The organism is Gordonia sp. NPDC062954 (assembly GCF_044543825.1).
Lineage (GTDB): Bacteria > Actinomycetota > Actinomycetes > Mycobacteriales > Mycobacteriaceae > Gordonia > Gordonia tangerina.
The window spans coordinates 1-115343 of the sequence record NZ_JBITWL010000008.1 but is presented as its reverse complement, the minus strand read 5'-3'; the positions used below and the strand labels follow the sequence as shown (position 1 = coordinate 115343).

94 protein-coding genes, 4 tRNA genes and 1 pseudogene (1 of these 99 running past the window's edge) are annotated in these 115343 nt (G+C 67.0%); 51 read left to right on the top strand and 48 right to left on the bottom strand.

From position 1 onward, the window contains the following. The 15 genes and pseudogenes from ACIGKQ_RS10615 to ACIGKQ_RS10545 form a co-directional block, all read left to right on the top strand. A protein-coding gene (locus tag ACIGKQ_RS10615) for an NADH-quinone oxidoreductase subunit B family protein (protein WP_235723385.1) crosses the window boundary here: on the top strand, positions 1-330 show its 3' portion. Its footprint begins 225 nt before the window's first position; only the last 330 of its 555 coding nucleotides appear in the window; its start codon lies beyond the left edge, outside the window; the stop codon is at positions 328-330. A 32-nt stretch (positions 331-362) separates the two neighbouring features. Further along, positions 363-1055: an NADH-quinone oxidoreductase subunit C gene (locus tag ACIGKQ_RS10610; RefSeq protein WP_235723430.1), complete on the top strand. Its 693-nt coding sequence runs from the start codon at positions 363-365 to the stop codon at positions 1053-1055. Then, positions 1055-2407, top strand: a complete 1353-nt coding sequence (gene nuoD, locus ACIGKQ_RS10605) for an NADH dehydrogenase (quinone) subunit D (protein WP_328715464.1) — start codon at positions 1055-1057, stop codon at positions 2405-2407. The genes ACIGKQ_RS10610 and nuoD overlap by 1 nt, the downstream gene beginning before the upstream one ends. Continuing rightward, positions 2404-4457 (top strand): annotated as a pseudogene (nuoF, locus tag ACIGKQ_RS10600) (NADH-quinone oxidoreductase subunit NuoF). The gene nuoD and the pseudogene nuoF overlap by 4 nt, the downstream one beginning before the upstream one ends. Then, positions 4454-6856: an NADH-quinone oxidoreductase subunit G gene (locus ACIGKQ_RS10595; protein WP_396573532.1), complete on the top strand. Its 2403-nt coding sequence runs from the start codon at positions 4454-4456 to the stop codon at positions 6854-6856. The pseudogene nuoF and the gene ACIGKQ_RS10595 overlap by 4 nt, the downstream one beginning before the upstream one ends. Then, positions 6853-8151 (top strand): NADH-quinone oxidoreductase subunit NuoH, encoded by a 1299-nt coding sequence (gene nuoH, locus ACIGKQ_RS10590; RefSeq protein ID WP_266063831.1) that lies wholly within the window; start codon positions 6853-6855, stop codon positions 8149-8151. The genes ACIGKQ_RS10595 and nuoH overlap by 4 nt, the downstream gene beginning before the upstream one ends. Continuing rightward, complete coding sequence (gene nuoI / locus ACIGKQ_RS10585) at positions 8144-8680, top strand: NADH-quinone oxidoreductase subunit NuoI (RefSeq protein ID WP_328715473.1); 537 nt, start codon at positions 8144-8146, stop codon at positions 8678-8680. The genes nuoH and nuoI overlap by 8 nt, the downstream gene beginning before the upstream one ends. Positions 8681-8700: 20 nt before the next feature. Further along, positions 8701-9531, top strand: a complete 831-nt coding sequence (locus ACIGKQ_RS10580; protein WP_396573602.1) for an NADH-quinone oxidoreductase subunit J — start codon at positions 8701-8703, stop codon at positions 9529-9531. Beyond that, positions 9528-9827, top strand: a complete 300-nt coding sequence (gene nuoK, locus ACIGKQ_RS10575; protein ID WP_235723378.1) for an NADH-quinone oxidoreductase subunit NuoK — start codon at positions 9528-9530, stop codon at positions 9825-9827. Before ACIGKQ_RS10580 ends, nuoK begins: the two co-directional genes overlap by 4 nt. A 10-nt stretch (positions 9828-9837) precedes the next feature. Continuing rightward, entirely contained in the window at positions 9838-11742 is a 1905-nt protein-coding gene (gene nuoL / locus ACIGKQ_RS10570) for an NADH-quinone oxidoreductase subunit L (protein ID WP_396573529.1), read from the top strand. Continuing rightward, the gene (locus ACIGKQ_RS10565; RefSeq protein ID WP_396573528.1) at positions 11739-13364 is read left to right on the top strand and encodes an NADH-quinone oxidoreductase subunit M; all 1626 of its coding nucleotides are present in this window, start codon (positions 11739-11741) and stop codon (positions 13362-13364) included. The genes nuoL and ACIGKQ_RS10565 overlap by 4 nt, the downstream gene beginning before the upstream one ends. Next, entirely contained in the window at positions 13364-15052 is a 1689-nt protein-coding gene (gene nuoN / locus ACIGKQ_RS10560; RefSeq protein WP_396573527.1) for an NADH-quinone oxidoreductase subunit NuoN, read from the top strand. The genes ACIGKQ_RS10565 and nuoN overlap by 1 nt, the downstream gene beginning before the upstream one ends. A gap of 44 nt (positions 15053-15096) precedes the next feature. Continuing rightward, positions 15097-15882, top strand: a complete 786-nt coding sequence (locus ACIGKQ_RS10555) for a hypothetical protein (protein ID WP_396573526.1) — start codon at positions 15097-15099, stop codon at positions 15880-15882. After that, positions 15879-16454, top strand: a complete 576-nt coding sequence (locus ACIGKQ_RS10550; RefSeq protein ID WP_287016551.1) for a hypothetical protein — start codon at positions 15879-15881, stop codon at positions 16452-16454. The genes ACIGKQ_RS10555 and ACIGKQ_RS10550 overlap by 4 nt, the downstream gene beginning before the upstream one ends. A gap of 311 nt (positions 16455-16765) precedes the next feature. Further along, positions 16766-17866 carry a Fic family protein gene (locus ACIGKQ_RS10545; protein WP_328715480.1) on the top strand — a complete coding sequence of 367 codons (1101 nt, stop codon included), beginning with the start codon at positions 16766-16768 and terminating at the stop codon, positions 17864-17866. Between the two features lie 141 nt (positions 17867-18007). Here ACIGKQ_RS10545 and ACIGKQ_RS10540 read toward each other — a convergent pair. The 5 genes from ACIGKQ_RS10540 to ACIGKQ_RS10520 form a co-directional block, all read right to left on the bottom strand. Next, positions 18008-18095, bottom strand: a tRNA-Ser gene (locus ACIGKQ_RS10540). Between the two features lie 63 nt (positions 18096-18158). Next, positions 18159-18368, bottom strand: a complete 210-nt coding sequence (locus ACIGKQ_RS10535) for a CsbD family protein (protein WP_235723373.1) — start codon at positions 18366-18368, stop codon at positions 18159-18161. A 99-nt stretch (positions 18369-18467) separates the two neighbouring features. Continuing rightward, positions 18468-18746: a hypothetical protein gene (locus ACIGKQ_RS10530; protein ID WP_396573523.1), complete on the bottom strand. Its 279-nt coding sequence runs from the start codon at positions 18744-18746 to the stop codon at positions 18468-18470. 128 nt (positions 18747-18874) lie between these two features. Then, positions 18875-19309 carry a nucleoside deaminase gene (locus ACIGKQ_RS10525; RefSeq protein ID WP_396573600.1) on the bottom strand — a complete coding sequence of 145 codons (435 nt, stop codon included), beginning with the start codon at positions 19307-19309 and terminating at the stop codon, positions 18875-18877. 44 nt (positions 19310-19353) lie between these two features. Next, complete coding sequence (locus ACIGKQ_RS10520) at positions 19354-19899, bottom strand: tRNA adenosine deaminase-associated protein (RefSeq protein ID WP_235723371.1); 546 nt, start codon at positions 19897-19899, stop codon at positions 19354-19356. 144 nt (positions 19900-20043) lie between these two features. On the opposite strand from ACIGKQ_RS10520, the gene ACIGKQ_RS10515 reads away from it, so the two are divergent. Then, on the top strand, positions 20044-21015 hold the full coding sequence (locus tag ACIGKQ_RS10515; protein WP_235723370.1) for a prephenate dehydrogenase: 972 nt from the start codon (positions 20044-20046) through the stop codon (positions 21013-21015). An 8-nt stretch (positions 21016-21023) separates the two neighbouring features. On the opposite strand, the gene ACIGKQ_RS10510 is transcribed toward ACIGKQ_RS10515, so the two are convergent. From ACIGKQ_RS10510 to ACIGKQ_RS10485, 6 genes are all read right to left on the bottom strand, one after another. Beyond that, complete coding sequence (locus tag ACIGKQ_RS10510; RefSeq protein ID WP_235723369.1) at positions 21024-21647, bottom strand: putative glycolipid-binding domain-containing protein; 624 nt, start codon at positions 21645-21647, stop codon at positions 21024-21026. 80 nt (positions 21648-21727) lie between these two features. Further along, positions 21728-22471, bottom strand: coding sequence for a hypothetical protein (locus tag ACIGKQ_RS10505; protein ID WP_235723368.1), 744 nt, complete (start codon positions 22469-22471; stop codon positions 21728-21730). A gap of 129 nt (positions 22472-22600) precedes the next feature. After that, positions 22601-23392, bottom strand: a complete 792-nt coding sequence (gene aqpZ, locus ACIGKQ_RS10500) for an aquaporin Z (RefSeq protein ID WP_235723367.1) — start codon at positions 23390-23392, stop codon at positions 22601-22603. Positions 23393-23518: 126 nt separating this feature from the next. Further along, a complete protein-coding gene (locus ACIGKQ_RS10495; RefSeq protein ID WP_235723366.1) occupies positions 23519-23923 on the bottom strand; it encodes an NUDIX domain-containing protein in 405 nt (134 codons plus the stop codon). Between the two features lie 179 nt (positions 23924-24102). Next, positions 24103-24175, bottom strand: a tRNA-Arg gene (locus ACIGKQ_RS10490). Between the two features lie 45 nt (positions 24176-24220). Next, a tRNA-Ser gene (locus tag ACIGKQ_RS10485) sits at positions 24221-24309 on the bottom strand. 121 nt (positions 24310-24430) lie between these two features. On the opposite strand from ACIGKQ_RS10485, the gene hisC reads away from it, so the two are divergent. After that, entirely contained in the window at positions 24431-25501 is a 1071-nt protein-coding gene (gene hisC, locus ACIGKQ_RS10480) for a histidinol-phosphate transaminase (protein WP_235723365.1), read from the top strand. Between the two features lie 24 nt (positions 25502-25525). Here the strand turns inward: hisC and ACIGKQ_RS10475 are convergent, their stop codons facing one another. Then, positions 25526-26506, bottom strand: a complete 981-nt coding sequence (locus ACIGKQ_RS10475; protein WP_235723364.1) for an alpha/beta hydrolase family protein — start codon at positions 26504-26506, stop codon at positions 25526-25528. Between the two features lie 222 nt (positions 26507-26728). Between ACIGKQ_RS10475 and ACIGKQ_RS10470 the strand changes: the two genes are divergently transcribed. Then, on the top strand, positions 26729-27229 hold the full coding sequence (locus ACIGKQ_RS10470) for a thioesterase family protein (protein WP_235723363.1): 501 nt from the start codon (positions 26729-26731) through the stop codon (positions 27227-27229). Here ACIGKQ_RS10470 and ACIGKQ_RS10465 read toward each other — a convergent pair. Continuing rightward, a complete protein-coding gene (locus tag ACIGKQ_RS10465; protein WP_235723362.1) occupies positions 27214-28455 on the bottom strand; it encodes a hypothetical protein in 1242 nt (413 codons plus the stop codon). The two genes, ACIGKQ_RS10470 and ACIGKQ_RS10465, sit on opposite strands and share 16 nt — an antisense overlap. A gap of 51 nt (positions 28456-28506) precedes the next feature. Then, positions 28507-29628 carry an acyltransferase gene (locus tag ACIGKQ_RS10460; RefSeq protein ID WP_235723361.1) on the bottom strand — a complete coding sequence of 374 codons (1122 nt, stop codon included), beginning with the start codon at positions 29626-29628 and terminating at the stop codon, positions 28507-28509. 43 nt (positions 29629-29671) lie between these two features. Between ACIGKQ_RS10460 and ACIGKQ_RS10455 the strand changes: the two genes are divergently transcribed. After that, on the top strand, positions 29672-30688 hold the full coding sequence (locus tag ACIGKQ_RS10455; protein ID WP_235723360.1) for a magnesium transporter CorA family protein: 1017 nt from the start codon (positions 29672-29674) through the stop codon (positions 30686-30688). Between the two features lie 13 nt (positions 30689-30701). On the opposite strand, the gene ACIGKQ_RS10450 is transcribed toward ACIGKQ_RS10455, so the two are convergent. Next, positions 30702-31376: a helix-turn-helix domain-containing protein gene (locus ACIGKQ_RS10450; RefSeq protein WP_235723359.1), complete on the bottom strand. Its 675-nt coding sequence runs from the start codon at positions 31374-31376 to the stop codon at positions 30702-30704. 196 nt (positions 31377-31572) lie between these two features. Between ACIGKQ_RS10450 and ACIGKQ_RS10445 the strand changes: the two genes are divergently transcribed. Together ACIGKQ_RS10445 and ACIGKQ_RS10440 are read left to right on the top strand one after the other, a co-directional pair. Continuing rightward, entirely contained in the window at positions 31573-32388 is an 816-nt protein-coding gene (locus tag ACIGKQ_RS10445; RefSeq protein ID WP_235723358.1) for a class I SAM-dependent methyltransferase, read from the top strand. 94 nt (positions 32389-32482) lie between these two features. Further along, entirely contained in the window at positions 32483-33124 is a 642-nt protein-coding gene (locus tag ACIGKQ_RS10440) for a DUF5701 family protein (protein WP_235723357.1), read from the top strand. A 30-nt stretch (positions 33125-33154) separates the two neighbouring features. On the opposite strand, the gene ACIGKQ_RS10435 is transcribed toward ACIGKQ_RS10440, so the two are convergent. Continuing rightward, positions 33155-34402, bottom strand: coding sequence for a multidrug effflux MFS transporter (locus ACIGKQ_RS10435; protein ID WP_235723356.1), 1248 nt, complete (start codon positions 34400-34402; stop codon positions 33155-33157). Positions 34403-34459: 57 nt separating this feature from the next. On the opposite strand from ACIGKQ_RS10435, the gene ACIGKQ_RS10430 reads away from it, so the two are divergent. After that, positions 34460-34852, top strand: a complete 393-nt coding sequence (locus ACIGKQ_RS10430; RefSeq protein ID WP_235723355.1) for a hypothetical protein — start codon at positions 34460-34462, stop codon at positions 34850-34852. 104 nt (positions 34853-34956) lie between these two features. On the opposite strand, the gene ACIGKQ_RS10425 is transcribed toward ACIGKQ_RS10430, so the two are convergent. Beyond that, a tRNA-Ser gene (locus tag ACIGKQ_RS10425) sits at positions 34957-35041 on the bottom strand. A 78-nt stretch (positions 35042-35119) separates the two neighbouring features. Between ACIGKQ_RS10425 and ACIGKQ_RS10420 the strand changes: the two genes are divergently transcribed. Continuing rightward, positions 35120-36085: an NAD(P)H-quinone oxidoreductase gene (locus tag ACIGKQ_RS10420; RefSeq protein ID WP_235723354.1), complete on the top strand. Its 966-nt coding sequence runs from the start codon at positions 35120-35122 to the stop codon at positions 36083-36085. Positions 36086-36088: 3 nt separating this feature from the next. Here ACIGKQ_RS10420 and ACIGKQ_RS10415 read toward each other — a convergent pair whose 3' ends face one another. After that, positions 36089-36562 (bottom strand): MarR family winged helix-turn-helix transcriptional regulator, encoded by a 474-nt coding sequence (locus tag ACIGKQ_RS10415; RefSeq protein ID WP_235723353.1) that lies wholly within the window; start codon positions 36560-36562, stop codon positions 36089-36091. A 110-nt stretch (positions 36563-36672) separates the two neighbouring features. Next, a complete protein-coding gene (locus ACIGKQ_RS10410) occupies positions 36673-37869 on the bottom strand; it encodes a cysteine desulfurase-like protein (protein ID WP_235723352.1) in 1197 nt (398 codons plus the stop codon). A gap of 63 nt (positions 37870-37932) precedes the next feature. On the opposite strand from ACIGKQ_RS10410, the gene ACIGKQ_RS10405 reads away from it, so the two are divergent. The 4 genes from ACIGKQ_RS10405 to ACIGKQ_RS10390 are packed head-to-tail and all read left to right on the top strand — an operon-like array spanning position 37933 to position 41110. Next, a complete protein-coding gene (locus ACIGKQ_RS10405; protein ID WP_235723351.1) occupies positions 37933-38493 on the top strand; it encodes a bacterial proteasome activator family protein in 561 nt (186 codons plus the stop codon). A gap of 24 nt (positions 38494-38517) precedes the next feature. Further along, a complete protein-coding gene (locus ACIGKQ_RS10400) occupies positions 38518-39378 on the top strand; it encodes an ABC transporter permease (RefSeq protein WP_235723350.1) in 861 nt (286 codons plus the stop codon). 14 nt (positions 39379-39392) lie between these two features. Then, positions 39393-40214 carry an ABC transporter ATP-binding protein gene (locus ACIGKQ_RS10395; RefSeq protein ID WP_235723349.1) on the top strand — a complete coding sequence of 274 codons (822 nt, stop codon included), beginning with the start codon at positions 39393-39395 and terminating at the stop codon, positions 40212-40214. Next, positions 40214-41110 carry a glycosyltransferase gene (locus ACIGKQ_RS10390; protein WP_235723348.1) on the top strand — a complete coding sequence of 299 codons (897 nt, stop codon included), beginning with the start codon at positions 40214-40216 and terminating at the stop codon, positions 41108-41110. The genes ACIGKQ_RS10395 and ACIGKQ_RS10390 overlap by 1 nt, the downstream gene beginning before the upstream one ends. Positions 41111-41226: 116 nt before the next feature. Here ACIGKQ_RS10390 and ACIGKQ_RS10385 read toward each other — a convergent pair whose 3' ends face one another. Further along, on the bottom strand, positions 41227-42636 hold the full coding sequence (locus tag ACIGKQ_RS10385; RefSeq protein WP_235723347.1) for an MFS transporter: 1410 nt from the start codon (positions 42634-42636) through the stop codon (positions 41227-41229). Continuing rightward, a complete protein-coding gene (locus tag ACIGKQ_RS10380) occupies positions 42633-43451 on the bottom strand; it encodes an acyl-CoA thioesterase II (RefSeq protein WP_235723346.1) in 819 nt (272 codons plus the stop codon). Before ACIGKQ_RS10380 ends, ACIGKQ_RS10385 begins: the two co-directional genes overlap by 4 nt. A gap of 53 nt (positions 43452-43504) precedes the next feature. On the opposite strand from ACIGKQ_RS10380, the gene ACIGKQ_RS10375 reads away from it, so the two are divergent. Beyond that, positions 43505-43987, top strand: coding sequence for a helix-turn-helix domain-containing protein (locus ACIGKQ_RS10375; RefSeq protein WP_235723345.1), 483 nt, complete (start codon positions 43505-43507; stop codon positions 43985-43987). A 118-nt stretch (positions 43988-44105) separates the two neighbouring features. Next, positions 44106-44984 (top strand): TIGR03619 family F420-dependent LLM class oxidoreductase, encoded by an 879-nt coding sequence (locus ACIGKQ_RS10370; RefSeq protein WP_235723344.1) that lies wholly within the window; start codon positions 44106-44108, stop codon positions 44982-44984. A gap of 6 nt (positions 44985-44990) precedes the next feature. Here the strand turns inward: ACIGKQ_RS10370 and ACIGKQ_RS10365 are convergent, their stop codons facing one another. Genes ACIGKQ_RS10365 through ACIGKQ_RS10350 form a run of 4 tightly spaced genes read right to left on the bottom strand, consistent with a single transcriptional unit; the run spans position 44991 to position 49841 of the window. After that, positions 44991-46406 (bottom strand): NAD(P)/FAD-dependent oxidoreductase, encoded by a 1416-nt coding sequence (locus ACIGKQ_RS10365; protein WP_235723343.1) that lies wholly within the window; start codon positions 46404-46406, stop codon positions 44991-44993. Between the two features lie 2 nt (positions 46407-46408). Continuing rightward, on the bottom strand, positions 46409-46912 hold the full coding sequence (locus tag ACIGKQ_RS10360) for a GtrA family protein (RefSeq protein WP_235723342.1): 504 nt from the start codon (positions 46910-46912) through the stop codon (positions 46409-46411). 35 nt (positions 46913-46947) lie between these two features. Continuing rightward, positions 46948-48963: an MDR family MFS transporter gene (locus ACIGKQ_RS10355; RefSeq protein WP_235723341.1), complete on the bottom strand. Its 2016-nt coding sequence runs from the start codon at positions 48961-48963 to the stop codon at positions 46948-46950. A gap of 47 nt (positions 48964-49010) precedes the next feature. Then, positions 49011-49841, bottom strand: a complete 831-nt coding sequence (locus tag ACIGKQ_RS10350; protein ID WP_235723340.1) for an aldo/keto reductase — start codon at positions 49839-49841, stop codon at positions 49011-49013. Between the two features lie 71 nt (positions 49842-49912). Between ACIGKQ_RS10350 and ACIGKQ_RS10345 the strand changes: the two genes are divergently transcribed. From ACIGKQ_RS10345 to ACIGKQ_RS10310, 8 genes are all read left to right on the top strand, one after another. Continuing rightward, positions 49913-51124, top strand: coding sequence for an alpha/beta hydrolase family protein (locus ACIGKQ_RS10345; RefSeq protein WP_372474992.1), 1212 nt, complete (start codon positions 49913-49915; stop codon positions 51122-51124). Between the two features lie 7 nt (positions 51125-51131). Continuing rightward, a complete protein-coding gene (locus tag ACIGKQ_RS10340) occupies positions 51132-52676 on the top strand; it encodes an NAD(P)/FAD-dependent oxidoreductase (RefSeq protein ID WP_235723339.1) in 1545 nt (514 codons plus the stop codon). A 9-nt stretch (positions 52677-52685) separates the two neighbouring features. Next, entirely contained in the window at positions 52686-53993 is a 1308-nt protein-coding gene (locus tag ACIGKQ_RS10335; protein ID WP_235723338.1) for a DUF2254 domain-containing protein, read from the top strand. Positions 53994-54002: 9 nt separating this feature from the next. Next, positions 54003-55529 carry an acyl-CoA carboxylase subunit beta gene (locus tag ACIGKQ_RS10330; protein ID WP_235723337.1) on the top strand — a complete coding sequence of 509 codons (1527 nt, stop codon included), beginning with the start codon at positions 54003-54005 and terminating at the stop codon, positions 55527-55529. Between the two features lie 78 nt (positions 55530-55607). Further along, on the top strand, positions 55608-57032 hold the full coding sequence (locus ACIGKQ_RS10325; protein WP_235723336.1) for an FAD-binding oxidoreductase: 1425 nt from the start codon (positions 55608-55610) through the stop codon (positions 57030-57032). Between the two features lie 53 nt (positions 57033-57085). Then, positions 57086-57847, top strand: coding sequence for a decaprenylphospho-beta-D-erythro-pentofuranosid-2-ulose 2-reductase (locus ACIGKQ_RS10320; RefSeq protein WP_235723335.1), 762 nt, complete (start codon positions 57086-57088; stop codon positions 57845-57847). A 2-nt stretch (positions 57848-57849) separates the two neighbouring features. Continuing rightward, positions 57850-59787 (top strand): galactan 5-O-arabinofuranosyltransferase, encoded by a 1938-nt coding sequence (locus ACIGKQ_RS10315; RefSeq protein WP_396573512.1) that lies wholly within the window; start codon positions 57850-57852, stop codon positions 59785-59787. Then, positions 59784-60542, top strand: a complete 759-nt coding sequence (locus tag ACIGKQ_RS10310; RefSeq protein ID WP_396573510.1) for an MBL fold metallo-hydrolase — start codon at positions 59784-59786, stop codon at positions 60540-60542. The genes ACIGKQ_RS10315 and ACIGKQ_RS10310 overlap by 4 nt, the downstream gene beginning before the upstream one ends. A gap of 50 nt (positions 60543-60592) precedes the next feature. Here the strand turns inward: ACIGKQ_RS10310 and ACIGKQ_RS10305 are convergent, their stop codons facing one another. From ACIGKQ_RS10305 to aroQ, 3 genes are all read right to left on the bottom strand, one after another. Beyond that, complete coding sequence (locus ACIGKQ_RS10305; RefSeq protein WP_396573508.1) at positions 60593-60931, bottom strand: ArsR/SmtB family transcription factor; 339 nt, start codon at positions 60929-60931, stop codon at positions 60593-60595. Further along, complete coding sequence (locus tag ACIGKQ_RS10300) at positions 60918-61370, bottom strand: SRPBCC domain-containing protein (protein ID WP_396573507.1); 453 nt, start codon at positions 61368-61370, stop codon at positions 60918-60920. Before ACIGKQ_RS10300 ends, ACIGKQ_RS10305 begins: the two co-directional genes overlap by 14 nt. A gap of 168 nt (positions 61371-61538) precedes the next feature. Further along, positions 61539-62000 carry a type II 3-dehydroquinate dehydratase gene (aroQ, locus tag ACIGKQ_RS10295; RefSeq protein WP_235723330.1) on the bottom strand — a complete coding sequence of 154 codons (462 nt, stop codon included), beginning with the start codon at positions 61998-62000 and terminating at the stop codon, positions 61539-61541. A gap of 71 nt (positions 62001-62071) precedes the next feature. On the opposite strand from aroQ, the gene ACIGKQ_RS10290 reads away from it, so the two are divergent. After that, positions 62072-65398: an arabinosyltransferase domain-containing protein gene (locus ACIGKQ_RS10290; RefSeq protein ID WP_396573506.1), complete on the top strand. Its 3327-nt coding sequence runs from the start codon at positions 62072-62074 to the stop codon at positions 65396-65398. Positions 65399-65480: 82 nt separating this feature from the next. On the opposite strand, the gene ACIGKQ_RS10285 is transcribed toward ACIGKQ_RS10290, so the two are convergent. Then, positions 65481-68801 (bottom strand): arabinosyltransferase domain-containing protein, encoded by a 3321-nt coding sequence (locus ACIGKQ_RS10285; RefSeq protein WP_396573505.1) that lies wholly within the window; start codon positions 68799-68801, stop codon positions 65481-65483. Beyond that, positions 68794-72081: an arabinosyltransferase domain-containing protein gene (locus ACIGKQ_RS10280; protein ID WP_396573503.1), complete on the bottom strand. Its 3288-nt coding sequence runs from the start codon at positions 72079-72081 to the stop codon at positions 68794-68796. Before ACIGKQ_RS10280 ends, ACIGKQ_RS10285 begins: the two co-directional genes overlap by 8 nt. A gap of 116 nt (positions 72082-72197) precedes the next feature. Here ACIGKQ_RS10280 and ACIGKQ_RS10275 point away from each other — a divergent pair, with 116 nt between their 5' ends. From ACIGKQ_RS10275 to ACIGKQ_RS10265, 3 genes are all read left to right on the top strand, one after another. Further along, positions 72198-75530, top strand: coding sequence for an arabinosyltransferase domain-containing protein (locus ACIGKQ_RS10275; protein ID WP_396573502.1), 3333 nt, complete (start codon positions 72198-72200; stop codon positions 75528-75530). Next, on the top strand, positions 75523-78840 hold the full coding sequence (locus ACIGKQ_RS10270) for an arabinosyltransferase domain-containing protein (RefSeq protein WP_396573501.1): 3318 nt from the start codon (positions 75523-75525) through the stop codon (positions 78838-78840). Before ACIGKQ_RS10275 ends, ACIGKQ_RS10270 begins: the two co-directional genes overlap by 8 nt. Before the next feature lie 239 nt (positions 78841-79079). Next, complete coding sequence (locus ACIGKQ_RS10265) at positions 79080-79970, top strand: oxygenase MpaB family protein (protein ID WP_396573500.1); 891 nt, start codon at positions 79080-79082, stop codon at positions 79968-79970. Positions 79971-79973: 3 nt separating this feature from the next. On the opposite strand, the gene ACIGKQ_RS10260 is transcribed toward ACIGKQ_RS10265, so the two are convergent. Beyond that, positions 79974-80384 carry a type II toxin-antitoxin system VapC family toxin gene (locus ACIGKQ_RS10260; protein WP_287016519.1) on the bottom strand — a complete coding sequence of 137 codons (411 nt, stop codon included), beginning with the start codon at positions 80382-80384 and terminating at the stop codon, positions 79974-79976. Then, positions 80371-80616: a FitA-like ribbon-helix-helix domain-containing protein gene (locus ACIGKQ_RS10255; protein WP_235723322.1), complete on the bottom strand. Its 246-nt coding sequence runs from the start codon at positions 80614-80616 to the stop codon at positions 80371-80373. The genes ACIGKQ_RS10260 and ACIGKQ_RS10255 overlap by 14 nt, the downstream gene beginning before the upstream one ends. A 149-nt stretch (positions 80617-80765) precedes the next feature. On the opposite strand from ACIGKQ_RS10255, the gene ACIGKQ_RS10250 reads away from it, so the two are divergent. The 3 genes from ACIGKQ_RS10250 to ACIGKQ_RS10240 all read left to right on the top strand — a co-directional run bounded on the left by ACIGKQ_RS10250 (position 80766) and on the right by ACIGKQ_RS10240 (position 83598). Beyond that, positions 80766-81488: a VIT family protein gene (locus ACIGKQ_RS10250; RefSeq protein ID WP_235723321.1), complete on the top strand. Its 723-nt coding sequence runs from the start codon at positions 80766-80768 to the stop codon at positions 81486-81488. 114 nt (positions 81489-81602) lie between these two features. Next, on the top strand, positions 81603-82151 hold the full coding sequence (locus tag ACIGKQ_RS10245) for a Dps family protein (RefSeq protein ID WP_235723320.1): 549 nt from the start codon (positions 81603-81605) through the stop codon (positions 82149-82151). A 214-nt stretch (positions 82152-82365) separates the two neighbouring features. Next, on the top strand, positions 82366-83598 hold the full coding sequence (locus ACIGKQ_RS10240) for a DICT sensory domain-containing protein (RefSeq protein ID WP_396573497.1): 1233 nt from the start codon (positions 82366-82368) through the stop codon (positions 83596-83598). A gap of 113 nt (positions 83599-83711) precedes the next feature. Here the strand turns inward: ACIGKQ_RS10240 and ACIGKQ_RS10235 are convergent, their stop codons facing one another. From ACIGKQ_RS10235 to ACIGKQ_RS10220, 4 genes are all read right to left on the bottom strand, one after another. After that, the gene (locus tag ACIGKQ_RS10235) at positions 83712-85298 is read right to left on the bottom strand and encodes an acyl-CoA carboxylase subunit beta (protein ID WP_235723318.1); all 1587 of its coding nucleotides are present in this window, start codon (positions 85296-85298) and stop codon (positions 83712-83714) included. A 28-nt stretch (positions 85299-85326) separates the two neighbouring features. Then, the gene (gene pks13 / locus ACIGKQ_RS10230) at positions 85327-90723 is read right to left on the bottom strand and encodes a polyketide synthase Pks13 (RefSeq protein ID WP_396573495.1); all 5397 of its coding nucleotides are present in this window, start codon (positions 90721-90723) and stop codon (positions 85327-85329) included. Positions 90724-90811: 88 nt separating this feature from the next. Beyond that, positions 90812-92713, bottom strand: coding sequence for a long-chain-fatty-acid--AMP ligase FadD32 (fadD32, locus tag ACIGKQ_RS10225; protein ID WP_396573494.1), 1902 nt, complete (start codon positions 92711-92713; stop codon positions 90812-90814). A 253-nt stretch (positions 92714-92966) separates the two neighbouring features. Beyond that, complete coding sequence (locus ACIGKQ_RS10220; protein ID WP_266063535.1) at positions 92967-93953, bottom strand: LLM class F420-dependent oxidoreductase; 987 nt, start codon at positions 93951-93953, stop codon at positions 92967-92969. 255 nt (positions 93954-94208) lie between these two features. On the opposite strand from ACIGKQ_RS10220, the gene ACIGKQ_RS10215 reads away from it, so the two are divergent. Further along, the gene (locus ACIGKQ_RS10215) at positions 94209-95546 is read left to right on the top strand and encodes an NAD(P)/FAD-dependent oxidoreductase (RefSeq protein WP_266063534.1); all 1338 of its coding nucleotides are present in this window, start codon (positions 94209-94211) and stop codon (positions 95544-95546) included. A 13-nt stretch (positions 95547-95559) separates the two neighbouring features. Here the strand turns inward: ACIGKQ_RS10215 and ACIGKQ_RS10210 are convergent, their stop codons facing one another. The 9 genes from ACIGKQ_RS10210 to glf all read right to left on the bottom strand — a co-directional run bounded on the left by ACIGKQ_RS10210 (position 95560) and on the right by glf (position 107333). Next, positions 95560-96510, bottom strand: coding sequence for a cutinase family protein (locus tag ACIGKQ_RS10210; RefSeq protein ID WP_268900160.1), 951 nt, complete (start codon positions 96508-96510; stop codon positions 95560-95562). Between the two features lie 48 nt (positions 96511-96558). After that, positions 96559-97125 (bottom strand): DUF732 domain-containing protein, encoded by a 567-nt coding sequence (locus ACIGKQ_RS10205; RefSeq protein ID WP_235723312.1) that lies wholly within the window; start codon positions 97123-97125, stop codon positions 96559-96561. Between the two features lie 227 nt (positions 97126-97352). Then, positions 97353-98717, bottom strand: coding sequence for an alpha/beta hydrolase-fold protein (locus ACIGKQ_RS10200; protein WP_396573597.1), 1365 nt, complete (start codon positions 98715-98717; stop codon positions 97353-97355). A 368-nt stretch (positions 98718-99085) separates the two neighbouring features. Beyond that, positions 99086-100075, bottom strand: a complete 990-nt coding sequence (locus tag ACIGKQ_RS10195) for an alpha/beta hydrolase family protein (RefSeq protein ID WP_235723311.1) — start codon at positions 100073-100075, stop codon at positions 99086-99088. A 435-nt stretch (positions 100076-100510) separates the two neighbouring features. Further along, positions 100511-102664, bottom strand: a complete 2154-nt coding sequence (zomB, locus tag ACIGKQ_RS10190) for a flagellar motor control protein ZomB (protein ID WP_396573493.1) — start codon at positions 102662-102664, stop codon at positions 100511-100513. Further along, positions 102651-103562: a decaprenyl-phosphate phosphoribosyltransferase gene (locus ACIGKQ_RS10185; RefSeq protein WP_235723309.1), complete on the bottom strand. Its 912-nt coding sequence runs from the start codon at positions 103560-103562 to the stop codon at positions 102651-102653. The genes zomB and ACIGKQ_RS10185 overlap by 14 nt, the downstream gene beginning before the upstream one ends. A 10-nt stretch (positions 103563-103572) precedes the next feature. Then, positions 103573-104169, bottom strand: a complete 597-nt coding sequence (locus ACIGKQ_RS10180) for a phosphatase PAP2 family protein (RefSeq protein WP_235723308.1) — start codon at positions 104167-104169, stop codon at positions 103573-103575. Continuing rightward, positions 104150-106090: a glycosyltransferase gene (locus tag ACIGKQ_RS10175; protein ID WP_328715518.1), complete on the bottom strand. Its 1941-nt coding sequence runs from the start codon at positions 106088-106090 to the stop codon at positions 104150-104152. The genes ACIGKQ_RS10180 and ACIGKQ_RS10175 overlap by 20 nt, the downstream gene beginning before the upstream one ends. 28 nt (positions 106091-106118) lie before the next feature. Next, on the bottom strand, positions 106119-107333 hold the full coding sequence (gene glf, locus ACIGKQ_RS10170) for a UDP-galactopyranose mutase (protein WP_396573490.1): 1215 nt from the start codon (positions 107331-107333) through the stop codon (positions 106119-106121). A 182-nt stretch (positions 107334-107515) separates the two neighbouring features. On the opposite strand from glf, the gene ACIGKQ_RS10165 reads away from it, so the two are divergent. From ACIGKQ_RS10165 to ACIGKQ_RS10145, 5 genes are read left to right on the top strand one after another with little or no spacing between them, the layout of a single operon-like run. Next, positions 107516-108295 carry a glycosyltransferase family 2 protein gene (locus ACIGKQ_RS10165; protein ID WP_266063531.1) on the top strand — a complete coding sequence of 260 codons (780 nt, stop codon included), beginning with the start codon at positions 107516-107518 and terminating at the stop codon, positions 108293-108295. Between the two features lie 2 nt (positions 108296-108297). Further along, a complete protein-coding gene (locus tag ACIGKQ_RS10160; RefSeq protein ID WP_372474991.1) occupies positions 108298-109263 on the top strand; it encodes an acyl-CoA dehydrogenase family protein in 966 nt (321 codons plus the stop codon). Next, complete coding sequence (locus tag ACIGKQ_RS10155) at positions 109254-110039, top strand: PIG-L deacetylase family protein (protein ID WP_396573488.1); 786 nt, start codon at positions 109254-109256, stop codon at positions 110037-110039. The genes ACIGKQ_RS10160 and ACIGKQ_RS10155 overlap by 10 nt, the downstream gene beginning before the upstream one ends. Then, a complete protein-coding gene (locus ACIGKQ_RS10150; protein ID WP_266063529.1) occupies positions 110036-110665 on the top strand; it encodes a class I SAM-dependent methyltransferase in 630 nt (209 codons plus the stop codon). The genes ACIGKQ_RS10155 and ACIGKQ_RS10150 overlap by 4 nt, the downstream gene beginning before the upstream one ends. Positions 110666-110721: 56 nt before the next feature. Then, positions 110722-111402, top strand: a complete 681-nt coding sequence (locus ACIGKQ_RS10145; protein WP_266063528.1) for a GAF and ANTAR domain-containing protein — start codon at positions 110722-110724, stop codon at positions 111400-111402. Positions 111403-111418: 16 nt separating this feature from the next. Here the strand turns inward: ACIGKQ_RS10145 and ACIGKQ_RS10140 are convergent, their stop codons facing one another. The 3 genes from ACIGKQ_RS10140 to ACIGKQ_RS10130 all read right to left on the bottom strand — a co-directional run bounded on the left by ACIGKQ_RS10140 (position 111419) and on the right by ACIGKQ_RS10130 (position 114113). Then, positions 111419-112945 (bottom strand): SpoIID/LytB domain-containing protein, encoded by a 1527-nt coding sequence (locus ACIGKQ_RS10140; protein WP_266063527.1) that lies wholly within the window; start codon positions 112943-112945, stop codon positions 111419-111421. Positions 112946-113094: 149 nt separating this feature from the next. After that, complete coding sequence (locus ACIGKQ_RS10135; protein WP_266063526.1) at positions 113095-113649, bottom strand: RNA polymerase sigma factor; 555 nt, start codon at positions 113647-113649, stop codon at positions 113095-113097. A 35-nt stretch (positions 113650-113684) separates the two neighbouring features. Further along, entirely contained in the window at positions 113685-114113 is a 429-nt protein-coding gene (locus tag ACIGKQ_RS10130) for a hypothetical protein (protein ID WP_266063525.1), read from the bottom strand. 390 nt (positions 114114-114503) lie between these two features. Here ACIGKQ_RS10130 and ACIGKQ_RS10125 point away from each other — a divergent pair, with 390 nt between their 5' ends. Continuing rightward, on the top strand, positions 114504-115079 hold the full coding sequence (locus ACIGKQ_RS10125) for a TraG/TraD/VirD4 family protein (protein WP_266063524.1): 576 nt from the start codon (positions 114504-114506) through the stop codon (positions 115077-115079). Positions 115080-115343: the final 264 nt, after the last annotated feature.

Genomic DNA, 115343 nt, shown 5'->3' with positions numbered 1-115343 from the left:
GTCAGCCAGAAGATGGCACCGGTGTTGCGGCAGATCTACGACCAGATGACCGAGCCCAAATGGGTACTGGCGATGGGTGTTTGCGCTTCGTCGGGCGGCATGTTCAACAACTACGCGATCGTGCAGGGTGTCGACCACGTAGTGCCCGTGGACATCTACCTTCCCGGCTGCCCCCCGCGGCCGGAGATGCTGCTGCACGCCATCCTGAAGCTGCATGAACAGATCCAGCAGATGCCGCTCGGCGTCAACCGCGAACAAGCCATCTGGGCTGCCGAACAGGCAGCGCTGCAGGCGAAACCGACGATCGAGATGAAGGGCCTGCTGCGATGACCGAACCCCGGGCGCCCAAGGCGGCGGGCGACATGAGCCGCGCGGAGCAGACCGGCCCGGAACAGATCGGCATCCGCAAGGGCTTGTTCGGGGTGCACGGCAGCGGCGACACCTCCGGCTATGGCGGACTCGTCCAAGCCGTCACCCTGCCCGGCAGTTCCACCCGCCCGTACGGCGGGTATTTCGACGAGATTGCCGACGAACTGGCAGCAGGTCTGGCCGAGATGTCCGCGCGTGCGCCCGGCTACGACGAGGCCGTCGAGAAGGTGGTGATCTTCCGCGATGAAATGACCGTCCACGTGCGCAGACAACACCTGCGACCGGTGGCGCTGACGCTGCGTGACCGCGACGCGCTGCGGTTCGAACTGTGCCTGGGTGTCAACGGTGTCCACTACCCCGATGATCACGACCGGGAACTGCACGCGGTGTATCCGCTGGCGTCGATCACCCACAATCGTCGAGTGCGCCTCGAGGTCGCCGCCCCCGACTCGGATCCGCACATTCCCACGCTCACCGACATCTACCCGACCAACGACTGGCACGAGCGCGAGACCTACGACTTCTTCGGCATCGTCTTCGACGGCCACCGTTCGCTGACCCGTATCGAGATGCCCGACGACTGGCAGGGCCATCCCCAGCGCAAGGATTACCCGCTCGGTGGAGTTCCGGTGGAGTACAAGGGGACCCGTATCGCACCCCCTGATCAGCGGAGGTCCTACAACTGATGACCACCACCGATGACAACACGCCCAACTCCCATCCCGACGACGTGCGTGCCACCCAGACCTACACGGTCTCCGGTCAGGACTGGGACGAGATCGTCACCGCCGTCCGCGAACGGGCCGAAGCCCAGCCCGGCGACGAACGCATCGTGGTCAACATGGGTCCACAGCATCCCTCCACCCACGGAGTGCTGCGGCTGATCCTGGAGATCGAGGGCGAAACCGTCACCGAGGCCCGGTGCGGAATCGGCTACCTACACACCGGCATCGAGAAAAATCTCGAGTACCGAACCTGGATGCAGGGGGTCACCTTCGTGACCCGGATGGACTACCTGTCGCCGTTCTTCAACGAGACCGCCTACTGCCTGGGTGTGGAACGCCTGCTGGGCATCACCGACGACGTCCCAGAACGTGCCAGCGTCATCCGGGTATTGCTGATGGAACTCAACCGGATCTCCTCGCACCTCGTCGCACTGGCCACCGGCGGAATGGAACTCGGCGCGGTCACCGCGATGTTCCTCGGTTTCCGGGAACGCGAGATGATCCTCGACATCTTCGAGTACATCACCGGCTTGCGGATGAACCACGCCTACATCCGGCCGGGCGGCGTCTCCCAGGATCTGCCCGAAGACGCGGCGGACAAGGTAGGCGAGTTGCTCGATATCCTGCCGGCTCGACTCGGTGAACTCGAGGACCTACTCAACGAGAATTACATCTGGAAGGCCCGCACCCAGGGCGTCGGCTATCTCGACCTCACCGGGTGTATGGCGCTCGGGATCACCGGCCCGGTCCTGCGGTCGACCGGCCTGCCACACGACCTGCGCAAGTCCCAACCCTATTGCGGCTACGAGAACTACGAGTTCGACGTGATCACCGACACCACGTGCGACTCGTATGGCCGGTACCTGATCCGGGTCAAGGAGATGCAGGAATCCGTGCGGATCGCACGGCAATGCCTCGACCGTCTGCGACCCGGCCCGGTGATGGTCGCCGACCGCAAGATCGCCTGGCCGGCCGACCTGGCATTGGGGCCCGACGGGCTCGGTAACTCGCCCGAGCACATCGCGAAGATCATGGGCACATCCATGGAAGCGTTGATCCACCACTTCAAGCTGGTGACCGAAGGCATGCGGGTGCCGGCCGGACAGTGCTACGTGCCCGTCGAATCGCCCCGGGGCGAACTGGGCGTGCACATGGTCTCCGATGGGGGCACACGCCCTTACCGGGTGCACTACCGCGATCCGTCGTTCACGAATCTGCAAGCGGTGGCGGCGATGTGCGAGGGCGGCATGGTGGCCGACGTGATCACCGCGGTCGCCAGTATCGATCCGGTGATGGGAGGGGTCGACCGATGAGTGACCCGGTGTTCGTGGATCTGACCGCGCCGACCGAGCAGGGAGAGCATCCCGGCCAGGGTGCGGTGGTCCTGCCGCCGCAACCGCATCCGACTATCCGCTTCGGCGGCCCCGACCACTACGCCGACGAGGTGCGCACCCGGCTGGCGGCCGACGCCGCCGGCATCATCGAACGGTATCCACAGCCACGTTCGGCGTTGTTGCCCCTGCTGCATCTGGTGCAATCCCAGGACGCGCAGATCACTCGGGCCGGCGTGGAGTTCTGTGCCGCACAATTGGGGCTCACCGCCGCCGAGGTCGCCGCGGTGGCCACCTTCTACTCGATGTACCGCCGGTCGGCCACCGGCGAGTACCTCGTCGGGGTGTGCACCAACACGCTCTGCGCGGTGATGGGCGGCGACGAGATCCTGGCCGCGCTGCGCGACCACCTGGGTATCTCGCCCGGGGACACCACTGCCGACGGACGCATCACCCTCGAACACGTCGAATGCAACGCGGCCTGTGACTTCGCGCCGGTGGTGATGGTCAACTGGGAGTTCTTCGACAACCAGACCCCTGCGGGCAGTGTGGAACTCGTCGAGGATCTGCGGGCAGGTGTCGCGGTCACCCCCACGCGATCCACCGGCAGTGTGTGCAGTTTCCGACGGACCGCTCGGCTGCTCGCCGGGTTACCCGAAGACGGGGGTGACGCATGACCGCGCTGTCGACCGGCACCGACCCTGCCGAAACTCCTGTCCTGAGCCGCTATTGGGACGAACCCGAATCCTGGACACTCCGAAGCTACGAGTCCCACAACGGGTATGCGGCGTTGCGTAGCGCGCTGCAACAGGAGCCGGACGACCTCATCGACACCATCAAGGCTTCCGGGCTGCGGGGACGCGGTGGTGCCGGATTCCCGGTAGGCATGAAGTGGTCGTTCATCCCGCAGACCGATCCGGCCGATTCCGACTCCCCCGATCCGCGCCCGCACTATCTCGTGGTCAACGCCGACGAATCCGAACCGGGCACCTGCAAGGACATCCCGCTGATGCTGGCGTCACCGCACTCGCTCATCGAGGGTGCGATCATCGCCGCCTACGCGATCCGCGCCGCGCACGCCTTCATCTACCTTCGCGGCGAAGTGGCCTCGGTGCTGCGCCGACTCCGCTCAGCGGTCGAGGAGGCCTACACCGCAGGCTATCTCGGCTTCGACATCCTCGGATCAGGCTTCGACCTGGAATTGGTGGTGCATGCCGGCGCCGGCGCCTACATCTGCGGTGAGGAGACCGCACTGCTGGACTCGCTGGAAGGCCGGCGCGGCCAACCACGGTTGCGGCCACCGTTTCCCGCGGTCGCAGGTCTCTATGCCAGTCCGACGGTGGTCAACAACGTCGAATCGATAGCCAGTGTGCCGCCGATCATCCGCAACGGTGTCGACTGGTTCCGCTCGATGGGCACCGAGAAGTCGCCTGGATTCACGCTGTACTCGCTGTCGGGGCATGTGGCCCGCCCCGGCCAGTACGAGGCGCCGCTGGGGATCACATTGCGTGAGCTGCTCGAGCGCGCCGGTGGGGTGCGCGCCGGTCACGAGCTGAAATTCTGGACACCCGGGGGATCGTCGACGCCGATCCTCACCGCCGAGCATCTCGATGTCCCCCTCGACTACGAGGGGGTGGGCGCGGTGGGTTCGATGCTGGGCACCAAAGCGCTGCAGATCTTCGACGAGACGACGTGTGTGGTCCGCGCCGTGCTGCGCTGGACCGAGTTCTATGCCCACGAGTCGTGCGGCAAATGCACCCCGTGCCGGGAGGGCACCTATTGGCTCGTGCAGTTGCTGGCACGGATCGAGGCCGGCGCGGGTACTGCCGCCGATCTCGACACCATCACCGATGTCACCAACAGCATCGTGGGAAAGTCGTTCTGTGCGCTCGGCGATGGCGCGGGCAGTCCCATCGTGTCGTCGTTGGAGCATTTCCGCGACGAGTACCTCGCCCACTTCGAGGGCGGCTGCCCGTTCGATCCGCACCGATCAACGCTCTACGCCGACTCCGAGTCCGGAGGTGACCGATGACCGCCGTCGACGAACCCACCACCGAACAACGACCCGATCTGGTGACGGTCACCATCGACGGCGCCGAGATCGTGGTACCGAAAGGAACTCTGGTGATCCGGGCCGCCGAGCTGATCGGCACCCAGATCCCGCGATTCTGCGATCACCCGCTGCTCGACCCGGTCGGCGCCTGCCGGCAGTGTCTCGTGGAGGTGGAGGGTCAGCGCAAACCGCTGGCCTCGTGCACCACTGTGGTCACCGACGGCATGGTGGTGCACACCCAGCGCAGTTCCGAGGTCGCGGAGAAGGCTCAGCGCGGCGTCATGGAGCTGCTGCTCATCAACCATCCGCTCGACTGTCCGGTGTGCGACAAGGGCGGTGAGTGTCCGCTACAGAACCAGGCGATGTCCTCGGGACGGGGCGACTCCCGGTTCACCGGCACCAAGCGGACCTTCACCAAACCGGTCCCGTTGTCCTCGCAGGTCCTGCTCGACCGGGAACGATGCGTCCTGTGTGCACGTTGCACACGGTTCTCCGACCAGGTCGCCGGCGACCCGCTGATCGACCTCGCCGATCGCGGTGCGTTGCAGCAGGTGTCGATCTACCAGGACGAACCGTTCGAGTCGTACTTCTCCGGCAACACGGTGCAGATCTGTCCGGTCGGTGCCCTCACCGGTGCCGCATACCGATTCCGTGCGCGGCCCTTCGACCTGGTGTCGACACCCGGGGTCTGCGAACACTGCGCCAGCGGCTGCGCGCAACGTACCGATAACCGACGCGGCACGGTGTTGCGTCGCCTGGCCGGCGACGATCCCGAGGTCAATCAGGAATGGAACTGCGACAAGGGGCGCTGGGCGTTCGCCTACGCGAACGCCGACGACCGGATCACCGCGCCGATGATCCGCGGCGCCGACGGTGAGCTCCGAGGCGTGTCGTGGGCCCACGCGCTGCGCCACGCCGCCCAGATGCTGTCGGCGGCACGTGGCCGCACCGGAGTGCTGGCCGGAGGCCGGCTCACCGCCGAGGACGCCTATGCCTACGCCCGATTCGCCCGGGTCGCCCTGGACACCAACGACATCGATTTCCGTGCGCGAGTGCACAGCGGCGAGGAGGCCGACTTCCTCGCCGCACAGGTCGCGGCCCGACCCGACGACATCACCTACCGCGACCTCGATACGGCACCGGCCGTGCTGCTGGTGGCCTTCGAGCCGGAGGAGGAGTCACCCATGGTCTTCCTCCGCCTCCGGCGCGCCGTGCGCACCCGCAACCAACGGGTCACCGCGATCGCCGCCCTGCCCAGTCCCGGCGTCCGCAAGCTCGCGGGCCACCTGTTACCCACCGTGCCGGGAGATGAAGCTGCGGTACTGGATTCCGCTGCCGCTATCGACGCGGTCGCCGCGCCGGGATCGGTCATCGTCGTCGGCGAGCGGTTGGCCGGGACACCCGGAGGGCTGAGCGCCGCGGTGCGCCTGGCCGAACGGACCGGGGCACGGCTGGCATGGATCCCGCGTCGAGCCGGTGAACGCGGCGCACTGGAGGTGGGTGCCGCACCCAACCTGCTCCCGGGTGGCCGGCCCGTCGCCGATCTGTCCGCGCGCACCGAGATCGCGATGGCCTGGCAGGTCGCCGATCTGCCGAGCACGCCCGGCCGCGACACCGCTGCCATCGTCGCGGCGGTGGCCCGGCGGGAACTGTCGGCACTGCTGGTGGGCGGGGTGGAGCTCGCCGACCTCCCCGACCCGGCCGCAGCCATCGCTGCCGTGGCCGACGCCGATGTCGTGGTGAGCCTGGAGATCCGACGGAGCGCCGTCACCGACCGCGCCGATGTGGTGCTGCCGGTTGCGGCGGCACCGGAGAAGTCGGGAATGTACCTCGACTGGGAGGGCCGCGCCCGCCCGTTCGGCACGGCCCTGCCGGAGGTCGGAACGTTGCCCGACCATCGGGTCCTCGACGCTCTCGCCCGTCAGATGGGCGTCGACATCCGGTGCGCTGACATCGCGACGATCCGTGCCGACCTCGAACGACTCGGGCCCTGGCGCGGACTGCGACCACCGTCGCCGGACGTCGCCGTGCCGCCGCATCGGCCGACGGCCGAGACCGGCCGGGCCGTGCTCGCCACGTGGCGCATGCTCCTCGATGACGGGCGCCTCCAGGACGGTGAGCCGCATCTCGCCGGGACGGCCCGCACCCCCGTCGTCCGCATGTCGGCGGCCACCGCAGCGGGAATCGGTGCCGCCGACGACTCGCCCGTCGAGGTCGGTACCACCTGCGCCGCGATCGTGTTGCCGTTGCAGATCACCGAGATGGTCGACGGTGTGGTCTGGGTGCCGATGAACTCACCGGGCGCGTCGGTGACCGCGGACCTGCGAGCGCAGGCCGGTGACGTCGTCACCATCGCGACGGTCGAGGAGGTGTCATGACCTTCCCCACGCTCGCCGACTTCGGTCAGGACCCGTGGTGGCTCATCGGGCTCAAGGCGCTGGCGGTGTTCGCGTTCCTCGTGGCGAATCCGCTCGCCGCGATCCTCATCGAGCGGAAGATCATGGCGCGCATGCAGACCCGGATCGGACCCAACCGGGTGGGGCCTCGTGGACTGTTGCAGAGTCTGGCCGATGGTGTGAAGCTCGCCCTCAAGGAGGGCATCATCCCCAGCGGCGTGGACAAGCCGATCTACCTCGCCGCTCCGATCATCGCGGTGGTCCCTGCCGTGATGGCGTTCGCGGTCATCCCCTTCGGCCCCATGGTCTCGGTGTTCGGGCATCAGACCCCGCTGCAACTCACCGACCTTCCGGTCGGTGTCCTCTATGTGCTCGCGATCACCTCGGTCGGGGTGTACGGCATCGTGTTGGCCGGATGGTCCTCGGGGTCGACCTATCCGCTGCTCGGCGGGCTGCGCTCCACCGCTCAGGTGATCTCTTACGAGATCGCCATGGGCCTCACGTTCGCGGCGGTGTTCCTCGACGCCGCCACCATGTCGACCTCAGGCATCGTGGCAGCACAGGAACACCACTGGTATGTGCTGCTGTTGCTGCCGTCCTTCGTCATCTACGCGGTGTCGATGGTCGGTGAAACCAACCGCGCACCTTTCGATCTCCCGGAGGCCGAGGGCGAACTCGTCGGTGGTTTCCACACCGAGTACAGCTCGCTGAAGTTCGCGATGTTCATGCTCGCCGAGTACATCAATATGGTCACCGTCTCGGCGCTGGCCACCACACTGTTCCTCGGCGGCTGGCAGGCCCCGTGGCCGCTGAGCGCGTTCGACTGGGCGAACTCCGGTTGGTGGCCGATCCTGTGGTTCACCCTCAAGGTCTGGGTGTTCCTGTTCGTGTTCATCTGGTTGCGCACCAGCCTCCCGCGGCTGCGCTACGACCAGTTCATGAATCTGGGCTGGAAAGTCCTCATCCCGATATCGCTGACCTGGGTGATGGTGGTGGCCGTGATCCGGGCGGCGATCGGCACCTCCGACGACGACGACCTCGCGCGGTCGCTGGTCTCCGCGGCTGCGGGGCTCGTGGTGACCGCGCTGCTGTTGTACGCGGTGTGGCGGTTGATGCGACTGCCGAAGGAAGTTGAAGAGGACGAGAAAGCCGCACAACCGCCCGCATTCGATCCGATGGCCGGCGGGTTCCCGGTGCCCCCGTTGCCCGGTCAGGTCCTCTCGGCGCGTCCGATGTCCCCGCCGCCCGATCCCCGCAAGGAGACGACCGATGCCTGATTTCATGAAGCCGATGAGCGGACTGGGCGTGACGTTCTCGTCGATGTTCTCGCCCACCATCACCGAGCAGTACCCCGAGCAGAAAACACCCACCGCACCTCGCTATCACGGCCGCCACCAACTCAATCGGCATCCCGACGGACTGGAGAAGTGCATCGGGTGCGAACTGTGCGCCTGGGCGTGTCCGGCCGATGCGATCTACGTCGAGGGTGCCGACAACACCGACGAGGAGCGGTATTCGCCGGGCGAACGCTACGGCCGGGTGTACCAGATCAACTACCTGCGGTGCATCGGTTGCGGTCTGTGCATCGAGGCCTGCCCCACCCGGGCGTTGACAATGACCAACGACTACGAACTCGCCGACGACAACCGCGCCGACCTCATCTACGAGAAGGACCGGTTGCTGGCACCGCTGGCGCCCGGGGTCGAGGCGCCGCCACACGAGATGGCCCCGGATTCCACCGAGGAGAACTACTACCGCGGTGAGGTGTCGAAGGAGGGGCGCCTGGTGGGGAGGGCGGACTCGTGACCACCACGCTCCTCGCGGAGCTGACCCGCACGTCGACATCGGTCCCGCTCGCTTCGCTCCCGGCGACCAGCACGGGTGAGGCCGTGCAGTTCTGGGTGCTGGGGGCGGTCGCACTGATCGGTGCTCTCGGCGTCGTGTTCGCCACCAAGGCCGTGTATTCGGCGATCTTCCTGGCGACGACGATGATCATCCTGGCGATCTTCTATGTCGCGCAGGGTGCGCTGTTCCTGGGTGTGGTGCAGGTGGTGGTCTACACCGGCGCGGTGATGATGCTGTTCCTGTTCGTGCTGATGCTGATCGGTGTCGACTCGTCGGACTCCCTGGTGGAGACGCTGCGCGGGCAACGCGTTGCCGCGGTCCTCATCGGACTCGGATTCGGCGTGCTGCTCATCGCCGGGATCGCCAACGCGTCGCTCGCCGTGTTCGTCGGCGCGCCGGTGGCCGGCGCTCCCGGTGCGCCCGCCACCGCGGGCGACGGCAACGTCGAAGCGATCGCCGAGCTCATCTTCGTGCAGTATCTTTGGGCGTTCGAACTCACCGGCGCCCTGCTCATCGCGGCCACGCTGGGCGCCATGGTCCTCGCCCATCGGGAACGGTTCGGTCCGCGACGCACCCAGCGGGAGCTGTCAGTACAACGATTCCGGGACGGCATCGACATGACGCCGCTGCCCAGTCCCGGCGTGTACGCGCGGCACAATGCCGTCGACGTGCCCGCGCTGCTCCCGGACGGCACCCCGTCGGATCTGTCGGTGAACGCCACGCTGCGTCCCCGATCTGCGGTCGCGCCGAGTCACGAATCCCCCAGCATCCGTAGACAACTCGCCGAAGGACGCGGGAAGGACCACGGATGAATCCAGAGAACTACCTCTACCTCGCGGCGTTGCTGTTCGCTATCGGCGCAGCCGGGGTGCTGCTGCGGCGCAACGCGATCGTGGTCTTCATGTGTATCGAGCTGATGCTCAATGCAGCCAACCTCGCATTCGTGACGTTCGCCCGGATGCACGGCTCGTTCGACGGTCAGGTGATCGCGTTCTTCGTGATGGTGGTCGCCGCAGCCGAGGTGGTGGTGGGTTTGGCCATCATCATGACCATTTTCCGCGCCCGCAGGTCGGCCTCGGTCGACGACACCGACCTGCTGAAGCGATAGTGAGGTGCCGGTGAGCTCCCAGACGACCGCCGACCTGCTCTGGCTGGTGCCCGCACTTCCGCTGATCGGCGCAGCGATTCTGTTGCTCGGCGGCCGACGCACCGACCGTTGGGGCCACCTGCTCGGTACCGGACTCGCGCTGGCGTCGTTCGTGGCGGGACTGATCATGTTTGTCGGCATGCTCGGCCGTGGCGCCGATGATCGTGCCGCGCACCAGATCCTGTTCAGCTGGATACCCGTGGGTCAGCTGCAGGTTGACTTCGGACTGCAACTCGACCAGCTGTCGATGTGCTTTGTGTTGCTGATCACCGGGGTCGGATCGCTGATCCACATTTACTCGATCGGCTACATGGCCGACGACCCGGATCGTCGCCGATTCTTCGCCTACCTCAATCTGTTTCTCGCCGCGATGCTGCTGCTGGTATTGGCCGACAACTATCTCGGCCTCTATCTCGGCTGGGAAGGCGTGGGGCTCGCATCGTATCTGTTGATCGGGTTCTGGCAGTACAAGCCGACCGCGGCGACTGCGGCCAAGAAGGCATTCGTGGTCAACCGCGTCGGCGACATCGGCCTCGCGGTCGCGCTGATGATCATGTTCGCCACCGTCGGTGCGGTGAGTTTCGAGGCGGTGTTCGCCGGCGCCGGACAGGTCGGCGAGAACGTGGTCACCGCACTCGGATTCATGCTGCTGCTGGCCGCTTGCGGAAAGTCGGCGCAGGTCCCGTTGCAGTCGTGGCTCGGCGACGCGATGGAAGGCCCCACCCCGGTGTCGGCGCTGATCCACGCCGCCACCATGGTGACCGCAGGCGTCTACCTGATCGCGCGCTCTAACCCCATCTTCGATCTCGCGCCCGCGGCACAGGCGGGCGTGGCCGTGGTCGGCGCGGTGACGTTGCTGTTCGGCGCGATCATCGGCTGCGCCAAGGATGACATCAAGAAGGCACTCGCGGCGTCGACGATGAGCCAGATCGGTTACATGGTGCTGGCGACCGGACTCGGCCCGGCCGGATACGCCTTCGCCATCATGCATCTGCTGACCCACGGCTTCTTCAAGGCCGGATTGTTCCTGGGCGCCGGGTCGGTGATGCACGCCATGGACGACGAGACCGACATGCGTCGCTTCGGCGGGCTGCGCACCCTGATGCCGATCACCTTCGCCACCTTCGGGGTCGGCTACCTCGCGATCATCGGCGTGCCACCGTTCTCCGGCTTCTTCTCCAAGGACCCGATCATCGAGGCAGCCTTCGCGTCCGGCGGCGTCGGCGGCTGGCTCCTGGGTGGTGCCGCGCTCCTCGGCGCCGGAATCACCGCCTTCTACATGACCCGGGTCATGATCCTGACGTTCTTCGGCGAGCGACGATGGGCCGACGATCCGTCCCCGCATCCGCACGAATCTCCCGGGGTGATGACCGGCCCGATGATCCTGATCGGCATCGGTTCGGTGGTCGCCGGCGCCGCCTTGGCGTGGGGTGATTCGCTGGTGCACTGGCTCGAACCCGTGGTCGGCGAAGAGCATCACGAGCTCGCGGTGCCGGCATGGGTGGTGACGGCGACCATCCTCGCCGTGGTGGCCATCGGCATCGGCCTGGCCTGGCGGCAGTACGCGATCCGCCCGGTGGTCGTACCGGCGCCCGACGATGTCGGGCCCCTGACCGTCGCCGCGCGACGTGATCTCTACGGCGACACCGTCAACGAACGACTACTGATGGCGCCCGGCCAGCACCTGACCGCGGGGCTCGTCGCGGTGGAGCGCGACGGTGTCGACGGACTGACCACCGGTGTCGGAACCACGATCGCCCGGGCGTCACAACGAGTACGGTCCTGGCAGAACGGCTACGTGCGTTCCTACGCGCTGTCGATGTTCGCCGGCGCCCTGGCGATCGTCGCGCTGGTGATGGTGGTGAATGTGCTGTGAACATCCCCTGGTTGACCATCCTGTGGCTCCTGCCGGCCCTCGGCGGGGTGGCGGCGCTCGCCGTGCCGAACACCCGCCCCGACCTCGCCAAGTGGTGGGCCCTGGCGGTTTCGCTGGCCACGTTCGGGGTGGCCCTCGGACTGACAGTCGGTTTCGACGCCGACGGCGCGCGATACCAGTTCGTGGAGGACCTGCGCTGGATTCCGGCCATCGGGACGCGCTACGCGTTGGGCCTCGACGGCATCGGGTTGGTGCTGGTCCTGCTGACCACGGTGCTGCTGCCCATCCTCATCCTCGCGGGCTGGCACGACGCCGACCATTCCGGGTCACTGGATCATGCGGGTGGGCGCAGACAGAAGGGACCGCACATCTATCTGGCCTTGATGTTGTCGGTCGAGGCGATGGTGTTGATGAGTTTCGTCGCCATCGACATCCTGCTGTTCTACATCTTCTTCGAGGCGATGCTGATCCCGATGTACTTCCTCATCGGCGGATTCGGGGTCCGTGCGGGGAACGATCGTGCCCGCGCTGCGGTGAAGTTCCTGTTGTACAACCTGTTCGGCGGGTTGATCATGTTGGCCGCGGTGATCGGCCTGTACGTGGTGACCGCACGATCCGGGCTCGGCAGCGACGGGGCGGGCACCTTCGATCTGCGGGTCATCGTCGACGCGGTGTCCGCCGGAGAACTCGACGCCGGCACCGGTCTGGTCCGAATGCTGTTCCTCGGCTTCATGTTCGCGTTTGCGGTGAAGGCGCCGCTGTGGCCGCTGCACGGCTGGCTGCCCGATGCCGCGGTCTCGGCCACACCGGCGAGCGCGGTGTTGATGATGGCGGTGGTCGACAAGGTCGGCACCTTCGCCATGCTGCGCTATTGTCTGCAGTTGTTCCCCGATGCCGCACGCTATTTCGCACCCCTGATCGCAACCCTCGCGGTGATCGGCATCGTCTACGGCGCGATCCTCGCGATCGGACAGACCGATGTGATGCGCTTGATCGCCTACACCTCGATCTCGCACTTCGGGTTCATCATCCTCGGCATCTTCGCGCTGACCAGCCAGGGCCAGACCGGTTCGACCTTGTACATGGTCAACCACGGGATCTCCACCGCCGCATTGTTCCTGGTCGCCGGGTTCCTGGTATCGCGGCGCGGTAGCCGACTGATCGCCGACTACGGCGGCGTGCAGAAGGTCGCGCCTGTTCTGGCCGGCACCTTCCTGGTGGCCGGACTCGCCACGCTGTCGCTTCCCGGACTTGCACCGTTCATCAGCGAGTTCCTGGTCCTCATCGGCACGTTCACTCGCTACCCGGTGGCCGCCATAGCCGCCGCGAGCGCCCTGGTGTTGTCGGCGATCTACATCCTGTGGACCTACCAACGCATGATGGGCGGCCCCCCGAGACCGGCATCCGCGGAAGGACCGGGAGCCGCGACCCGCCCCATGCGTGACCTCCACGGGCGGGAGCTGGCGGTCGTGACACCGCTGCTCGCACTGCTGCTGGTCTTCGGCGTCTACCCGAAGCCGTTGCTCGACATCATCGATCCGGCCGTCACACACACGATGAGCACGATCGGTGAGCAGGACCCCACACCCACCATCGTGGTACCGACGGAGGGAGACCGGTGATGACGGTTGCACAGCTCGCCCTCATCGAGGCACCCAGCGTCGCCTACGGCGCACTGTCGCCGATGCTGATCGTGTTCGGTGTCGCCGTCGTCGGTGTGCTGGTGGAAGCGTTCGCGCCCCGACGGCTGCGGTACCCGACGCACCTGGTGTTGTCGCTCGGCGGTCTCGTTGCCGCGCTCGTCGCCGTCATCACGGTTGCCGTCGCCCAGACCCGCGGCGGCGGTCTCGGTGAATCCGTCATGTCCGGTGCGGTGGTCATCGACCGCCCGACGCTGTTCCTGCAGGGACTGCTGGTGCTGATCGCGATCGCCTCGGTGGCCTTCATGGCCGAGCGGCGGCTGGAACGGGTGGTGGCCGCACCGGCACCGGGCCAACGGGTCAGCGACGGTCCGGGAGCCGCCGCCCAGGCCACCTTGTCGTCGGTCGAGGCGGACATGTTCACCCCGTCCGGGGCATCGGTACCCAACACCGACGCCGAGTTCGAGGCGACCCGCGCGGGTGGTCTCACCACCGAGGTGTTTCCGCTGACGTTACTCGCGGTCGGCGGAATGATGCTGTTTCCCGCATGCGGTGACCTGCTCACGATGTTCATCGCGCTCGAGGTGTTCTCACTGCCGCTGTACCTGTTGTGCGGTCTGGCGCGTCGACGCCGACTGATCTCGCAGGAGGCCTCGCTCAAGTACTTCCTACTCGGCGCCTTCGCGTCGGCGTTCTTCCTGTTCGGAGCCGCCTTCGCCTACGGGGCGACCGGATCGCTACAACTCGGGGCGATCGGCGAGGCGGTCGACGCGGCGGCTCGCGAGCCGGCCGGCGACACCGTGTTGCCACTGATCGCGTTGGGCCTGTTGGCGGTGGGGTTGCTGTTCAAAGTCGGCGCCGTACCCTTTCACGCCTGGATTCCGGACGTGTATCAGGGCGCCCCCACGCCGGTCACGGCGTTCATGGCGGCCGCCACCAAGATCGCCGCGTTCGGCGCGTTGCTGCGGGTGTTCTACACGGCCTTCGGTGGTCTGCGAGATGATTGGGAGCCCGTGGTGTGGGCGGTGGCAATCGCCACCATGCTCTTCGGCGCCGTGATGGCGGTGACCCAGACCGATGTCAAACGGATGCTTGCGTATTCGTCGATCACTCATGCGGGATTCATTCTGTTGGGATTGGTGGCCTTCGACGAGGCCGGCCTGGCGGCGACGATGTTCTACCTTGCGGCGTACGCGTTCTCCACCTTCGGCGCCTTCGCCACGGTGGCGGTGGTGCGCGAGCCGGATCGCCAGTCGGGTCCGCACATGTCCGGCCGTGAGGCCACCGACATCGCACAGTGGGCCGGACTCGGCCGACGCTACCCGCTGGTCGGCGCGATGTTCTCGATGTTTCTGCTCGCTTTCGCCGGCATCCCGCTCACCAGCGGCTTCATCGCGAAGTTCGACGTGTTCGCGGCAGCGGCCGGCAGCGGCGCCGGAGTCCTGGTGGTGATCGGTGTCATCAGCAGCGCCATCGCGGCCTACTTCTACGTCCGCATCATCGTCGCGATGTTCTTTGCCGACGTCCCGGTGGACGCCCCTCACGTGGTGAAACCGAGTGTCCTCACGACGTCGTCGATCGCGGTGTGCACTGTGGTCACCATCGGACTGGGGATCTTCCCGCAGCCGCTGCTGGACCTCGCGGCCAACGCGGCGCAGTTCCTGTCGTGACCGACCGTGCGACCGGTGCCGGACGACCCGGCTACAGTTCAGGAATGCGCTTTCTGCGTGCGGCAACCGTGGTGGCGGCGCTGGCGTGCGCCACCGGAATGTCGGCCGGCTGCAGCACCAACGACTCGACAGCCGTGCCGACGTCGCGCACCGTGGAGACGACGGTGGTGGCGCTGACCGAGTCATCGTTCGCCGACGAACCCGCGGCGGACTCCGCGGCATCGGCAAACGGATACCACCCTACCCTGGTCCGCCCCACCCTCCTCCGCACCGACGGCCGCCGCGCGAGCACCACTTACGATGTGCAACTGCCCCAGGTCGATGGCGGCACACCCGCGGTGCGCGACCGGTTCAACTCCGGGATGCGCGCCGCCCTCGACGATGTGGTGACCGGCTTGACCGACACCACCGTCTCCGACGGCTCGCTGGCCGACGACGAACGCAGCCGGATCACCACCATCACCGACGACGTGGTCGCCGGCACCGCGATCTTCACGACGTACGCGCAGGGCGCCGCCCACCCGAACAACCACGTGGCCACCATCACCATCGACGCCCACACCGCCCAACCGATCCTGTTCGACGACGTGTTTGTCGACACCGACGCCGCCGCAGCACAATTGGCGGCCGCCGTGGCCCGGATAGATCCGCGAGTCGATCCGACCCACCCCGATGTCGACAACTTCCTGAACTGGGTTCCGTTGGCCAACGGTTTCCACACATATGTCCCGGTGGTCCACGCGCTGGGTGACTGGCTGCCGGTCACCGTGCCGTGGGACGAGATCTCGGCGCTGCTGCGCCCGGGAATGGCTGATCAGCTCAGCGGGTGAACGCTCCGACCGACGCCGACCCGCGCGCCGAACTGGCGCGCCGCCTCGACGTCCTGTACTCCGATGCCGGTTCCCCACCGCTGAAGGCCGTCAGCGCCCGCGCCCGGGCAGTATTCGGCGACCAACTGGCGAAAACTCTGGGAACGTGCGCAGCAGGCGCGATCGTCGACACCAGCTCTGCCGGTGAGCTGTTGGTTTTGTTGGACTCGTCCGGAGCGAGGAAGTCGCCGCTGCTGCAAGCCGGCTTCGCCGCGCGGATCCGAGACGACGTCGACGTACTGCTGGTGACTCCGACCGCGGTGCCCGCCGGTCACCTCGATGCGTGGATACGGGATCGAGCCGTGGAGTCGAAGCCATATGTGCTGGCCGTCGACCAACTCGAAGAGATCTTTGTCGCGCCGTTCGACGATGCGGCCGCGGGCGCCTACCTCACGAAACTGGACGAGCTCTGCGCACCGGGCTCGGCCGGCCCAGGAGAATGCGGGCCGATATCTGCTACTCGAGCAGCCTGCGTTCTCGATCAGGCAGCGAGGTTGATCGCCACGCTCAGCAGGTCGCCGCCGAAGAGGTAGGCGTCGTTGAAGAACTGGGTGAGTCCGGTGAGCATTGGTTCACCCTTTCGTTGATCCATCGTGTGTGCCGCGTTTCGGCACGAGAACCACAGTGGCACCGCCGGCCAGTCATCCGCCTGAACCGGACCGCATCCGACCAGCTCAGAGGGTGAGAATGAACCGTCCGGGCCGGACGGAGGCGGTGTCCGGAGCGGATCGGAGGTGGTACTGGGCGCGAGCGGCATTGCGAAAAACTCTTCACATGTTCACAAAACGTGTAAAAATCTGTCCGATATTTTCACACGTCGCTAGTCTCGTGAAAGAGTCCCAGCATGTCCTGGCAGCCTGAAGAGCCGTACAACGCACTGCCGTTACCGCCAACCCCGGACAGCCTCGAATCCCGGGCCGTACTAAAAGCCGCGATCGGCGCAAGTACTGCGCTCGCGAAACTGGACCAGGCCGCCGTGTCGATGCCTAACCCCGCCGTGCTGATCAACTCGATACCGGTCCTCGAAGCACAGGCCAGTTCTGAGATCGAGAACATCGTGACCACGACCGACGAGCTTTTTCGCCACGTTGACGACGACGGAGCGGCGTCCACCGATCCCGCTACTCGCGAAACCCTGCGCTATCGCACAGCACTACACGCCGGTTTCACTCGCACGCAGGAGCGTGGACTCACCGCCTCAACCGCGTTGACGGTGTGCAGCATCATCAAGGGTCACGAGATGACGATTCGGAGCATTCCCGGAACACGGATCGCCAACCCCGCAACGGGCGAGGTCATCTATAGCCCTCCAGAAGGCCGAGACCTGATCGAGGACAAGCTGGCCGATTGGGAGCGCTTTGTTCACAACAACGATGGACTCAACCCGCTCGTCCGCATGGCGGCCGCCCACTACCAGTTCGAAGCGATCCACCCCTTCTCGGACGGCAACGGCAGGACAGGACGAATCTTGAACGTGTTGATGCTGGTTGAGGCAGGGCTCCTGCGGATGCCGGTCCTGTACCTTTCGCGCTACATCATCGACACCAAGAACGACTATTACCGACTCCTGCTAGCCGTAACCTCCGAGCAAGCCTGGGAGCAGTGGGTGCTCTACATCCTGACCGGCATCGAAAGCACATCGCAGATCACGCTGCGCAAGATCGATGCCATCCACGAACTCCAGGAGAGCTTCGGGAGGCGTTCGCGCGCCACCTCCAAAGGGGCGGCACACTCAGAATTCCAGTCGCTCCTGTTCGAGCAACCGTACTGCCGAATCAACAGTGTCATGGAGCGATGCGACATCTCACGGCCTACCGCCACGAGCTGGCTCAGTGCTCTCGTGGACGCCGGCCTGCTCGAGGACCGCAGGGTGGGGCGCGACCGACTCTTCATCAATCGCGAGTTTCTGAGTGTCTTGGCTCGCGAGGAGCCTCTAGAGACTTAGCAAGAGACTTGACATGTCCGACGAACAGGTCAAAAAAGCGCGAGAATTTTGACAGGTTTTCGTGACGTAGAACACACTCGATGCACCACAGCTGAGATACGAAACGGCCCCTCACCTGGATAGATGAGGGGCCGTTCGCTGCGGTGGCGGAGGGATTTGAACCCTCGGTACGGGGTTACCGCACACAGCATTTCGAGTGCTGCACCTTCGGCCGCTCGGACACGCCACCGCGGAAGACTGTACCGCAGTCGACGCCTGAGCCTAAATTGGCTGGTCAGAGCGACCTAGGGCGCTAGTTACCGGTGAGCTTGTTCTTGACGTCGTCGACCTTGCCCTTGACGGCATCAGCGGCGTCGGCGACCTTCTGCTTGCCCTGGGCGATGCCCTGGTCGCTCTTGCCCTCTTGCTTGAGGTCCTCGTTGTCCGTGAGGGAACCGGCAGCTTCTTTACCGCGTCCCTTCATTTCCTCGGCCTTGTTCTTGGCGTCGTCCTCGATACCCATGAACTGCCTCCTCCGTGAGAGTCCCGGGACCGGATGCCCCAGGTTACGAGAGCACTTACCACCGTGCCATGGAAGCTCAAACCTCTCCACAACCGCAGGTCAGTGCGAACCCGACCCGCCGAGGCGATCCTTGAACTCCCCTGCCTTCTCCCGGGCGACGGCGACGGCCTCCTGCACCTTCTCGTTCTCGGCGATCTCGCCGAACTTCTCCTTCGCGGTGTCGACGGCTCCCTGGACGGTGTCGCTGGCCGCGAACTCGTCGATCTTGTCCCGGACCGTGTTCACCGCGTCGTGCACGCTGTCGCTGGCCGCGAACTCGTTGATCTTGTCCCGGACGGTGTCGACGACCTCGTTGATCTTGTCGGTCGCATCGGACATGGCCACTCCTCGGTTTGTTGGGTGGCACACACGGCACCGTGCGCGCCCATGGCTCCAATCTGCCAGAGGAAGCGCGCCCATGGACCCTGAGATTCACCCTGAAATCGCACTTCAGGGCGCCGCGCACCTCAGGTCCGTCGGGGTTGGAAGAAGTCGAGCATCAGGTCGCGGCACTGCGCTTCGAGCACCCCGCCGACGACCTCCGGCCGATGCGCCAGCCGTGGATCGCGGACGACATCCCAGAGTGAGCCGACAGCGCCGGTCTTCGGCTCCCACGCGCCGAACACCAGCGCACCGATCCGCGCCATCGTGATCGCGCCAGCACACATCGTGCACGGTTCGACGGTGACGACCAGCGTGCAGCCGGACAGCCGCCAACCGTCCCCGAAGCGGCTCGCGGCGGCACGAAGCGCCAGGATCTCGGCGTGCGCGGTCGGGTCAGCGAGCGCCTCACGACGATTCGCTGCGCGCGCCAGTTCGATCCCGTCCGGATCCAGCACCACCGCCCCGATGGGGATGTCGTCGTCGCCGGCCTCGGCCGCGGCGGCGAGAGCCTCACGCATCATGGTCTCCCAGTGCGCGCGCGGCGACCCGCCACCGGTTGGGCTCAATGTCCCAGCTTGTCGAGCACCTTGGACAGTTCGTCGGCGAATCCGAGACGGGCGGCGATCATCCCGACCTGTTCGTCGGCGTAGAGATCCGTGTCACCGACGATGATGCTCATCACCGCATCCGGCAGCCCCAGGTCGGCGAGGATCGCCAGATCACCTTCCTCCCAGGGGTCCACATCGTCGAGTTCGTCCGGGTCGAGGTCCGGGATCTCGATGTTCATGGCGTCCAGGGCGTCGGCGGCCACGTCGTAGTCGATGCCAGCAGTCGCATCGGAGACCAACAGTCGCGGACCCTGGGGGGTGGGCCGCAGGACGATGAAGAACTCATCGTCGACATCGAGGAGCCCGAAGACGGCGCCCGTCGCGCGCAGCGAACGAAGCTGTTTCTCGGCGTCGGCGAGATCGGACAATGCCGACGACTTCAGCGCGGTGACCTTCCACGCGCCCTCCTCGCGCACAACGGCGACCGCGAACCCCTCGATCTCGTCGCTGACATCCTGTTTGTTGGGACCACCTGTTACACCCGCGCCGGCACCTGCCATGCAGGTCACCGTAGCCGCTAACCGCGTGCCGCCCAAGTCCTCTCCCCTCCCCCCCGCACCGCGGTCCACCGCCGCACCGACCCGGACGCATCGCCAGGGTCCCGGACGTTCCCGCCTCACCGCTGTGTGTGCGAATGTGATGAGGTGACTGCCGCGTCTGCCACCCCCTCCGCACCGAACCGATCGATCTGCATTCTCGGACTCGGACTCATCGGGGGCTCCCTGATGCGTGCACTGCAGATCGACGGACATCGAGTGTTCGGGTACAACCGTTCGGCGGAGACCGTCGATGCCGCCGTCGCGTCGGGCCACGATGCGTCCACCGACCTGGTGTCCACACTCGAGCGCGCGGCGGTCGACGACGCCGTCCTGGTGCTCGCGACACCCGTCACCACGATCGACGAGCTGCTCACCGAGGTGGTCGCGCATGCGCCGAACTGCCTGTTGACCGATGTGATCAGTGTGAAGCGGGCGGTCGCCGACGCGGTCGACCGCCACGCCCCGGGTGTGCGGTACGTGGGTGGGCACCCGATGGCCGGTACCAGCCGATCCGGGTGGTCGGCGACCGATCCGGATCTGTTCCGTGATGCGATGTGGATGGTGTCGACCGAGGACGGCACCGATCCGAACGACTGGTCGGCGGTAGCGGCGTTGGCCCGCGCGGTCGGCGCTCTGGTGGTGCCGGCCGCGCCCGACGCGCACGATCGGGCCGTCGCGGCGATCTCCCATCTGCCCCATCTCACCGCGGCGGCCACCGCAGCGGTGGGTGCCGGCGAGAGCGAACTGGCGCTACGCCTGGCCGCGGGCAGCTTCCGCGACGGTACGCGGGTCGCCGCGACGGCCCCGGGCCTGCAACGGGCGATGTTGGAGGCCAACCGGATAGCACTGCTGAATGTGCTCAGCGAGACCATCGACCGGCTGCTGGCCGCACGCGACGAGCTGCGCGATCACGGCACCGTGGAGGTCCTGGTGGACGACGGCCACCGATCCCGACTGGCCTATGAAGCGATTGCCGGGTCGGAACCAGTGCCGATCACCGGGGTACAGGTCGGCGAGCCGGGCTGGGCTCAGCAGCTACGGCGCCAGGCGCACCAGGCCCGCGTCTGGCTGGGTTGAGCCGTGGGTCAGACCCGGGTGGCCAGGCCCGCGTAGTCGACAACGAATCCATTGTCGTCCACCGTCAGCGACGACGTCACGATCGGCGACACGACGTCGATCCCGTCGGCGGTCGGGGTGTAGTGCAGGGTGGCCGGCTCCACTGTTCCGCTGGGCAGATACAGGTAGACCACGGGAACGTCGATCTCGCTGCCGCCCCGGTGCAGCCCATGACGACGGATCGGCAGGGCGTTGAACATCGGCGACAACGCGAGGTCGATGTCCTCGGCACCATTGAAGTCGCTGCGCTGCGTGCCGTCGGTGGTCTGGACCAACCAGTTGTGCTCACCGTCACGGGTGATCGCCATCTGTGTTTCGCCACTCGCTCGCACCAGATGCAGCGACAGACGTTTGGTGACGCCGCTGTCGTTGGTGACGAGTTCGTAGGACGCCGAGAACGCCTCGTGGGCGTCGGTGGCTGCGGCAATGATGCGGCCGTAGGCCTTGATCCGGGCGCCGTTGACCAACAGGCGCACCTGTTCGAGCCGGTCAGCGCCCTCGCCGCGCCAGGTGACCATCGTCTTGAGGTCGGGCGCCGTCGACGAGCCGCCCGACCCGGCGGTGTTCTCGGAAGCAGTTTGCGAAGCACTCACGGATCTACGGTAGCGACCTGGGCACCGGCGTACACACTCGATGGGCAGGCTGACGCCCCTGATCGGTGACCACGCTCACCTCAGGCCCGGCAGGAAACGGTCCGGCGCGGTGACTGCGCGGTGATCCGATCCTCGGCGACCACGCGGCCATCAACGGTGATCGTGCATCGCGCTTCACCCTCGCCGGCGAGCACCAGCACCCGGAGCGGATTGGCCGAGCCGGTGAAAGTGACGGTCCAGGCCGCCGACGCCCCGACCGTCGTACGCAGACCCACATCGTCGACGTAGAGGATCGTGCTCGGCGAGCTGGCGGCCACTTCGTAGGTGACCTCCTTGCCCGCGGTACGCGCCGAATCACCGGGCCCCCCGGGCGCGCCGGGTGCTGCGGTCGGCGGCTGAGTGGGTAGTTCGGAGATCACCATCGGCAACGTCGGTTGGGTGACGGGTTCGTCGCCACGCAGCGCAGCGCGGCCGACCGTCAAGGCCAGCAGCCCGAGCGCTGCGACCGCGACGAGCGCCACAAGACCGACGAGACGTCGATCCGACGGCGGCCGGCGCGGGGCGTCGACTCCTTCGCCGCGCTCGTACGGCCGGGCCCCGTCGGCGAGTACGCCATCGTCAGGTGCGCCGGGTGGTGTGCCCGTCGGTGAGTCGCCGTGGGATGCCTGTCCGGATGCACCGGCCGGTTGGCCAGGAACGAACATCGGTGTGCCGTCCGGGGCATAGCCGAGCGGCGGATACAGCTGGCCGTAGATCGGTGTCCGATAGAGATCATCCGTTGGCGGTGGTGTCGACCGGGGCGGCGTTCCGGTGGGATCTCCCATCGTCGGCCTCCCGTCGTGTCGTCGACCGGCACTGCGCCGGTCGTGGGCTCCTACGCCCACTCTTCGACACTACGTCGGCCCGGATGTCACCGCCGCCACCGTCCCAGGCCCCCGGATCACTTGATCGACTTACCGCGCCGTCGCCTCGGCCCGTTGCGGGTCGGCTCCCTGCCCACCGAATTTCAGCTTGCCGTCCTCGAACAGCAGCGGGTAGAGCAGGCCGCCGATGAGTCCGCCGAGCAACGGCGCCAGCCAGAACAGCCACAGCTGGGCCGGCGCCCCGTCTCCGTTGAAGAAGGCCACGGCCGTGGATCGCGCCGGATTCACCGACGTGTTGCTGATCGGGATCGAGATCAGGTGGATCAGGGTCAGGCACAGGCCGATGGCCAGCGGGGCGAACGTGCTGGGCGCCTTGCCGCCGGTGGTACCCAGCACGACGAGCAGGAAGAACGCCGTCAGCAGGACTTCGGCGATGAGCACCGCCAGCAGGGAGTACCCGTCCGGCGAGTTCTCGCCGTACCCGTTGGCGGCCATCCCGCCGATACGGTCGAATCCGTCTTTGCCGCTTGCTATCACGAGGAGCAGGAGCCCGGCGAGCAGTCCACCCACCACCTGCGCGATCCAGTAGCCCGGCAGATCTTTCCACGCGATCCGGCCGCCGACCGCCGCGCCGAGGGTGATCGCCGGATTGAAGTGTCCGCCGGAGATGTGGCCGACCGCGTAGGCCATGGTGACCACGGTCAGACCGAAGGCGAGCGCGACACCGAGGTAGCCGATGCCGACTTGATAGTTGTCGCCGCCATCGGTGGCCTCCGCGATCTGTTTGGCAGCGAAGATCGCTGAACCACAGCCGCCGAATACCAACCAGAACGTGCCGAACAATTCCGCAGCCAATTTTGCGACGGGTGAGGACGAGTTCATGCCTGAACCTTTCGGGTGAACGTCACGACATCGATCTCGCGAGTCACGATAACGGAGATGGGCTTGCGATCGGTGAATCCTGCGAAACTCTTCCGTGCCGTTTCCGCACTCGGATCGAACCGGTGTTCAGAGCGCCGGGATCACATGGTCGATCAGCAGCGGCGCGAGATCCTCGGGCAACGGCCTGTCCTCGACGTCAAGCCAACGGATCTCGGCGATCTCAGCGGAAGGCGTGAGTTCGTCGACGACACCGTCGTAGCCGAATACTGTTGCCTCGATCTCGAATCCGGATTCGTTGGCCGCCGCGGATCGGAACTCCCCCCAGCAGCGCAACCGGTGTGGCGGAATGACGAGACCCACTTCCTCCTCGCACTCGCGCGACGCCGCTGCGACCGCCGATTCCGATGTCTCCGGTTTTCCGCCGGGGAGCATGAACCGCGACGTCCCCCGCTTGCGCACGGTGAGCAGGTGTCCACGCCGGTCCCGGATGACGACGCCGCTGACAACGATTATCCGTGGGGTACTCGACACCCGGTGATCGTAAGGCCCTGACAGGTTCGACAACGGCGGTGACCGCTGTGTCTGAGTTGTCCACAGAATCTACTCACATGTGTGTAATTCGATCCGGGATGTGCACAGGTTCCCGAGCGAGCGGTTCCGCAAAAACGACACACGCCCCGTCACCTGATGGTGACGGGGCGTGTGTCGAGTGCGCCCGTAGGGATTCGAACCCCAAACCTTCTGATCCGTAGTCAGATGCTCTATCCGTTGAGCTACGGGCGCGTGCTATTCAGTTGTACTCCCACGGTCGGCGTGACCGTAGGTCGGCGGAGGCGAGAGGATTTGAACCTCCGGTCCCGTGTTAGCGAGACAACTCATTAGCAGTGAGTCCCATTCGGCCGCTCTGGCACGCCTCCTTGGCGGAGTCCTTTCGAACTGCCGAAGCGAAAGGTTACACACACTGTGCGCCACGAAGCAAACCGCGACTACGGCCGACCGGCTGCGACCTGACCACGGCCACACAACTACATTTGACGGGTGGCTTTGCGTATCCGAGAAGACCTTGCCGACCTGCCCGTCTACGTGCCCGGCAAGACGTTCCCCGGCGCGGTGAAGCTGGCGAGCAACGAAGTCACCGAGGGCCCACTGCCCAGCGTGCGCGAGGCCATCGGGGCGGCAGCGGCCGCCGTCAACCGCTACCCCGACAACGGCATGGTGGAGCTCACCGCAGCCCTGGCCAAGAAGCTCGGTGTCACCGAGTCCGAGGTCCAAGTCGGATGCGGGTCGGTGATCCTGTGCCAGAACCTGATCACCGTCACCAGTGGACCCGGCGACGAGGTGGTGTTCGGCTGGCGCTCCTTCGAGACCTATCCGTTGGCGACCCGGGTCGCCGGTGCGACGCCCGTGCAGGTGCCGCTGACGTCGGACCTCACCTACGACCTGCCGGCGATGGCGGCCGCGATCACCGACCGCACCCGGCTGATCTTCGTGTGCAACCCGAACAATCCCACAGGAACGGTCGTGGAGGCCGACGCCTTGCGTCAGTTCCTGCGTACCGTGCCGTCGGACATCATCGTCGCGCTCGACGAGGCGTACTTCGAATACCTGCGGCTGGGTCCGTCGCAGGCTTATGACGCCCTCGAACTGCGGCGCGAGTTCCGCAATCTGGTGGTGTTACGCACGTTCTCCAAGGCGTATGGGCTGGCGGGGTTGCGGGTCGGCTATGCGCTCGCCGACCCGGAGGTGATCGTCGCGCTCGGCAAGGCGCACGTCCCGTTCTCGGTCAACAGCGTCGCCCAGCAGGCTGCGCTGGCCTCGCTGGCCGCCAAGGACGAACTGCTGGCCCGCACCGACGCAGTCGTCGCCGAACGCACTCGGGTGAGTGGCCGACTGCGCGATCTCGGCTATCGGGTGCCCGATTCGCAGGCGAATTTCGTGTGGCTGAACCTCGGCGACGACACGATCGAGTTCGCGCAGGCCTGCGTCGAGGCAGGGGTGGTGGTGCGTCCGTTCGCCGGCGACGGTGTCCGGGTCACGGTCACCCACCCGGCCGAGGACGACGTCTTCCTGCGCTTCGCCGAGCAGTGGGCGGCGCGGACGAAATCCTGAGGTCGCCGCACCTTGGTTTTTTGATCAGAGGCCGCGAGAGATGGTGGGCCAGGCCTTCGCAAGATCCTGCTCCCAATAGATCCAGCTGTGGGTGCCGATCAGCCGGAAGCCGTCGGTGAAGGCCACATTGTTGGCGCGCAGCGTCGCTGCGAACTCCAACGAGCAGCGCCACGCGCCGAGTTCGAGCGCCGATCCGGCGGCGGTCACCGCCTCACGCGGTCCATCTTCGGGATCGTAGGGCGCGGTGAGATCGCGGGGCCCGATCGCCCCGGAACCCGCTGCGATGAAGATGTCCTTGCCACGGAGCTTGTCGAGATGCTTGCTGGGATCGTGCGCATCCCAGTTCGCCGAGCCGAACGGCCCCCACATGTTGGTGGCGTCACCGCCACTCTTGGCGACGGTGGTGCGGACGTAGCTCTCGTTCACCGGCCCCGACACCGGCGGGCAGCCACTCAGCGAGGCGATCCCGCTGTAGAGGCTCGGGTTGCGCATGGCCAGGGTGAACGCCGACTGCCCGCCCATCGAGAGGCCGACCACCGCATTGCGGCCCGTCCCGTCGAAGCGGTCGTCGATCAGCGGGGGCAGTTCCTTGGTCAGAAACGTTTCCCACTGCGGCTTGCCCAGGGCGGCGTCACGCTGCACCCAGTTGGTGTAAAAGCTGCCCGCGCCGCCGGTCGGCAACACCACATTGACGTTCTTGTCGGCGAAGAACTTGCCGGCCTTGCCCTTGGTGATCCAATCGCTGACGTCCTCGCCGGCGTCGGCCCCGTCGAGCAGGTAGACGGTCGAACGCGGCCCCGACGAATACTGCGGCGTGAGTACCGAGACCTTGACCTTGCCGCCCATGGATGGGGAGTCCACCCAGATGTCGGTCCGCAGCGGGCTCAGCTTCGACGACTTCGAGATCTCGGCGACCTTGGTGTCCGCGTGCGCCACCCCGGGCGCAGCGAGCACTCCGATGAGTACGGCGGCGACCACCGCCGGCCACCGATACGACTTCCGCATGTCATCCCTCACAACACGACGTGCCGCCCGCGACTTCGTCGTGCGGGTCGTCCGAAAATTACGGATCGCGGCGCTCCCCATCGAACCGCGGCGTCCTGCGACCAGAGTACTGATCGGTAGGCGCCTTCCGGAACCCCGACACTATGCTGCAGGTCGCGCCGGCGCACGCCGGCAGATTCCCCGGGCGCAGGCTCCGGGGGATCACCAACCAGGAGACCGCTGATGCCCGAGTCACACAATTCGGCCGCCGCGACCGGCGCCGGTCTCGATGCCGACGGCTTCGCGTTCGTCGCGCGGGTCCCGGTGCGCTGGTCGGACATGGACGCGTTCGGTCACGTCAATCACGCCCGGATGGTCACGCTGATGGAAGAGGCACGGATCGAATGGCTGATGGCGGCCAGGAGTGTCGCCGAGTCCGACGACGACGTCGCCGCGCTGATCATGAGCGCGATGATCGTGCACGTCGAGATCCGATATCAACGCCAACTGCGCCACGACGACACCCCATTGCAGGTCGGCATGTGGATCACCGGCCATCGTTCGGTGGACTTCACCATCGGCTACGAGATCCGGGCATCCGACGACGACCAGACGGCGAAGGCCGCGTGCGTGGCGAGCACCCAGATGGCCGTCGTCGACACCGAGGCGCACACGTTGCGCCGACTGAGCCCCACGGAGAAGGGATACCTACGATCCTGGATGCGGGCTCAGGACGGCTCGTAGCGCGCCGGCAGTTCGTGCGCGGCACCCGGTGAGAGCCGAGCGATGTTGCCTTGCAACACATCCCGATAGATGCGGAGCTGCTCTTCACCGCTGCGCACCTGCTCGGTGAGTCGTTTGGTGTTGTCCACCGACATCTCCCGGTCACCGGAGCGAGCGATGAGTTCGCCGATCCGGTCATCGATGGTGGTGGTCCGGTTGTACTCCGCGAGCACCCGCAGTTCGACGGCCGCGGACTCGACGACTGCGGCGACATCGCCGAGCGCCTGCACCCGGTCGATCAGTTCGGTCCACACCGGGCGCAGCGTCTTCTCCCGCCGGTCGATGTGTTCGGCGAAGGACTGGTCGAAACCCCCGTTGCGCTTGGCCCGGTCCAGATCGATGCGCACCGCACGCAGCGCGATGACGTCCGCGGCGATCTCGGCGAGTTCCGCGTGCAGGTTCACCTGGGTGCGCTGCAGTTCGAAATGATCCGACAGCCAGGCCGGGTTGCCGACGATCCGGTCGTAGAAGTGCCCCGCCACGAACAGCAGCGTCTCGTAGCCGTCGACGAACGTCGCCGCACCGGCGGTCGCCGACGCCGCCGGCGCCGGTTCCTCGCGATCGGGGGCCAAGATCTGGCTTGCCCACTCACCGGCCTGCGGATATCCGGACTTCGACGCCACCTGACCGACGACACCGGCCAAGCGGTCGAAGGCAGCGGTCCCGGCGCGGCGCATGTAGCCCGAGGTGTGCACGTTGGGGGTGGGAGTGCACAACAATCCCGCGAACAACCGCTCCCGCTCCTCGATCTCGAGGTAGACGTTCTCGCGTCGCTCCCGCCGGATGGCGCGGGTCCCACCGGCGAACACACCTTTGGCCGTCACGATGTGTTTGCGGGCGTCGTCTCGTTTGCGATGCAGACCATTGATGCGGTTGCGCATCACGGCGGCCACGACGCCGGGCACCATCGGGTTGTCCAACTGTTGTTCGGCCTGGGCGATGGCCCGCTGCAGTCTCCGCAGATCGCCGAAGCCGCCGGGTAGCACCGGCAACGGCAGGCCGGTAGAGATCCGGCGCACCACGATGGCGCGTCCGGCGGGGGTGAGGAAGCCCGATGCGATCAGGGTGGCTGCGGTGTCGGTGAGCTCCGGGCGTTCACCCGGTACCCGCGATTGATCGCACCACGTGCGCAACTCGTCATCTGTCGTGGTCCCGGCAGGAACGCCGGGACGCCGGTTGTCGACCATTCCAGTCAATCCTCGATTCCCACCCGGATCCGCCGTCCTGTCCCGCCGATCCTACCCGCGCTCGACGAGCGGCTCGGGCGTGCGCGCGTGCGTGATCGGCCGGGTGATGCGGCGCAACAGCCAGGCCACGGGCACGCTGATCGCCGACGTCAGCAGGAAGGCTACCGCGGTGGAACCGGAGAACACCCGCCATCCGATCAGGTCCATGACCACCTCCAGTACGACGAGGTGAACGAGGAAGAATTCATAGGAGATCTCGCCGAACCACACCATCGGTCGACTGCCACACAGCCGCGCCCACCAGTCGCGTCCGTCACCGCCCCGGATCGTCAGCGGTCCGATCACGCCGACCGCGACGACCACGTACAGGAGGTGTTTGACGATCGTCGCCGACGCGGTGGTCGGGGTGATGGTCGGCTCACCCGCGATCGCGGTGCCGCTCAGCAAGAACGGCCCGACAGCCACCGCCACCGAGATCGTCGGGTCCCAGCGCGAGACGAGGCGGCCGACCACCGCCAGCAGCATTCCCGCGACGAACCACCCGAAGAAGGCCGGCGCCCACAACCGCGCGGTCGGGCTGAGATCGGTGCTGCCGGCGACGACCACCGACCAGATCGGCGAGACCGACATCAACGCCACCAGTCCCACGATCAGCAGATCCGGCCGCCAGCGGTGCCGGCAGATCAGCGTCAGACCTCCGGCGATGACGGGCAGCACCAGATAGAACACCACTTCGGCGGCCAGACTCCACATCTGGGTCAGGCCCGAATGCAGGTGGCCAAGGCCGTACACCTGCGTCAGGGTCATGTTGCGGGCGAACCCCGACCAGCCGGTGCCGGTGGGCGCGGCATCCGGCGGTGTGTACACCAGGAACAACGCGTACACCGCCAAAACCGTCAGCCAATAGGCCGGCAGAATGCGTCGCGCCCGATGCCAGAAGTAGCGGCCCACCGACGGCTGGCCGCGCCGACCTGCGAGCGCATCGACCCACGGCGAGAACAGCAGATAGCCGGAAAGGACGAAGAACAACGCGACACCGATCTCGAATCGCGACAGCAGACGCCCGGCGAAATCGTCGGTGTAATGCCCGGTCCAGAATGCCGCGTGGGTCAGGCACACCGCGAGTGCGGCGATGGTGCGGATACCGGTGAGAGACGGAATCCGCGCAGCCATGCAGCGATCCTGCCATCTGCGGTACCGATGGCAGGATATGGGCATGGGAGAACATGTGCGCGGCCAGATCTGGCGCGGCGGCGAGAAGGTCGACGGATTCGAACTCAGCGCCATCTCCGATCACATCGGACACGCCGACGAACTGATCTGGGCCGACCTCGAGTGCCCGAGCCACGAGACGATGGCCGCACTGGCCGACGAACTCGACCTCGACCCGTTCGCGATCGAGGACACCACCGCCAAGGCCGAACGAGTGAAGACCGTCGCCTACGAGCACCACACGTTTCTGATGGTCTACGCGGTCACCATCACCTCGGCGGAGGGCACATCGCCCGACATGGCGCACCCGACGGAGCGGGCCGACGAATTCGAGTTGCATCGGATCTCGATGTTCATCAAGGACAACACGTTGATCACCGTGCGATTATCGGAGGGCTTCGACATCGACGAGGTGGTGTCGCGGTGGGATGAGATGGGCGGCAAGCAGTACGGCATCGGCGCGTTGCTGCACGGGCTGCTCGATGTGGTCGTCGACGGGCACTTCGATGCGGTGCAGCGGCTCGACGACGCGGTGGAGTCGCTGGAGGGTTCGCTGTTCGACGAGAAGGTAGCGGCCCGCACGCTGCAACGCCATACCTACGATCTGCGTAAGGATCTGGTGCTGCTGCGTCGGGTCATCCTGCCGATGCGCGAGGTTATCGGCAGTATCCAGCGACGCCGCTTCGAGAACAACGCCCCGTCCGAGCTCGACCCGCATTTCTCCGACCTCTACGATCATGCGCTGCGTGCGGCCGAATGGACCGAATCGGTTCGGGACATGATCACCACCGTGTTCGAGACCAACCTGTCGCTGGCCGACGCGCGACTGAACTCGGTGATGAAGAAGCTGACCGGATGGGCCGCGATCATCGCGGTGCCCACCGCGATCACCGGTTTCTATGGGCAGAACGTACCCTTCCCCGGATTCGAGCGCACCCTCGGATTCGTCACGAGCACTGTGTTGATCGTCGCGATCGTGTGCGCCCTGTACGTCACCTTCCGCCGACGCGACTGGCTCTGATCGTCGACCGTCGTCAGGCCGGGCGGGGTATCGCCGCCGACTCGCTCTGCCCGATCCAGGCGGGCACCTCGCGACGGACCTCGGCCGGCGCCATGATGGTGATCGTGTTGTCGGACAGCGCAGTCCGCCAGTCGATATCGCCGCGCCACACCTCGGTCAGCGTACGGAGATCGGTGACCACGGTGCCGTCTATCTCATAGCCCGGGTCGAAGTCGCAGACCTGCGGGACCCCGTCGCTCACCACCAGCCACCATGAGCCGGCCTTGCCGATGACGTCGCGGAAGCTGAACTCGAGCACCGCACGGCGACGCGGCCACCGCTCGATCGGCATCGACCGGTGGATGTCCCACATCAGTAGATGTGGGTCGAGGTCGGCGTCGCCGAGTTCGCCGATCCACCGAATACCCCACGCGCTCAGGGCAGTGACGACCTCATGGAGTTCCTGGCCCTTCTCGGTGAGTGCATAGGTCGACCGGCCGCCGACCTCAGATCGTCGTATCACCCCGGCACGTTCCAGCGTGCGCAGCCGTTTGGTGAGCAACGCCGGCGACATCTTGGGCACCCCGCGTCGTAGGTCGTTGAAATGCCTGCTGCCCAGCAGGAGTTCACGCACGACGAGGATCGTCCACCGTTCGTCGAGCAATTCCATCGCCTTCGCTACCGGACAGAACTGTCCATACGAGGTCATCGCACACCGCCTTTGATCCGCCGCGTTCAAGTACACACCCGCGTGCGCCGATTGACTAGTACAGATTGTGAACCTGCGGTGGTTCAGATCTTGATCTAGATGCCCCGACCGGACCGCGCGATGGTGATGGGGCACCACACGCCCGGCCGCATTGGCCGAGCACACCACATCACGATCATCACCAGGAGACGAGTTCATGACAATCGACAGCATCACCACCGACACCGCGATCAAGCAACGCCATCGCGCGATGTGGGCATCCGGCGACTACCCGGCAGTAGCCGACGTCATCGCCGACCTGGGGCCTCGGCTGGTGACTGCCACCGGCATCGGCGCCGACGACAAGGTGGTCGACATCGCTGCCGGCGCAGGCAATGTGGCCGTACCGGCCGCGCGGACCGGAGCCCCCGTGGTCGCCACGGACCTCACCCCGGAGCTGCTGGCTACCGGCGAGAGCCGCTTCCCTGATCTCGGAATCGTCTGGCGCACAGCAGATGCCGAGGACCTTCCGTTGGACGACGACGCCTTCGACGTCGCGGTGTCGTGTGTCGGCGTCATGTTCGCACCGCACCACCAGGAGTGCGCCGACGAACTCACGCGGGTCACCCGGCCGGGGGGTCGGATCGGGCTGATCAATTGGACACCAACAGGTTTCATCGGCGAGCTGTTCACGGTGATGAAGCCCTACGCACCGCCTCCCCCGCCGGGGACGAAGCCTGGTGTGTTGTGGGGCGATGCCACGCATGTGGCCGGTCTGTTCGGCGAACGGGTCACCGATCTCACCGCCACCACCGCCACCCTCGAGGTGACCGCTTTCGCTGATGGCGCCGCATTCCGGGACTTCTTCAAGGCGTCGTACGGGCCCACCATCGCGGCGTACCGCACCGTCGGTGACGACACCGACCGCGCGGCCGAACTGGACGCCGCGATCGCCGGTCTCGCCGACTCCCATCTCAACGACGGTGTCATGCGATGGGAGTACCTGCAGGTGACCGCCACAGTCACCGGCTGAGCAACATCTCGAGCCGAGGCCCGTCGCCACCGACGGCGGGCTTCGGTCGCGTTCGATCACGGTTGGCGCTCGGCTCAGGGGTACCCTCGGCGGGATGCATGCCGCCGCGCTCGCGCTCCCGGATCTGACCACCCAGGCGCGCCGCCTCGTCGAACTCGGGCTCGGCCAACTCGCCGGGCTGCCGGATTCGGCCATCCACGATGCCGTGGCCGGTGTCGAGGTGGACGACGCGTTGCTGGTACCGGGACCCGCTCTCGTGACCCCGTCGGCGCTCGCCCCGCTGGTGAACCGCGCAGACAAGCCGGGCTTCGTCGTCGTCGACATGACCGACCTCGACCAGTTCGGTCCGATCCCGGGTGTCGACCTCCCGGACACCCCGTTCTACCTGATCAGCGGCCTCGACCGGGGCGACGAGATGGCCAACTGGAGTCCCGATGAGGCGCTGCCGGCGATCACCGGCGCCGGGCGCACGCCGTTGACCGTCTCCGAAGGCATCGCGTGGTTGCTGCAGCAACCCGATCGGCTCGAACCGAACCACTGCTTCATGACCATCGGCTCGCGGTTGCGCAAGCCCAACGGCCGCCTGGACTCCCGCACTCCGGCGATCTGGATCTCCGGCGGAACGGGCCGCGACGGCCGGGAGCGCAAGGGCGCCCCCAAGGTCGGCTGGTGCTGGGCCGGCAACCGGCACACCTGGCTCGGATTCGCCTCGGCCGCGCAGCGACGCGCTCTCTGAGCTTCCGTCGGCCCTTGCGGCTGGCAGCCATCAGGCGCGCGTGGCGAACGCCGCCTCCCCTTCCGGGTTGCGGGCCGCACTGCGGCGGGCCAAGCCGAAGCAGATGAGTGCCACCACGGCCGAGCACACCATCACGCACGCCATCGGCACCGCGGTGTCGTCGCCGGCCAGCCCGCCCAACGGCGAGACGCCGCCGCCGACCAAGAACATCACCCCGCCCAACACAGCACTGCCGGCGCCGGCTGCATCACGGGTGTGCTCCATGGCCAACGCAGCACTGTTGCCCATCACGAACCCGACCGCGGTGACGGCGACGAACAGCGGTACCACCAGCAGCACCGGCGCCGACGACAGCGCGGCCACCAGCACGCACACCGACGCGACCAGCAGCACGGGCACCGCGACCCGGATGACATGCGCCGGATGCACGTGCCGCCGCGACAGCCTCGCCGCCACCAGCCCGGCGGCCGTCATCCCGAGTGCGTTCACGGCGAAACACAATCCGTAGACGAACGACGACGTGCCGAGCACCCGCTGATAAACGAACGACGAGCTCGAGATGTAGGACATCAGCGACCCGAACGCGAACGCCTGGGTGAAGACGTAGGCGAGGAACGCCGGCTTGCCGAACCTGCCCACGAGGTCGCGGTAGCCCAGACGCGAGGCACGGTCGGCAGCCGGCAGCGTCTCTGGCACCGAGGTGAGCGCCATCAGCAGTTGCAGCACCGTTGCCGCCAGGATGACGCCGAGTACGCCACGCCACGAGACGTGTCCGGCCAGCACACCACCGATCACCGGTGCGAGCACCGGCGCGAGGCTCTGGATCGTCATCATCAGCGTCATCGAGCGGGCGCCGGCGAACCCGACGAGCAGGTCGGCGATGATGGCGCGGGCGATCACCATGCCCGCTGCCGCTGCGACCGCCTGCAAGAAGCGCGACGCGATCAAAATCTCGATGTTGGGTGAGATCACCACCACGACCCCGGCCAGCACCGCCACCGCGGACCCAATGAGCAGTGGATTACGACGACCGAAACGATCCGACACCGGACCCCACAGCACCTGCCCGACCGCCACACCGATCAGAAACGCGGTCAAGGTCAGTTGCACGTGTGTGGCGTCGGTGCGCAGCGATTCCTGCACCTCGAGGAACGACGGCAGGTAGAGGTCGGTGGCGATCGGCGCCGTCGCCGACAGCAGCGCCAGCGCCAGCAGCAGTCGCGGACCGAGGCCGTCGCGGGTGGAGTTCACCCGGGCGACGGTACCGCGCATGCTCATTCACGCGAATGATCGGGCTGTTGACCACCGACGCACCCGCGCTACCGTCCCCTGATTGTGAACATCAAACGGATCATCGCGGGGGCCCTGATCGGCGGAGCCGCGGTCATGGGGATCAATATCGGAGCAGGTCACGCGGAAGCGAAGATCGAGCCGGGGCAGTACAAGTACCAGGCGTTCACGTGGGGACTCATCCCCACGCCCGTGTCCAACGTCCGGATCGTCGGCGACCAGTTCTACTCCGACATCTCCGGTGTCGGACCGTCTGACATCAACAGAGCTACCATCGTGCCGACGAAGAATGGTGGAATCCTCACGCTGTCGAAGGATCCGGTCGCCATGTGGTTCGGCCGAATCGAATTCACGAAGACCGCATACGGTTATCACGGGACCACCTTCAACTACGGCGGCATCCCGACCGGCGACGTCGTCTTGAAAAAGGTCCGCTGAAAACTGCCTACCCGGCCCGCTATCTAGCGCGTCACACTTATTCACGCGAATGATCAGGCATGAAAACAGCCCACCACCTGCGGTGACTGGTGACGGGCTCACCGCGGAAGCGGAGGGATTTGAACCCCCGGTGGTTTTACCCACGCTCGCTTTCAAGGCGAGTGCATTCGGCCGCTCTGCCACGCTTCCCTGCGCACGAGGCTACTGGAGACCGCAGGTCGCGAGCACATCGGCCCGCGACGACGACGTGTGACTAGTGTCGGCAGGGTGCGTGCAATAGCCGGAACCGATCAGCTGTCCGTCGTCACCGTTCCCGATCCCGAAGCCGGCCCCGACGAGGTCGTCATCGATGTCGTGGCCGCGGGTGTCAACCGAGCGGATCTACTGCAGCGCAAGGGCCTGTATCCGCCGCCGCCCGGTGCCGTGGACACCCTCGGCCTCGAAGTGTCCGGCCGCATCGCCGCGGTGGGAGAGCATGTATCGGGCTGGCAGGTCGGCGACGAGGTGTGCGCGCTGCTGGCCGGCGGCGGTTACGCCGAGAAGGTTGCGGTGCCGGCGGTGCAAGTGCTGCCCAAGCCCGCATCGGTCGACCTGGTACACGCCGCCGCGCTTCCCGAGGTGGCGTGCACGGTGGCGTCCAACGTCTTCGACGCCGGACATCTGGCGTCCGGGGAGCTGCTGCTGATCCACGGCGGGTCGTCGGGGATCGGCACCCACGCCATCCAGGTCGCACACGCGATCGGCGCGCGGGTGGCGGTCACCGCACGCACCGCGCAGAAGCTGGACCGGTGCCGCGAGTTGGGCGCCGACATCCCCATCAACTACGCCGACGACGACTTCGTCGAGATCGTTCGAGGTAGTGGCGGCGCCGACGTGATCCTCGACATCATGGGCGCCAAGTACCTCGAGAAGAACGTGAAGGCACTCAACACCGGCGGACGGCTGGTCATCATCGGTATGCAGGGCGGCACCAAGGCGGAGCTGTCCATTGCGGCGCTGATGACCAAGCGGGCGTCGGTCATCGGCACCACGCTGCGGTCACGACCGGTGAGCGGTGTCAACTCGAAGGCCGACGTGGTGGTGACGACGCGACGGATCACGTGGCCGCTGCTCGAATCCGGCGAGGTGGTGCCGATTGTCGACGCCACGTTCCCGCTCGCCGACGCCGACGCCGCGCACGCCCGCCTCGACAGCGGCGACGCGATCGGCAAGGTGCTGCTGACCATCGACTGACTGTCAGAAGTTGCGCTTGGCCGGAAGGTTCGCTCCGATCTTGGCGAACACCTCACCGAGCATCTGGAACTCCTCGGCGGTCAGCGGATCAACCACCAGCCGCGCGATCGCGTCGTCACGCACCGCGGCATGCCGCGCCAGCACCTCACGACCCCGGTCGGTGATGCGCACGAGCCGGTGTCGTCCATCGGTCTCCGATTCGGTGCGTTCGGCCAATCCTTCGTCCACGAGCCGGGTGATCTGCCGGGACACCGTGCTGACCGACATGTGCACCACCGCGGCGAGCTCACTGATGCCGCGTTCCTCCGAATTCTGCAGACCTTCGAGAACCCGGAGATCGACCTGAGTGAACCCCGACGCCGACATCGCGGTGTTGATCTCGGCCAGCAGCCCCCAGCCGCCACTGACAAAGGTCCTCCAGATCTCGCGTTGGGCGGGACTGAGCTCCCGGTAGGGCTCTTCGCGACTGGCGCCCATCACCTCTCCGTCGGCCGAATGACAACCTTCATTGTCGTAAACCTAATGGCCGCGATGGCGCACCGCTAATCGCGGATGGACTTTTTCGAACATTTGACCCACTGTGTCGATCAACCGAGTGACCCGAGTGCCCGCACGAGGTGATCGACCTCATACGGCGTCGAGTACGGGCCGAGCCCCACGGTCACCGCGCCACCGAAATCGTCGGCGCCCATCCGGACCAGGGCCCGGCTGGGCACATCGGCCAGCGCGCAGATTCCGTTGTCGGCCAACCGGCGCACCACCTTCTCCGCAGCCACCCCGTCGAACGTGAAGCTCACCGCGGGGACCCGGTCGTCGACGGTGCCGATCAGATTGACCTGGTTGAGGTGCTGCACGGTGGTCATCAGATAGACCGTCAGCCGCTGCATGTAGGCCGACACTCCCCCCAAGGCGGTGACCAGCCGCTGGCGCCGTGTCCCGCCGGCCGCGTCGTCGAGCGCGGCGAGATGTTCGACCGAGGCGGTCAGCCCGGCCAGCAACCCGCCCTGCAGCGACTCGGGTTCCAGACGCGCCGGACCCTCGGCACGCGGATTCATCGCGAGCGTCCGCATGGGCCCGATCGCCGACGGATCGCGAAACACCATCGCCGCGACCCGTGGGCCGCCCCACCGCTCGGCAGACACCAACAGCACATCGGCGCCCAGTTCGGCGATGTCGAGAGGCAGGTAGGGGGCGGCGCTGGTCGCGTCGACCACGAGCTTCGCACCGACCTGGCGGGCCAGGGCGGCGATCGCGCTGACGTCGGTGATGGCGCCCATCGTCGACGACGCGAGGGTGACCGCGACGACGGCGGTGCGTTGATCGATCAGCTCGCGATACTGCCAGGTCGGCAGCCCACCGGTCTCCACGTCGATCTCGGCCCAGCGGATCTGGGCGCCGTGGGTGTCGGCGACCCGAATCCACGGCACGATGTTCGGTTCGTCGTCCTGACGACTGACCACGACGTTGGCGCCGAACCACGTGGACATCGGCATCGCCTCGGTGAGCCCGGCGACCAACGCCGACCGCGAGGGTCCCAGGACCACGCCACCCGGGTCGCCCGCCACCAGGTCGGCGACCGCGCGTCGCGCCCGTTCGACGGTGTCGGCTGCGGCGCGAGCACCGGGGTATTCCGCACCCGGCGCGGCCGACAACTGCCGGAAACCGGTCGACACGGCGGTGGCGACCGAGTCGGGGATCAGCATCCCGGCCTGCGGATCGAGGTGGATCCAGCCGTCGCCGAGCGAGGGAAACAATCCACGCACATGGGCGACGTCGAAGGCCATGTTCACACCATAGACATGGGGTGTCGGCGCAGACCCCGGGTGGCCTTCGGCACAATGGACCCCATGCCTTCTGGACCGAACTCTGCACCGTTCCCGGGCGGCGACCCGCGCACCGGCAACCCCGGCGACGACGACAACATCATCGTCGTCGGTGGCCAGACACCGTCGGGCTCGCAGGGTGAGCCGGACGAGGAAACCCAGAACGTCGCCGACATGGTGGAGCAACCCGCGAAGGTGATGCGGATCGGCACCATGATCAAGCAATTGCTCGAAGAGGTGCGGGCGGCTCCCCTCGACGAGGCGAGCCGCAACCGGCTGCGCGAGATCCACGAGTCATCGATCCGCGAACTCGAGGAGGGGCTGGCCCCCGAACTGCGTGAGGAACTCGAGCGACTCACCCTCCCGTTCACCGAGAACGCCACGCCGTCCGACGCGGAGTTGCGCATCGCCCAGGCCCAGCTGGTGGGGTGGCTCGAGGGTCTGTTCCACGGCATCCAGACCGCGTTGTTCGCCCAGCAGATGGCTGCGCGGGCGCAGCTCGAACAGATGAGGCAGGGTCAACTGCCACCCGGGATGATGACCGGTAACGGCCCCGCCGGACCCAGCACCGGGCAGTACCTCTAGCAGCCGCTTGTAAGCTGTGTCCCCGTGTCATCCGTAGTCAGCGACGAGATCCCCGCAGCACCTCTGGTGTCGGACTCGCGCACCATGCGCCGTGCCGTCCGGGATCTGTCCCAGGGATTGCGCACATCCGAGTTGTGGCTGCATCTGGGCTGGCAGGACATCAAGCAGCGTTATCGCCGCTCGGTCCTGGGTCCGCTGTGGATCACCGTCGCGACCGGCGTCACCGCGGTGGCGATGGGATTGCTCTACGGCGAGCTGTTCGGGATGGACATCACGGTCTTCCTGCCGTACGTGGCGCTCGGCTTCATCTTCTGGAACTTCATCCAGAGTTCGATCCTCGAGGGATCGGCGGTGTTTTCCGCCAATGAGGGTTTGATCAAGCAGTTGCCGGCACCGGTGAGTGTGCACGTCTACCGGGTCGTGTGGCGGCAGTTGATCATCTTCGCGCACAACATCGTGATCATCGCGATCATCTTCGCCATCTTTCCCCCGCCGCTGAACTGGACCGTTCTGCTGGTCATACCGGCAATCGGATTGTTCGTGCTCAACGCGATCTGGGTGTCCATCGTCTTCGGCATCCTGTCCACCCGATTCCGCGACATCGGACAGCTGCTGACCACCGTCGTGCAACTGGTGTTCTTCATGACCCCGATCATCTGGAGCACCCAGAGCCTCACCAGCGCCACCGGGGAGGAGTCGTCGCGCCTGAAGATCGTCGAGCTCAACCCGATGTTCCACTACCTGGAGATCACCCGCGGGCCGCTGCTCGGCGAGTCGGTGCAGTTCTACCACTGGGCGATCGTCATCGGTTGTACCGTCGTCGGCTGGGTGCTGGCGATGTTGGTGATGCGTAACTATCGAGCCCGCGTGGCGTACTGGGTTTAGGACGGGCCGAACACATGGGATCTGAGAGCAAGGTGCGCGTCGACACCTGGGATGCGTGCGTCGACTTCCCCATCTTCGACGCCAAGACACGCTCGCTGAAGAAGTCGGTGATGGGCGCGGCCGGCGGCGTCATCGGGTCCACGTCATCCAACGTGGTGGTGGTCGAGGCGCTCAAGAACATCAACCTGCATCTCGAGCACGGCGATCGGATCGGCCTCGTCGGCCACAACGGCGCCGGCAAGTCGACATTGTTGCGCCTGCTGTCGGGCATCTACGAACCCACCCGCGGAGCCTGTCAGGTGCGTGGCCGGGTGGCGCCGGTATTTGATCTCGGGGTCGGCATGGACCCGGAGATCTCCGGCTACGAGAACATCATCATCCGCGGCATGTTCCTCGGCATGACCCGCAAGCAGATGTTGACCAAGATCGACGACATCGCCGAGTTCACCGAACTCGGCGACTACCTGCAGATGCCGCTGCGCACCTACTCCACCGGCATGCGGGTGCGGATCGCGCTGGGCGTGGTGACCAGCATCGACCCGGAGATCCTGATCCTCGACGAGGGCATCGGTGCGGTCGACGCCGACTTCATGCGCAAGGCACGTTCGCGGCTGCAGGCGCTGGTCGAGCGCTCGGGCATTCTGGTGTTCGCCAGTCACTCCAACGAGTTCCTCGCCCAGCTGTGTGATCGGGCCCTGTGGATCGATCACGGGCAGATCAGGATGGAAGGCGACATCGAGACCGTCGTGGGCGCCTACGAAGGGCCGAAGGCCGCCGCGCACGTCCGCAAGGTGCTCGACACCGTCGAGAACTTCGAGGGCGAGGCACGCAACTGATGCCCGACCAGGTGATCGCGGTGGTGGTCACCCACCGGCGGGTGGAGCTACTGGAAGGTTCGCTGGCGGTGATCGCCGGCCAGGACCGTCCCGTCGATCACCTCATCGTGGTGGACAATGCCGACGAACCCGAAGTCGCCGACCTCGTCGCCCGCCAACCCATCGCGACCACCTACCTCGGATCGCAGCGCAACCTGGGTGGCGCGGGCGGCTTCGCGCTCGGCATGTTGCATGCACTCGCGCTGGGCGCGGACTGGATCTGGTGCGCCGACGACGACGGCCGCCCCGACGGCCCGGCGGTACTGAGCACGCTGCTCGACTGCGCGGCGCGCTACCAGCTCGACGAGGTGTCGCCGGTGGTCGCCAACATCGACGACCCGGACACCCTCGCGTTTCCGCTGCGTCGCGGGGTGGTCTGGCGTCGGAAGCGGTCCGAGCTGTTCGAAGACGATGCGTCGGACTTTCTGCCGGGCATCGCGTCGTTGTTCAACGGCGCGTTGTTCTCGGCACAGGCGATCGAAGAGGTCGGGGTGCCGGATCTCCGGTTGTTCTTCCGCGGTGACGAGGTGGAGATCCATCGTCGGCTGCAGCGCTCGGGTCTCGCATTCGGCACCTGCCTCACCGCCGGGTATCTGCACCCGGATGGTTCCGACGAGTTCCGCCCGATCCTCGGCGGCCGCATGCACACCCAGTACCCCGACAATCCGACGAAGCGGTACTTCACCTACCGCAACCGCGGCTACCTGATGTCTCAGCCGGGCCTGCGTAAACTCATCCCGCAGGAGTACGCCCGCTTCGGCTGGTATTTCCTTGTGCAGCAACGCGACCCGCAGGGCTTCGCCGAGTGGGTGCGCTTGCGTCGGCTGGGTCGTCGGGAGCGGTTCACGCGCCCGTGAGGGAGGGACCCTTCGTGACGCTCGGCTAGCGCCTCGCTCCCACCCCTGATTGAGTAGTCCGGAGCGCCAGCGGAGGGCGTATCGAAACCAGCCCCACCCACGCGGCGCGGGAACCGTCAGGATGCGGGAGCCCGCGGCGTCATCCCCAGCGCGGCAACACCTCCCAGCAGCGCCACACCGCCGAGTACCCACCACGCCTCGGTGAACACATCGTGGGCGGCACCGTATCCGACCGGACTACCCACCACGGCCACCAGGATGCTGACCCCCAACGCCATCCCGATCTGCCGGCTCATGTTGACCACTGCACTGCCCGTGGCGGATTGGTGCACAGGTAGGTCTGCAGTCGCCGACGACAGAATGGACGGCAGCGCCAGCCCGACCCCGATGCCGCCGATCAGCCAGCCGGGCAGGATCTCGGTCGCGTAATTTGGTGTGGCGTCGACCGACAGCGCGATGATGACCCCGCCGAGACCGAACAGCACGCAGCCGGCCGACACGATCCGGCCCACCGGGATACGTGCGCTCAGCCGGTGGGCAACCGCGGCGAAGATCGGCACCATGAGTGGGCCGGTGGACACCGCGAATCCGGTGGCGATGGCCGAGTATCCCCAGACCTGTTGCAGCCAGAGGATGTTCGCGAGTAGCGCACCGGCGAACGGAATCGCGAACAGCACCGCGGTGACGTTGGCGAACGCAAAGGCCCTCACCCGCAGCAGGTTCGGCGCGATCACCGGCTCGGGGTAATGCATCGAACTGACCACGAAGCCCGCGAGAGCCGCCGCGGCCACGACCCACGCGCCGACAATCCGCCCATCGGTCCAGCCCCACTCAGGACCCTCCACCAACCCGAGGGTGAGTGCGCCAATCGACACGGCCAGCAGCGCCGCACCCCGCAGATCCGGCAATCTCGTCGCGGCATCGTCGTGGGAGCGGGTCAATAACACAGCACCGGCGATCAGCGCAGCGACTCCCACCGGGAGGTTGACGAGGAACACCCATCGCCACGACGCCGCGACCAGCAATCCGCCGACGGCCGGCCCCAACGCCGCGGCCAACGCCCCGGTTGCCGCCCAGATCCGCACCGACCTCGCCCGCACCTCGATCGGCATCGTCGAGACGACCAATCCCAGACTCGCCGGGGTGAGAATCGCCGCGCCGACCGCCTGCAGGCACCGGAACGCGACGAGCCACCAGATACCCTGTGCAGCAGCACATGCCGCGCTCGCGGCGGTGAACACCGCTAATCCCAGCAGGAATCCACCCTTGCGGCCGTATCGGTCGACGATCCGCCCGGCCGGCACCAGCAGCGCCGCGTACAAAATCGTGTAGGCGTTGAGCACCCACGACAACTCCGACAACCCGGTGCCACCGAACTCGCGGCCGATGTCGTCGAAGGCGACGTTGACGATGAAGACGTCGAGGCTCGCCATGAAGGCCGCGATCGACAGGATGGCCAGCACCAGGCCCGGCGTGGCCGGGCGCGACGAGGACATCCGCTCCGGAATCGTCCCGATGACGCTCATCGTCGTGCCTCCCATCCGAGGACACGTCGACTCTGCCGGGCCGAGGCCAGCAACCGGCCTCGCTCGTCGCGCAGGGTGGTGTCGTCGACCGACCATCCGCCCGACGTCGACGTGTTGCGGGTGCACACCAGGACGGGTGCCGGACCCGGGTGATCCGGCGGTGCGGCCAGATGCATCGAGAACGCGACGGTCGGCACCGCCACCGGCGCGGTGAGCGTCGGGAACACCGCTGGCGGCAGGCAGTCGGCGAGAAGCGCCAGATAGGCGGCGTCCACCGTCATCGGCCGCACCGTGGAGATCCATGCACGCATCCAGGGTTCGGCGGCCCCGGTCAGCGGCAGCGGACCATCGGTGGGCCGCAGGTCCAGGTGGTGGCCCATCGGAACGATCTCCGGTGGGATCGAGAACTGCGCGCAGTCGTCCGGCATGGGCAGGACGTCGGTCGAGATGTTGGCGATGTCGGTGGGGGCAGGCGGGCGCAGGTGCCCCATTGTCACCGATGCCGCCGCAACCATCACCCCCTGCTGGGTGATGGCGACCTCCACCATCCGGGTGCTACGTCCGGCCGAGGTGACCGTCGAGGTCAGCCGCAACTCCCCGTCGCCGGGCCGACCGGAGAAGCGGAGGTCGACGGCCCGCACGTCGGCCTCCGGGACCGACTCGGCCGCCACATGCACCGCCAACGCGGCGATCACACCGCCGTGCGGGCCGGACCAGCCCCACCACGACCGGTCGACGTCGGCCACCCACCGTCCGTCATCGAGAAGACGTGCCGAGAATTCGTCGGCAAGCGCGTACCTGCTGAGTTGTTTCACGAAACTCAGCAAAGCAGGTTGAGTTGCGTCACGCAACCCACTACGGTGAACTCATGCGCCGAGCCAGCTTCACCGACATGAACTGTTCCGTCGCCCAGACGCTGGAGATCGTCGGTGAATGGTGGACGCTGCTGATCGTCCGCGACGCCCTGTTCGGCGTGACACGCTTCGACGACTTCTCCACCCGACTCGGCATCGCCCGCAATGTGCTGACCCAGCGACTCGACACGCTCGTCGAGCACGGCGTGATGGCCAGGGAGCCCTACCAGGAAAAGCCGGTGCGCTACGACTATCGCCTCACCGAGAAAGGCCGCGACCTGTGGACGGTGCTGGCCGCGCTACGGCAATGGGGTGACAGGTGGGCGATCGACTCCGAGCCGCCGATCGTCACCGAGCATCGCGCCTGCGGTCACACGATGACCGTGGAACCGGTGTGCTCGGCGTGCGGCGAACAGGTGACGCGGTCCGACCTGCGAGTCCTGCCGGGACCCGGCGCCGACGAGTACAGCCCGCGTCCGGTCGCCCGGAGTCAGTAACTGAACCGTCGGACCCGATCGGGGTGGCCCGCAACGCCGCCGACGGGCCGAACCCTTCCCAAGCCAAACTAGAACGTGTTCTACTCTGGGGGAAGAGTCAACCGTCCCGAGGAGCACGATGCGCTTCACCTTTGCCGAGGCCATGACCGACCCGAGTTACTACGCACCGCTCGCGCAGGCCGCCGAAAAGGCCGGTTACTCCGGTTTCACCATCCCGGACTCGCTGGCCTACCCGGCCGAATCGGACGCCACCTACCCCTACACCGCTGACGGCGACCGGGAATTCCTCGACGGCAAGGCCTTCATCGAAACCTTCATCCAGGCCGCCGCACTCGGCGCGGTCACCGAGACCATCCGCTTCACCCCGTTCGTGGTGAAGTTGCCGGTGCGTCCGCCGGCCTTGGTCGCCAAGCAGGCCAGTTCGGTCGCCTACCTGACGGGCAACCGGTTCGCCCTGGGCGTCGGAACCAGTCCGTGGCCCGAGGACTACGACTTCATGGGCGTCGACTTCGCTCGCCGCGGCAAGCGGATGGATGAGTGTATGGACATCATCCGCGGCCTGACCACCGGCGAGTACTTCGAGTTCCACGGCGAGTTCTACGACATCCCCAAGATCAAGATGACCCCGGCACCCACCGAACCCATCCCGCTACTCGTCGGTGGTCACGCCGACCTCGCGTTGCGCCGTGCGGTGATCCGCGGGGACGGGTGGATGCATGGCGGTGGCCCGGGCGAGGAACTCGATGCGCTGCTGGACAAGATCGCAGATATCCGCAAGGCAGAGGGAAAGACCAACGAGCCCTTCGAGATCCACGTGATCTCCACCGATGCGTACTCCGTCGACGGATGTAAAAGACTGGCGGACAAGGGCATCACCGATGTGATCGTCGGCTTCCGGCTGCCCTACATCAAGGGCCCCGATACCGAACCCCTGCAGAAGAAGGTCGATCATCTGAACTGGTACGCAGACAACATCATCGCCAAAGTCAACGGGTGACGCAGGTCAGCGACTGAGGTACCGCAACGCGGACTGTGCGGCACGGTAGCCACACATGCCGTGCACCCCGCCGCCGGGCGGTGTCGCCGACGAGCACAGGAAGACACCCGGCGCTCCGGTTGCGTACGGGTCCGCAGACAGACGGGGCCGGGCCAGTAGATGACGCAGATCGTTGCGGCCGCCGCCGATGTCGCCGCCGACGAGATTGGGATTGCGGTGCTGTAGTTGTGCCGGTGAACTGCTCACCGAGTCGATGATGCGGTTCCGAAAGCCCGGCGCGAACCGTTCGATCTGTGCGGTGACCGCCTCGGTCGCATCACCGGTGTAGCCGTGCGGCACATGCGCATACGCCCACAACGGCTTGGCGTTGCCGGCCGCGCGTGTGGGATCGGCCACCCACTGCTGGGCCACCAGGGTGAACGGCCGCGACGGCATCCGGCCGGCGACCGCGTCGGCCTCGGCGTCTGCGATCTGGCCGATGTCACCACCGAGGTGCACCGTGCCGGCGCGCGCGCAGTCGGGATCAGACCAGCCGACCCCACCGTCGATCAGATAGTCCACCTTGAACGCAGCCGGTCCATGCGGATACCGCGCGAGCCGTCGCGAACGTCGCTGCGGCACTCGGTCACCGAGGATCTCGGCGGCCGCGCCGGGCATCACATCGAGCACGACGACGTCGGCGGGTTCCACCTCGTCGATCGAGGTGACCCGCACGCCGGTGGTGATGGTGCCGTTCGCGTCGATGAGTGCAGCGGCCAGGGCGCCAATGATGGCCTCCGACCCGCCCTGCGCCACCGGCCACCCGTGTCGATGACCCGCCGCGAGCAGCATCAGCCCCGCCGCCGACGACCCCGGCCGGTCGAGGCGGGTGAACGCGTGTGCGGCGACACCGGCAAACAAGGCGCGGGTGGCGTCGTCGCGAAACACCCGCGCCAGCGCGGTGGCGGGGTACAGCGCACGCAGACCGAATCCGGCCAGCCGGATCGGATGGCTCGGCACGCCGATGAGCGGGCCCAGCACGTCGTCGGCGATGTCGTCGAAATCGTCGGCGAGACCACCGATCATGTCCCGCCAGGTCTCCGCGTCGACGCCCAGTCCGGCCGCCGTGTCGTGGACCGATCGCGCCAGCACGGCCGTGCGGCCGTCGTCGAGCGGATGGGCACAGTCGAGCTCCGGGAGGCGCCACCGCAGTCCGAACTCATCGAGCCGCAGCGCGGTGAACGCCGGCGAACCCGCACCGAGCGGATGCACCGCCGAGCAGGTGTCGTGGAGCACGTCGGGCCGCAGCAGCGCCTCGGTGCGTGCGCCGCCACCGATGCGGTCGGCCGCCTCCACCACCCGGACCGCCACTCCGGCGCGTGCGAGCATCACGGCCGCAGTCAGACCGTTGGGCCCGCTCCCGACGACGACCGCGGTGCTCACCGTCAGCGAATCCGAAAGATGACGAGGCGCTGGACCACGAAATTGATGACGGTCGCGGTGCCCTGCGCGATGACGTAGGCGATGAAGCTGTAGAGCACCGTCTCCGGCCACAGATGTGACAGCCAGGTGTAGAGGCCGACGTTGACGAAGAAGGTCACCCCATAGAGCAGCGCCACAGCCACGAACCGCAAGGCGCTCGGCTCTGCCTGGAACGTCCAGCGCCGGTTGAACAGGTAGGCGGTGGTGGTCCCGAGGATGAAGCCGAGTGACTTGGCAATCGCGAACGGCGCCCCGAACACGTACTGCAGGAGCAGCGTGAGCCCGAAGTCGAGAACGCCGGACCCTGCGCCGGTGACGGTGAATCGGACAATCTGGGTCTTCAGGTCCGCATTGGTCGACAACTCGGCATCGTTGAGCGGCAGTTCGAGCGGCGTGATGGGGTGCGGGGACGTGAAATCCTCATGGTGCGGCTGATGATCGGCCGCGTCGGACTCGGGTCGGGACACGAACCAAACCCTAGTCCAGACGACGCCGGTCGCCGCTACCCCTCGGTGGTGACCAGACCCTTCGGCGGTGTCTCGGTGTGCAGACGGCGAGCGATCTCGTCGAGCAATTCGTCGACGTCGGCCTCGTCGCTACCCGGGTAGTCGGCGACGAACTGGCGCAGGCGGCTGCGTTGGGCGTCGAGGAGACGTTCGGCCTCGGCCTGCCCCTCGGCGGTGATGGTGACCAAGCCGTGGTCGATGGTCACCATCCCCCGCGCGGCCAACGACTCCGCAGTCGAGACGACCACCGGGCGCGGCGTGTCCGACGCGGCCACCATCGCCCCGATCTCCCGCGACGTCTCCTCGGCCACCCTGCTGACCATCCACGCCTCACCCCGCGATAGCGAGCTGTCAGCGCCGGCCACCACCAGTTCCCAGGCCCGCAACCGGTCGTCGCGCGCCAGCGTCTCCCACACCTTGAGCCGCAACTCCTCCAGCGAGGTACGTGCCGATGGCATGCCGAAACTCTCCCCGGTGTCGGGGGTCTTGGTGACCGTACGCAACGGCACCTCGGGCAGCAGCCAGCTCAGCGCGAAGGCGACGAACCCGATCGGCACGGCCACCAGGAAGACCATCTGGAAAGCGTCGGTGAAACCTCCGAGGAACCACACCTGCACGTCGGGTGGGCACGACGGCAGGGTCGTCGTGGACGCTTCCAACACCGGCGCCGAACACGGTCCCACTGCCCCGGGTGGCGCGCCGTCGGACAGCCGATCGTCGAGGCGGGTGTTGAAGACGGCACCGAACGCCGCGACACCGACCGAGGCGCCGATCGTCCGGAAGAACGTCGCACCGCTGGTGCCGGCACCGAGGTCGCGATACTCGACCGAGTTCTGCACCGCCAGCACCAGAACCTGCATCACCAGGCCCAGTCCGAGACCCAGGATGAACAGGTACACGCTGGTCAGAGTGCTCGAGGTGGTTTCGTCCATGGTGGACAGCAGGTACAGCGCGACGGTGAAGATCGCGGTCCCGGCGATCGGATAAAACTTGTAGCGGCCGGTGCGGCTGATGAGCTGCCCGCTGCCGATCGAGGTGAGCAACAGACCCACCATCATCGGGATCATCCGCAGCCCGGACGACGTCGCGCTGGCCCCCTGCACGGACTGCAGGAACAGCGGCAGGAACGTGATGGCACCGAACATCGCGAACCCGACGACGAAACCCACCGAGGAGGCGATGACGAAGACCCGGTCGGTCAGCAGCCGAACGGGCATCACCGGCTCCGGGGCGCGCCGCTCCTGGAACAGGAACGCGACCGCTGCCAGCACCGACAGCGCGGCCAGCGCCAACACCCGCCCAGAGGTCCAGCCCCACAGAGCGCCGAAGCTGGTGACCAACACGATTCCGGTGGCCGCTGTCATCAGCAACAGGATGCCGAGATAGTCGATCGACGGCTTGGTCTGCGCGACGGTTTTCGGCAGCACTGCGATCACCACGGCCAGTGCAACGATCCCGATGGGCAGGTTGATGTAGAACACCCACCGCCAGCTGAGGTTGTCGACGAAGAAGCCGCCGAGCAGTGGCCCCACCACGCTGGCGAAGCCGAACACCGCACCGAAGATGCCCTGGTAGCGTCCGCGTTCGCGTGGCGGCACGACGTCGCCGATGATCGCCTGCGACAACACCATCAGCCCGCCGGCGCCGATACCCTGCAGCGCGCGATAGCCGATGAGGGTGGCCATCGACGACGCGGTGCCGCACAGTCCCGAACCGACCAGGAAGATCACCACACACGCAAGGAACAAATTGCGACGGCCGTACAGGTCGCCGAGCTTTCCCCACAACGGTGTGGTGGCGGTGGTCGCCAGCATGTACGCGGTGACCACCCAGGTCAGGTGGTCGGCGCCGCCGAGGTCGTTGACGATCGTGGGCAGCGCTGTCGCGACGATCGTCTGATCGAGGGCGGCCAGAAGCATCGCCAGCATGAGGCCGGCGAAGATCGACCAGATCTTGCGCTGGTCCAGCGTGTCGGCGGGCGTGTCGGCAGTGGGGGCACGGCCATCCGTCATGGGCTGACCCTACGTCCGGGGGAAGAGGTTTCGCTGGGAATCGACCCTCAGAACTCCTCTTCGACGTCGGAGTCGCGGGCCGCTTTCTCCCCCCGGTCGAGCGCGGCCAAGGCGGCCAGGTCCTCGGCGTCGAAGTGGAAGTCGAAGACGTCGGCGTTCTCACGCTGCCGACCCAGGTGAGACGACTTGGGCACCACGCTGACTCCGTGCTGCACCGCCCACCGCAAGGCGATCTGAGTGGGCGACTTCCCGTACTTTCGGGCCAATCGGATCACCGCCGCTTCACCGAGCATGCCCTCCTTGCGGCCGGTCGGATGCCAGGCCTGGGCGTGGATGCCCTTCTCGGTCATGAACTCCCGCAGGCCCGTCCGGGCCAGCGCCGGCGAACACTGGATCTGGTTGAGAGCCGGCCAGCGACCCGTCTCGTCATAGAGCATCTGCAGGTGATGCTGTTTGAAGTTCGACACCCCGGCCGTGCGGATGAACCCTTCGTCGGCCAACGTCAGCAGCGCCTTCCACGAGTCGACGGTGCGGCCCAGACTGGGACACGGCCAGTGGATCAGGTACACGTCGATGTGGTCGACGCCGAGTCGTCTGGCGCTGTCCTTGGCGGCATTGATGGCCTCGTCGAAGCCCTGGTCACCACCGCCGAGTTTCGTCTGCACCACCACCTCGTCGCGCGGCACGCCCGACTCCCGCAGCCCCAGACCCACGCTGCGTTCATTGCTGTAACGGGTCGCCGTGTCGACCATCCGATAACCGGCCCGCAGCGCTCCGGCCACCGCGCCGACACCCGGGCGGCCGAGCATGTCGAAGGTGCCCAGACCCACCATCGGGATCGAATATCCGTTGTTCAGCTCCACTGACGGAATGTCCACGACCTCAGAATAGGTCCAACCCGACATCTGGGCGTGGCGGTGAGCAAGACGCACTAGGCTCGGCAGTCATGATGTCTCGACGGCTGCGGCGTGGTGCTGCGACGATGTTCCTGGTGCTGGCCACCGCCGTTGCGGCGTTGTCGGCACCGTCCCCCGCCACCGCCGATCCTGCCGCCACGCCGGCACCGAACTGGTCGGGTTTGGATGTGCGCGACTACGCCGGACCGATCCCCCACCGCGCGGGGACCCTGATCTCGCAGGTCCCGCTCGCCACCGAGCTGAGCCTGCCCGCCGCCGGGCAGGCCTACCGAATCCACTACGCGACACCGGATCAGCATGGCCGCCCGGCCACCAGCACCGGTGCCGTGTTCCTCCCGAAGGGCTCCCCACCGCCCGGTGGATGGCCGGTGATCGCGTGGGCACACGGCACCACGGGTCTGGGCGACGGGTGCACACCATCGGCACTGCCGCGCAGCGATCGGGATTCGGCGTATCTGTCGCACTGGCTGGAACAGGGGTACGCGATCGTATCCACCGACTACGTCGGCCTGGGCACGCCGGGCCTGATGAGTTACCTCAACGGCGACTCCGAGGCCCACTCGATCGTCGACTCGGTGCAGGCTGCCCAGCAGATGGGGCTGCCGCTGAGCACGCGATGGGCGATCGTCGGGCAGTCCCAGGGCGCGGGCGCGGCGCTCAACGGCGCACACCAGGCCACCGCGTTGTCGCGGGGCTCCGGGCTGGACTATCGCGGCGTGGTGGCCACGGGCACACCGGCCAACATCGAGCAGATCATCGCGCTCGGCGGGCCGGACTTCCCGCCTGTCACGTTGCCGGCGGGCCTCAACACCTACACCGCCTACATTCTCGCCGGGTTCAGCGAGGCCCGACCGGACCTCGACGTGCGGTCGGCGCTCACCCCGCGCGGCGCCGAGCTGGTCGCCAAGGCCCGCACACTGTGCTACACGGAGATGGCCGACGTGATGACCGGCGTGGATCTGCGCACCCTGTTCCGCGCGCCGTTGGCCGGCATCCCCGGTGTGCGTGCGGGACTCGCCGAGTACATGGGCACGCCGTACGACGGCTACGACCGGCCGATCTTCCTTGGTCAGGGCCTGTTGGACACGGATGTACCTGCACCGTCCGCGCTTTCGCTCTACGCGCAGATGCGCGCCGCCGATCAACCCGTGGAGTTGCACGTGTACCCGACCGAGGACCATTCCGGCACAGTGCTGGCGTCCATGCCCGACTCGACCCCATTCCTGTCCCGGATCATGAGGTGAACACCACGTGCCTACCGCACACTACGACGACATCATCATCGGCGCCGGCCACAACGGGCTGACCGCCGCGGCCTACCTCGCCGACGCCGGAAGGTCGGTTCTGGTGCTGGAGAAGGCCGATCATGTCGGTGGTGCGACGGTGTCGGCGATGCCGTTCGCGGGCCGGCCCGCGCAATTGTCGCGGTATTCCTACCTCGTGTCGCTGTTACCGCAACAGATCATGGCTGACTTGGGGGTGGACATCCGACTCATCCGCCGACGCCACGCCTCCTACACACCGCTGCCCACCGACCCGTCGATCGGCGTGCTCGTCGACCACGGCGACCTCACCGCCACCGCCGAATCCTTCCACCGTGCAACCGGTTCGGATACCGTGTTCACTGCCTGGCAATCGTTCTACACCCGAGTCGGCACCATCGCCGCACGCATCTTCCCGACGATGCTGGAGCCGTTGCGCTCGGGCGCCGAGATGCACGACCTGGTCATCGGCACCGATTCCAGCGAGGCCGAGTTCTGGGAAACACTCACCACCGAGCCGCTCGGAACACTGCTCGAACAGTACTTCGATGACGACGTGGTGCGTGGGATCGCCGCCACCGACGGTCTGATCGGCACCTTCGCCGACCTCGACGATCCGTCGATGCGGCAAAACATCTGCTTCCTGTACCACGTGATCGGTGGCGGCACCGGCGACTGGGATGTCCCGGTCGGCGGGATGGGCGCCGTGTCAGGCGCCCTGTATCAGGCGGCGGCTGCCGCAGGCGCCGAGATCCGCACGGGTGTTCAGGTTCTCGGCGTCGACCCGACCGACGGTACCGTCGAACTCTCCGACGGCCGGGTGTCGGCGAGCATGCTGTACGCCGCGTGCGCGCCGTCGGTGGTCAACGAGCTGCTCGACGACCCCATCCCCACCGAGTCCGAGACCCGCGGTGCGCAACTGAAGATCAACCTGCTCCTCGACCGACTGCCGCGGCTGCGGGACGGTTCGGTCTCGCCCGATGCGGCGTTTTCCGGCACCTTTCACATCAACGAGTCCGCGACTCAGCTGCGCACCGCATTCCGGCAGGCTGAGCGCGGGCAGATGCCTGATCTCCCGCCGTGCGAGATCTACTGCCACACCTTGTCGGACGCGTCGATTTTGGGTCCCGAGCTGGCCGGACACCACACCCTCACGCTGTTCGGGCTGCACACGCCGCCGGAGGTGTTCGATTCCCCCGGAGCCGTCGAGCATGCGGTGGGCGCCACCCTCGCCTCGCTGAATTCCGTACTGGCCGAACCCATCCAGAACGTCATCGCCCACGACGTCGAGGGCAGGCCATGTGTCGAGGTCAAGACCCCCCAAGACCTCGAGGACACCCTGGGGCTACCCGGCGGCAACATCTTCCATCGCAGCCTGCAGTGGCCGTGGGCCGAATCCGACACCGAGGTGGGCACGTGGGGCGTGGAGACGCCGCATCCACGCCTGCTGCTGTGCGGCGCCGGCGCTCGACGTGGTGGCGGGGTGAGCGGGATACCCGGCCGCAACGCCGCCCGCAAAGTGCTGGGCGGGTAGCGCATGCGGATGCGGTTGACGCGTCTACGGGACGTGTTCTGGTTCCTTCCGCTGGTGATGGGGCTGTCGGCGATCGTGCTCGCACAGGTCCTCGTCGCGGTCGACCGCTCACTGGCCGACACCACCCCCGGCTGGGAGGGCGGCTTCTTCGTCCGGGTCGGTGCCAGCGGCGGTCGCGACCTTCTCGGTGCGATCGGCGGGTCGATGCTCGGGGTTGCAGCGACCTCGTTCTCCATCACCATCTCGGTACTCGCGACCGCGAGCTCCACGTACGGGCCGCGACTGGTGCGCAATTTCATGAACGACCGCGGCAACCAGTTCGTGCTCGGTATGTTCGGCGCCACCTTCCTGTATGCGCTGATGGTGTTGCGCGCCATCACAGCCGGACCGACCGTGGACACCACCTTCGTCCCCGACATCGCGGTCAACGTGGCCGTGGGGTTGGCCGTGGTCGACGTCCTGGTGCTGGTGTACTTCATCAACCACATCGCGTCGTCGATCCAGGTGTCCACACTCTCGGCACGCGTGCGGTCCGAACTCGACGCCGTGGTCGCCGAACTCTATCCCGATCCCGCACCCGACAACGCAGTCCCCGCGCCGACGCCGAAAGGTGGGACACCTGTCACGGCAACGGGTTCGGGATTCATCATCGGCATCGACGAGACCGCACTGCTGGGTACCGCGCGCGAGCAGGACTGTCTGTTGGCAATGGAGGTCCGCCCCGGCGATCACCTGGTCGACGGCGAGGTGCTCGCCCACATCCACGGTGCCGATCGCAACGACGAGGTGATCGCGGCCGCGACCGAAGCGGTTCGGGCCGGTATCGACCTCGGCGAGACGCGAACGCCGTACCAGGACATCCAGTTCGCGGTTCAGCAACTCACCGAGATGGCCGTACGCGCCCTGTCCCCGGGCACGAATGATCCCTACACTGCGCACAACGCGCTCAACGAGCTCGCCGCCGGGCTCGTCCCGTTGGCCCGCCGCCACGCGCCCGACCTCGGGCGCGTCGACGACAAGGGCACCGTGCGCCTGCTCGTGACCCGTCTACCCATGCAGGAGTTGCTCGACGACGTGTTCGGAGCGGTGCGCACCTACGCACTCGATGCGCCGATCGCGATGACCGCGGCCATCCTGCTCGCACGTCGGATCGGGGTGGCGGCGGTGGATTCCGATGTGCGTGACCACGTCCTGCATCATCTCGGCCTGATCGACGATGCACTCGAGCGCACCGACGATAGCGTCAACGTGGATTTCTGCCGACGTGAGATCGAACAGGCGCGGTCGGCGATCGGCGCGTCAGAGAGCGCGAGATGAAGGAGCATCGTGACGAGTGACCCGGACCGCCTCACCGAACCGGCTGTTCCCGCCTCAGGTCTCGACGAGCTCCGCGCACGCCGGCACCTGACGAGCGATGCCGCGCGCACGGACAAGGTGGCCCGCCGTCATGTAGCCGGACGTCGCACCGCGCGGGAGAACATCGCCGACCTGATCGATGCCGATTCGCTGATCGAGTACGGCCAGTTCGCCACCGCCGCACAGGAACAACGTCGAGACCTAATGGACCTGGTGCTCGACACCCCGGCCGACGGGTTGATCGGCGGCACCGCCACCGTCGGCGGCCGCGCCTGTCTGGTGATCAGTTACGACTGGATGGTGCAGGCCGGCACCCAGGGCATGCGCGGTCATCACAAGACCGACCGGCTGATCGACGTCGCCACCCGATTGCGGCTGCCGGCGGTGTTCTTCACCGAGGGTGGCGGCGGGCGCCCCGGCGACACCGACTATCCGGTGGTGTCGGCGCTGGATGTGGGTTCGTTCCGGATGTGGGGCGCGCTCGGCGAGGTGGCACCGCGGATCGCGGTGGTGTCCGGCCGCTGTTTCGCGGGCAACGCGGTCCTGGCCGGGTCGGCGGACATCCGGGTGGCCACCCCGGACGCCAATCTCGGCATGGCCGGCCCGGCGATGATCGCGGGCGGCGGACTCGGTCAGGTGGCCGCCGAGGACATCGGACCTGCCGAGGAGCAGGCAGCCAACGGGGTCATCGACATCCTGGTCGACGACGAAGCCGAGGCCGTCGCGGTCGTGCGGCAGTTGCTCGGCATGACTGCACCGGGCGGCCCGGTCGAGGTCGTCGTCGACGATCAGACAGTGCTGCGCGACGCCCTGCCCGCCAACGATCGTGAGGCGTTCGACGTCCGGCCGATCGTCGAGACCGTCGTCGACACGGGGACGGCGCTCTGGCTGCGCGAGCGGTGGGCTCCGGAACTGGTCACTGCTCTCGCCCGGATCGAGGGCATGCCGATCGGGGTAATGGCCAATCAGTCCACCCATCTCGCGGGTGCGCTCACCTCGGATGCCGCGGCCAAAGCCGCCGACTTCCTCGAACTGTGCGAGCGGTGGGGCATCCCGCTCCTCAGTCTCGTCGACACGCCCGGGTTCATGGTCGGGCCCGAGGCCGAACGCACCGGTCTGGTGCGGACCGCATCTCGGATGGTCAACGTCGGGTCACAGTTCACCCAGCCGTTGATCGGCGTCGTCCTGCGGCGCGGCTACGGCCTCGGCGCCCAGGCGATGCTCGGCGGTGACACGCACCGCCCCGTCCTCACGGTGGCCTGGCCGCAGGCCCATCTGGGCCCGATGGGTCTCGAGGGCGCGGTGCGACTGTCGATGGCCAAGCAGCTCGCCGCGCTTCCGGAGGCCGAACGCGAAGAACTCGTCCGCACGAGCACCGATGCGATGCGTGAGCACGCCAAGGCTCTCAACGCCGCGCGGGTGTTCGAGATCGACGATGTGATCGATCCGGCGGATACGCGCGACATCGTCGCGCAGACGCTGCACCGGGCGCGATGAGATCGCTTCCTCGACTCCGCGACCAGGTGTTTCTCATCGCGATCCGACCGTCCGAGCGGACAGGTACCCTCATGTGCGATGTCTACTCACGAGTTGTTGCCGATCGAGACCCGCAAGCTGGTGGGGTGGTCCCGGACCACCCCGACCGTCGGGCACGTGCTCTCAACGCCATATCCCGAGGTCATCGCGGAAGCTGTTGCGCGCGTGGCCGACGAAAATGCGGACAAACCGGACTATCTCAAGCGCGGGGTGATCGCTCGCGGGTTGGGTCGTTCCTATAACGAATCCGGCCAGAACAGCGGTGGCCTCACCGTCGACATGACGCCGCTGACGCGGATCTACTCGATCGACCCGGACACCGCGATCGCCGATGTCGACGCCGGGCTGTCTCTCGACGCCCTCATGGCCGCGGCTCTGCCGTTCGGACTCTGGGTCCCCGTGCTGCCGGGCACCCGGCAGGTCACCGTCGGAGGCGCGATCGCCCACGACATCCACGGCAAGAACCACCACAGCGCGGGGAGCTTCGGCAACCACGTCGTCGAGATGCATCTGCTCGTCGCCGACGGCCGGGTGATGATCCTGACTCCAGAGGGCTCCTCCGACGACCCGGACGGCGAGCTGTTCTGGGCGACCGTGGCCGGCATCGGCCTCACCGGCATCATCCTGCGTGCCAAGATCGCGATGAAGCGCACCGAGAGTGCCCTGTTCCTCGCCGACACGTTCACCACTAACACCCTCGACGAGACGATCGACCTGCACCTCGAACAGCGTTACGAGGACGGCTTCGAGTACGCGTCGGGATGGTTCGACACCATCAGCGGGTCACCGAAACTCGGCCGCGGGTCGTTCAGTCGCGGCAATCTCGCAACCCTCGACGACCTGCCGGCCAAGTACCGCAAGGACCCGCTGGCGTTCAAGAGCAAGCCGCTGATCTCGCTTCCGGATGTGTTTCCGCGCGGGCTGGCCAACAAGTTCGACTTCGCGCTGGTGGGTGAGGCTTACTACCGCATGGGTTCGAACAAGATGGGCCAGATCAAGAATTTGGCGCAGTTCTATCACATGCTCGACGTCGTCGGGAACTGGAACAACGCCTACGGCCGCGGTGGCGGATTCACGCAGTACCAGTTCATCGTGCCGACCGGCAACGAGAAGGACTTCAAGCAGCTCATCGTCGACATCCAGGCCTCCGGGCACGTGAGTTTCCTCAACGTGATCAAACTGTTCGGCGAAGGGAACAAGGCGCCGCTGAGCTTCCCGTTCAAGGGGTGGAACGTCTGCCTCGACTTCCCGGTCAAGAAGGGTCTCGCGGAGTTCCTCAACGACCTGGACCGGCGGGTGATGGAGATGGGTGGCCGCCTCTACACGGCCAAGGACTCGCGGACGTCCGCGCAGAATTTCCACGCGATGTACCCGCGAATCGACGAGTGGACTGCGGTTCGGCGGCGGATCGACCCGACCGGAGTCTTCATGTCCGACATGGGTCGTCGCCTCGAACTCGTCTGACGACCACCTTCCCGAACTTCCCACGACCTGCTCACGAACACCGAAAGGGCACCATGATCAACGCCGTCGGCGCACCCCAATCCATCCTGATCCTCGGCGGCAGTTCCGAGATCGGGCTGGCGATCGCCGAGGAGTACCTCAAGAAGGGGCCCGCCCGACTGGTGCTGGCCACCGTCCCGGGCGATCCCACCTCCGATGCCGCGGTCGAGAAGATGCGGACGGCCGGCGCCACCGACGTCGAGTTGATCGACTTCGACGCACTCGCGCCCGACACCCACCCCGCGGTGATCGACAAGGCCTTCGCCGGCGGTGACATCGACGTGGCGATCGTCGCCTTCGGTGTGCAGTTCGACGACGAAAAGGTGTGGCAGGACCAGAAGGGTGCGGTCACCGAGGTCGCCATCAACTACACCGCGGCGGTCTCGGTGGGTGTGCTGCTCGGTGAGAAGATGCGCGCACAAGGCTCGGGCCAGATCATCGCGATGAGCTCGGTGGCCGGAGAACGTGTGCGGCGCAGCAACTTCGTCTACGGCTCCACCAAGGCCGGACTCGACGGTTTCTACCTCGGCCTCGGCGATGCGTTGCGGCCGTTCGGTCCTCGCGTCCTCGTCGTTCGGCCCGGCCAGGTCCGCACCAGGCTGTCGGCCCATGTCGACGAAGCTCCGATGACGGTGAACAAGGAGGACGTCGGCCGCATGGTGGTCGCGGCCGCCGACAAGGGCAAGGAGATCGTCTGGGCTCCGGCGCCGTTCCGCTTCGTCATGATGATCCTGCGGCACATCCCGCGCCCGATCTTCCGTCGACTACCGATCTGATCGTGAGCACCGCCGTTCGCCGCGCCCGCGACGTCGGCGCACTCGTCGCTGCCGCGCTGCTGGGTGCGCTCATCGCGTTCGTGGGGCTGAAAGTCATCGCGGGCGTCGACTGGCCCGCGTTCAACTCCTCCAATGTGACCCGCGCACTGACCACCGTCGGGCAGGTGTTCGCGGTCGCGGTGCTCGTCGTCGCCGTTCTCCTGGATCGTTACGGCAGACCACGCTGGTTGACCGGCCTGCTGTCGGTGGCCGCATCCGCCGGGATGGTGACCGTCACCCTGGGTATGCCGTTGGGCGCCACGAAGCTCTACCTGTTCGGTCTCTCGGTGGATCAGCAGTTCCGCACCGAGTACCTCACCCGGATGACCAGCAGCCCACGGCTGGCGGACATGACCTATCTGGATCTGCCGCCCTATTACCCGGCCGGGTGGTTCTGGTGGGGTGGCCGGTTCGCCAACATCGAGGGACTGCCCGGGTGGGAGGCCTACAAACCGTGGGCCATCATTTCGATGGCGGCGGCCGCGGCCGTGGCGATACTGCTGTGGACGCGGATGGTGGGCGCGATGCGGGGAATCCCGATCGCCCTGGTCATCACGCTGGTCACGGTGATGTGGGCGTCACCGGAACCGTATGCGGCGATTCTGGTGATACTCGGCGTCCCGATGCTGATCCCGATGTTGTACGGGTTGCGCGGCAGATCACGGCTCGCCGACGGCCCCGTGGGCGGCCTCCGCCGCGGCACGAGTTGGCCTGCGGTGATCGGCTCCGGTGTGTTCCTCGGCATCAGCGCCACCTGCTACACGCTCTACACCGGGCTGTTCGCGCTCAGCGCGATCGTCATGGCTCTGTATCTCTGTGTGGTCGGCTGGGTTTCGGCCGGCAACAAGGCGGTGCCCAGCGCCACCGTGACCGGCCGGCGAAGAGGAGTGATCCTCGCGATCCTGGGTCGACTGGTCGCGATGGGCGTCATCTCCGGCCTCATCGCCCTGGTGGTGTGGGCCCCGTATTTGTGGGCGCGGGCGACCAGCGAGCCCGCCAGCGGCGGCACTGCCGAACACTATCTGCCCGATCGTGGCGCTGTCCTGCCGCTGCCATTCTTCAACTTCTCCCTGATGGGTCTGGTCACTCTGATCGGCCTGGTCTGGCTGCTGCTGCGGTTCCGACAGCGCACCGTCGCGCTTGCGCTGTTCATCACCGTCGTGACGATCTACCTGTTCTGTCTGCTGTCGATGTTGCGCACCGCCGGCGGCAGCACGCTGCTGTCGTTCCGGCTCGATCCCCTGCTGTACGGCGCGTTGTCGGCGGCCGGGGTGCTCGGTATCGCGGATCTGTCGCGCTGGGCGGTGGGCAAGTTCGGCGATGTCCGCTTCGCGATCGGTGCGATCGCGGCGGTCTCGGCCATCGCGCTCGCGCAAGGCATCCCGGGTCATCTGTCCGGGGAGATCACCACCGCCTACACCGACACCGACGGTCGCGGCGAACGCGCCGATCAACGTCCCGCAGGCGCCGAGTCGTACTACCCGGAGATCCATCGGTTGATCCGCAAGCAGACCGGCCGGACCGCCGATCAGAACGTGGTGCTGACCGCCGACTACGGCTTCCTGTCGATCTATCCGTACTGGGGCTTCCAGGGACTCACCTCGCACTACGCGAACCCCTTGGCCGAGTTCGACAAACGCGCCGCCGCCATCGAACGATGGGCCGACGCCGAGACCCCCGACCAACTCATCCGACGGCTGGACCGTTCGCCGTGGACTCCACCCAATGCGTTCCTGTTCCGCTATGCCGCTGAGGGTTACACGCTGCGGCTGGCCGAGGACGTCTACCCCAATGACCCGAACGTCAAGCGGTACACGGTGACATTCGATCCGGCCGTGTTCGCCGACCCGAGGTTCGGGGTGACCGAGGTGGGACCTTTCGTGGTGGTGGTGCGTCGATGAAGTTCGGACGCAGACCGATGCAGATCAGTCGGGTGGACGCCGGATCGTCGACAGCGTTTCTGGTGCATACCGACGTGGTGAATTGGATACTGCTGCAGGAGGGCTCGGATCTGACCCTCATCGACGGCGGCTATCCAGGTCAGGCATCTGCGGTCGAGGAGTCGGTGCGGGCCATCGGCCGTCGTCCCGAGGACATCCGGGGTGCGGTGCTCACCCACGCACACGTCGACCATCTCGGCGGGCTGGTGACGCTGAGCGCGCGTTACGGATTCGACGTCTACTGCGATCCGGTGGAGGTCGCCCATGCCCGCCGCGAATACCTGCAGCAGGCGGGTCCGGCTGACATCGTGCCGATCTCCTACCGACCTCGGGTGCTGCACTGGCTGTCGATGGTGTTGCCGCTGGGAGCGTTGAGCCGCACGGGCCTCGAGGCCGAGCCGTTCCCGTCGCCGCTGGACCTGCCGGGCGCTCCGAACCCGGTGGCCGCGTACGGTCACACCGACGGTCACAGCGCCTACCTCGTCGCCGACGACGCGGTGCTCGTGTGCGGGGACGCCATGGTGAGCGGCCACCCGATCTCGACGGTGACCGGTCCGCAATGCATCGAGCACGCATTCGCACACGATGAGGCCACCGCGCGACGCACCGTGGAATCGTTCACCTCGCTCGACGCCACGGTCCTGTTCCCCGGGCACGGCCCCCGGCACAACGGTCCGGTCGCCGAGGCCGCGCGCCGCGCGCTCGACATCTCCTGAGCCTCCCTCACGATTTCGTAGTACCAACAGCCGCGAGGCGGCGGTTCGTACTACCGATTCGCGTCTTCGGCGAGCGACTTGATCCGCTCGAGTCGGCGGTCCCAACCGCGGGCGATGGCGTCGAGTTGGCGCGCCACCTGACTCAGTCGCGCGCCCACCGGCTCGTAGCGCACCTCGCGACCGACCTTCGCGGCCGCGACGAGCCCGACGTCGGTGAGTACTCGCAGGTGTTTGGCGATGGCCTGTCGGCTGATCGGCAATCGGTCGGCCAGCGCCGACGCCGAGGCCGGGGCGCGGGAGAGTTCGACGAGAATCTGCCACCGGCTGTCGTCGGCGAGCGCGGCGAACAACTCGACCGGCGCCTGCGTCTCGGCGTCAGGCACGGGCATCGGCCCCGGTGAAGTGCACATGGGCCAGCTCCAGTTCGAGTCGCCAGCCCTGGGAGTGATCGTCGAATCGGGAACGTTGATCGGCCTCCGGCTCGGACAGCGATGCGAATCCCGATTCGGCGACCTTCAGCAATACTCCCGAATCGGCCGGAGTCAGCCAGAATTCGACCAGCGTGGATGAGCTCGACGGGTCGTCTGCGTCGATGTGCCAGCGAAACGCCGCATACGACGGCTCATCGAGATGCACGGTCCGGAAGGCGAAGCGCCCGTGGGTCGGATCGGTGACATAGGCGATCTCACCGTCGTATTCGACCTGATGGTCGACGATGCGCTGGTCATTGATGTACCAGCCGGGCTCACTCACCAACTCCCAGACCCGCTGCGGGGATGCGTCGATGGTGATCTCACGTTCGATGCGGTCGTACTCGGTGTCCATCATGGTGTCCTCTCAGGTTTTATCTGCAACCCAAGGATTGCACATCGCACCGACCGTCTGCAACCCCAAGGTTGCATTTCTGTCGCCACGCGGTTCGTCCCCCGGGTATCGCTTCATCCGCCTGCGGCAGTGGGGCGATGAAGCGATACCCGGGGGAAGAGCGCTGAGCCCTCAGCCGAGCACGTCGACTAGTTGCCTTATCGCGAATTCGTAACCACGGATACCGAATCCGGCGATCACCCCGGACGCAAGCGGCGACACATAGGAGTGATGGCGAAACGCCTCACGCTTGTGCACATTGCTGATGTGCACCTCCATGATCGGCACCTCGGGTATCACGAGGGCATCGGCGAGTGCCACCGAGGTGTGCGTCCAAGCGGCCGGGTTGATCACGATCCCACTGATCTGACCACGCGCCTCGTGCAACCAGTCGATCATCTGACCCTCGTGATTGGTCTGCGCCGCCCGCAATCCGTAGCCGAGTTCGGCTGCGGTCCGCTCCGCCAGCGCGACGACGTCGTCGAGGGTGGCCGCACCGTAGACCTCCGGCTGCCGGACGCCCAAGGTGTTCAGATTGGGGCCGTTGAGCAGCAGAATCGGCAACGGTTCCGGGCCGGTGGCGGAGTCAGGCATGGCACCCACCATAGTTCAGCGACCTTCGGCCGAAACGGGACGCGCAAGCCCAACCGTTACCATCTCTCTTTGTGCCATCGCAGACGGTAAGACGCGCCAGGGTCGTCGCCATCATCACCGGACTGCTCGGATTCCTGATGGCACTCGCAACGCCACTGATGCCGGTTCATCAGACGACCGCCCAGATCTCCTGGCCCCAGGGCGAGCAGGTCGAGTCGGTCGCGGCACCGCTGATCAGCTACGTTCCCATCGATCTGGATGTTCGGGTGCCGTGCAGTGCAGTGGAGCAGCTCGGCGACGGCGAGTCCGTGCTGTTGTCGACGACGCCGAAGCAGGCGGAGAAATCCGGCGAGCGCGGGTTGTTCATCCGCAAGACCGGGCAGCCCGGCGATCCCGCCTCGCGGCAGACCGTCGAGGTGGTCATCCGCAACATGCCACTGGTGGCGGCGACGCTGGAGGACATCCGCGGTCAGGACTGCCGCGAGATCTCGGTGCACGCCGACGCCGAGACCGTCTCGGCCGAGTTCGTCGGGATGCGCACCGACGACGGCGAACCGCTCGACGGCACTACCGCGGGCCGCGAGTCCGACACTTACGATGCCGACCAGCGCCCGCAGGTCACCGGGTTGTTCACCGACCTCGACGGCCCGGTCGCCAGCCTGCCCGGGCTGGACGCGCACGTCACGATCGACTCGCGTTACTCCACCGCGCCGACGATCCTGAAGTGGGCGGTGCTCGTCATCGGGATCATCGCCACCCTGCTGTCGCTGGCCGCGCTCGCAGTTCTCGATTCCACCGACGGCCGACGGCACCGACGGATCCTGCCGGCGCGGTGGTGGCACCTCAACGCCCGCGACTATGTGGTCATCGGCGCGCTGGTGGTGTGGCATATGATCGGTCCCAACACTTCCGACGACGGCTACCTGCTGACGATGTCGCGGGTGGCGCAGGACACCGACTACACCGCCAACTACTTCCGCTGGTTCGGGGCGCCCGAGGCGCCGTTCGGCTGGTACTACCAAGTGTTCGGCTGGCTCAGCCACATCAGCGTGGCCAGCCCATGGATGCGCCTGCCGGCACTCTTGTGTGGCATCGGTGTGTGGCTGATCGTCAGCCACGAGGTGTTGCCGCGACTCGGGCGCGCCGCCATCACCCGTCCGTCGGTGGGCTGGACAGCCGCCTTCGTCTTCCTCATCTCCTGGTTCCCGTTCAACAACGGGCTGCGCCCCGAGCCGATCATCTGTCTCGGTGCGCTGCTCACCTGGTGTTCGGTGGAACGGGCAATCGCCACCGGCCGCATGCTGCCGGCTGCCGTCGCCTGTCTGATCGGCGCATTCAGTCTCGCCGCCGGACCCACCGGCCTGCTCGCGGTCGCCGCACTGATCGCCGGCGCCCGACCGATGATCCTGGCCCTGATCAAGCGCGCCAAAGTGATCGGTGGTGGTCGATGGTCTTATGTGGCGTTGCTCGCCCCCATCGTCGCCGCCGGCACCTTCGTGATCTTTGTGGTGTTCTCCAATCTCACGCTGCGGTCGTTCGTCGAGGCCTCGCAGATGAAGTCGGCACTTGGGCCGTCGATGCACTGGTACAACGAGATCAACCGCTACTCGTCGTTGTTCGCGTTCTCCGCCGACGGCTCCATCGACCGCCGATTCGCGGTGCTCACCATGATCCTGTCGCTGGTGGTGTCCGCGGCAATGCTGATCCGGCGCTCCCGTATCCCCGGCACCGCGCTGGGACCGTCGCGCCGGATCGTCGGGATCACCTTCGCCTCGCTGGTGTTCCTGATGTTCACGCCCACCAAGTGGACCCACCACTTCGGGGTTTTCGCCGGTCTCGCCGCGGCCCTGGCCGCGCTGGCCGCGATCGCCGTCGGACATCAGGCCATGCATTCGCGGCGCAACCGGACGTTGTTCGCCGCGCTCGTTTTGTTCGTCGCCGGCCTCGCATTCACCGCGCCGAACTCCTTCTACTACTCCTCGGCATGGGGTATGCCGTGGGGCGTCACGCAGGTGAGCTTCGGAGTGAACCTCGCGAGCCTGCTGCTCTATGCCGCGCTGCTCCTGCTGCTGCTCGCGCTCTGGTTCCACTTCCGCGAACCGTTCACCGGCACCGACCCGGCCGACGACCCGACGACCGATACCGACAGAGCCTGGTACCGCCGGATGTGGGCGCTGCTCGCATCCGCGCCACTCGCCTTCGTCTCCGCTGCCGTCGTGGTGTTCGCTCTGGTCACCGCCATGTTCGCGGGAATCCAGCAGAGTTCGTCGTACTCGGTGCCGCGTGCGAATCTGGAGGCCCTCACCGGCCAGGAGTGCGGGATGGCCGACAAGGTGTGGGTGGAAACCGACCCGAGCCGGTTCTTGCTGCAACCGGTCGACGGCTCCATCGCCGACCCCCTCGCGGGTCCGGCGACGGCGCCACCGGACGGTACCCGCCCGGCCACCACCGGGTTCACCGCCAATGGCGTGCCGGTCGATCTGGAGACCACCGCCAGCGAGGGGTCGCTGGGCGTGCTGGCGGGCAATGCGACAGACTCACCCGACGTGCTCACCGCCAACACCGGCGGCACCGGTGGCGGCGTCACGTCGCAGGCCGGGGTGAACGGCAGTTTCGCCGAGCTGCCGTTCTTCCTCGATCCGGCCACCACCCCGGTGATGGGCAGCTACTCGACCACCGATCAGGTGCCGGCCCGGCTCACCTCCGCCTGGTACGCGCTGCCCGCCGACTTCGCCGACAACCCGCTGCTGACCTTCTCGGTCGCCGGGCTCTACGACAACCCGAACCTGCTGCTGGAGTACACCACCGATCCGATCGATCCGGGTACGCGGGACGCCGAGCTTCAGGCAGAAGGCGAAACCGAACTGATCGACCCGGGCCCGCGTCCGTCGTGGCGCAATGTCCGCGTCACCACCGACTCGTTGCCGTCGGATGCGACCGCGGTGCGCATCGTCGCCACCGACGACAACCTGTCATCGGACCGCTTCATCGTGGTGACCCCGCCGCGGCTGCCGGAGATGCAGACGCTGCAGGACGTCGTCGGCCGGGAAGACCCGGTGCATGTGGACTGGACCTCCGGCCTGGTGTTCCCCTGTCAGCGTCCGTTCTCCCACGCCAACGGGGTCGCCGAGATCCCACAGTGGCGGATCAAACCGGGCGCCGACCTCGCCGCCGCGGTGTCGGCGTGGCAGGACTCCTACGGCGGCGGACCGCTGGGCTGGCTGGAGGTGTCCCAGCAACCCGAGGCGATGGCCACCTACCTGCAGGGTGACATCGGCCGCGACTGGGGTTCGCTGGAGCGCTACACCCCTTACGGCGACGTGAACACCCTCGCCGACATCGACACCGGCACCGCCACCCGCAGCGGCCTGTGGAGTCCGGCGCCGATTCGGTACTGACCCCTCACCCCACCCCCCCGGTTTTGTAGTACGAACCGTGCGGAAAGCGCAGGTTCGTACTACAAAACCGGGCGGGGGCGGGTCAGTTCCTGATCGCGCGCATCGGGCCGGGAGTCCACAGGCCGCCGTGGTCTTCTTCGGTCAGTACGAGCTCGGCGTCGACCTGGGGTTGAAGCGGGGTGAGCCGCTGCAGGCTGCCCCAGTCCTTGGCCCAGCCGTTGCGGAGATACGACGGCAGCACCACGGGCCGCAGTTCGTTCTCCACGATGCCGAGCGGACCACCGTAGTCACCGGCCATCCAGCGCCGTGAGTTCACCCGCTCACCTTCGGCATCGGGCGTGATCCGCCACTGCGGGGTCTCCCACACACCATTGACCACCGTCGCCGGCCGCTGACATGGGAAGGCGAAGGCGACCTCCCAGTCCAGCAGCACCGGATCCTCGCTGCCCACCAGCGAATTCAAGGTGACCAGAGGGGTCACCCGCGGCGGTGTCACAGCCAGCCACTGGGCCGGATTGCCCGAGGTGTCCTCGGCGACGATCCGCACCACCGACGCCCGCGGCGGGGCCTGATCCCGCGGGAACCGCAGGTTGCGCCATTCGGGGTCGTTGCCGATGTCCAACGGCACCATCGATGCCACGGTGGTGACCCGGCCGTCCGATTCGACGCGACCGAATTCCAGTCGCAGCTTCTGCCCCGGATGGGTGACGGCCAGTTCGTCGACGTATTCGATGGTCCCGGCCACCGAAATGGTGACCAGCGGTGTGTCATCGGATCGCTCCGGCAACTGATACCAGTCGGACGTGAGTTGCCCACGCCCGGTGGGAGTTCCGTAGGTTCCCAACACCGGTACCCGGCTCTGGTCCAGACCGAACGGCAGCCGCACCGATGATCCGTTGACCCCGCGGGTCGCGGTGGTGCCGCCCCCGGTGTCCGCCGATCCCGCCGTACCGCTGGGTTCGGACTGGGCATCGGTGGGATCGGTCTGGGTCCGGTCGACGCCACTGGCGGTGGTGTCGGCTTCTGCTTCGCTCTCCAGATGCGCGGAGACCCCGTTCGGATCGAATCCTTCCATCGAACCGGTGCCTGCGCCGGCGAGCGCACCGCCGGGAGACCGATCACTCTGTCCGGCAACACGGGCCGGCGTCAGCAGACCCTCGTTGGGATCGGCCTCCACCAGCACGGCGTCGGCAAGTGCGCACGGCTCACCCTGTATCGCGTTCAGGTTGGAACTGGCCCATGACCACGAATCGCGTTGTGTCTGATACGCCTTGGCGAACGAGACGAAGTTGAACAGCAATACGGCAGCGGAGATGATGGCCAGCGAATACGTCGGCATCCGCTGGATCAGGCTCGGCGACGAACCGGCCACCGGCTGCACACCGCTCTCGGCCGCCCGGTCGTCGCGGTAGTACTGCCAGACGCCGAGCACGGTCAGCGCCACCGCCACTGCGAGGATCGGGATGAACAACCCGATGCCCGCGACGTTGGGGGTGTCATCGGCCCACGGGATCCCGTAGCTGCCGACGTACCACCACTGGTTGCGTCCGGCGAACGCCACTGCTAGGGCGTAGGCCGCCGCGGCGGCGATGAACGTCCGGTTGCAGCGCCGCCGCATCACCTCCGGGCGCAGGAAAACGGTCGCCGCAGCTGCGAGAACACCGGTGAGACAAGCGAAAGCACCCATCTGATGGGTGGCCTTGGTGGGCACGAAGGCCAGCACGGCCACCGCACCCGCCGCGACCGCGAGCAACCGCCACAGCGGCGCCGTGGCCACCCCCGGCACTCGCCGCTTGCTGAGCAACGTGAGCACGATGATGATGGCGGCGAGGAAGGTGACGAAGATGCCGACGCGACGCGCGATCGACCCGTCGGGGGTCGGGTTAAGCAGGATGTAGTAGCGCATCGCCTCGGTCCACCATTCGTTGGTGGGGCCGACGACACCTTGCACGTCAACGCCTTCGAGGATGGTGGCCAGGGTCTGATCGACGAAGATCAGGAACAGCACGGCCAGGCCAGAGGCGAGTACCGGCATCAGCAGCGGCAGCAAGCCGTCGTCGGCGCGGCGTCGGCGCAGACGCCGCAGCAGCGGGCGCAGCGCCGCCAGCAGCGGCAGAATCGCGATCGCGCCAGCCGGGTGAATCGTCAGGGTTGCCCACGCGGCCACCACCGCCAGGGTCAGTGGGAAGAATCGCCCCGTCGCGATGGCGCGTTCCACCAGCACCCAGGTCAGCAGAATGCCCACGCTCAGTGCCGGTTCCACCCGGAGTCCATTGTTGAACGGCAGCCACACGGCCAAAAAGCCAAGTCCCGCCGCCCAATACGCTGCCCGGGAGGTGCGAACCGCCCGACCGAGACGGGGCAGCGCGAACCGGCTGATCAGGAACCAGCCGACGAGCGCGAACAACAACGGCAGCAACCGCAGCCACGGGGTGGCGGTGCTGACCTCCATCCACAGCGCCAGATAGCGGTAGTGCCAGCCGAACGGGTCCTGTGGCGCACCGAAGTAGCGGTAGTAGTTGTCCAGATAGCCGGCGTCGGGCGCCACACGCCCGACGGTCACCTGATAGCCGTCATCAGCGGTGTTGCCGCCGACGAACAGCCAACCGAACAGCACTGCGGTGATCACCCCGTCGAGCAGGGTCGGCCGCCACCACCGCGCCGGTAGGCCCAACCCGAACCGGTGCCCGTCGCGCGAGTCGAGCACCGCCAGCGCGGCCATCGAGGCGATCGTCATCACGATGCCGACGATCAGCACCAGACCCTTGAGCAGGGTCGGGCTGGTGCTGAACCGGGTGTCCACGGTGGAGGTGAACGAGAGCCCATCGGTCGGGGCGTCGGCCGGCAGATCGGTGTAGACACCGATGATCTGGGGCCGCGCGTTCGGGTCGGCGAGGTCGAACGTCGCCGGATCTCCGTCGGCGGGCACGAACCCTTCGACCGATCCGCGGGTTCCGCTGGTGTCGGAATCGATCACGATGCGGCAGTTCGCGCTCTGCGCTGCGGCGGCGCGGGGGACGTTCAGCAACACCGCGTTACGCTGCGTCACCAGCAGGCGGTCGGAGGTCGCGCGGATGAACAGGCCGACGGTGTTCGCCTCGGCACCGTTCTCGGGGACCGTCGACAGCAGCACCCCACCGGAGGGAGGCAGGTCGGAGGCGAGCGCGCACGGCACCGAGATGTCCATCGACACCGGCACATATGCGACGTTTGGCGCCGCGACGTTCTCCAGGCTGCTACTGCCGGGCTGCGGCCACTGCAGTTCGGCCTTGGTGTAGGTCACCGGTAGGAACGGCGCGAGGATCGCCAGCAGTACTCCGATCGCTCCGGCCACCACGGCGACGATCTTGGCGTTCTTCAGCTTTCGCGCCGACGGACGGCGTGCCTGCGCGTTCTCAGTCATCCTGTGCCACCACCCTGATCGCACCCGGGCGCATCCAACCCCAGGTCGACGACGTCCCGGTACTCACCCGGGCCGGCTGAGCCTCGGGCACCAACGGCGTCAGACGTCGCAGACCTCCCCAGTCCCGATACCAGTCGCCGTCGAGGTAGGTCGCCATGGTGGCCTCACGTGTCAGTGCCTCCGGGGTGGTCAGGATGCCGCCGTTGATCGCGGCCTGCCACGTCTTGGACTTCGAGTTGGTGGTGGTCTGGTCGGGCACGATGCGCCATTCGGGGATCTCGGCAACGCCGTGACGGGTTCCCATCGGATGCTGGCACGGGAATTGGCTGCCCACCGAGAGATCCAGCAGCACCGGAGTTTCTGTGCCCACCACTTCCTGCAGGGTCTGCAGTTGCGGTGCCCGAGGCGGGGTGATGGCCAGCCATTGATCGGGACTCACGTTGTTGTCGATCGCACTGATCCGCATGGCGGTGGCGTTCTCGGGTACCGCCGACATCGGGATGCGCAGGTTGCGCCACGGCCGGTTCGGCCGCTCCGGACCGGGATCGATCGGCACATATGCCTCACCGACCTGGCGGAAGCCGTCGGGGCCGTCTCCGGCTCGCCCGAACTGTACCTTCAGCGAGCGGCCGCCGCGTGGCACACCGTCGGCGTCGACCGAGAACACCGGTCCCGCCGCGGTGATCACCAGCAGTGGCGAGGAGTCGCGGGCGGGCAGTCGGTACCACATCGACGTCAGCTCGGCGATACCGTTGTCGTGCCCGTAGGTACCCAACACGGGGGTGGTCTCGGCCGACAGACCGAACGGCAGTGCGGCGGTGGAACCGTTGATTCCCTCGGGGCCGCGACCGCCGGTGGTGCCCGGGGCACCGCCGGTGACGATGAACGGCCGCGACAGGTCCCCGGAGGTGTTGATGGTACCGGCGCCGAGCGCGGTGGGGTCGGGCATCAGGTCGCCGGCCACCCCGTCCGGCCCGAAGCCGGTGGATTCGCCGGCCAGCGCGCGGGAGATGTCGTCGGTGCCGATCGGTTGCAGTGCACCACGATTCGGGTTGTCCTCAACCAGCACGTCGTCGGCCATCCCGCAGGTGTCACCGGTCAGCGCCCGCATGTTGGCACTGAACGTCGTGTAGGTGTCCGACCGCGCCACTGCGGCCTTGGCGAACAGCAGCAGTTCGACGATCACGACCAGCGTCGCGATCACCAGCATCGGCGCCGACGACACCGCTGACTGGGTGCGCGATACCGGAGCGTGATCGTCGTGGACCTTCCCCTTCTCCGCGTCCACGTCGATGCGCAGATGGAACCAGATGGCCACCGCCAGTGCGAGCGCGGTGAGTACCAAGAAGATCGACGACAGCGGGGTGCCGGCGATCGACGGCGCCTTGTCGAACCAGGAGATGCCGAAGTCGTAGGCCCAGCCCCAGGCGTTCTCCCCCGCCATGGCGAGCGCGCAGGCGAACATGAGCACCGCGATGTACATCCACAGGTTGCGCGGCGAGCGCCGCGCCGACTGGGCGACTGCCACCGTCGCCACCGCCGCCATGGCGGCACCCACCCCGGCGTAGATGCCGAATTGGACGGTCCACTTGGTGGGCGTGAACGACAGCAGCAGCACGGTCAACAGGATCGCGCCGATGACACGCCACACCGGACCCGGATCGACTCCGCGGATGTGTTTGCGCCGCAACATCACCGCCAGCGTCACGAACACCGCGGCGATCAGCAGCAACATCGGGACGCGGCGGACCAGCGAGCCGTCCTGGGTGGTCAGCGACAGGTAGTAGAACCGCAGCAGTTCCTGGTACCAGACGAGGGTGGGCCCGACGGTGTAGCGCACGCGCACCGCCTCGGCGACCGTGGCGAGGGTCTGGTCGCGGAACACCACGATCACCACCAAGGCCGCCGCCGCGGCGACCGGAGCGAGCAGTGGGAGCAGACCGTTCTCGGCTCGGCGCCGACGCACAGTGCGCAGCATGGGCCGCGATCCGGCGATGAGCAACGCGACCGCGATCAACCCGTGCGGCGCCAACGCGAGGGTCATCCCGGCGGCCAGCGCGGCGCCGGCGGCCGGCAGCATCCGGCGGGTGGCCACCGCCTGCTCCACCCCCCACCAGGTGAGCAGCGAACCGAGCACGATGATGCCTTCGCTGCGCAGTCCGCTGGCCAGCGGCATCCAGAACGCGACGAACACCGCAGCCGCGGTGAACATCGCCCACTGGGACCGGCGTACGGCGCCACCTAGTCGGGGCAGCAGGACCCGGCTGAGGATGAACCAACTGGCCAGGCCCGCGAGCAGCGCGGGCAGTCGCATCCACACACCGGCCGTCGACACCGCCTCCCAGTGCGACAAGAAGGCGTAATACCAGTCGAACGGCGCCTCGGGGATGCCGAAGAAACGGTAGTAGTTGGCGAGGTAGCCGGCGTCGGACGCGTTGCGGCCCATCGCCAGGATGTAGCCGTCGTCGGAGGATCCCGCGCCGAGGAAATGCCAGATCACCAGGGCCGCGGTGACCGCGAGGTCGGCGATCCGGGGGGCGAACAGCCGACGCAGGTCGAGTCGCCCGATCCGGCGGTGATAGCCGTGCGCGACGTCGAGGGCGGCGATGGCGACGAACGCGACGATCACCGCGAGCACTCCGATGATCATCACCAGCAGTTTGATCCACGATGGCGACGACTCGAACCGGTTGTCGACGTCGATGTGCACCGCGAGCCCGTCGTCGGCGGCCGCGCGGGTCACCGTCTCGGGATCGAGGTCGGTGAAGATGCCGGAGACCTGCGGACCGGCGGCCGGGTCGGCGGTGGCGACGATGCCGGCGCCGACAGCGCGCGCCTCGACGCCGTCGAACGACGCCCGGATGCGTAGCCGCTGGCAGTCGGCGAGCCGGTCGGACGGGATGCGCAACAACTCCTGTCCGCGCAGGACCACATCGACCCCGGTCGGTGCGGCCGTCACGAACAGCGCCTTCGCCGACGCGTCGGTACCGGCCGGCGGCATCGTCGACAACACCATCGTCGGCCCGTTGGTCGCCGCGGCGGCCAGCGTGGCACACCCGATCGTGACGTCGAGCCCAGCCGGTGTCTGTGCCACCAGCGGCGCGGTCACCGACGCGCTCGCGGCGCTCGTCAGGTCCCGGTCGGGCCAGTCGATGGCGGCGGTGCGCTCGTTCACCGGCAGCAACGGCGTCAGGACGGCGGCGAGGATCGCCACGAATCCGGCGACGGTGGCAATCGTCGCCCACGTGCGCGCCGGCAGCCGTCGGGCAGTCTCAGTCATCAGTCGGTGACCCTAATCGACAGTCCTGAAAGTACCGTGAGCCGCTCCGCGGAGATGACCGGCGGCTGCGACCGTTGACTAGGTACTCACCGCGAAGTCGCTTAGCATCAGACATCGTGCCTGTGACAGCCCCGAACGCGGCGCCCGACGCGGCGCAGCCCAGAACCAGGGTGTCCGCGGGCACCGCACGCACGGTGGCGATCGTCGCCGGCATCGTCGGGGCCGTCCTTTGTGCGATCGCCCCGTTTCTGCCGGTGGAATCCACCGACGCCTCCTTCGTCTGGCCGCAGGGTCAGCAGCTGTCGCCCGAGTCGTCGTCGGTGGTGGCCCCGCTCATCGCGCAGACACCGCAGTCCCTCGACGCCACCATCCCGTGCAGCGTGCTCGCCGCGGCGCCGGTCGGCGACGTGCTGACGACGATGCCCGCGGACGCTCCCCAGAGCAGGTCCTCGGCGCTGTATGTCACCGCCGGCCGCGACGCGGTGTCGGTCACCTTCCGTAACTCCCTGGCGGCGAGCGCACCCCGCGATCAACTGTCGCAGTGCAGTGATCTCCGTGTCTTCTCCGAGCCGTCGGGGCCCGGCGCCCAGTTCGTGGGGCTCGGTGAGCCCACCGTGCTGCCGCCGGACAAACGTCCGCAGGTCGACGGCATCTTCTCCGATCTCTCCACCGCGGAAGTCACCGCCGCAGCTCAGGACGGGTTGCGGGTGCAGGTGCAGATCGACAACCGCTACGTCAGCTCGCCGACGACCCTGAAGCTGATCGTGATGGTGCTCGCGGTGATCGCGGTGCTGGTGGCGTTGATCGCGCTCGGGTTGCTCGACCGCATCCACGGATATCACCGACGGATCGGCGTGCGCACCCGCCCACGATGGCGTATCGCGGTTCCCAGCCCTGCCGACATCGTGGTCACCGGCGTGCTGATGGTGTGGACGGTGCTCGGCGCCGGCACCGCCGATGACGGTTACATCCTCAATATGGGCCGTACCGCCGACGCCTCGGGCTACCTCGCGAACTATTACCGCTGGTACGGCATCCCCGAGGCGCCGTTCGACTGGTACTACAGCTTCCTGGCCCACTGGTCGGCCATCTCACCGTCATTGTTGTGGATGCATCTTCCGCCGCTGCTGGCGGGCCTGGCGTCGTGGTTCGTGCTCAGTCGAGTCCTGCTGCCCCGGCTCGGTGCGGCGGTGCGCCGCAGTGGCTGGGCGATTTGGGCTGCCGCGTTGGTCTTTCTCGCGTTCTGGCTGCCGTTCAACAGCGGTTTGCGCAGCGAGACGATGATCGTGCTCGGGTCCGTGCTCACCTGGTGGGCCGCCGAGCAGGCCATCGCGACCCGACGGCTGCTGCCGGCCGCGCTGGCGGCCATCGCCGCAGGCTTCACCTTGGCACTGGCCCCGCACGGCGTGATCGCAGTCGCCATCCTGCTGGTATCCGCACGACCGCTGCTGCACATCCTGCTCGACCGCCGCCGCGAGGCGGGCACCCTCGCCCTGCTGGCACCGATGGCCGCCGCCGGGTTGCTGGTGCTGATCGTGGTGTTCCGCGACCAGACGCTGGCCACTGTCGTGGAGGCGATGAAGATCCGCTACCAGGTGGGGCCGGTGATCAGCTGGCATCAGGAGTACCTGCGCTACTACTTCATCTCCGTCACCACCGACGACGGCACACTCACCCGCCGGGTGCCGGTCCTGCTCCTGCTTGCTGCGCTGATCGTGACCGTCGCCGTCCTGCTGCGCCGTACCCGCATCCGCGGAGTCGACCCCGGCCCGGCGTGGCGTCTCGTCGGCGCCGTAGGCGTCACCCTGCTGTTGCTGGCGTTCACCCCGACCAAGTGGACCATCCAATTCGGCATCTTCGCCGGGCTCGCCGCCGCGCTGGCGGCGACGGCCACCCTGGCGGTCGCGCAGTCGGCGGCGCGGTCTGCCCGCAACCTGACGGTGTTCATCTCCGGCCTGTTGTTCGCCCTGGCCGCGGCGACCGCCGGCTACAACTCGTGGCCGTTCGCCTACGAATACGGCATCTCCTGGTTCGACCGGGCCCCTGTGCTGGCCGGCCGGCCGGTGTCGACGATGTTCTTGGTCCTGGCGGTCGTCGCGGCCGCGGTCGCGGTGTGGCAGCACCTGCGTCTGGACTACGTGGAGAACAAGGGGCTCGCGCACGCCGGTGAGGGACGTGACCAGAGTCGCGCCGACCGTCGTCGACTGTTCTTGGCGTCGTCGCCGATCGCGGTGGTCGCCGGCCTGATGGTCATCGCCGAGGTGCTGGTGTTCGCCAAGGCCGCCGTCACCCGGTATCCGGCGACCACCGTGCTCGCCGAGAACATCGACGCCCTCCGCGGCAACAGCTGCGGCATGTCGGAGAAGGTCCTGGTGGAGCCGGACCCCAACTCCGGCATGCTGACGCCGGCGAACGGGCAGTCGATTACCGAGGCGTTGACCGGCTCCGATCCGGTCGGATTCACCCCGAACGGCATCCCGAACGACCTCCTGCCCGATCCGGGTAATCAGCGCCCCGGCCAGATGAACGTATCGGCCAGTTTCTCGCGCCCCTTCGCGATCACCGGCGGCCTCGGTGCCGGGACCACCGGCGGGCAGGGCCCCCGGACGGTCAACGGGTCCACTGCGGCATTGCCCTACGGCCTGGACCCGGCCACCACACCCGTCCTGGGGAGCTTCGGCTATCCGGGTCAGGCCCAGATGACCACCGGCTGGTACGAGCTGCCGGCGGTACGAGCGGTGTCGCCGCTGCTGGTGTTCAGCGTTGCCGGAGCGGTGTCCACGATCGACACCTTCGGGGTCCGTGTGTTCGGACAGAAGCTGGTGGTGCAGTTCGGGCGACCTGGACCCAATGGTGAGTTCGTCCAGGTTGGCCCCGACGTCTTGCCGATCGACCCGGGCCCGGTCATCACCAACCGGCCGTGGCGCAACCTGCGGGTCCCGATGAGCGCCGCTCCGCCGCGGGCCACCGCGATGCGACTCGAACTCGCCGACAACAATCTGGGCCGCGACCAGTTCATCGCCGTCACCCCGCCCCGCGCGCCGCGGCTACAAACCCTGCAGCGGGTCGTCGGGTCGCGGGCACCCACGCTGATCGACTTCATCGTCGCAGCCCACTTCCCGTGCCAGCGCCCGCTGCACATCGCCAACGGAGTCGCCGAGGTACCGCAGTGGCGCATCATGGGCGACTATCCGCTGACCAACTCGCAGTCGAAGACGTGGCAGGCAGGCGCCGACGGCGGCCTGCTCTCGATCTCCGAGTCGACGACATCGGCGCAGGCTGTGCCGACGTACTTGAAGGACGACTGGACGCGGGAATGGGGTGCGCTGGAACGGCTCACGCCGCTGGTCCCGGGGGCCGCCGACGTCCGGCTCGACACAACGCAATCGACGCAATGGGGCTGGTCGCGCACCGGTTCGATCAGGGTGGAGCCGCAATCCGATGACTGACACACCGACGACCGACGCGCCGTCGACCGGCACCCGTGCACCGCGCATCGATCACCGGACCGCCCGGATCGTCGCGGTGGTGGCCGGTCTGCTCGGTTTCCTCATGGCGCTCGTCACCCCGCTGCTCCCGGTGAATCAGTCCACCGCGGAACTGAACTGGCCGCAGGGAGAGCAGGTCGGTGACGTCGCCGCCCCGCTGGTGTCGTATGTACCCATCGACATGGACGTGACCGTGCCGTGCGCACTGGCGTCCGACCTGCCCGACACCGGCGGGATGCTGCTGTCCACCATCCCGGCCGGCGGGCAGGATGCGGCGGCGCGGGCCCTGATGATCCGGGCCACACAGGACGCGCTGCTCGTCACCGACCGTGACGTCGTGATCCTCAACACGCCACGCGCCGCGGCGCAGGCGAATCCGAACTGCCGCATCGTGTTCCACGCCGATGGCGACGGGGTCAACGCCCGCATCGACAACGTCACCGGCGACGGCCAACACACCTTCTCCGTCCCCGACCACGAGTTGCGCCCGCAGATCGTCGGCGTCTACACCGATCTTCCGGCGACGGCATCGCGCGAGGGACTGTCGCTGCACGCCACCATCGACACGCGCTACGTCAGCACTCCGGCGCCGCTCAAGGTCGCAGTGATCGTCCTCGGCATCCTGATGACGATCCTGTCGCTGATCGCGCTGGGCATCCTCGACCGGGCCGACGGCCGCAGCCACAAGCGGTTCCTGCCATCGGGCTGGTGGACCATCCGCGGTCCGGACATCGCGGTGTTCGCGATCCTGGCGTTCTGGTGGATCGGCGGCGCCAACACCTCCGACGACGGCTACAACTTCACCGTCGGCCGCATCGCCGGCGAAGCGGGATACGCCGACAACTACTTCCGATACTTCGGCGTCCCGCAGGATCCGTTCGGATGGCACTTCCAGGTCATCGCGGCGATGACCCATGTGAGCCTCGCCGCGCCGTGGATGCGGTTGCCGGCATTCCTGCTCGGGCTGCTCGGCTGGTGGTTGATCAGCCGAGAGGTGATCCCGCGACTCGGGCGGGCAGTGCGCAACAGCACCCCCGCGGTGTGGTCGGCCGCGTTCGTGTTCCTGGCGATCTGGTTGCCCTACAACAACGGTCTGCGGCCCGAACCGGCCGAGGCCGTCGGCGCGCTGCTCACCTGGTGCTGTGTGGAACGCGCCATCGCCACCCGGCGACTGCTGCCCTATGCCGTCGCCGTGGTGACCGCCGCGTTCACCCTCGCGCTCGCGCCGGGTGGCCTGATGGCCGTCGCGGCGTTGCTCGCCGGAATCCGGCCGGTCATCAAGACATTGGTGACGAGACGTCGGCGCGACGGACTGCTCGCGATGATCGCACCGATCCTGGCCGCCGGTACCGCGGTGCTGTACCAGATCTTCTTCGACCAGCCACTGGCCCCGCTCATCGCGGGCAACAAGGTCGCCTCCGACGTCGGGCCCACGCTGGAGTGGTGGTCGGAGCCGGTGCGCTACTACTACCTGATACTGCCGACCGCCGACGGCACGCTCGCCCGCCGATTCGGTGTGCTGATAATGATCTTGTGCCTGGTGGTGGTGTTGCTGCGGCTACTGCGCCGCGAGCACCCCAACGGTGTTGCCCGCGCACCGATCTGGCGACTCATCGCAGTGACGCTGGGCACCATGTTCTTCATCGCGTTCACCCCCACCAAATGGACCCACCACTTCGGTGTGTACGCCGGCATCGCGGCCGGTCTGGCCGCGGCGGCCGGCGCAATGATGGCACCGGCAATACTCCGGTCACGCCGCAACCGCACCTTCTTCGCCGCCGCAGTCCTCGCGGTCACCGCGATCTCGTTCACCGGAACCAACGGCTGGTGGTTTGTCGGCAGTTTCGGTGTGCCGTGGTGGGATCGGCCACCGTCGATCGCCGGGATCAAGGTGGGCTGGGCCATCCTGGTGATCGCGGTGGTGACCGCGTTGGTCGGTCTGTGGTACCACTTCCGCGACGACTACGTCGACGAGCAGACCCGCACCCGCGGCGGCTCCGGATGGTTGTCGAAGCTGAAGTTCTCACCCCTACCGGTGATCTCGGCGTTCATGGTGATATTCATGATCCTGTCCTTCGTCAAGGGCGCCTACGAACAACGCGACAGTTGGTCGTGGCTGAAATCCAACGCGCGGGCGTTGACCGGCAACGAGTGCGCCCTGGCCAACGACGTGCTGGTGGAGGCAGACCCGAACACCGGGTTGTTGCTCCCGGCGGCCGTGGACGGTCGCGCGGCACCGGATATCTCGGCGGCGCTCGCCGGCTCGACCAACCCGCCCGGCTTCACCCCGAACGGCGTCCCCAACCGCCTGTCGATCGATTCCACCGAGGACGCCGACACCGCAACGACGTCAGCACAGAACACGGCCCAGACCGGTGCCGGCGCCGACGAATCCACCGAGACCAGCGAATCCGCGCAGGGCGGCACGGAGGGTGGTCAAGGCGTCCGCGGCGTCAACGGCTCCACCGTGAGCCTGCCGTTCGGTCTGAACCCGGCCAACACCCCGGTGCTGGGCAGCTATGGTTCGCCCGCCGGCACCGGATCACTGACCACCGACTGGTACCAACTCCCGGCCCGCAGCGCCGACGCCCCGCTGCTGACGATCGCGGCGGCCGGTTCGGTGGAGGCCGTCGACGGATTGGGGGTCGTACATTCCGGCCAGCAGGTGAACGTGCAATTCGGTCGCACCGAGGCCGACGGCAGTGTCACCCCGGTCGGGATGATGTCGCCGATCGACATCGGCGAGGTACCCATCTGGCGCAACCTGCGCTACCCGCTCGCCGATGCCCCACCACGGGCGGATGTGGTGCGAGTAGAGGTGCGCGACAGCGCCGGTGCGCCCTCGGAGTGGGTGGCCATCACGCCACCACGCGTCACCACCTTGCAGACACTCAACGACGTCGTGGGCACCACCGATCCGGTGTTCATCGACTGGCTTCCAGGGTTCGTGTTCCCCTGTCAGCAGCCGATGGCGGTGTCCGACGGTGTGCTCGAGGTGCCGCAGTGGCGGATCATGCCCGACGCCGAGGCCACCCGGAAGAACAGCCAGACCTGGATGTCGGGCAAGGCCGGCGGACCGCTGGGCATCACCGAGGCGATGCTCAAACCGACCCTGCTCCCGACCTACCTGCGCAACAACTGGGGTCGCGACTGGGGCGGGCTCCAGCGGTTCACCGAGATCGCCCCGGCACCGCCGGCCGAACTCGATCTGGGAACGGCGCGCCGCTCGGGACTGTACGACCCGGCGCCGATGCGGTCGAGTGGTTACTGACGGTCGATCTCGATACGCCACTCACTTCGTTCGCGGCTACTCGATCAGCAGGAGATACCCCACTCACTTCGTTCGCGGCTACTCAATCAGCAGGACGCCCCAACCGCTGGTCGAGTAGGCCGAGCCGCTGGGTCAGGGCCGTATCGAGACCCGCCGGCGCATCACGGTTATGTCTACGGAATGTTGCGGTTTGTGCCGGTTTTCGGCACAAACCGCATTGTCGGTGCCCATGATGGGGCATGGCCACCGTCGACCACTACCAGCACGCGCATGTCGCGGATGTCCGTGCATCCCGGCACCGTCGCCGCATCCGCCGCACCGGCGACTTGGTGACAGGACTGGGCCCCACCATCGCCGGCGCCAACGTCATCATGCAGCTGGCGAACCCCAGGGTCGGGTACGGCGTGGTGGAGAGCCGTGTGGATTCGGGCAGCGCGGTCAAGCACCCGATCAAGCGCAGCCGGACCACCGGCACCTTCCTGGCCGTCGCCCTGCTCGGCGACGACGACGACCGGCGCTACGTCCATGACGAGCTGAAGCGAGTCCATGATCTGGTGTACTCCACTGCCGAGAGTCCGGTCCGATACAGCGCCAACGACTCCCGGCTCCAACTGTGGGTGGCGATCTGTCTGCTCAAGTACTTCATCGACCAGTACGAGCTGCTCTACGGCCGCCTCACCGTGGCAGAGAAGGAACGCATCATCACCGACGCCCGGTGGCTGGGCACCACCCTCAACGTCCGGCCCGACCAGTGGCCGTCGAGTTACCGGCAATTGCAGGAGTACTGGGACGATCAGCTCGGCGACATGACCATCGACCCACCGGTGCGCGATCTGCTCCAACAACTCTCGGATCTGTCGTTCCTGCGCCATCGCTTCGGCACCGCGGGCACGGTGGCGCACAAAGTACTCGGCCGGCCGATGAACTACCTGATCAATGCGGGGCTGCCACCCGAGTTCCGCGACATGATGCAGTGGCGATGGGGCCCCGGCGATGAGCGGCTCTATGCACGGACGCTGCGCGTGGCCCGCGCGCTCGATCCTGCGACCGGCCGACTCATGCGGGGCATGCTGTTCACCTATGTGCTCGACATGCGGTTACGACGGCGGTTGGGGCTGAAGGTGTTCTGACGGTCACGTTTGGCGCGGCTCGCCGCCGAGCACCTCGATTGCGCACCGTGGTCCGTGCGCTCGTGCCAGGCGGGCGTCCATCGTGAGGAGCGTGGCGTCCATGGCCTCCGCGAGCGTGACGTAGAACGCATCCCAGCCGCGAACCGAATCGCGCAGCTCCCACACCCTGTCGAGCATCCACCGATGTGAGTGCCGGTCACCCGGCCAGTCCCGAAGGTCGTCGACCGCCAACGCGGCCGCCGTCTCGTCGAGTCGTCCTCGAAGATATTGCGCGCGAATGACTCCGAGCACCTCAACATCGATCACCTCGGGAGCGGTATGGTCGGTGTCCGACGCGAGGCGTGCGCGGATGTCGTCGGCCCGTGGGGTATCGGCGACCACCTCGAACAGGCACGACGCGTCAACGACGAGCATCCGGCCACTGCCCCCGCCAGTTGTCGAGCGCATCCAACGCTTCTGCGGTCGAGATCTGCGATGGGCGCCGCGCGGTGCGGCGCAGCCATTCGGCCACCGACGGACGTGACGCCATGCGGGTGGCCTCACGTCGGAGCAACTCCGGCACACTGACCCCCTCCTCCGCGGCGCGACGTGACAGCGCGGCGTACACATCGTCGTCGATGTCACGAATCTGCACGGTTTTGGGCATGTGTGCATGTTAACATGCGTTCTTGCATCACTGCAGGTAGGGCCGCCCTTCGTGACACTCGCAAGTTCGCTCCTCAGGGAGCGGGTGGCCATGCTGAGGCAACCTTTGCCTTGCTTGCGTGAATCGTCCTGCGCCAGTTGAGTTGACCCATGACCGTCGACCACGAGCATCAGCACCGCAACGAGCCCCACCGCGGATCGCTGGCCAACCGGCTCAACTGGCTGCGGGCAGGCGTCCTGGGCGCCAATGACGGCATCGTGTCCACCGCAGGCATCGTGGTGGGTGTCGCCGCCGCCACCGCCGACCGGGGCGCCATCTTCACCGCCGGCGTTGCCGGCCTGGCTGCGGGCGCGGTGTCGATGGCGCTCGGCGAGTACGTCTCGGTGAGCACCCAGCGCGACAGCGAGGAGACGTTGCTGGCCAAGGAGCGTCGCGAGCTCGCCGAGCAACCCGACGAGGAGTTCGACGAGCTCGTCGGACTGTACGAGGCCAAGGGCCTGAGCCACGAGACCGCGAGCCGCGTCGCCTCCGAGCTCACCGAGAACGACGCCTTCGAAGCCCACGCCGAGGTCGAGTTGGGCATCGATCCTCACGAGCTGACCAACCCGTGGCAGGCCGCCGCGTCGTCGGCGATCTCGTTCACCATCGGCGCCTTACTACCCCTGATCGCGATCCTCGTGCCCACACCGTCCTGGCGCATCCCGGTCGCCTTCGTGGCCGTACTGGTGGCGTTGGCACTGACCGGCGCGACGGGCGCGACGCTGGGCGGCTCGCGTCCGTGGCGTCCGATGGTGCGGGTGGTGATCGGTGGCGCGATCGCGATGATCGTGACCTTCGCGATCGGGCGACTGGTGGGCACGGCCGTCGTCTAACCGGGTACTCAGCTCATTCGGCACCGTTACCGCTCCGTGACCATCGGTCTCGGTTGAGTTGCCGATCACGGTCGAAGGTCGTTGGAACCGAGGAAGGTTCCTAACGTCGGGGACATGACTTCATTCACCGCTCCCGGATTGTCCGTCGAATCAGCAACCACCGTGTCCGATACCTTGCAGGAACGGCTCAGCGCGCTCAACGATCTGCACCTCACGCTCAAGCACATCCACTGGAATGTGGTCGGCGCCAACTTCATCGGGGTGCACGAGATGATCGACCCGCAGGTGGACCTCGTCCGCGGCTACGCCGACACGCTCGCCGAGCGCATCGCCACGCTGGGCTCGTCCCCGCGCGGCACCGCCAAGGCCATCGAGGACGACCGTTCGTGGGGCGACTATTCGATCGGCCGCGATACCGCGCAGGCCCATCTCGGTGCGCTCGACCTGGTCTACGACGGCTTCATCACCTCACACCGTTCCGCGATCGAGAAGATCGGCAAGATCGACCCGATCACCGAGGACATCCTCATCGGCCAGACTGCCGAACTCGAGAAGTTCCAGTGGTTCGTCCGCGCCCACCTGGAGAGCTACACCGGCGAGCTGGCCAACGCCGGCCAGTCCAGCGAGTCCGCTGCCGCGGAGGCCGCTCGCACCGCCAACTGATCGCCGCCCGCCTTCAGGTGGCCGATGCCCGCTGCCGGCCCTCCAGCCAGCCTCCGCTCGACCGGGGAGCCGGCACCACCTTTGTTATCCTGGCCGCAGAGCAGCATGCTTGCATGTTTGCACTGCACAGGATGTGAAAAAGACCGCATCCTCCCACTTCATCTCGGAGCATTCACAGCTCTGACGGGAGGCGCCCGATGATCGCTGTTACCGCATGACCCCCGAGGTCAGGCAGGCACCGGCCACCGAGGGCGGGTTCACCCTGTTCGAGGATCTGGAGCTCTACATGCAGTTCGCGCCGGTGTGCCGGCTCACCGACGGTGCCCTCGCGGCCGTCGAACTGCAACTCCGCGGCCCCTCCGGTACCCGGTTGGGGACCGCGGATGCGCTGCGTCGAGCCGCTCGGTTGATGGAGCAGCATCACGTCCTGGACCGTCGACGACGTGAGCTGGCCCGCAGCGCGCGGGCACAGTCGGTGGCCAAGATCCTGCCGATGCTGGTCGGGATGGATCTCGAATTGTTCGACGAACTCGGCGACGACACCGTTGAGGTGCTCGAGCGCCACGTGATGGTGGTCCTGCCGAGCGCTGTGGAACGCAGCCCACAACGCACCCTCGCCCGTGTGGCCCGAGCACGGGCTGCCGGCAAGGTGATCTGCGTCGACGGGTTGAGCAGCAGCGACCACGCCGCGACGCTGCTGACGCTGATCGAACCCGACATCGTGATCACTTCGGCCGAACTGCTGAATCAGAACTCCAACCCGGAATCGGCCCAGCTCGCGCACACCCTGGCCGCGCACACCGAACGCAGTCAGGCGGTCGTGGTGGCCGAGGGCGTCGACGACGAGGCGCGCCGGGTCATCGCCATGACGATGGGTGCATCATTCGGCATAGGGGCCCTGTATCCCTCGGTCGAGAACCCCGAGTCGCTGGCCACTTCCACGATCGTGCCGCTGCCGGAGCTGCCGGTGTGGTCTACGCCGGCACCTGACCAACAGACGCCCTACGCCATCGCCGCAACCTCGCTCACGCCCCGTCTTGGTGACAAGCGGCTGCTGATCGAGATGAGCAAGGCACTCGAGCACCAGGCCGCGATCGGTGGCGCCTCGATTGTGCTGGGCACCTTCCAACACGCCGACCACTTCACCCGCCGCACCGCGGACCGGTGGCGTGACATGTCGGAGCAGACCGGGCTTGCCGGTGTGTACGGCGTGGGACTGCCGGATGTCCGGGACGGCAACGTCCACCGCGCACCGCTCGACCCCGACGATGACCTGGTCAACGAATGGAACGTCGCCGTACTCGGACCCCACTTCGCCGCACTTTTATCTGCGCGCGATCTACACAGCGGCGCAAGCGATCTCGACCGCACCTTCGACTTCGTGCAGAGCTACGACCGGCTCACCGTCACCCAAGCCGTGCACTCGATTCTGCGGCGATTCGACTGACTCGTACCCGTCCCGTGTCCGGCGGGATCACCGGTGGACGCCGCCGACCGGATAATCCGCCCGGCGACGCTGCACGGTGATCCCGGCGGACATTGGCCGATGACCAGGAACCGTCAGATCGGCATCAGGTAGTGCTTGCGGGGCGTCCGGTATTCGGTCTTGTCCCGCAACTGCGCCAACGCCTTCCGGAGCTGCAGCCGGGTCTCGGCGGGCTCGATCACGGCGTCGATGTATCCGCGTTCGGCGGCAAGGTACGGGGTTGCCATCATCGTGTTGTAGAAGTCGATGAAGTCGCGCCGCACCTTGTCGGCTTCGGCCGCCGACATCCCGTCGGTCTGCCGCCGCGTGAGCACCGCCGCAGCGGATTCGGCACCCATCACCGCGATCTTCGCGCTCGGCCAGGCCAAGTTGATATCGGCACCGAGCTGCTTGCAGCCCATCACCGCATACGCACCGCCGTAGGCCTTGCGCAGCACCACCGTCACCTTCGGGACGTCGGCCTCCACGTAGGCATACAGGAACTTGCCCGACCGCCGGATGGTGCCCTTCTGCTCCTCGGCGAGCCCCGGCAGGATGCCCGGTGTATCGACCAGGAAGATCAGCGGGATGCGGAATGCGTTGCAGATCCGGACGAACCGGGTCGCCTTCTCCGACGAATCGGTGTCCAGCACGCCCGACATCACCGATGGCTGGTTGGCCACCACACCCACCGATCGGCCATCCACACGCGCATAACCGGTGAGGATGTTCGGCGCGAACAGCTCGCCGACCTCGTGGAACGCACCATCGTCGAAGAGCTTGATGATGATGTCGTGCATGTCGTAGCCGGCGTTGTCGTTGTCGGGCATGAAGGCGTTCAACGACAGATCCGACTCGGTGATCTCCGGTTCCAGACCGGGGTTGATGACCGGCGGCTGCTCATACGCGCTCGACGGCATGTACTGCAGGTACTCCCGCACCCAGTCGAAGGCGGCGCGTTCGTCGGGTGCGACGTGATGGATGTTGCCCCAGCGCGCCTGGTTGTGGGCGCTACCGAGGTCCTCGGCCGAGATGTCCTCGCCGTTGACCTGTTTGAGCACATCTGGTCCGGTGACGAACATGTAGCTCTTGTCCTCGACGGCCACCAGGATGTCGGTGTTGGCCGGGGTGTAGACCGCACCGCCGGCACACTTGCCGAGGATCACCGAGATCTGTGGGGCCAGACCGGACAGCAGCAGGTTTCGACGACCCATTTCGGCGTACCACGCCAGCGAGGTGACGGCGTCCTGAATACGCGCACCGGCGGAGTCGTTGATGCCGACCATCGGGCAGCCGATCTTTCCGGCCCACTCCATCAGCGCAGACACCTTGCGGCCGAACATCTCTCCGACAGTTCCGCCGAACACGGTCTGATCGTGGGAGAACGCGGCAACTGGTCGGCCGTGCACCAGGCCGTGCCCGGTGACCACACCGTCGCCGTATCCCGAGTGCGCGGCACCCGGCATCTTGGCGAGCGCACCGATCTCGACGAAGGTGCCCGGGTCGAAGAGCATCGTCAGCCGTTCGCGCGGCGAGCAGATACCCTTCGCCTCGCGTTTGGCAATCGCCTTCTCGCCGCCGGGTTCCTGTGCCGATTCCAGCTTCTCACGCAGATCCGCCAGCTTCGCCGCGGTTGTCGCATTGGCCGGTGCTGCCGTCCCGACCTCGGTCGTGTCAGTCACGATGCTCGCTTTCTCCCACCTACCGAACTCACCGGCGTGCGTCCACTTCACGCAGTCGCCGGGTGAGATCCGCACCGATCTTGGCGATGAACGGCTCGTCGACGATCGACAGGTGATCGCCGCCGATGTGGATGATCTCCAGATCGTCCACGACCTCACCCCACCGGCCGTCTTCGTCGATGTTCGCCCACTGCGGTTCCAGTTCGATCGCACCGTCGTGCATCTTGTCGGCACGATAGAGGACCACCTTGCCGTCATAGTGGGTGGGTTCGATGTTGGTCAGCGCACGGTTGTCGAGGAACGACGTGCGCTGGTGTTCGATGATGCCGCCCGGGATCTTGGTGCCCGACATCGACATCATCTCCATGATGATCTGGAACTGCCCCTCGTCGTCGGCTTCCACGAGCCGGTCCATCGGGATCGGGATGTCATCGTCGAGATCGTAGGTCTTGACCGCGAAATCGCGCCAACGCTCGAGTCGGGCACGCTTGGTCTGTTCATTCTCCACCACGGGTTCGGATGGCCGAACCACGTCGATCAGGCCGACGAAGGAGACCTCCTCACCTTCCTCACGCAGCACCTGGGCGCACCCGTAGGCCAACGCCCCGCCCAGCGACCAGCCGATGAGCACGTACGGGCCGTGCGGCGCAACCTCGCGCAGCCGCGGCAGGTACTGGCGCACCCGCTCCTCGATGGTTCCCTCGACGCGGTCGAAGCCGATGACCGGCTGATCGTCGGGCAGCCGTTTGAGCAGCGCCTCATACGCCGAGGTGTTGCCGCCTGCCGGGTGGAAGAGCAACGCCGGCACCGGATCTCCGGCGGTCGTGTCGTAGCTCTTCTTGCCGTCGACCACCCGCAAGAAGCGCAGGAAGCCGTCGGTGTCTGCGCCCGCATCGAGGTACTCGCGGACATAGTTCGACATCTCCTCGATCGTTTCCGAGTCGAGGATGTCTTCCATGTCGATGTCGCCGCCGGTGCGCTCATTGAGACGATCGGTGAGCTGTTGGGCCACTTCTTCTTCGAGCACCGGGAGTTTGTTGAACACGCCGCCCGCCGAAGTCTTGGTGACCACCGCGTAGACGCCGAATGTCAGGCGCTCGGCCGCATCGCGCGGCGGAACGTCGGAGCCGGTGGCGTCGGCGACGGCGGCTTGGTCGGCGAGGTCGGTGGGGGTCTGGTCGGCTGGTTGCGGGGTGTTCGAGGCTTGCGGGGTCTCGATACGCTCCTCGCTAGCGCTCGTCGCTACTCGACCAGCGGTAGGGGTCTCCGTCGCCACGCCAGTAGGGGTGTCCGCCGCCACGCCAGTAGGGGTGTCCGCCGCCACGCCGTCACCGGGCGCGGCGACGTCCTTCGCGTTCTGCTCATCGATGTAGGCGTTGAGCGCCGCGGTGTCGAGTTCGCCACCGCCCGCGGCATTGTCGGCGAGGTCATCGAGCTGATCGCGGTGGGTGACCGCGAACTCGACGAATTTCACCACATCGGCGAGGTTCGCCTGACGCATCGCCTGCAGTTGCAGTTGAGGGATGTCGAACTCGAACTCGACGCGATTCTTGATCCGCACCGCCATCAGCGAGTCGAGACCCAGTTCGATCAGCGGGATCTCGCGCGGTAGGTCCTCGGGGTCGTATCCCATGGACTCGCCGACGATGATCGCCAGTCGCTGCTCGACCGTCTCACCGCTTTCCGGGTTCCATTTGTTGTCGATGTCGTCGACAATCTCGTCCTCGGTGATCACCTTGTCGTCGGCGAACACCTCGGCCGGTGACGTCTGAGCGGTCTCGACAGCCGGGGCGCTCGCCTGTTCGGGCACGGCCCCGCCCGTGACGGCCGCCTCGAACAGCAACCGGAAGTTCTTGTCCTGCTTGGCATGCACCGTCACCGACGCGCCACCCGGATGCGGGCTCAGCGTGGTCGTCACCGTGCCCGAGGCCGGGATCTGCGCATGCGTGACCACAGCTCCCACCACGGCGTCGGCCATCACCTGCGCCGCCGCAGCCCGCACCAGCTCGCGCGTATCGGCGACCGCCGAGGCGTTCACCTCCCACGCGTGCCGGCCGTCCGGCAGTGCGACGTGCGAACCCGGCACGGTTCCCGCCGAGCCGCCGCTCGCGAGCTGCGCCTTGAGCCAGAACTCCCGGCGCTCGAACCGAGTCCGCGGGATGTCGCCGAATGCGCCGGAACCGAACAGAGATCCGACGTTCACCGGATGTCCGTGCACGTACAGCTTCATCAGCGCATTGACGAGTCCGTAGCTCTCATCTTCCTTGCGTTTGAGCGTCTCCACCAGTTCGGCATCGTGCAGCCCGGCCGAGAATGTCACCGCGGCAACAGAGATCAGCACGGCGGGATTCGGCGAGAGCTCCAGGAAGGTGCGGTGCCCGTTCTCCACCGACTTCGCGATCGCCTGGCTGAACCAGACACTGTGCCGCAGCCCCTTGGTGAAGTACTCGATGGTGTGTACCGGCTCGTGGCCCGGTCGGTAGAACGTCTCCCGGTCCACCGAGCTGTAGAACCCGACGGTCGGCCGCAGCGGCTCGATACCGGTGAGCTCGTAGGCCAGTTCGCCGAGCAACGGGTCCATCTGGGAGGTGTGGCTGGCTCCCTTGGTCTGCAACTTGCGACCCAGCTTGCCCTCGGCCTCCGCGCGGGCGACGATCGCATCGACCTGCGACTCAGGGCCACCGATGACGGTGTGGGTGGGTGCCGCGTAGACGCAGATCTCGAGGTCGGGGTAGTCGACGAGGACGTCGTTGATGTTCTCGGCGCTGTACTCGACGAGCGCCATCAGCCGGATGTCGTCACCCTGCAGCATCGACTCGCCCTCGCCCATGAGGCGCGAACGCTGGCAGATGACCCGCGTCGCGTCTTCCAGGGACAACCCGCCGCTGATGTAGGAGGCGGATGCCTCGCCCATCGAATGCGGCACCAGCACACCGGGTTCGGCGCCGAAATGCCGAAGCGTGTCGGCGAGCGCAACCTGAATGGTGTAGATGCCGACCTGGCTCGTCTCGATGCCATAGGTCTGCTCGTCGTCGAGAAACATCTCGGCGATCGAATAGCCGAGCTCGCTGCGCACATACTCGTCGACCCGATCGACGTACTTCGCGAACACCGGGTTCTCGGTGTAGAGCTGTTTGGCCATCTTGCGGTGCTGCGAACCGAAGCCCGACAGCAACCACACCGCGGTTGCGGCGTCGGGCGAATCGGCCACGTAGACCAGCGGATTGCTCTTGCCCTCGGCGACCGCACGGACACCGGCGATGGCGTCGTCGTGGGTCCGCGCCATCACCACGGCACGGGAACGGCCGTGATTGCGGTGGGCCAGGGCACGACCGATGTCGACCAGCGGTGTCGTTTGTCCTGCCTCGGATTGCAGCCACACCAGCAGATCCTCGGCGGCCTTGCGGCGACGCGAGGGCAGGAATCCGGAGAGCACAAGTGGGACAACCGAGCCTTCCGCGGCGCAAGGTGCGAAGCCCTCGGCGGGGTCTTGTTCGGTCTGCTCGGCCGGGGCCTCGTCCTGCTTCGCCTGCGCGGCGAGGACGGCGCGCTCGGCCTCGGTGAGGTACTCGTCGTCGTCGAGGGCGTCGATGTCGATGTCGCCTGGTCTCGATACGGCACTCACTCCGTTCGCGCCTACTCGACCAGCGGGAAGGTCGTTCGCGCCTACTCGACCAGCGGGAAGGTCGTTCGCGTCTACTCGACCAGCGGACTCCGACTCCTCGGCAATAGGGCTCGAACCCAGATCGCTCGGCAGGACTTCGCGGACGATGACGTGCGCGTTGGTGCCACCGAACCCGAAGCCCGAGACGCCGGCGATGGCGTGACCGGAGTAGCGGGGCCAATCGCCTGCCTCCGCGTTCACCTTCAGCCCGTTCGCGTCGAACTGGATGTATGGATTGGGGCCGGAGTAGTTGAGCGAGGCTGGAATCTTGTTGTGCTGCAACGACAGGACCACCTTGGCCAGCGCGCCCGCACCGGCCGCGGACTCCATGTGACCGAAGTTGGTCTTCGCCGACCCCAGCAGAGCGGGCGCACCGACAACCCGGCCACGCCCGACCACACGACCGAGTGCGTCGGCCTCGATCGGATCGCCGAGGATCGTGCCGGTGCCATGGGCTTCCACGTAGTCGACGGTGCGCGGGTCGATCGCGGCGTCGGTGTAGGCAGCGCGCAGCACCTCCACCTGCGCCTCCGGATTCGGGGCGAACAAGCCGTTGGACCGACCGTCGGAGTTGACCGCGGAACCGGCGATCACGGCCAGCACCTGGTCGCCGTCACGACGGGCGTCGGCCATCCGCTTGAGCACCACCAGTCCGCCACCCTCGGCACGGATCATGCCGTCGGCGTCGGCGGAGAACGCCTTGATGTGGCCGTCCTTGGCCTGCGCACCGACTCGATCGAAACCGAGCGTGACCGCGGGCGTGATGATCATGTTGACGCCGCCGGCCAACGCGACCGAGCTCTCGCCCGACCGCAGGCTGCGGACCGCCTGATGCACGGCCACCAGGGACGACGAGCAGGCGGTGTCGACCGCGATGGACGGCCCGTGGAAGTCGAAGAAGTAAGAGACGCGGTTTGCGACGATCGACGTGGCCGTACCGGTCAACGCATAGGCCGCGGTCTCCTCGGCACCCTCACCGAGGCCCATCGTCGCCAGCATCTGATAGTCGTTGGTCGACGTTCCGAGGAACACACCCACCGGACCGCCCTTGAGGTCGCTGGCCGGGATGTGTGCGTGCTCGAGCGCCTCCCAGGTGAGTTCGAGCGCGAGCCGCTGCTGTGGGTCCACCATCTCGACCTCACGCGGACTCATCTGGAAGAAGTCGGCGTCGAAGCTCTTCACATCGTCGAGATAGCCACCCTTGACGTTGGACGCGGCGATGATCTCGGCGATCCGCGGGTCATCGGTGAACTCGGTCCACCGGCCCTCGGGTAGGTCACTGATGCCGTCGACGCCGCCGATCAGCGCCTCCCACGTCGACTCCGGAGTGGCGCCGGCCTTCGGGAACCGCGTCGCGAGGCCGACGATCGCGATGTCGTCGTCGGCGCTGCGCTCACGCTGCCAGAAGGTGTCGGCGACGTCGTCGAGCAGCTCGTCGGGATCACCCTCGATGATGCGCTTGGCCAGCATCGCGATGGTCGGATGGTTGTAGGCCGCAGTCGCCGTGAGGATCACGCCGGTCTTGTCCTCGACGTCGGCGGCCAAGGCGACGGCGTCACGCGAGGAGAGTCCGAACTCCTCCATCGGCCGGTCGTCGGAGATCTGTTCTGCGGGGATTCCGGTGGCGTCCGAGACCCAGGAACGCAGCCAGTCCCGAAGCTCGGCGACCGTCAGATCACCGGCGGTCTCGCCGGCGGTTCCGGTGGCATGCGACTGGTCGTCCGTGCTGGCGCCGGACTCGTCGGTATTCAGTTCAGACATCGCTTCCAGACTACTGATCGGGGATGCCTCGGCGACGCATAAGCGCCCACCTCAGGCAACGAAAATGAGCATCGACCGATGGGTGCCGCTACTGGGCGTCCGGGAACGCCGTCTGCTTGTAGCCGCCGCGCAGGCTGCCATCGATATAGGCGGTGCGGGTGGCGCGTCGCGCGATCTTGCCGCTGGACGTGCGCGGGATCGAACCGGCCGGCACCAGCAGGATGTCGCGCGCCATGACCCCGTGGCGCTGCGCGACGGCGGCACGCACGGTGTCGGCGATCTCCTGCGGGTCGTGCTTCTTGCCGGGGCCTCGCTCGGCGACGATGACCAACTGCTCCGAGGCATCATCGGCGTCGAAGGTCAGTCCACTGGTGGACTGCTCGAACACGTCGGCGGGCAGCTGGTTGGACGGCACCGAGAACGCGGCGACGAACCCGGGGCGCAGCGAGTCGCTGGCCTCCTGCGCCGAGTACTCCAGGTCCTGCGGGTAATGGTTGCGCCCGTCGACGATCACCAGGTCCTTGACACGACCGGTGATGTACAGCTCGCCGTCGAGCCACACACCGTAGTCGCCGGTGCGCATCCAGATCGCGTCGGCCGCGGTGCCCTCGGTGTGGCTGCCGTCGGCAAGCGGGTTGGTGATGCGGTTGTGGAAGGTCTGCTCGGACTCCTCCGGCTTGTTCCAGTAACCGGCACCGATGTTGATGCCGTGCAGCCAGATCTCGCCAACGTGGCCGTCGGCCTGCTCGGTGGCCGTCTCCGGGTCGACGATCGCGGCCCATTGACTCAGCGCGACCTGCCCACACGACACCTGCGCAACGGCGTTGTCCGCGTGCTGGTCGACGACCTTGAACCGGCCGGCGTTGAGCTCGTCGCGGTCGACGTAGATGACCTTCGCCTCGTTCTCGCGCTGCGTGGCGGAGACGAACAGGGTCGCCTCTGCCATGCCGTAGCAGGGCTTGATGGCCGTCTTCGGCAGACCATACGGCGCGAAGGCGTCGTTGAACTTCTTCATCGAGCTGACGGTGACCGGCTCGGAGCCGTTGATCAGGCCGATGACGTTGGACAGGTCGAGGTGTTCGCCCTCCTTGGGCAGACCACGTGCCGCGGCATGCTCGTAGGCGAAGTTCGGGGCGGCGGCGTAGGTGGGCGCGTTGTCGGACTCGGCGGCGAGTTCCTTGATCCAGCGGCCCGGTCGGCGCACGAATGCCTGCGGACTCATGATGGTGATGTACTTACCGCCCAGCGCAGGCAGGATCACCGTCAGCAAGCCCATGTCGTGGAACATCGGCAGCCAGGTCACGCCGCGGGCATTGCGGTCGATCTCGATGCAGTCGTAGATCTGCAGCACGTTGGCGGCGACGGCCTGATAGGTGATCTCGACGCCGGCGGGCACGCGGGTCGACCCCGACGTGTACTGCAGATAGGCGACGGTGTCCTTGTTGTGGTCGGTGCCGGCGACGGGAGCGACCCAGCTCGAACCGACGGAATCCGGCACGGCATCCACGGCAATGACCCGTGGGCGTTCCTTGGCCGGCAGCGGCTTGAAGAAGTCCCGGACCGCCTCGGCCGATTTGGTGGAGGTCAGGATCGCAGTGGGCTTGCAGTCCTCGAGAACGGCGTGCAGCCGATCGGTGTGGCCGGGCTCGTCCGGCGAGAACAGTGGCACGGCGACATTGCTGGCGTAGAGCGCGGAGAAGAAGCCGATCACGTACTCGAGCGACTGCGGGGCGAGGATGGCGACCCGGTCACCCGGCTTGGTGACCTGCTGCAGACGTGCCGCGACGGCACGCAGACGCTTCCCGAACTGCGCCCAGGTCAGGTCTTGGGCCTCGCCGTCACGCTCGCGGCTGTAGTCGATGAAGCGATACGCGAGGGTGTCGGCCTCTTCACGTACGTTGCGTTCGACGTAGTCGACGAGCGTCGCGTCCTCGGTGAAGTGGATCTGTCCGTTCTCATCGAGGAACTGCTCAAATTCAGTGTTCAACATCCATTACTCCTGTGGCCCCTCGTGGACCGCGCTCTACCTCCCCGATCGCTGGCACGTCCCCCGTCATGCCATCGACCCACGCTTTCCACGCCCGTCCGTACTACCGCGGTCACGGTAGTCCAAATTGTTACCCGTTCGAAATGCTCGTGATCGTCAACCGCACCTTCGCGCTCGCACACACCGGGCATAAACCGCGGTCAGCCAGCGTCGATGCCCGCTCAGCGCGTCAAGTGCATTCAGGCCGTCGACAATGCTACTCCCCCTTGAGAAGCGAGATGACCGGCGCAAACGCGTCCATCTGCGTCGGGAAGACACCGACATAGGACATCGAGGTACGCCGACGCACCTCGCGGATCTGCTCGGCGATCTCCTCGAATGTGCCCATCGCCAGATACGGCGAGGCCATCACGTCGTCGACGGTGAACTCGCAGTCGCGTTCGATGTTGGGCGGATAGCCCTGTTCCAGGGCTTTCAACGCCATCTCGGCGGTGGCCTCGCGGTCGTCGGTGATGACGATGACCGCGATCGTCCAGTTGAGTTCGATGTCGTCGAACCGGTCGCCGGCGACCTCGCGGATCCGGTCGACTCGCTGCGCGGTCTTCTCGATCGTCATATCCGACAGCCGCATCTTGCCCTCGCGTGTCGTCGACGGCGCAACCGAAATGATGTCGGCATGCTTGGCCGCCAGTGCGAGCATCTTGGGCCCGCCACCGCCGACGGCGATCGGTGGCCGTGGGCCTTGCCGCGGTCGTGGCGATCCCTCGAGCCCGTTGATCTGGTAGAACTCGCCCGCGAAGTCGACGGTCTCGCCCCGCATCAGGCCATCGAGGATGGTGAGCGCCTCGTCGAGGCGCCGGATGCGGACACCGGGTGACTCGAACTCGATGCCGGCCTTGTCGAACTCTTCTTTCATCCACCCGGCGCCGATGCCCAACTCCAGGCGTCCCTTGGAGAGCACGTCGATCGTGGTGGCCTCTTTGGCGACCATTGCCGGATGGCGCCAGCCGTTGGCCAGCACCGATGTCGCCAGCCGGATGGTCGAGGTGGCCTGGGTCAGCGCGCCGAGCGAGGCGATGGGTCCGACCTGGTTGCCCAGGTGATCGGGCACCGCGAAGGTGTCGTAGCCGTACTCCTCGGCGGTCTGGGCGAGTTTGACGAACTTGCGCGCGCCACCCTCGTCCTTGTTGCCCTCACCACCGGCACCGAACCGGAACGGGCGCAGCTCCCCGGTCTCGCTCATTCACTGTCTCCTCATGCGCATGGTGCGCGTCTGCCCCCAGCGCAAGTCCCTGCGCATCGCGGGTATCGGTAGCCCGATCGCCCAATCACGGTAATGCAGGGCCAACACACCGCCAAACAGATCGCGGACATGCCCCGGCGGATAGTCGAGAATGCCACAACTGGGTCCATTGACCCACTCCGTGACCTGCGCGTTTTCGGGCCGGCGTGAGACGTGTCGCGTTTCACTCACGACGATGCGGGTACGGACACCGATATGACCGCAACAGTCGAACCCGTCCGCATCGTCATCGTGGGTGCCGGCTTCGCCGGCTTCGAGACCACCCGGCGCCTGCTGCGCCATCAGCGCTCGTCGACCGACCATCCGATTCGGGTCACCGTGATCTCGCCGGATGACTTCATGCTCTACACACCGCTGCTGCCCGACGTCGCCGGTGGGCTGCTCGATCCGCGATTCGTCGCCGTCCCGTTGGCCGACAGCCTGCCAGAAGCCGACCTCATCGCCGGCCGCGTGGAGAAAGTGGATCTGGCCGCTCGGACACTCGAGGTGCACAACCGCGAAGACGCCGTCGAAACCGTCGCCTACGACCGACTGGTGCTGACCCCCGGCTCGGTCACCCGACTCTTCGACATCCCCGGCCTCGCCGAACACGCCCGCGGGCTCAAGACCACCACCGAGGCGTTGTATCTGCGCGATCAGCTGCTCGAGCAGCTCGAATTGGCGTCGCGCGAAACCGATTCGGCGGTTGCCCGGGCACGACGCACCGTCGTGGTGGTGGGCGCGTCCTATGCCGGCGCCGAACTGACCGCACAGTTGCGCGCGTTGGCCGACGAGGTCGCCCGGCAACGTGATTTCGACCCGCAGGAGGTTCGTTTCGTGCTGCTCGACATGGCCGACCGGGTGATGCCGGAGGTGGGCGAGAAGCTCGGCGACAAGGTGCTCGAGGTGTTGCGCTCGCGCGGCATCGACGTGCGGTTGGGCACCACCATCGACCGGTTGACCGATGAGGTCGCCGAGCTGAGCGACGGCACGACGGTTGCCACGCACACCGTCGCGTGGGCCGCCGGAGTCAGCGCCAACCCCCTCATCGAGTCCCTCGGATTGCCCACGGAGAAGGGGCGACTGACGGTGCGCACAGACCTGTCGGTCCCCGACCACCCCGACGTCTTCGCAGCCGGCGACGCGGCGGCCGTGCCGGACACCACGAAGTCGGATTCGGCGGCGATCACACCGCCGACCGCCCAGCACGCCGTGCGTCAGGGCAAGGTGCTCGCACGCAACGTGCTCGCCTCGATCGGCACCGGGACTTCGACGAACTATCGACACAACGATCTCGGCCTGGTCGTCGATCTGGGGCCGCGGTTCGCGGTGGCCAATCCGGTCGGTGTGCACCTGTCCGGCTTCGCGGCCAAGGCAGTCACCCGCGCCTACCATCTGTTCTCGCTGCCCCGTGGCGCCAACCGCATGGCGGTGGCGGCGGCCTACCTGGGCGACGCCGTCTATCCGCGCCCGCTGGTGTCGTTCGGGCTCGTCAGTGCCGAGGAGGCATCCTTTGCGCGCAGTCAGGGCATCCGGATGTCAGACACCGAGTGACGCCCGTCGTCGCTCAGTTGTGGGCGGGGCGGGGTGCGTCGGAGATGACGCTGCTGGCCCAGCCGTACATCCACTGGGTGGCCGACGTCCCGTCGAGCGACCAGTAATCGGTGGTCGCATACATCGCGTGCACGGGGTTGTCGATCGCACCGGCGAGCTGGCTGACCGCCCGGATCGGGTTGGTGATGGTCGGCGAGTCGCAGATCAGATCGCCGGGGGCGCAGATGGACTGCACCCGATCGGCGAGCTCACCGAATCCGCCGGCACGCGGCCCGGTCATGGTGATGCCGGGCACGAGTCGACCCATCCCGGCCAGTGCGACCTCGGCTCCCACACCCTCCGGGGAGGGACCGATGTCGTTCTGCTTGCCCGATTCACGGCGGCCGTCGGCGATCAGCCCCACACCCAGCACCAGATCCTGGTCGGAGGCGTCCAGCACGCCGCGCCCGTTACCGATGTTGCTGGCCAGGTCGCCGGCGATCACCGCGCCCTGCGAGAAGCCCATGATCACGTACCGCGTCAGCGGACAATTCCGGTTGGTCTGGATGATCTTGCCGGCCGCCCGTTTGTAACCCTGCGAGCGAGAGAAATCGTAGTCACGCTGCCGGTCGGCCAGATTGGTCGGATTCCGGAACTGCGCCACGTAGGGCACGGTGTAGACGCTCGTGCGCGACGACGGGAACTCGTCGGCGAGCGCACCGGAGACCCGCAGCATCAACGACTGCGGATTCGCAGTCGGTGTGTAGGGATCGTCGTCCGCCGACGACTCCCAGGTACCGGGTATGACCAGGGTGAGCACGTCCGGGCAGTCGGCCGACTGCGCATCGGGCCGCTCCTTTGGTTCGGTGGTCGACTCTCCCGGGCCGATGGGAATCCGTGGCGGGCCTGGCTGCAGCAACACGATCACCAACACCACGATCAGGATGATCGCGACGACCGCGAGCAGCGCCAGGAACAGCAGCATCCTCGGCAGTCGCCGCTTACGACGCTGCGATCTCCGTGCGCTCACCTATCAGCAGTAATTCTCGTCGGCGGCCTTGATGACCTTGTCGGCCTTGGTGTTGGCCTCGACGACGGTGTCGGTGCCCGGTCCGACCGACGCGGTAACGAATGCCTTCACGGTCACCGGGTCGGTGCCCTTCTTGCGTTCATTGCACACGTACTCGGCCATCGTGAGGGCCACCGAATTGTCGGTGTCACCCATGAACGTGACGTTGTCGGCCTTCAGCGCCGCCAAATACGCCTTGCCCTTCGGCCCGATCTCCTGCCCGTCGGGTCCGGGGAAGCTCTGCGGGACGCCGGTGCCGGGTTCGGGTGCCGTTGCCGGCAATGCCGTCCCGCCCGGCTCCTGCGGCGCCGGTTCGTCGGGGGCGTCGGAGTCCGCGGTCTCTTCGGCCGAGGCCGTCGTCGACGGAGCCGCCGATGACGACGGCGTCGTCGAATACATCGAGGTGGTCGTCACCGGGTTGCTCGTGATCGGGGCCGTGGCCGTCGAGTCGTCGGAGCACGCCGACACCGAACCCACGGTGAGCGCGAGTCCCGCCGCGACCATCGCGAGTTGCAGAAACTTTCGGGTCATCGTCACTTCCTCGTCGCACCCGGCCCGGACGTCGTCGTCGGAGTCGGGTTCTCACACCTGCTGCCGCGGTCCGCTCCTGCGATCCGCCTGGCGTCAGGCTACCGTCTCCGCGGTGAGTCGCTTGCCACCCGACCCACCCCACCAGCAGAAACGTGCCGCTTACTCAGTGAAGTCTCAGCACCGGCGACGGCTCCCGTTCAGCTTGGGCCGTCGCCGGGTGCGAGAGGTCACTTGGTGACCTTCGCTCCATCCTTGGCCGTCCAGACGATCCGGCCGTGCTCGAAGGTGTTGACGCGCCCCTTGCCGTCGCGGGTGGGCATCTCGTCACTGGTCGGCAGACCCAGCTTGCCGCCCGGCCCGCCGGCGGCGACGTACTCGCCGCCGATGCCGCCGCCGACCATCTTGGGCCCCTTCGGACCGGTGATGACCCGCCCACCGCGGAAGTCCTGTGCCTTGCCACCCGGTACGCCGTAGACCGGTGTCAGGCATTCACCGAGAACGTCCTTGTTGACGTTGTAGGCCTTCGCGAAGCCGACCTTGCACGCCGGGTGATCGTTCATCAGGCCCAGGGCGCCCGCGGCCTGCGGCCACGACTGCTGCATCTCGAACTGCCAGTACGGCCAGGTGTGCGTCCCAGAAGGACGGTAGACCGCCTGACCGGGGATGCCCAGCTGGTTGAGCTTGATGGCGAACTGCTGCGAGGTCACTCGGCTGAGGATCTCCAGTCCGACACCCGAATAGTTGGTGGCCAGCATCGGGATGTCGGACGGCTTGTCGTGCGGGCCGACCAGTCCGTTGCCCGACGACACGTACAGGCTGGTGCCGCGCAGCTTCTCGGCCAGCAAGTACGGGTCATGCTCCTTCCAGGCCGGGTCGCTGGGCGGGCCGAACATCTTCATCGAGTCGTAGCCGCCACCGTCGCGCAACGCGAACTGGATCGCCTGCGGCATTCCGTAGGAGGTCATCTGCAAGATGCCCGAGTAGGACGCGGCGTACTTGTAGAAACCGGGGTTGCGGGCGGCCAGCATCATCGCCGCCGAGCCACCCATCGACAGGCCCTGGATGCCGCGGACGTCGGTGGAGCGCCAGTCGCCCTCCAAGATCGGCGGGAGCTCGGACTGCAGAAACGTCTCCCACTTGTAGTTCTTGCCCTTGTCGGGTTCTTTCCAGTCGGTGTAGAAGCTGGACTCGCCGCCGATCGGGAGCACCACGTTGACGTTCTTGTCGCGGTAGAAGTCCTCGATGTTGGTGTTGATGATCCAGCCACTCTGGTCTTCTTGTGCCCGCAGACCGTCGAGGGTGATCAGCTGCGGGAACTTCTCCTTCGGCTTGGCCCACCAGTCACGGGCCAGCAGCAGCTGGACCTGGATGTTGGTTCCCATCGCCGGCGAGTCGACCCACAGCGCGACACGGCGGTCGGTGTACCAGAAGGTGTTGGTCACCCGCGCGGGTTGGCTAGCGGCGACCGGGGCCGGTGGGGCCGACTCGGCCGCCGGCGGTGCTGCCGGCGCGGGGGCCGATGGCTGCACCGCGGGCGCGCCGGGCGCCGGGGCCGGCTCGGCGCCGGCGGGGATCGTGGGGGCGGCGAGCACCAGGACCGCGGCGGCCGCTGCCGCCGCACCGGTCGCCCACCGTCGGGCGGTGCCGGATCGACCGCTCTGACCTCGGTGCCCCCGGACGCCGTGCCCCCGAACATCGTCGGTCGTGTTCCGCGCGCTGCGCGCCACGACATACCGAACCACTTGCCAGTTCACCCTCTGACTCCTTCACACCACCTGAGCATCACGGCGTTTGACCAGGTGAGCGAGTAACTCTTTCCCCAGAAGTCACATCAACCCCACAGACAACAAAACGCCCTACGTGTTTCTTACACGTAGGGCGTTCTGTTTTGCGTGCGCCACGCTGTTACGCGTGGGATTTCTGTGACTGATGTTGTCCTGCGGTGCGATCGCCGGTCAACTCAGCGGAAGAACCCGCGATTCTTGGCGTTCCAGAGCATGTCCTGCCAGTAGCCCCAGGCGTGGGTGCCGTTGGAGTAATAGGTCATCAGCGGCAGTCCCTGGACCAACGCGGCCGCCTCGAAGGCCTTGGCCTGGGTGAAGGCGAGGACCTCGAGCGTCGAGCCCTTGAACAGGTCGTCGAAAACGTTCGGCAGCGAGTTGTATTGTCCGAACAGGCCGTTACCGGACCCGATGAAGATCTTCATACCGTGCATGCGGTTGATGTTCATGAACGGGTCGTTGGAGATCCATCGCGGGCTCCACGGCGGGCCCCACATGCTGTCGATGTTCCACGGCTTGGGGTCGACGTCGAACATCGCCAGTCGCAGCGCGGTGCGCATACCGGGCGCGTTCAGGAAGTTGTAGCCCGACAGCGACGCCGCGCGGTCGAAGTTGTGGCGGTTCTGCGCACCGATGACGAGGGCGGCATTACCGCCCGACGACAGACCGGCGATGGCGTACTTACGGCTCGCGCCGACCCGGAACCCGCGGCGGTCCAGTTCGCGGACCAGCGAGCGGGTGATGACGCAGTTCCACATGTAGCGGTACGGCTGGTTGTTGAAATTGCTGGGTGCGTCCCAGTCGGAGTAGAAGCTGGCCGGCCCACCGATGGGTTCCACCACGTTGACGCCGGAGCGCACCATCTCCTGGACGTTGGTGTTGATCTCCCAGCCGCTGTAGTCGTACTGGGCGCGCATGCCGTCGAGCAGGATCGCGGTCTTGTAGTTACCGGGACGCTTCCAGGCACGCACCTTCACGTTGGGCATGCCACATCCGTTGACCCAGAACTCCTGCTTGCCGATCTGGGTGCCACCGATCCGGGCGCTCGCGTCACCGGCACCGCCGATCACACCGGCCAGGCCGATCACGGTCGCCATCGCGATGATTGCCGCGACGGCTCGGTTTCGCGCCCAACCGGCTCTTGGCGGCCTGGCAGCAGCTTCACGCATCGACTGATATCTCCCTCTGTCATCCGGCGGGACGGGACAACATTCCCGAACCGCCGAATCCTCCTACGACACCCGGCCGCTGACATCCCCCGACGGCGCTGCGGGCGCACTCGCCCCGGCACGCGAAGCGATCGCGCGCCGAACAGCCCACATTCGGCCGTTGAGCACCGTTTCGGGAGCCTATTGCATCCCCCCAACGCTGACAAACGCTGTGACTGCTCTCACATCCGCTCGTCGGCGAGCCGTTATGCAATCAGCACACGGGTGTCCTGGTCACGTTGATCTATCGACCAAGTCGGGCCGAACGTTACCGATTCGAGATATTGATGGGCAAACCGGGCCTTCGTGACGGGCCTCCGCACGCTCCGGCCCTCCTCAGGCAGCGTATTCAGCGGACTTCCACACGCGTCGGCCCCTCGCGGATGAGGTGAACGGTCAGCGCGGATGGATGCGGGGCGGCATCTGCAACCCACAGCGCGCGATCTCGTACTCGGGCTCACGTTCGATCCGGTAGTCGGTGAACGTGAACGACTCCTTGAGATTGCGTTTGAACCGTTCCCATGTCCACGCCGCCTCGTACGAGTCGAAACGATCCTGGGTTTCCGGGCATCTCAGCGCCACCTGCGCCTGCCGCACCAGGTCCTCGTCGAGATAACCCGGCAGGACCGGCTTGCGCGGGTAGGCTCCGGCCTCCGCGACGACCCATTCCGAGGGCAACACCTTGTCGTGACCGATCCGGCCGTCCTCGAGGCGCTCGGTGTGCGCGGCGAGCGGATATGCCAGGCCCATCTGGTCGATGACACGGACGTCGAGTGGCGCGTTCATACTCGTCATCCCCAGATTGAGGAAATAGACGGTGAGCTTGCGGTCCTCGGGCGCGATATTGCCGGGCAGCTTTGCGATGTACCACTCGTCGTAATTGAACGACGGCAGGATCACTCCGCCCTCGTCGTGGTAGCGCTCGATCCACTCGGCCATCGCTCCCATACGCGGGTAATCGAGATAGTCCTCGGCAGTCACCGGGTTCTCGTTGCCCATGTTGGTGACGTAGAAGCGACGCTCGTCGACGATGCCGCTCCGGCCGATGTCGGTGCCGGCGTTGGGCAGCACGTTGTGGCTGCACACCGCGGCCCACGCGACGATGGTCACCCAGAACGCGCCCATGATCACCGACCCGGCGAGCTGTACCCGCGTCCGACGCCGCACGGCGGTATCGGTGCCGGTATCCGAGCGCCATGCCGCGCGCACGTGCGCCGGAATGGTCACCGGCACCACCATCAACGGCAGCAGCAAGGTGAACAACGGGACCAGTAGAACGCGACCGTGCATGAAGTCGCCGCCCTGCCGAATCCAGTAGATGCCGCCGATCAGACCGGCCAGCATCACGGTGACCGTCACCGCGGAGGGACTGTGTAGGGCGGCCGACCAGGACGCCACCCGCTGCCGCCAGGTGAGTCGGACGGACTCGCCGGGCTCCGGCGTCGGCCGCCCGCCCGCGAGACGTCGGCCGCCGACGATGAAGATGCCGGTCACGACGATCAGGACGACGGGCAGCAACAGCACGTACGGTCCGAACAAATTGGCCAGATAGAGCAACCCTTGATGCCACTTGGCGCCGCTGGCGTCCTTGGCCACGGCCGGGTTGGGCACCAGCAACGCGTAGTAACCCATCCGGAAGATCTGATAGCCCACCGGCAGCACCGCGGCCACCACGATCATGCCGATCCGCGTCGGCCACGAGGTGGGTGCGAGTATCACCAGTAGCAAGACCAGTCCGCCGAGAATCGTCAGTTCCGGCCGGATCAGCGGCGCCAGACCGGCGGTGAACGCCAAGGTCAGCGTCGCGGCCCGCTGCCACCGCGACGGGTCGGTGACCGGGCGTCTGCTCCACGCCACCAACTGACCCCACAGGACCGCCACCCAGAAGATGCACAGGCCGTTCTCCAGACCGCTGGTCGCGAAGTCCCGGGCCGGCGGCAGCGCGACGTAGGCGATCACGCCGAACGGCAGCAACAGCGTCCAACCGTCCCCGGTCAGTCCACCAAGGCGGGTGCGATACAGCCGTGCGGTGGCATACATGGCGATCGGGATCGCCGCGACCGACAGCACCAGCGCCACCCAGAGGGCGACGTACTCGAGCTGACCGTCGGTGACCCAGGCCCAGAACCAGAGCACGTAGGTCCAGGCGGTCGAGGTGTTGGCCTCGACGCGTTCGCCGACATTGAAGACCGGGCCGTTGCCTGCGAACAGGTTGCGCAGCGTACGCAGCACGATCAGTCCGTCGTCGGCGATCCAGCGTCGCTGCCACACCCCGATGGTGAACAGCGTGGTGACCGTGATCGTGCCGATCAGAAAACTGATGACGGGCACCCACTGACGGGCACCCCAGCTGCCGAGGCCACGGCCCGTGTCGGCGCCTGTCGTCAGCTCGGTGGCGACTGTCGATTCGGTGTCAGGGTTCCGCTCGGTGGCACGGCTCGGCTCGCTGCCGGGGTCCGACTCGGTGACGGGGATCGCCTCGGTGGGGGCGTCGGCTGCCGCGTCGCCGACCTCACCGCCCTCGGAAGACCCCAGGTCAGGAGACCGCATAGACCGCGACACCAACACACACCAACCAGGCGACGGCCAGCAACTGCAGGACGCGGTCACCGAGCGCGATCTCTTCGGGCTCCCCGGCCTGACCACCGTCGATGTCGACGGCGTAGCGCAGGATCGCGATCGTGAACGGCACCATCGACACGGAGTAGGCGACATTCGTGTCGGCGTTGTCGAAGGCCCAGAGGCCGTAGAAGATCACCACCGCGGTCGCCGACAAGGTCCACACGAACCGCAGGTAGGTGGTGGTGTAGTACTGCAGCGCCTTGCGGATCTTGGCGCCGGTCCGCTCGGCCAGCTGCAGCTCCGCGTACCGCTTGCCGGCAGCCATGAACAGCGACCCGAACGCCATCACCAGCAGGAACCACTGCGACAGCTCGATCTCGGCGGCGACACCTCCGGCGATAGCACGCAGCAGGAAGCCCGACGAGACAATGCAGATGTCGATGACCGGCTGGTTCTTCCAGCCGAAGCAGTAGCCGAGCTGGATGCCGAGGTAGATGGCGATGACGACCGCCGTCTCCCAGTTGGCGAGCAGCGAGATCCCCAGCGCCGCCACCGCGAGCACCACCGCCAGACCGTAGGCCAGCGGCACCGGCACCACACCCGCGGCGATCGGGCGGAAACGTTTGGTCGGATGATTGCGGTCGGATTCGACGTCGCGAGCATCGTTGACCAGATATATGGACGACGCGACCAGGCAGAACGCGACGAAGGCGATGGCGACGGGCCCGAGCACATCGCCCTCGCCCACGCTGCCCGCCGCCAACGGCGCGGCGAGAACGAGGACGTTCTTCACCCATTGCCGCGGGCGGACCGCCTTGATCAGGCCGGTCGCCAGATTCTTCGGCGGTGCCAGCACCGGTTCATGCTCGATCGGCTCTTCGCTCATGTCCTCGGACTCATCTCGTAGCGACGTTGGTCGCGAACAGTCTGTCACCCGCCGTCACGGCCGCCGCGCTCGCCGCTCCAATGGCTGCTCCGGCGAGCACATCGGTCGGGTAGTGCACGCCGAGGACCAGCCGCGACAACAGCATCGGCGGAACAAGTACCGCGGGCAACGCCGCCGTCGGCAGTCCGGCCGCCCGCCCGATGAGGATGGCGGCTGCGGTGGTGGAGGTGGCGTGCGACGACGGGAAGCTGAGTTTGCTCGGCGTCGACACCCCGACACGGATGCGCTCGTCGTGTGGGCGGCGGCGGCGCACCACCCGCTTGATGATCACCGAGGCGGCATGCGCGCCGAACGCGCCGACCCCGGCCTCCGCCCAGCGCCGCACCTCGGGCTGATCGCCGCGTCGCCATGCGGCGGCAGCGCCGACGCCGGCGATCGCCAGCCAACCCAGTGAGTGTTCGCCGAAGTGCGACAGGCCTCGCGCCGCCGAGACCACGCCCGGACGGTCGGCGGCCACGCGTTGGACCGCGAGCAGTGCGGCGACCTCACCGGTCGCCGGTGGCAGCACCACCGGCGCCGAGACCGACTCAGTCGATTCCGAAGACACGCGCCCAACTCTCCTGACTCGTCAGTTCTGCATGCTTGGCCCGGTACTCCTCGCGCATCGCCGGGAAGCGGTCCTTGAGTTCGCGCACGAGTGCCGCCGACTCTCTGGCCAGCGCAATCATCTTGTCGCGGTCACGTTTGCGGTAGACCACGCCGCGGCCGTCGGCGGTGGTCACGGTGACGCCGTCGACGCGTCCGAGGCTGAACCAGCGTGCCTCGATCGGCGGGAAGTTGGCCTGCGGCACCTCGTGGTGACGCGGGTCGGCCGGCTTGGCGTTGCGCACCAGCGCGGCGGTCAGCGACTTGAGCTTGGCGACCTTACCCTCCGGGATGTTGGTGCCCAGGTGGGTGGCCTGTCCGCTGGTGCGCGGCAACTCGGTGGCCGACGGCAGGACGACGGCGTCCGGGTACTGCTTGCGCATCGCGGCGATCTTCGGCAGCGCGGTCGGCAACAAGCTGCGGATGTGATCCGGCCCGGCCAGGAAGTCGCGGATCGCCTCGTTCTGGATGGCGACCGTCGAATACTCGAGGCACAGTAGATGTTTCGCGGTCGCCTTGACCATCGACTTGACGATTCCGTCGATGGGGCCGTCCTTGGTCAGCGACGCGACCACCAACCGGTTGCGCAGGTGGAAGTAGGCCTGCCAGTCGATGGCATCGTCCTTGTCGCTCCACGCCATGTGCCAGATCGCGATACCCGGCACGGTCGCCGTCGGGTAGCCGGCCTTGGCGGCGCGCAGCGCGAACTCCCAGTCGTCCCACTTGATGAACAGCGGCATCGGCAGGCCGATCTCCTCGGCGCACTGCCGCGGGATCATGCACATCCACCACCCGTTGCCCTCGACGTCGATCCGCCGATGCAGGTTCTTCGAGTTCTCCCGGTCGCGCAACGGGTATTTCGCGAAGTTGTGGTCGTAGGAGACAAACGGCGCCGCGGTCCACATGAACTTGTCGCGGTTGATGACCTCACCCATGCAGTGCAGGTGGCTGCGGTCCTGCAGGTTGAGCATCTGACCACCGACGAGCATGGGGGACTTGGCGAATCGCGACATTGCCAGCGCCCGCAAAATCGAGTCGGGCTCGATCATGATGTCGTCATCCATGTAGAGGATGTAAGGAGAGTCGGTGCGGCGCAACGCCTCGTACATGATCCGGGCGTACCCGCCGGAGCCGCCGAGGTTCGGCTGGTCGAAGATGTGCAGCCGATCACCGAGTGCGGCGGACGCCTCGGTGTAGCCGGGTTCGTCGACGACCTTCTTGTTGCCCTGATCGGGCATCATGACGGCATCGATCACCTCGTCCACCAACGGATCCGAGGTGAGCGCGGCCAGCGCGTTGACCGCATCGGTGGGCCGGTTGAACGTCGGGATGCCGATGGTGACGCGTTTGGTCTCGTCACCGGTTGCTGCCGGCTGCGCCGAATACCACCCGGCCGCGACGATCTCGGTGTCGGTGTCGGTGGTGATGTCGAACCAGATCCAGCCGCCGTCCTCGAACGGCCCCAGGTCGAGCTCGAATTCGGCCACGCCGCGGCCGTTCTCGTCGGTGACGATCAGGTCGCCGCCGATGCCGATGCGTGAGCCGTCGATCTTCGAGCGATACAGATCGACTCGGCAGGTGCCGACCACCTCCACCCGCAGCACCACCGACGTCAGCACACTCCAGCGACGCCAGTAGGCAGCGGCGAAGGCGTTGAAGTAGGTCTCGAAGCTCACCTCGGACTCGCCGGCGAGCGACACCGATGTCCGGCTCGGTGCGTGCGCGCGCCGCGAATTGTTCGGCGATTCCACCAGATACAGCGACCGCACGTCGATCGGTTCACCGGCGCGCGGGAAGATCACCCGCTGCAGCAGTGCGGTCGCCTTCGACGGGCCGGCGCCCGCCTCCGGGATGTCGGTCTGGTTCACAGGGGTCACTGTCATGTATTCCGCCTCATCGGTTCACACCCGGTCACTGCCCGTCGGACGTCGAGAGCGGGGCGCCCTCGGCGAGGTGCGGCGCCAAGGTGTTGTCGAACATGGTGAGCGCACTGGCGATCGCCATGTGCATGTCCAGGTACTGGTAGGTGCCCAGCCGACCACCGAACAACACGTTGCGCTGTGCGGTCTCGGCTTTCGCGAGGTCGCGGTAGGCCGAGACCTTCGCACGATCCTCCGGGGTGTTGATCGGGTAGTAGGGTTCGTCGTCGGCTTCGGCGAAGCGGCTGTACTCGCGCATGATGACCGTCTTGTCGGCCGGGTAGGAGTCCCGCTCGGGATGGAAATGCCGGAACTCGTGGATACGCGTGTACGGGACGTCGGCGTCGTTGTAGTTCATCACCGGTGTGCCCTGGAAGTCCCCGGTGTCAAGTACGTCGGTCTCGAAATCGAGTGTGCGCCAGCCGAGTCGGCCGGCCGAGTAGCCGAAGTAGCGGTCCAGCGGGCCGGTGTAGACCACCGGGGCGTCCGGCGAGATCGCCCGCAACTCGTCGCGCACGTCGAACCAGTCGGTGTCCAGGCGCACCTCGATACGGTCGTCGGCGGCCATCTTCTCCAGCCACGCCGTGTAGCCGTCGACCGGTAGCCCCTCGTAGGTGTCGTTGAAGTAGCGGTTGTCGAAGGTGTAGCGCACCGGTAGCCGGGTGATGTTACCGGCGGGCAACTCCTTCGGGTCGGTCTGCCACTGTTTGGCGGTGTAGTGCTTGACGAACGCCTCATACAGGGGCCGCCCGATGAGGCTGATCGCCTTCTCCTCGAGGTTGCGGGCCTGCGCGGTGTCGATCTCGGCGGCCTGCTCGGCGATCAGGGCCCGCGCCTCGTCGGGCGAGTAGTAGCGGCCGAAGAACTGCGCGACGAGGCCGAGTCCCATCGGGAACTGGTAGGCCTGGCCCTGATACATCGCGAAGACGCGGTGCTGGTAGCCGGTGAAGTCGGTGAACTGGTTTACGTAGTCCCAGACCCGCTTGTTGGAGGTGTGGAACAGGTGTGCGCCGTACTTGTGGATCTCGATGCCGGTGGTCGGCTCGGGTTCGGAGTACGCGTTGCCACCGATGTGTGGTCGGCGGTCCAGCACCAGCACACGCTTGTCGAGTTGGGTCGCGGCCCGCTCGGCGATCGTCAGTCCGAAGAACCCGGAGCCGACCACGATCAGGTCGACGGGGCTGCGGTCCTCACCATTTCCTGCCACGGGTGTTCAGGGTAACGGACCGAACCTGAGTAATCGCCGTGCACACGGCCGCGTGGTGGCGTCGACCTGCACATCCGATCACCGGCCGGGCGGGTGTGAGTCACCCCGGATCTGGGTACCCGCGAACCGGTCGGCCTGAAACCACCGGGCATCGACGTCGTCAGACAACCGTGGAGGGCCCGGTGACCGATGTGCACGTTCTCGATGATCACTCGCCGATGGAACGGGTGGTGGTCGTGGTTCCCGCGCACAATGAAGAACTCCTGCTCACCCGCTGCCTGACCGCGCTGACGGTGGCGGCCGACGCTGTCGCGGTCGAGGTGGAGATCGTGGTGGTCCTCGACGCCTGCACCGATGCCTCCAGCCGGCTCGTACCCGCGCACATCACCGCCCTCACCTGTTCGGCACGGTCGGTGGGCGCTGCGCGTCGTGCCGGTTTCGCCTACGCCGCGAGTCACGATCGCCAGTCGACGCCCGATGAGCACGTCACCTGGTATGCCACCACCGACGCCGATTCGGAGGTTCCGCCGGACTGGTTGGCGACGCACCTGAGCGCAGCGGCCGACGGGGTCGACGCGTTCGTCGGGACGGTGGTCCCCGATGGCTGGGCCGACTGGCCCTCCTCGGTCGCGGAGCTTTTTGCCGACCGTTACCTGGCCGACGACGGCCACCATCACGTACACGGCGCCAACCTGGGGTTTCGCGCCGACACCTACCGCCGGATCGGCGGCTTCGCGCCGCGGACCGGCGACGAGGATGTGGACATCGTGCGGCGGCTGATGGCCTCGGGTGCCCGGGTTCGGCGCAGCGCCCGCTCCCCGGTGGCGACCTCGACGCGACGCGACGGACGCACCGACGCCGGATTCGCCGGCTACCTGCAGCGACTCGAGATCCTGGACCGCGCAACACCGGTCCGGCGCTCTGCCGACCGACCCGCCGACGATCCGGAGGTGGCCCGATGATGATGTGTGATGCCCCGGCGCTCGCGGTGCGCATCGTGACCGAAGGAGACCTCGACGTCCCACTCCCGGGCCGCGGCGACACCGCCGATCGATTCCGCATCCTCACCGAACTCTGCCATCGCGACATCTCGATGGGTCGACTCGTCGAGGCCCATCTGGATGCGGACGCGATCCTGGCCGACATCGTCGGCGAACGCACCGGGTTCGGCGAGTTCTGGGGCGTATGGGCGGCCGAGCCCCCGGAGCCGATGGTGACCGCCGAACGGCACTCCGGGCGGTGGGAGCTCTCCGGGGCCAAGCCGTGGTGTTCGGGCGTGGTCAGCTGCACACACGCCCTGGTCACCGCCCGCGACGGTGATCAGCGGCGGATGTTCGCCGTCGACCTGCAGCAGCCGGGGGTGCGCCCGGAACGGGGTGGCTGGACCGCCGCAGGCATGCGCACCACCGAGACCGGAACCGCTCGCTTCGACCGGGCGGAGGCCCGTCCGATCGGCGCACCGGGCGCCTATTTGGAGCGGGCGGGGTTCTTCCACGGCGGGATAGGCGTCGCGGCCTGCTGGTTCGGCGGCGCCCGGAAAGTGGCCGGCGCGCTGTACACCGCTGCCGGGCGGCGCCGCGACGACGACATCGCGATGATGCATCTCGGTGCGGTCGACGCCCTCCTGGCCCAGGGCCAAGCAATACTCAGTCATGCCGCGATGACGATCGACGCCGCTCCCGACGACATCGATCGGGCCCGCCGGTTGGCCGCGCAGGTCCGCTGGAGCATGGAACAGATCGCCACCGACGTCATCGACCGGGTGAATCGGGCGTTGGGGCCCGAACCGCTCGTGCATCAGCGCGAGCACGCGCAGGCCGTCGCCGACCTCGGCGTCTACATTCGCCAATCGCACGCCGACCGCGACCTGGTGAACCTCGGTCGGCTCGTCGTCGACGACCGTAACCTTCCGGAGGCCCGATGTCGGTGACCGAACCCGATTCCACCGCGAACGGCCTGGCCGGCACACCGGTCACCACCGACGGCACCACGGAGGACGCCTGGGTCAGCTGGATGGACGCGCAGGAGCCCTGGCCGGAACTGACGCTGGACATCGAGCGCCTGGTGGTGCTCGGCGCGCACCCGGACGACGAGGTGCTCGGTGCAGGCGGGATCATGGCCGCGGCCGCGCAGGCCGGCATCGAGGTCGTGGTGGTGTGCATGTCGGATGGCCGCGCGTCGCATCCGGGGTCGCCTACCCTGTCGCCCGATCAGCTCGCCGACCGGCGCCACATCGAACTCGACACCGCCACCGAGCTGCTGGGTGTCGCCCCGCCCCGATGGTGCGGGCTGCGCGACGGTGCGCTCGCCGAGCAGCGGCACACGATCGGCGGCATCGTCGAGTCGATCGTCGCCGAAGCACCGACCCTCGCGACCGGCCTGCTGTCGGTGTGGTCGGCCGACGGGCACCCCGATCACGACACGGTCGGCGCCGTTGCTGGTGAGGTGGCCGCACGCCTGGACGTGCCGGTGTGGTGGTACCCGATCTGGATGTGGCATTGGGCCGCTCCCGGCGACCCCACCATCCCGTGGCACCGGCTGCGTGCACATCGGATCGACCCGGCGATCCTGGCGGTCAAGCATGCGGCGATCAACGCCTTCGACACCCAGGTCCGGCCACTGTCCGACGACCCGGCAGACGCGGCGATCCTCCCGCCGCACGTGCTGGCCCACCTGATCCGTACCCGCGAGTTCGTGTTCACATGACGCGCGACACCGGGTTTCGGCGAACGATGGCCGACGACTACTTCCATGACATGTACGCACGCAGCGACGACCCGTGGGGCTTCGCCGAGCGGTTCTACGAGCGTCGCAAGTACGCGCTGACGATGGCCGCGCTGCGTGCCGACCATTACGAGCGGGTTTTTGAACCGGGCTGTTCGATCGGAGTACTCAGCGACCAGCTCGCCGCCCGCAGCGATCAGCTGCTGTGCACCGACCTCAGCCCGCGAGCGGTGGAGTTGGCCACCCAACGGCTCGCCCACCACGGCGGTCGCGTGCAAGTACGAACCGCCGACCTGGTGACCGGCTGGCCCGACGAGACGTTCGACCTCATCGTGCTCAGCGAAGTGCTCTACTACCTCGATCCCGTCGCCCTCGACGCTCTGCTGACGCGGCTGCCCCGGTCGCTCCGGCCCCGCGGCGAGGTGATCGCGGTGCACTGGCGGCGTAAAGTCGAGGAGTATCCGCAGTCGGGTGACGACGTTCACGATCGCCTGCTGCACGGAGCGTTGTCCCATGCCGGCGGTTACCGCGACGCCGACCTGCGCCTCGACGTGTTCACCGCCGACGCCGGACCGTCGGTCGCGCAGCGGGAGAATCTCGTACCCTGATCAGGTCACGAGGGCACCCGTAGCGGGGGCGGGCAGCGATCCGCGGAGGAATGAAAATGGACAGCGTGCAGACGACCAGGATGGCCGAACTCATCCGGGAGATCCGAACCGAGGGCGACGACACTGCCGCCGTACTCGGCCGCATCTCCACCGCCGCGGTCGACTCCGTCCCCGGTACCGAATACGCGAGCGTCACCATGGTGACCGCGGGCCGCATCGAGACCCCGGTGGTGGTGGGTGATCTCGCGGGCAAATCCGACGCCCTGCAGCGCGAGTTCAACGAGGGCCCGTGCGTGCGCTCGGCCGTCGACGACACCACGATCATCATCGACGACATGCGCCGCGAGGACCGCTGGCCGCGGTATGCCGAAGCCGCCACCGAACTCGGCATCGGGTCGATGGCCTGCTTCTGCCTCTACATCGACGGTCACGATTTCGGCGCCCTCAACCTGCTGAGCACCACCACCCACGCGTTCGAACCGGACGCGATCGCGGTCGGTCAGCTTTTCGCCGCGCATTGCGCCACCGCGTTCTCCGCGGTCCGCGAGAAGGACCAGCTACTGACCGCGCTGAGTTCGCGCGACATCATCGGGCAGGCGAAGGGCATGATCATGGAGCGCTACCGGATCGACGCCGACCAGGCGTTCCGGCTACTGGCCCGACTGTCGCAGGACAGCAATACCAAACTGGTCGACGTGGCCAAGCAGATCATCGAAGCGGGACCGGGCGTCGACTGAGGCGTCGCAACAGAACTCAGCGCAACCGGTCGTCGTCCGGAAAGCCCTTCACCGGCTGCCCGCCGCCGGCAAGGTAGTCGGCCATTCCCCGTCCCACGAGCGCGTGCGCGCCGGTCTGCTCGCTGAACAGCAACATGCCGCGCTGGAAGAGCTGCACCACCCCGTTGCCGTCGGGGGTCAGGTTCGGTACGCCGATGGCCTGACCGAGCGGGCCGGTGACGCCACCGAGGTCGTCGTAACGGCCGTTGATCGCCTCGGTGCCCGTCGACAGCAGTTGCGAAGCGCCCGGCAGGAGTTGGTCGGTGAGGCTGAGCAGGTTACTCAGGTCCAGCCCGCCACCACCGGGCATGTCGGGGCCGGTGGGAGGCTTCACGATCTTCGGCCGGATGGCCTGCCCCTTGACCGAGAAGAACGCCGACTTGAGTCCCAGGCGGGTGCGGGCCTCTTCACCGCTGACCTCGACGGTCCCGCCGGAGCCGACGGCGCGGACCTTGATCGCGCGGCCGTCTTCGGCGCCGAGACCGTTGGCCTCCACCACCTCCAACGCGCGTAGCGCACCGACACCGAAGGCAGAGCCCACCTGGCCCGCACCGATCGTCGCGGTCCAGTTGTGGTTCGGCGAGACCGTGTCTCCGTCGTCACGCACCGCCGGGAACCGTCCACCGGCCGTGTAACCGCCTGTGGACGCGGAGAATTCGGTGAAGGCGGGCTTGCCGCCCTGCAGCAGAATCTGCCCCGGGGTGGCGTCGGCGGCGCGGTTGGTGCGCGGATCCTCGCCCGCCACACCGCCATACACCTGCGAGTTCTGGGTGTCGTCGATCTTCTTGCCACCGGCGATCGCGGCCAGCGCATAGGTGCGCGCCGCGACCGCTTGTGCCTTGAGCGCTTCTGCCCCACCGGAATCCGCCCATCCCGGCACGCTCTCCTTGGGGATCACACCCTTGACGTAGTCGTCGATGTGGACGCGGTTGCTGACGCGACCGCCGTCGTAGCCGAGAGCGCCACGGTAGGCCTGGTTGGAGCCACAGAACTTCAGGAACTCGCCGGGTGGCCGACTCGGACCCATGTTGACCGGCTCGACCCATTGCGCCGGAACCGACCGCACGACACCGCCACCGCACCCGCTGGTGATGGTGGCGGTACCCCCGGACAGGCTGACCGCCTGTCCGGGAGCCACCATTTGGCCACCGACTCGCATCCCGGCGTCCGCGTGCACATTCACCGAGTTCTTCCCGGTCAGAGCGACCGTGATCTCGGGCCTGTCCACCTTCCCCGCGGTGGTGCCGCCGTAATAGTGGCGCAAAATCTGTGTCGCCGACCAGCCCTTCTGGGCGTAGCCGTAGGCACCCCATTGACCCATCCCGCGGCCGTGGCCGTGTCCATGGCCGATCAGCGTCACCTCGGAACCGGCCGACAATGTCACGTCCTCGGACAGGATCGGCGGTGCGGTCAGCAGCCCGCCGACGAGCAGCGCGGGCACCAAGCCGATCGCCGCCAGTGGCAGCGATCGAGCACGTGTGTGCCGGGGACGTGCGGAAACCAACGTCGCGAGACCTTCCGTGAGCGCGTGCCTGACCGAAACATGAGGTGCGTGTTACTGGTGTGACTAATGTGACGATAGTTAACGATCGCACCGCACAACAACCTCAGCAGGTCACAACCGCATCACGAGTTTCGACGGCTCGGCAGTACTTAATGGGCGGCCATACGGTCGCCGAGGATGTCGCGCAGTTGGGTACGCGCCCGGTTGAGCCGCGACTTCACGGTCTGAATCCCGACACCCTGCTGCACGGCGATGTCGGCGTAGGTGAGGTCACCGAATTCGCGCAGCACGATGGCCTCGCGGAACTCCGCGGGGAGCTGGGACAGCGCGTCACGCAGCGAATCCCGAAGAGCAATGTGTTCGTCGAACCGCGGAGCGGCATCGTCGTCGGCGAGTTGGACGGACTCTTCCGGATCGCTGAAATCGGCTATCTGCGTGTTGGTTTTACGTTTGCGCACCACCGTCAGCGCGTTGTTGGCGGCGATGCGGTGCAGCCAGGTGGAAAAGCGCGCCTCGCCACGAAACTTGTGCAGGTTCTGCCAAGCCGCGACCAATGTGTTCTGCAAGGCGTCCTCGGCGTCGTGCGGGTTGCCGCAGATGTTGAGACACACCGCCCACACATGATTGCGGTGGGCGGTGACGACCTCGGCGAAGGCGCGCTGGTCGCCTTCGCGTGCCTGCATGAGCAGCGCAGCCTCGTCCATCAGTGGTTCCCGCCCGTCACATCCCCCACCTCAGCTCAGAGATCGTAGTGGCCGTCGTCCGGACCGGCACCGTCATCGTGGGACTCGGCACCGCTGTGATCAGCGGGCCCGGTCGCTGCGTTGTCGTCGAGGGCCGGGTCCTCGAGGGTCGGGTCGCTGGAGGTGGGACCGCTGAGGTCAGGGTCGCCGAGGGCTGGTTCGGCCGCCACGACATCGTGGTCCGATACCGACCCGGACTCGCCTCCGTCGTGGGTGCCCTCGAGCACGGCCGGCTCCACGATGATCTCGTCGTTAGCGGCGAGCGTCGGTGGTTCGTCGTCCATCTCCGGAACCGTGTCGGGATCGGCGGTCGCCGACGGATCGAACGCTGCCTGCAGCGCAGCACTCCAGACATCGTCGGGTGGCGCCGGCGAGGCGGCGGGGTCGATGCCGAGCGAAGCCAGGATCGACGGCTCCTCCTGCATGTGATGCCCTCCGTTCGGATGAATCCGAGGTCGCCACCGCATGGTGGCCGGTCCCCTATGTGATGCTACGGGCCGTCGGGAATGTTCCCACAGCGAAGTGCCGATGGCCGGACATGCCGAGCCGTCGAGAGATTCGAGTCAGGCACATTCGTGCCCGTAATCTCAACGGCGAGCCGGCCACAATCGAGGCGCGATCGCCGGCGCCATCCTCGGCGGGGTTGGGGGCCTGGGTCGCTCCGGGACCGGGTGGTGCGCTTGCCTGGCACCCACCGGCCCCGACGATGACCGGCCCGAGCTCGACCTCGCCGGCTACGTGCAGCGCGGCGAAACGCTCTACGCCTCTCACGCGAAGGTGTCGGCTCAGTCGGCCCGCTCGTGGCAGCCCTGACGATGGCAGCCACCAATACCGCCGAAGCCATCGCGACCGACTCACCCGGCGGGCGGTTGCGGGTGCCGATGCTGTGCGCACTCGACGAGGCAGCCAACGTCCTGCGCTGGCCTGATCTGCCGAAGCTGTACTCGCACTTCGGGTCGCGCGGCATCATCATCTTGACGATCTTGCAGTCGTGGTCCCAGGGGATCGGGATGTTCGGCGACCGCCCGATGAAGCAGCTCGAATCATCGTCGAACATCTACATCTACGGCGGCAACGTCCGCGAATCGGCCTACCTGGAAAGCCTCGCCAAACTCGCCGGCCAGTACTACCGCAAAGCCCGCAACATCTCCGACTCCACCGGCCGCGGCGGCGGTGGCATCGATCCACACCACGTTGGAGAACATCTTCACCGCCCGCGACCTCGCATCGTGGCCACGAGGTCGGCTGCTGCTGTTCTCCGCCGGCAACCCGCCGACGATCCTGCAAACAGTGCCGTGGTGGGACAAGCCCAACGCCGCCCTCATCACGCAGTCACTGGCCGAATACAGCCCCGACACCACAACCTCGACAACCGAGGATGCACCCGATGACCAGTCAGCCGCCTAACCCGGCCACTCTGTAAGGAAGGTTAGGTGAGGTGGCGTCGCTGACTGGCGTCGTGGGCGCTGGGTCGGGACGGTTTCGGGTCAGGACGCTTTCTCGAGGTGGACCTGGTAGCCGAGTTGTTTGAGTTGGTGGACCGCGCGGCGTGTGGCTTGTTGGGCGTGGGCATGTTGGTAGTGGTTTTCGCCGAGGTCGTGGTAGTCGGTGTGGGTGGTGAGCATGTGCCAGACGGCGACGAGGATTTCGCGTTC

Coding starts and splice junctions, on each gene's coding strand:
- ACIGKQ_RS10455 (WP_235723360.1), top strand. CDS start 29,672: ATGGGAGAACATGTGCGCGGCCAGATCTGGCGCGGCGGCGAGAAGGTC.
- ACIGKQ_RS10335 (WP_235723338.1), top strand. CDS start 52,686: ATGCGGTTGACGCGTCTACGGGACGTGTTCTGGTTCCTTCCGCTGGTG.
- ACIGKQ_RS10255 (WP_235723322.1), bottom strand. CDS start 80,616: ATGCCCAAAACCGTGCAGATTCGTGACATCGACGACGATGTGTACGCC.
- ACIGKQ_RS10450 (WP_235723359.1), bottom strand. CDS start 31,376: ATGACCTCGTATGGACAGTTCTGTCCGGTAGCGAAGGCGATGGAATTG.
- ACIGKQ_RS10130 (WP_266063525.1), bottom strand. CDS start 114,113: ATGCAGGAGGAGCCGTCGATCCTGGCTTCGCTCGGCATCGACCCCGCC.
- nuoN (WP_396573527.1), top strand. CDS start 13,364: ATGACGGTTGCACAGCTCGCCCTCATCGAGGCACCCAGCGTCGCCTAC.
- ACIGKQ_RS10175 (WP_328715518.1), bottom strand. CDS start 106,090: ATGACAGTGACCCCTGTGAACCAGACCGACATCCCGGAGGCGGGCGCC.
- ACIGKQ_RS10535 (WP_235723373.1), bottom strand. CDS start 18,368: ATGGGTATCGAGGACGACGCCAAGAACAAGGCCGAGGAAATGAAGGGA.
- ACIGKQ_RS10150 (WP_266063529.1), top strand. CDS start 110,036: ATGACGCGCGACACCGGGTTTCGGCGAACGATGGCCGACGACTACTTC.
- ACIGKQ_RS10300 (WP_396573507.1), bottom strand. CDS start 61,370: ATGATGGACACCGAGTACGACCGCATCGAACGTGAGATCACCATCGAC.
- ACIGKQ_RS10215 (WP_266063534.1), top strand. CDS start 94,209: ATGACCGCAACAGTCGAACCCGTCCGCATCGTCATCGTGGGTGCCGGC.
- ACIGKQ_RS10195 (WP_235723311.1), bottom strand. CDS start 100,075: ATGCGTGAAGCTGCTGCCAGGCCGCCAAGAGCCGGTTGGGCGCGAAAC.
- nuoH (WP_266063831.1), top strand. CDS start 6,853: ATGACCTTCCCCACGCTCGCCGACTTCGGTCAGGACCCGTGGTGGCTC.
- nuoI (WP_328715473.1), top strand. CDS start 8,144: ATGCCTGATTTCATGAAGCCGATGAGCGGACTGGGCGTGACGTTCTCG.
- ACIGKQ_RS10465 (WP_235723362.1), bottom strand. CDS start 28,455: ATGGTCGACAACCGGCGTCCCGGCGTTCCTGCCGGGACCACGACAGAT.
- ACIGKQ_RS10285 (WP_396573505.1), bottom strand. CDS start 68,801: ATGACTGAGAACGCGCAGGCACGCCGTCCGTCGGCGCGAAAGCTGAAG.
- ACIGKQ_RS10530 (WP_396573523.1), bottom strand. CDS start 18,746: ATGTCCGATGCGACCGACAAGATCAACGAGGTCGTCGACACCGTCCGG.
- ACIGKQ_RS10320 (WP_235723335.1), top strand. CDS start 57,086: ATGATCAACGCCGTCGGCGCACCCCAATCCATCCTGATCCTCGGCGGC.
- ACIGKQ_RS10610 (WP_235723430.1), top strand. CDS start 363: ATGAGCCGCGCGGAGCAGACCGGCCCGGAACAGATCGGCATCCGCAAG.
- ACIGKQ_RS10435 (WP_235723356.1), bottom strand. CDS start 34,402: ATGAGCATGCGCGGTACCGTCGCCCGGGTGAACTCCACCCGCGACGGC.
- ACIGKQ_RS10410 (WP_235723352.1), bottom strand. CDS start 37,869: ATGGCCTTCGACGTCGCCCATGTGCGTGGATTGTTTCCCTCGCTCGGC.
- ACIGKQ_RS10325 (WP_235723336.1), top strand. CDS start 55,608: ATGTCTACTCACGAGTTGTTGCCGATCGAGACCCGCAAGCTGGTGGGG.
- ACIGKQ_RS10370 (WP_235723344.1), top strand. CDS start 44,106: ATGCGCTTCACCTTTGCCGAGGCCATGACCGACCCGAGTTACTACGCA.
- ACIGKQ_RS10245 (WP_235723320.1), top strand. CDS start 81,603: ATGACTTCATTCACCGCTCCCGGATTGTCCGTCGAATCAGCAACCACC.
- ACIGKQ_RS10240 (WP_396573497.1), top strand. CDS start 82,366: ATGACCCCCGAGGTCAGGCAGGCACCGGCCACCGAGGGCGGGTTCACC.
- ACIGKQ_RS10265 (WP_396573500.1), top strand. CDS start 79,080: ATGGCCACCGTCGACCACTACCAGCACGCGCATGTCGCGGATGTCCGT.
- aroQ (WP_235723330.1), bottom strand. CDS start 62,000: ATGCCTGACTCCGCCACCGGCCCGGAACCGTTGCCGATTCTGCTGCTC.
- ACIGKQ_RS10280 (WP_396573503.1), bottom strand. CDS start 72,081: ATGACTGAGACTGCCCGACGGCTGCCGGCGCGCACGTGGGCGACGATT.
- ACIGKQ_RS10205 (WP_235723312.1), bottom strand. CDS start 97,125: ATGACCCGAAAGTTTCTGCAACTCGCGATGGTCGCGGCGGGACTCGCG.
- ACIGKQ_RS10145 (WP_266063528.1), top strand. CDS start 110,722: ATGGACAGCGTGCAGACGACCAGGATGGCCGAACTCATCCGGGAGATC.
- fadD32 (WP_396573494.1), bottom strand. CDS start 92,713: ATGTTGAACACTGAATTTGAGCAGTTCCTCGATGAGAACGGACAGATC.
- ACIGKQ_RS10505 (WP_235723368.1), bottom strand. CDS start 22,471: ATGGGAGATCCCACCGGAACGCCGCCCCGGTCGACACCACCGCCAACG.
- ACIGKQ_RS10345 (WP_372474992.1), top strand. CDS start 49,913: ATGTCTCGACGGCTGCGGCGTGGTGCTGCGACGATGTTCCTGGTGCTG.
- ACIGKQ_RS10270 (WP_396573501.1), top strand. CDS start 75,523: ATGACTGACACACCGACGACCGACGCGCCGTCGACCGGCACCCGTGCA.
- ACIGKQ_RS10440 (WP_235723357.1), top strand. CDS start 32,483: ATGCATGCCGCCGCGCTCGCGCTCCCGGATCTGACCACCCAGGCGCGC.
- ACIGKQ_RS10260 (WP_287016519.1), bottom strand. CDS start 80,384: ATGCTCGTCGTTGACGCGTCGTGCCTGTTCGAGGTGGTCGCCGATACC.
- ACIGKQ_RS10210 (WP_268900160.1), bottom strand. CDS start 96,510: ATGCTGCTGTTCCTGGCGCTGCTCGCGGTCGTCGCGATCATCCTGATC.
- ACIGKQ_RS10125 (WP_266063524.1), top strand. CDS start 114,504: ATGGCAGCCACCAATACCGCCGAAGCCATCGCGACCGACTCACCCGGC.
- zomB (WP_396573493.1), bottom strand. CDS start 102,664: ATGCGGTCTCCTGACCTGGGGTCTTCCGAGGGCGGTGAGGTCGGCGAC.
- ACIGKQ_RS10475 (WP_235723364.1), bottom strand. CDS start 26,506: ATGCGGAAGTCGTATCGGTGGCCGGCGGTGGTCGCCGCCGTACTCATC.
- ACIGKQ_RS10305 (WP_396573508.1), bottom strand. CDS start 60,931: ATGCCCGTGCCTGACGCCGAGACGCAGGCGCCGGTCGAGTTGTTCGCC.
- ACIGKQ_RS10220 (WP_266063535.1), bottom strand. CDS start 93,953: ATGAGCGAGACCGGGGAGCTGCGCCCGTTCCGGTTCGGTGCCGGTGGT.
- ACIGKQ_RS10415 (WP_235723353.1), bottom strand. CDS start 36,562: ATGGGCGCCAGTCGCGAAGAGCCCTACCGGGAGCTCAGTCCCGCCCAA.
- ACIGKQ_RS10545 (WP_328715480.1), top strand. CDS start 16,766: ATGTCCTGGCAGCCTGAAGAGCCGTACAACGCACTGCCGTTACCGCCA.
- ACIGKQ_RS10520 (WP_235723371.1), bottom strand. CDS start 19,899: ATGGCAGGTGCCGGCGCGGGTGTAACAGGTGGTCCCAACAAACAGGAT.
- ACIGKQ_RS10355 (WP_235723341.1), bottom strand. CDS start 48,963: ATGACGGATGGCCGTGCCCCCACTGCCGACACGCCCGCCGACACGCTG.
- ACIGKQ_RS10160 (WP_372474991.1), top strand. CDS start 108,298: ATGTGTGATGCCCCGGCGCTCGCGGTGCGCATCGTGACCGAAGGAGAC.
- nuoK (WP_235723378.1), top strand. CDS start 9,528: ATGAATCCAGAGAACTACCTCTACCTCGCGGCGTTGCTGTTCGCTATC.
- ACIGKQ_RS10155 (WP_396573488.1), top strand. CDS start 109,254: ATGTCGGTGACCGAACCCGATTCCACCGCGAACGGCCTGGCCGGCACA.
- ACIGKQ_RS10405 (WP_235723351.1), top strand. CDS start 37,933: ATGCCTTCTGGACCGAACTCTGCACCGTTCCCGGGCGGCGACCCGCGC.
- ACIGKQ_RS10470 (WP_235723363.1), top strand. CDS start 26,729: ATGCCCGAGTCACACAATTCGGCCGCCGCGACCGGCGCCGGTCTCGAT.
- ACIGKQ_RS10460 (WP_235723361.1), bottom strand. CDS start 29,628: ATGGCTGCGCGGATTCCGTCTCTCACCGGTATCCGCACCATCGCCGCA.
- nuoD (WP_328715464.1), top strand. CDS start 1,055: ATGACCACCACCGATGACAACACGCCCAACTCCCATCCCGACGACGTG.
- ACIGKQ_RS10135 (WP_266063526.1), bottom strand. CDS start 113,649: ATGGACGAGGCTGCGCTGCTCATGCAGGCACGCGAAGGCGACCAGCGC.
- ACIGKQ_RS10385 (WP_235723347.1), bottom strand. CDS start 42,636: ATGAGCGTCATCGGGACGATTCCGGAGCGGATGTCCTCGTCGCGCCCG.
- ACIGKQ_RS10390 (WP_235723348.1), top strand. CDS start 40,214: ATGCCCGACCAGGTGATCGCGGTGGTGGTCACCCACCGGCGGGTGGAG.
- ACIGKQ_RS10185 (WP_235723309.1), bottom strand. CDS start 103,562: ATGAGCGAAGAGCCGATCGAGCATGAACCGGTGCTGGCACCGCCGAAG.
- aqpZ (WP_235723367.1), bottom strand. CDS start 23,392: ATGAACTCGTCCTCACCCGTCGCAAAATTGGCTGCGGAATTGTTCGGC.
- ACIGKQ_RS10375 (WP_235723345.1), top strand. CDS start 43,505: ATGCGCCGAGCCAGCTTCACCGACATGAACTGTTCCGTCGCCCAGACG.
- pks13 (WP_396573495.1), bottom strand. CDS start 90,723: ATGTCTGAACTGAATACCGACGAGTCCGGCGCCAGCACGGACGACCAG.
- ACIGKQ_RS10395 (WP_235723349.1), top strand. CDS start 39,393: ATGGGATCTGAGAGCAAGGTGCGCGTCGACACCTGGGATGCGTGCGTC.
- ACIGKQ_RS10310 (WP_396573510.1), top strand. CDS start 59,784: ATGAAGTTCGGACGCAGACCGATGCAGATCAGTCGGGTGGACGCCGGA.
- ACIGKQ_RS10250 (WP_235723321.1), top strand. CDS start 80,766: ATGACCGTCGACCACGAGCATCAGCACCGCAACGAGCCCCACCGCGGA.
- ACIGKQ_RS10445 (WP_235723358.1), top strand. CDS start 31,573: ATGACAATCGACAGCATCACCACCGACACCGCGATCAAGCAACGCCAT.
- ACIGKQ_RS10595 (WP_396573532.1), top strand. CDS start 4,454: ATGACCGCCGTCGACGAACCCACCACCGAACAACGACCCGATCTGGTG.
- ACIGKQ_RS10555 (WP_396573526.1), top strand. CDS start 15,097: ATGCGCTTTCTGCGTGCGGCAACCGTGGTGGCGGCGCTGGCGTGCGCC.
- ACIGKQ_RS10525 (WP_396573600.1), bottom strand. CDS start 19,309: ATGCGTGAGGCTCTCGCCGCCGCGGCCGAGGCCGGCGACGACGACATC.